Below are 115,343 nucleotides of genomic sequence, written 5' to 3' on the forward strand. Positions count from 1 at the left end.
GACGCCGAGGAATCCACGGTCGAGATAGGTCGAAGCGACGCCGGCGAAGAAGAGCACCAGCCCGGCCTCGTAGAGCGGATGAGCGACGAGCGGCACGTAGTTGACGGGGTGAACGGTGCCCACTCCGGGCAGGAGCCCGCCGAGGAGCAGCAACGCCCCGACGCTCGAGAGCCATGGCGCCAAGGCGGCCGCCCGGCTCGCCCTCGGCGACTGCCCCGCTGTCAACCGATGGAAGTGAAAGAGCGCCACCGGCAGCGCGGAGAACGCGGCCACGACACCGAGCCCGACATGGACGATCAGCGCACGGCGAGCGAGGTCCGTGTCCGTGAGGTGGCGTGCCAGGATCGGCACCCGAGCCGCGGCCACGGCCAGTGCGAGCACCCCGCTGCCGGCGAGCGATGCGACCGCCAGCACGAGCCAGTGGCGCGCGAGCCTGCGCCGATCACGAGTCATGAGACCCCCGGGACAGGACCGAACCTCGGTCTCCGGTCCTTCGACAGGCGAGGCGCGCCGTGCGCCGCGCGATTATGTGCGGCGACCCGGGGAACACACTGCCGGCATGAAGATCGCGGTCCTCGAGGCAGGCGGGTTCGGGAGAGGCACGCCTCACACCTCACCCGACGAGGCCGCAGACGCGGCGGCACTCGGCCATCACCGGCCCAGCCATGGCTCTGGCGCGCTCGCCCCCGGCCCGCAGCACCGATTCGACGAAGCCGGGGTCCCGCAGCAGCTCCTCCCGGCGGAGCCGGGCCGTGCGAAACGTGTCCAGGATCAGGCCGAGCAGGCGACTCTTCATCTCGCCGTAGCCGTGGCCGCCCTCGCTGAAGAGCTTCCGGGTGGCCGGCCACTCACCGTCTGGCGTCAGCAGCTTCAGAAGGGAATAGAGCGTGCTGCCCCGTGTGGCCTTCGGGGCCCCGAGCGGTGTCGAATCGGTAACGATCGACATCACGGACCTCCGGATCTCTCTCGGGGGCGAACAGCTCGATGGCGTTGCCATAGGACTTCGACATCTTCCGGCCGTCGATCCCCGGCACCACCGAGGCGCCCGGCAGGATCACCGCCTCGGGAAGCCGCAGGATCTGTTCTCCACAGGTGTTATTAAAGGCCCCGGCGATGTCACGGGTCATCTCGAGGTGCTGCTTCTGATCCCGGCCCACCGGCACCCGGTCGGCCCGACGATCAGGACGTCCGCGGCCATCAGCACGGGATACGCGAACAAGCCGTGGGTCGGTGCGATCCCCCGCGCGAGCTTGTCCTTGTAGGAGTGCCCGCGCTGCAGCAGGCCCATGGGCGTCACCGTCGACAGCATCCAGGCGAGCTCCGTGACCTGTGGCACGCCCGATTGGCGATAGATGACCGCGCGTTCCGGGTCGAGGCCGAGCGCGAGGTAGTCCGCGGCAACCTGCAGAGCGAGGGACCGCAGCACCTTCCCGTCGTGAATCGTCGTCATCGCGTGCAGATCGGCGACGAAGAAGCAGCACTCGTTTCGAGGGTGAGCCTGCAGGGCGACGAACTGACGGATGGCGCCCAGGTAGTTCCCGAGATGGAGACTCCCCGACGGCTGGACACCCGAGAGGATACGCATCGGACCTCCGAGCCCGGAATCGTACGGCATGTCGCTGTGGCGCGAAGGCCGAGCTGCGGGGAGGAAGACATAGACTCTAAACGCGGCGGTCCTCCCCGCTCGGAGTAGCTTCACGATGAGAGACGTTCGGAAAGTCCCCGCATCCACTCGCTCTGGCCAGCTCGGCAGTTACTGGGGCAACCTGGTCATGCCTGCCGGCGAAATGACCGTCCCCGACAAGTTCTCGTTCGAAGACGGCGCCGGCATCGTCAACATCGTCAAGCGAGTTCTCGTGAACCCCCTCGACCTGACGACGAAGCTCTATCACTACGAAAGAGTCGACAGGTTCAACGCTCTCGAAGAGTCCGCGGGCAAACACTTACAAGCGAACAAGAAGGCCCGCTGAAACATCCTTGAACGCGCTGCTCGAGTCGCTCTAAGAGGGCGTCAAGGCGGCCTCTGGGACGACCTCTTCGCGAGCTGCTTCGTCAGGCAGGGATCCTCCCGCGGAGAGCCTCGGGAACATGCGGACCTGGTTCCGCGATGAGGCTCCGCGCGGCGTCCATCTTGCCGAAGACGCCCCATGCCAGCACACCGTGCACGCGGCCGTCGCCGCCGAGGTAGTAGACGACGCCTCTGCGGAACGGCTCCTTCCAGTCGGCGACGACGTCGAGGTGCGGATCGAGCTCACCGATCGCTTCGTATCCGAGGTCGAAGAGGTCCGAGTAGAAGAAGGGCAGATGGCGGTAGGCGACGTCCGCCCCGGCCATCGCGCGGCCGGCCTCCCGCCCCATGCACTTGGCGTTGTCCTCGTGCTCGACCCGGATCCGCTGCCCGAGCGCCGGGCTCGAGAACCGCGCGACGTCGCCGGCGGCGAAGACGGCCGGGTCTGACGTACGCAGCCTCTCGTCCACGAGGATGCCGTCGTCCACGGCGAGTCCGGCCTCTGCGGCGAGGCGGTCGTTCGGGATGATGCCGAGCCCCGCCACCACGAGGTCGGCCCGGATCTCGCCCCGGTCGGTCTTCAGCGTGAACCCGGGGCCGTGAGCCTCGAGCCCGGTAAGGCGCTCCCCCGGCCGGACCTCGACCTCACGCTCCGAATAGTAGTCGTTCAGGTGCACCGCGAGCTCTCGCGGAAAGAGACGCCCGCCGATCCCTTCATCGGGGAAGAGCAACGTCACTCGATAGCCAGCCGTCGCGAGCGAAGCCGCGATCTCCGAGCCGATGAAGCCTCCGCCGACGACCGCCACGTGCTTGCCCACCGGGAGCGCCCGGACGCGCTGGTAGTCCGCGACGGTCCGGTAGTAGACGACCTCGTCGCCGCCGAAGGGCAGGCGCCGCGGGGTTCCACCCGTCGCGAGGAGGAGCCGCTCGTACCCGACGGTCTCGCTCTCTCGAGCGCGACCCGCCGCGAGACCCGGTCGATCGCGACGACGCGCGCACCGGTGCGACTCGAGACGCCCTCGACGGCGGGCAGCCAGATCGAGCCCTCCTCTTGCCCCGTCCAGAGACCCTTCGTGAGCGGCGGCCGCGAGTACGGTCCCACCGGCTCCTCACCGAGCAGGACGATCGACCCGCTCGCGTCCATCGACCGGATCCCCTGCGCCGCGGCGTGCCCCGTCATCCCGGCGCCGATCACCACGTACTTGAAGTCGGACATCGGTCCCCCCTCCTCCTAGGTTTGGCCAGTCGCCTTCGCCTCCAGGACCTTCAGCTGGGCTCGAAGCGCCTTCTCGCGGCCGTAGCGCTCCGTCACGTCGCGCATCACCGCCACCACCCACTCGATCCGGCCCCCGACGTCCTTCAGCAGCTGGATCGAGAACTCGACGGAGATCTGCCGGCCGTCCTTGTGGAGCGCAGGCACGGCGAGCAGCTGGCCCTCACCGTAGCGGGTGACGCCGGTCTTCATGGTCGTCTTCCAGCCGGCCCAGTGCCGGCCGCGAAGCCGCTCGGGGATGATGAAGTCCATCGAAACTCCGAGCGCCTCGAAGGCGCGGAAGCCGAAGACCCGCTCGGCCCCGGCGTTCCAGTACCGCACCGTACCCTCTTGGTCGCTGATCAGGATCGCATCGGGCGAGCCGTCCAGGATGCGGCGGAGGAGATCGTCAGGGAGCGCAGTCATCGAACCTCGGGGGAACGGATGAGCAGGCGTTTCGTACCGTCCCGCGCGATACGATACCCGAATCGGGCCTGCAACAGGGTCCTTCGCTGCACCGAAGGGATCGTCGACGGCGGGCGGAGTGGGCTCGGCATCAGGCTCAGAGAGAGTCATGAGAGAGCCATGATCGACGTGGACCAGCGTTTGCCTCTGCCCTCCGGAGCATCTGGCACTTACTACTCGCTCCCGCTGCTCGAGAGAGCAGGGGTCGCCAACATCTCGCGGCTGCCGGTGAGCCTCCGAATCCTCCTCGAATCGGTGCTCCGCAATCGCGACGGCCGGCGCATCCACGACGAGGACGTCGAAACGCTCGCGCCCTGGCAGCCGAGCGCCACGCGGACTGCGGAGGTGCTTTCGTCGTCGGCCGCGTCCCCCTGCAGGACTTCACCGGCGTGCCGCTCCTCGTCGATCTCGCCGCGATGCGCTCTGCGGGAGCGCGCCACGGCGGGGACGTCGAGCGGGTGTAGCCGCTGGTTCCCGTCGATCTCGTCGTCGACCACTCGGTCCAGGTCGACTACTTCGGCCGGAGCGAAGCGCTCCAGCCCAACACGGAGATGGAATTCCGCCGTAACGGCGAGCGCTACCGCTTCTCAAGTGGGGGCGCAGGCATTCGACGGGCTACGGATCGTCCCGCCCGTCTTCGGCATCTGCCATCAGGTGAACCTCGAATTCCTGGCGCGCGGCGTCCTCGAGAAAAACGGTGTGGTGTACCCCGACTCGCTGGTCGGCACCGACTCGCACACGACGATGGTCAACGGGCTCGGGGTCGTCGGCTGGGGCGTCGGTGGCATCGAGGCGGAGGCGGCGATGCTCGGACAGCCGGTCTACCTCCTCCTGCCCGACGTCGTCGGCGTGCATCTCTACGGTCGGCTGCGTGGGGGGGTGGCCGCGACCGATCTGGTCCTGCACATCACCTCGCTTCTACGGCAGGCACGGGTCGTCGGCAAGCTCGTCGAGTTTCACGGTGAGGGGGCCGCGAGCCTGTCCGTGCCCGACCGAGCCACGCTCGGGAACATGGCGCCGGAGTATGGCGCGACGATCGGCTTCTTCCCCGTCGATGAACAATCCCTGTCGCTATCTCCAGGCGACCGGCCGGAGCGACGAGCACGTGGAGACGGTGCGTCGCTACTTCCAGGCCCAGGGGCTCTTCGGCATGCCCGAGCGCGGCCAGTGCGACTACACGACCGTGATCGACGTGGACCTCGGCGCCGTGGAGCCGTCGGTCGCCGGCCCCAAGCGGCCACAGGACCGGATCGCTCTGGGACGACTCAAGAAGACATTCCTCTCCCTTCTGACCGATCCCGAGGGCTACGGCAAGTCGGCCGCCGACGCCGCTCGCCGCGTGACGGTGCAGCTGGGGGACGCGGCCGACCCACAGCCGGGCGGCGGTGAACAGTCGATCGAGACGCTTCCCGACGGACGTGCGAAGGACACCAACACGCTCACCGAGACCGAGATGATGAACGACCGGCCGACGCCCGACCGGCTCGGCGAGGCGAGCGGGCAGGCTGCGCGCCCTTCAACCTGCGAGCTGGCTCACGGCGACGTCGTCATCGCCGCCATCACCTCATGCACCAACACGTCGAACCCTGCGGGTCATGCTGGCCGCGGGCTTGCTGGCGAAGAACGCCGTCGAGCGAGGGCTCAGGGTCAAGCCGTGGGTGAAGACCTCCGCTTGGCCGCGCCCGGCTCACGCGTCGTGAGCGAGTACCTGACGAGGACCGGCCACAGCCGTTCCTCGACCGGCTGGGGTTCCACGTCGTGGCGTTCGGCTGCACCACCTGTATCGGCAACTCGGGACCTCTCGATCGTGGGCTCGAAGAGGCGCTCACCAGGAACGACGTCATCGGCGTCAGCGTTCTCTCCGGAAATCGCAACTTCGAGGTCCGCATCCACCAGAGCGTGAAAGCGAACTTCCTCATGAGCCCTCCGCTGGTCGTGGCCTTTGCCATCGCCGGCCGAATCGACGTCGATCTCACGCGCGAGCCACTCGGTGTCGTCGACGGACGCGAGTTCCACCTCCGCGACGTATGGCCGTCCATGCAGGAAGTCGATGCGCTGCTGGGGAGCGCGTTCGATCCCGCGGAGTACCGGCGCGTCTATGCCGACTTCGCCCACCAGAACCCGCTGTGGAACCTGATCCCTGCCGGGACGGGGCACGACTACGAATGGGACCCGGCGTCGCTCTATATCCGCGAGCCGCCGTACTTCGAGCCTTCGATGGCGGCTGCGCCGCCGGACGGGATCTCCGGTGCGCGGGCGCTCGCGATATTCGGTGATTCGATCACGACGGACCACATCAGCCCGGCGGGGGCGATCCAGCCGGTGTCGCCGGCCGGCGGCTACCTGGGCGGCAAGAGCGTTTCCGTCCCGGAGTTCAACAGCTACGGCGCGCGGCGAGGCAACCACGAGGTCATGGTCCGCGGGACGTTTGCCAACGTGCGAATCCGGAACCTGATGGTGCCTCACGTCGAGGGCGGCATCACCCTCCACCAGCCTGGCGGCGAGCGCATGGGCATCTACGACGCCGCCGAGCGGTACCGCGCCGAGGGATTGCCCCTGATCGTCATTGCCGGACTGGACTACGGAGCGATTCGACCTGGACCTTGGTGCGCCTCTTCGCCCGCGCCAGCCGGCAATCCTGCACATCGAACGTCAAGGCGAGCAGCGCGAGTCGGTACCGCTCGTGTCCGGATCGACACGCCGATCGAAGCCGCGTACTTCTCGGCGGGCGGAATCCTGAACTATGTGCTCGAACAGCTGCTCGACCACGCGTAAGATGCGGGCACCCGTCGCATCCCGGGGCGAGCTGGAGGCGATCATGAGCAGGACCAGGCAGCTCCAGGACCTCGGCCAGAGCCTGTGGCTGGACAACATCACGCGCGAGATCCTCGACGACGGTACCCTGCGCCGCTACGTCGACGAGCTCTCGCTCACCGGTCTGACCTCGAACCCGACCATCTTCAACCAGGCCCTCGCGGGCTCCGCCGCCTACGACGAAGGCATACGCGACAAGGCGGCATCCGGGCAGTCCGCTGAGGCGCTGTTCCTGGATCTGGCGCTGGAAGACCTTCGCCGCGCCGCCGACCTCTTCCGGCCGGTCTTCGACGCCACGGATGGCGTCGATGGCTGGGTTTCGATGGAAGTGTCGCCCCTGCTGGCCAACGACACTTCGGGCAGCATCGAGGGCGCGGCGCGGATTCACCGGCAGGCCGATCGGCCGAACCTGTTCGTCAAGATTCCGGGCACGCCCGAAGGCATCCCGGCGATCGAGGAGTCGATCTTCGCCGGGGTGCCGATCAACGTGACGCTGCTGTTCTCTCGCGAGCAGTATCTCGCCGCAGCCGAGGCCTATCTTCGCGGCATCGAACGTCGCATCGCCGCCGGGCTCGAGCCGCGGGTCGCATCGGTCGCTTCGCTGTTCGTGAGCCGGTGGGACGCGGGAACCGGTGACAAGGTGCCGGCCGACCTGCGCAACCGGCTCGGGATCGCGGTCGCGGCGCGCACCTACCGCTCCTATCGCGAGCTGCTGGCGTCGCCGCGGTCGCGCTGGCTCGCCGCCGCCGGCGCACGTCCCCAGAGGCTGCTCTGGGCCAGCACGGGGACCAAGGACCCCGGGGCGTCGGACACGCTGTACGTCGAAGCGCTGGCCGCCCCCGATACCATCGCCACGATTCCCGCGAAGACCCTCCTCGCCTTTGCGGAGCACGGCCAGCTCCGCGGCGTGATGGCTGTCGACGGCGACGCCGAAGCGGTGCTGGCGCGTTTCGTCGGAGCTGGCATCGACGTCGACGCGCTCGCGATCCAGCTGCAACGCGACGGCGCGCGGGCGTTCGTGAAATCGTGGACGGCGCTCCTCGGGCGCCTCACCGAAATGCGCGCAGCGCTCGAGTCGAAATGAGTCCCGGAAGGTCCTTGAGGGGGCGACCGCTCGTCCGGGCGCCGCACCGGACGAGCGCCGTGTGACGCACCGGCCGACGACACCCGGGGCGCCGCCCGAAGCAGACCGGCGGACGCTGTACACGATCGGGCATTCGACCCGTTCGGCGAGCGAGCTCATCGACGTTCTTCGCGCGGCGTCGGTGACCCGCGTCGTCGATATCCGCAGCATCCCGAGGTCGCGAACCAACCCGCAGTTTGGCATCGAGGTGCTGCCGGAGACGCTGGCCGGCGCGGGCCTCGATTACGTCCATCTTCCCGCGCTCGGGGGCCTTCGCACGAACGTCGAGATTGCGGAAGAGGGCACCAACGCCGGGTGGGTACGCCGGTCGTTCCGCAACTACGCCGACTACGCCCGCACCCCGTCGTTCCGGGACGGCCTGCACGCGCTGCTCCACATGGCTTCGGGGCAGACGTGCGCCATCATGTGCGCCGAAGCCGTCTGGTGGCGCTGCCACCGGCGTATCGTCACCGACCACGTGCTCGCGCACGGCATGGCCGTGGTCCATCTCTTCACCCGAACGAAGAGCGCGCCGGCGTTGCTGACGCCTTTCGCGGTCGTGGACGCCCAGGCGGGCGTCTCCTACCCCGTGCCTGAACGAGGTCTCCCCGTATGCCGGTAGACGCACGCCCCACCGTCTCGCGCTCGCGGTATGAATGTCCCGTCGTGGCTCCCTACCGACTCGATCTCACGGTGAGCGTGCTACGGCGCTTGTCGACGAACGTCGTCGATCTGCTCACGCCGGATGGGCAGTACCGGCGCGTTCTCGGAGGGGCGCGCCATCCGGTGACCGTTGATGTCACCCAGGTCAGTCCGGAGATGCTCACGGTGACGATCGAGGGGGACGAGCGCGAGCACTGTGGGGCGCTCGTGCTCGTGCGCCGGATGCTGGGCGTCGACTGTGACCTGACACACTTCGACCGCACGGCGGCGGGCATGCCGTGGCTGACGCGCCTGGCGGCTCGAACGCGCGGCGTCCGGCCGCCTCGTTATCCGACCCTCTGGGAGGCCTGCGTCAACGCGATCGTCTTCCAGCAGGTCAGCCTGCAGGCAGCCAGCGCGATCATCCGCCGCCTGATCGTCGCTCTCGGCCCGCCCCTGGACAGCGGGGGCGTGCCCCTCTACGCATTTCCGGGCCCCGCGACGATACAGGGCGTGAAAGACGACCTGTTGCGCGCGGCCGGCCTCAGCCTCGGCAAGCTCACGACCGTGCGGCGGGTCGGCGAAGCGCTCGCGACAGGCGCTCTCGACGAGACCATGCTGGAGGAGCGCCCGAGTCCCGCCGCCGCGGCTCTCCTACGCGGGATCAAGGGGATCGGTCCAGGGACGGCTGCCATCCTCCTTCTTCGAGGGCTCGGGCGCCTCGACGTGTTCCCCGCCCACGACACCAGCGTGGCGCGAACTCTCATGCTCGTGTCCGGACCGGCGCAGGTCGATATCGAGACTGTTCTCCGTGCACTGAGTCCTCAGCAGGGAATGCTCTACTACCTTCTGTTGCTTGCGCGCCTGGAGGCTCGGAACGACGTTGGGCGCGCTTCCGCCGCGGCGGCGACCCCCGGGACTTCGCCCCGCCGTAGCCTCGCCGCATCGGAACCTACGGGCCGGGCTCGGCGCCCAAAGGAGATCGAATTAACGAACCAGCGAAGGTGGTGAGCGGACCTGGTTTCGCCCCGGGAATCGCGCTCGAGCAAGTGCCCGACGGCGCCATGCACCTCGAGAACAACGTTCCCGGGATCTTCGCCGGCGGCAATATCGTGCGCTGGCCGGACCCACTCACCGGTGAGCGCATCCGCGTCGAACACTGGGTCGTCGCCGAGCGCCAGGGACAGACGGCGGCGCGGAACATGCTGGGCCGGCGGGAGCGGTTCGACGCCGTTCCGTTCTTCTGGACCGAGCAGTACGATTTCGGCCTCGTCTATGTGGGTCACGCCGAGGGCTGGGACGAGGCCGAGCTCGACGGACAGCTCGACGGCGACACGCGCGACTGCACCATCACCTATAGCCGAAGCGGCAGGAGGCTGGCGGCGGCCTTCGTTCATCGGGATCTCGAGGCCTTGCGCGTGGAGGTGGAGCTCGAACGGGCCACACGAGGAGAGATCTCGTGAAGAGAGAGTTCAGGGTCGGGGGTCACGTGACGTGGAACTCAGAAGCCGGGCGGGTCCGCGGGACGATCATCAAGGTGCACACCAAGGACGTCGACTACAAGGGCTACACCCACCACGCGAGCGAGGACGAGCCACAGTACGAAATCAAGAGCGACAAGACCGACCACATCGCAATGCACAAGGCGACTGCGTTGAGAAGGGTGCGCGAGTAGAGAGAGCTGCAGATCAATCTCCGGATCGTGGAGGCGTCGGCGGGGCCGTCGGCTGTCCCACGCCCACAATGAGCCTTGATGAGCGCTGCCGTGTGAAGTAGGCCCACGCCCACTCGAACAGCACCACGAAGCGGTTGCGGAACCCGATCAGCCACAGGATGTGAATGAAGCACCACACGAGCCAGGCAGGGAACCCCGACAGCCGCAGCCCGCGGATGTCGACGACCGCCGCCGCCCGTCCGATCGCCGCCATGGTCCCGCGATCGCGATAGCAGAACGACGTAAGGGGCTGCCCCCGCATGGCGCGGAGGATGCTGTGCGCCGCGTGGCGGCCCTGCTGCAGAGCGACCGGCGCCAGGCCGGCGAGCGGCCGACCGTCGCGGCCAGTGCACGCCGCCAGGTCGCCTACCACGAATACTTCGGGATGCCCCGGAATGGTGAGATCGGGGTTGACGATCACCCGGCCGATGCGATCGAGCGGGACGCCGAGCGAGCGAGCGAGCGGCGATGGCTGGACGCCCGCGGCCCAGAGGATCGTCGCCGCGCTCACGCGCTCCTCGCCGATGGTCACGGCGCCCGGCGAAATGGTCGTGACGGAAGCGCCTGTCCGGACCTCCACGCAAAGCCGCTGCAGCGAGCGCTCGGCCTTTGCCGAGAGGCTCGCGGGGAACATCGGCAGGATGCGGGGGCCCGCCTCCACCAGGATCGTGCGCGTGTCGCGAGGGTCGATGTGCCGGAAGTCCTTCGCCATTCCCTTGCAGGCGATCTCGGCAATCGCGCCCGCCAGCTCGACTCCAGTCGGGCCGCCCCCCACCAGGATGAAGGTGAGGAGGCTGCGCCGTCGCTCCGGATCGCTCTCCCGCTCGGCCCGCTCGAAGGCGAGAAGCACGCGCCGCCGAATCGCCAGAGCGTCCTCCACCGTCTTGAGGCCGGGGGCGAGCTCTTCCCACTCCGGATGCGCGAAGTAGGAGTGGCGCGCGCCAGGGGCCACGATCAGATAGTCGTAGGCGATCCACCCGTCCTTCAGGACCACCTTCCGCTCCGCCACGTCCACCGCCGTCGCCTCGGCCAGCATCACAGTCGTGTTCCGCTGGCCGCTCAGCACCACGCGGATCGGATAGGCGACGTCGCTCGGCGTCAGGCTCGCCGTCGCGACCTGGTACAGAAGAGGCTGGAAGACGTGGTGGTTGGCGCGATCCACCACGGTGACCTGCACGGGCGCGCGCGCAAGGGCCTCGGCAGCGTAGAGTCCACCAAACCCGCCACCCACGATCACGACGCGTGGCGGGGGGCTTTCGCCCGGCATCGTGGCCACCACCGCTTTCCCGTTATCTGGCAAGTGCCATTCCCCGGTTTCCTACCGGCTCAGCTCCGGCTTATAGCTGCCGGGCACCGATCTGAACGCGATCGCCAGGCGGTTCCAGCCGTTGATCGCGACGATCGCCAGCGTGAGGTCGACCAGCTCCTTCTCGACGAAGTGCCGTCGCGCCAGCTCGTACACCTCGTCGGGCACGTGGGTCTCGCCGACCAGGGTCACGGCCTCGGTCCAGGCCAGCGCCGCCCTCTCGCGTTCGCTGAAGAAGGGCGCCTCGTGCCATGCCGCGACCGCGTAGAGACGCTGCTCCTTCTCCCCCGCGGCGCGTGCGTCCTTGGTGTGCATGTCGAGACAATAGGCACATCCGTTGATTTGGCTGGCCCGCACCTTCACGAGCTCGATCAGTCCGGCCTCGAGCCCGGAGCCATGGACGTAGCTCTCGAGCCCGAGCATTGCCGCGAGGCCGTCGGGAGCGACTTTGGCATATTCGGTTCTGGGCTTCATATCCGCCTCCAATCGTGCTTCCCCCATTCGGGAGATTTGACTCCCCTACTTCTCGACCATAACATGATGACAATCATGTCTACTAGCCCTTCTCGGGCCGCGTCGTCCGCCCCCGCCGGCCTGCCGCTCGGGGCGGCGCTGGGCACGAGAGGAGCCGGCCCGTCCGGTACCGCGTCGGACGGGCTTCTCTATTCGCGCTTCTTCCTCGCCGGCATCGGCGTCACTCTGACCGCTGGGGCTGGATGGGGCGCCTGGCTGCTGTTGCGCATCGCTCGCGCGCGCGACTTCTCGGCACCCTCGATCTTCGAGATCAACGCCCACGGCCAGGCGCAGATCTACGGCTGGATGGGGTTGTTCATCCTGGGATTCGCTCTTCACATGTTCCCCGCCTTCTGGGGGGTGCGTCTGGCGGCGCCGCGGCTAGCGCGCCTGATGCTGCCGCTCATGGTGCTCGCGACCGCGGTACGCGCCGTCGCCGAGGCGCACCCTGTCGGCCGCTTCGCGGACCTCGCGATCGCGGCGGGAGCACTGCAGCTCGCGGTCGTCGTGACCTTCGTCGCGCAGCTCGTGGCCACGGCGTGCCGAGAGGAGGCGCGCGGGCGCGTCGCCGACCTCTACCTCGGGGCGGGCCTCGTCTGGTTCCTGCTCGCCGCCCTTCTCGACCTGCGCCACCTCGCGCTCACGATCGGCGCCCCCAACCGCGAGGCGCTGCTCGCCGAGATCGCGGTCTGGCAGCTGCCGCTGCGCGATCTGCAGATCCACGGTCTCGCGTTGTCGATGATCCTCGGCGTCTCTCTGCGCGTCCTGCCCGGGTTGTTCGGCACGCCGGTCGCCGACGAGCGCCGTGCGTACCGCCTCTTCTGGCCGCTCCAGCTCGCGGTGCTCGCCGAAACCGCCCTCTTCCCGCTGGCAATGATCACCCGCCGGCCGATCCTGTTCGTCGCGACCTGGGCGGCGTCGATCGTCTTCGCCGTCTGCGCCGCCCTCGCCACCGCCAACCTGCGGGCCTTCGCGCGGCCGCGCCTCGAGCTGCCACGGCTCTCGCCGCTCGCCTTCGTGCGCGCGGCGCACGCTTGGCTCGGCGTTTCCCTCGCAATGCTGGTCGCCGGGCCGCTCTGGTCTCACCTGCTCGATCTCCGGTTCTCGCATGCATGGTACGGCGCCGCCCGGCACGCGATCACTGTCGGCTTCGTCAGCCTGATGATGGTCGGCGTCGCCTCTCGGATCGCGCCGCGGCCGGCGGGAAGCTCAGCGACCGGTGCGGCACTGCCGCTCGCACCGTTCATCCTGGTGAATCTCGGCTGCACGCTGCGCGTCACGCAGCAGGTGCTGACCGACCTGACCCCCGTCGCCTTCCTGACGGCCGGCGCCTCGGGGGTGCTCGAGGTTGCTGGTCTCACCTGGTGGGCCAGCTGGATCGTTCCGCGCCTGCTGAGCGCACGTCGCTCGCGCGCGGCGGCGCTCGCGTAGCCCGGCCTCGGGATCGCGCGCGGCGTAGTAGAGGGCGATCGGACCCTCGCGAATCGCAGCCATCAGAGTCTGCCAGGCCTCCGGGTGGGCCCGAAGCTCGAGCCAGATCTCGCTTGCGCACACCGCGCGGCCAGAGCCCGTCGACGAGAAAGGTACTCCCGCCGGGCCCTGCCGAACGGGCGTACACGTGCTCGATCGAGATCCGAGGTCCTGAGGGCGGTCGGCGTATTATCATGGTTCTCTAATTAATATGCTTGACAACAAGCGACCGTCAATCCTAACTCGGACTCAAGTCGACATCGCTTCCGGTCGTCCCGGGAGCCGACGGGTCGGCTGGCGGGTGGATCGATGCTGCAACCAACCCAGCGCCGGCAAGCGAAGTCGATAGGCGAGGCCCCTCGAGAGCCTCAACCACTCCGACGGCCCAAGATCGCTGTGCCACTCGAGGCGCCGGAGGTCGAGGGGCTCGAGCTCAGGCGTTCCGAAAAGCAGCAGCTGGAGCGCTGGGAGGACGAGGGCGGCGCCCTCGGAGCCGCCACGGGGCTCCGGATGCTGCACCGGCCCTGGAGGAGCTTCGGCGCGCCCGTCGTCTCATCCCAAAGGGCGAGCGCCCCAGAGGAACCGGAAGGACTACCGGAGCCGCCGTCCGTTCCGAGCCTCGAGGAGCTCCGTCGCGGATATGCCCTCATGCACCTGGGCCGAATACTGGACGACAAGGCGCCCAACTACCTCAAGCAGGGCCTCGGGTGGTCCTACCACGCGCCCTGTGCCGGGCACGAGGGAATCCAGATCGCCCTGGGGCTCACTTTCCGCCCGGGCCACGACTATCTCTTTCCCTACTACCGGGACCTCGCGACCTGCCTCGCGGCCGGCATCTCGGCCGAGGAGATCCTGCTCAACGGCCTGTCCAAGCGTGACGACGTCGCTTCAGGCGGGCGACACATGTCCAACCACTTCGCCAAACCCGGGATTCAGATCCAGAACGTCTCCTCCTGCGTCGCGAGCCACGCGCAGCACGCGGCCGGCCTGGGACGCGCGATCAAGACCTACGGCTCGGACGCGATCGTCTTCTGCTCCGTCGGAGAGTCCTCCACCTCCGAGGGCTACTTCTACGAGGCTGTCAACGGCGCCTCGCGAGAGGAGCTTCCCGTCGTCTTCGTCGTGCAGGACAACGGCTACGGCATCTCCGTACCGAAGAGCGAACAGACCGCCAACCGCTTCGCCTCGGACAATTTCGCCTCCTTTCTCGGCCTGCGGGTCTTCCACTGCGACGCCACGGACTTCCGGGAATCCCTGCGAGCTCTTCGCGCCGCCGTCCGGTACGTTGCTTCGGGCGCAGGGTGCGCCATGGTCCATGCCGAGTGCGTCCGGATCCACTCGCACTCCAACCCTGATCGGCACGAGCTCTACCGATCTCCGGAGGAGCTCGCGGCCGCCCGTGCGAAAGACCCGCCCCCCGCCTTCGCGGGGATCTGCTCGCAAACGGAGTGCTCGACGAGGGCGAGCTCGAGGCGATCGAGCGGGAGAACCTGCGGACCTACGAGGAGTGCGCCGAGCGGGTTCGTCGCGCACCCGACCCGGACCCCGGCTCGATCCACGACTTCATCGCGCCGGAACCCTGGCGACCGGACGGCGACGGTCTGGCCGACGTTTCGGTGACCCCGTCGGAGCTCGTCGGTACTCCGCTTCCCCAAAGATCGCTCCGCGAGGCCTTGAATCTGACGCTCGAGGAGGTCTTCCGCGAGAATCCTCGCACCTACCTCTGGGGCCAGGACGTCGCCAACCAGGAGAAGGGCGGCATCTTCAATGTAAGCAAGGGTCTGCAGCAGGAATTCGAGCGCACCGGGTGTTCAACGGCCCGGTCGCGGAGGACTACATCCTCGGGACCGCGGACGGTTTCTCGCGGTTCGACGACCGGATCCGGATCGTCGTCGAGGGTGCGGAATTCGCGGACTACTTCTGGCCCGCGGCCGAGCAGATGGTGGAGATGAGCCACGAGTACTGGCGTACGCGGGGCCAGTTCGTTCCCAACGTCACCATCCGGCTCGCCTCCGGTGGCTACATCGGCGGTGGGCTCTATCACTCGCAGAACATCGAGGGCTGGCTCACCACACTGCCTGGAGTGCGCGTCGTCGTGCCCGCCTTCGCGGACGATGCGGCAGGATTGCTGCACACCGCGGTCCGCTCGCGCGGGCTGACCGTCTACCTGGAGCCGAAGTTCCTCTACAACGCGCGGTCGGCGAGGGCGTACGTACCTCCCGGTTTCGCAGTGCCGTTCGGGAAGGCTCGACGCCGCCGCGAGGGGAGGGACCTCACGATTGTCGCCTACGGCACGGCGGTGCACTGCGGCGCTCGACGCCGCCGAGACGCTGGCGGCGGAGGGTCGGAACGGGAAGTGCTCGACCTGCGCGCTCGCTCGTCCCGCTCGACTGGGAGGCCATCGCGGCGTCCGTCCGGAAGACCTCGCGGGTGCTCATCGCTCACGAGGACAAGGTTCACGGCGGTTTCGGAGGTGAGCTCGCAGCGCAGATCGCCTCCGAGCTCTTCGCCTTCCTCGACGCCCCGATCGAGCGCGTCGGCTCGACGTTCACGCCGGTCGGTTTTCACCGCGCCCTCGAGCGTGCGATCCTTCCGGACGTGAAGCGTGTCCTCGGAGCGGCGCGGCAGGTGCTGGCGTACTGAGCTCACGGCGCCAGGGCCGGACGGGAGAAGGAGAGGAGTCGATGCGACCCACACCATCCGTCCTCGGACCGGGGATCGGCGAGAGCCAGCGGACGCTCCTCGACCTGATCAAGCGGTCCGGCGAGAGCACCCTCGCGGAGCTCGAAGCCAGATTCGAGCTGAACCGCGAGACCCTCCGGACCCACTTGAAGTCGCTCGCCGCGCAGGGTCTCGTCGAACGGTCGGGCGTCCACCGCTCCGGGCCAGGGCGTCCTCACATCCTGTACCGGCTGACCAGCGCAGGGGAAGCTCTCTTCCCGCGCCGCGAGGGAGCGCTGCTGCGAGAGCTCGCCACGTTCCTGCTTGAGCAGGGACGGCGAGATGTCCTCGAGAAGTTCTTCGACGTCCGGCTCGCGCGCAAGCGCCAGGAGCTCGAGCACCGCGTGGCCGGGCTAGATGGTCGCGAACGATTCGAGGAGATCGCCGAGATCCTCTCCGGAGAGGGCTTCGTCGCCGATGTAACGACGAGCGGAACCGGGCCCCGGCTGCGACTTTGTCACTGTCCCCTCCAGGATCTCGTCGCGGTTTCGGACCTGCCGTGCCGGTTCGAGCTGGCGCTGATTGAAGGTCTCCTGGGCGAACGGTTGAGCCGGGAGACCTTCATTCCGGTGGAAGCCACGCATGTACCTTACTGATCTCGGCGGCGCTGTCCAAACGACAGCGCCTTCCCCGACGGGCGCCGGCCGCAAAGCGGGTCCCGCTTGAGGGGCGGGCCCCCTCGAGCCGTACCCCCTTCCACTCCGGCGTTCCGAGAGAGGGCTGCCTGCGACGCGGACGGATCCCGGAGCCCTGCCCTCTTCCAGCCGTCAGCGCACGGGGAACGGGACGACGCGTCAGGCCGGCAGCCGGCCTTTGAGGTCGGCTGCCCGGAAGGGACCGGGCTGGGCGATCAACGCCCGGGCGGCATCGACCTGGCCCCAGGTATTCCAGAGCAGCACGCCGCGCACTCGCCCCTCTGCGAGGTAGTAGACGACGCCCTCACGGAACGGACCTTCCAATCGGCGCAGGTCTCGCTTCTCGGATCGAGCGCACCGACCGCCTCGTAGCCCAGATCGAAAAGGTCGGAGTAGAAGAACGGCAGGTATGCGTCCGGCTCGTCGACGCCGGCCATCGACCGTCCTGCGGCTCGCCCCATCGTCACGGCGTTGTCCTCGTGCTCGACGCGGATCCGGGTGCCGAGCACCGGCACCGTGAAGCGCGCGACGTCGCCCGCGGCAAACACGGCCGGATGGCTCGTTCTCAGTCGCTCGTCGACCACGATGCCGTCGTCGACCTCGAGTCCTGCAGCGGCGGCGAGCGCCGTTTCGGGAATGATTCCGAGACCCGCCACCACCGCGTCCACCGCCTGCCGGCCTCCGCTCGCCGTCCGACCTCGAATCCTCGGCCTCCCCTGCGCACGTTCGTCATCTTCTGCCCGGGCTGCACCTCGACTCCCTTCTCTGCGAAGTAGCCGACGAGAAAGCTGGCCAGATCGGCGGGTAAGATCCGCGCACCAATTCCGTCGTCGGGAAACAGCATCGCGACCTCGCGGCCCTGGAGGGCGAGCGCCGCTGCGACCTCCGAGCCGATGAAGCCGCCGCCGACCACCGCGAAGCGTCCTCCACGATCGGCGAGGACCCTCAGGCGCCGGTAGTCTTCGAGAGTGCGGAAATAGACGATGCCCTCGTCGCCGAACGGGAGCTGTCGGGCGGTCCCACCGGTCGCGAGGAGCAGCTTGTCGAAGCCGTAGGTCTCACCCCGGTCGTCGAGCACCTGCCTGCCTGCGACGTCGATCGTCTTCGCCCGGCGGCCGAGGTGCAGTTCGACGCCAGCGTCTTCGGTCTTACGCCAGATGCCTTCCAGCGGCTCGCCCTTCCAGAGGCCTTTCGACAGTGGGAGCGCGAGTACGGTGCGTCCGGCTCGGCACCGATCAGGCCGATCGCTCGCTCCTCGTCCAGCTCGCGGATACCGCGGACGGCGGCATCGGCCGTCATTCCGCCGCCGATGATGAGATACGGATAGTGGGTCATGACGGGGCCTCCTGCAGAGATTCTCCGGCCGCTCGTGCGGTCACGAGCTCGGGCCGTCTGACGTGGTGCGCCACCGACCGCCTCCAGGATCTTCACTCTGTTGCGCAGCTTCTCCTCTCCCGTGTAGCGCTCCGTCACTTCTCCGAGTCCGCCTCTCGCGGCGGGTTCGCTTGCACCCGACAGGCATCGACGCTCGCTGTTTCTTTCGATTCGATGCCGGGCGCGCTGACAAGGTGGCGCATCGATCCGCCCGGTCGTTCAGGGTTTCCATCGGCGGTCGGCCGCCGACGGTCGCGGCTCCACCTGCTCGCCGCGCCGGAGCGACCGGCACCCGCTCGACCGGGCTCGGGGTCATGGAGGGTGTTCACGAGACGAGCCTGCATTTGACCGGTACTATTGTCAGGTTTAATATGCGGTTAACATCGTCAATCGCCCAGAGGAGGAACTTCGAGATGACTTCGCCATCCCACTCCGCGACCACGACCTCCCCCACCGAGCTCCCGGCAGACCTGACGCTCGCACGGGTCGCCGACCTGGCGCGTCTCCGCCCGGGCACGATCCGGGTCTTCCAACGCCATGCGATCGATTTCTGCTGCGGCGGCGGGAAGAGCCTCGCCGAGGCGGCGAGCCGGGCCGGGGTCGCCCTCGCGCCCCCTGGTCGACGAGATCCGGGAGTCCATCGTCGCATCGGATGGCGCCGATCGCTCCACCTCCTCCGATCGCCCCGGATCGTGGCTCGGAGCGCTGCCGGACTCGCTCGCCGACCTCGCCAAGCTGATCGTCGGCCGGTACCACGTCGCCTTGCGCGGCGAGCTGCCGCGGCTCGTGAAGATGGCGGACCGGGTCGAGGCCGTGCATGGCGCTGCGATGCCGGAGGTGCTGCCGCGGCTCACGGCGACGATACGCGCCCTGGAAGGCGCTCTCGTCGCTCACATGCGCGAGGAGGAAGCGTCGGTGTTTCCGGCCATCGAGCGCCTGGAGCTGGCGGTCGCGCGCTGTGAGGCGCCCGGTTCCGAGGGGCTTGCAGTCGCGATCGCCGAGTGCGAGCGCGAGCACGTTTTAGTGGGCGAAGGGCTGCGGGAAATCCGCGCGTTGACCTCCGGTCACGTGCCGCCGGAATGGGCCTGCAACACGTTCCGTGGCCTCTATCACGGCCTTGCGGAGCTCGAGCGGGAGGTGCACGAGCACGTCCACCTCGAGAACAACGTCCTCTTTCCGCTGACGCTCCAGCTGGCCGCCACCGGTCGCGGAGGAGCTCGGGCCGAAGGGGCTGGACACATCGTCTCCAACGCGAAGGACTGAGCCCCGGTGAGGCAGCGGCCCGCCGGCAGGGGGCGGCATGTGCCGGCACGTACGCCCTCAGCTCCTGGAAGCATGCTGCCGGTGCGTGCAGCTCGAGTATCCAGCCGCTGCGAACATCCTCGGCGTAGCGACCCGGACCGATACGTCTCGGGGTGACTCCGAGGACGCCCAGGACCATTCCCTCGAAGTAGACTCGAAGGGCACTGATTATCCCTGCCCGAAGGAGCCTGGCGATGAGCGCTTTCCGAGAGGTCCCCGCATCCGCTCGCTATGGCCAGCTCGGCAGCTACTGGGGCAATCTGGTCATGCCTGTTGGCGCGATGAAGGTCCTCGACAGGTTCTCGTTCGATGATGAACCCGGGCTCGTCAACGTTGTCGGACGGGTCCTCGAGAATCCTCGCGATATGAAGACGAAGCTCTATTACTACGAAAGGGTCGACAGGCTCGACGTTTCCGGCGGGCCGGCTTCGGATAACGTGCAGGGCTGAGAGCCGCCCGCCTGCCTAGCTCTCACCCGCAGCGGCCCGGTGATCCTCGAAAGACTTTTCGTACCGTCCGGCACTCGTGAAAGAGGAATCAGCCATGTCGACCGCCTGACGGAAAAGCCGCTTTCATCGTGGTGGCGCCACACCGTCATCCTCGTGATGGTGCTCGGCTTTGGCCTGCTCACCGTGGTGACCGTCCTGACCTACACGAACGCTCCGCCCATCCCGGAGCGCGTCACCGACGCCGCCGGGGCGACCCTCTTCACGCGGGAGAACGTCGAGCACGGGCAGGAGGTCTTCCTCGTACCTGCACCGGCTGGCCGAGATCGCGCGCGACACGCTCGCCCGTGAGCGCCACGGCCTGCCCTACGCGCAGCTGGATGCGGACACGGCGGCGAGCCTGGATGCCGGAGTCCACCGCCTTCTCAAGGAGAACCGCTACGACCCCGCCACAGGCACGCTCCGGTTCTCGCCGGCCGAGGCGGCCGCCTGGGAGATACAAAAGACGGAGTGGGCCGAGTACTTCTCGGGAGACAAACCCGCACCGGGCCTGCCCGCGAAATACATCCGCGACCCGAACGACCTCGCGGACCTCAACTCCTACTTCGCGTGGGCGGCGTGGGCCACCGTCGCCAACCGGCCCGGCAAGGACTACTCGTACACGAACAACTGGCCGTACGAGCCGGCGGTCGGCAACCGGCCGAGCGCGTCCCACACCTCTGGGCGCGCTCAGGGGGGGCGCCCTGGCCCACTACCGTGTCGAGTCCGGCGCCTTCTACGGGATCGACCTCGCGCGATACCTCCCCTACAACCTGCTGCGCACCTTCCACCTCCAGCTCGCCATCTTCTGGATCGCCACCGCGTGGGTGGCGGGTGGCCTCTTCCTCGCGCCGATCGTAGGAGGCGCCGAGCCGCGCGGGCAGCGGGCGGGCGTTGTCGCGCTGCTCGTGGCCCTCGCCGTCGTCGTCTTCGGGAGTCTCGGCGGCGAGTGGCTGGGCATCAACGACCGGCTCGGGAAGCTCTGGTTCTGGTTTGGTCACCAGGGGTCGGAGTACCTGGATCTCGGGCGCTTCTGGCAGCTCCTGCTGGCGGTCGGCCTCGTGGGCTGGCTCGTCCTCATGTACCGGGCGCTCCGGCCGGCGATCCGTGACCGCCAGCGCTCGGAGCTGGCCTCGCTCTTCCTCTACGCCGCGGCCGCGATCCCCCTCTTCTACCTGCCCGCCCTCTTCTTCGGGCCCCGGACCAACTTCGCCGTGATCGACAACTGGCGCTTCTGGATCATCCACCTCTGGGTGGAGGGCTTCTTCGAGCTCTTCGCGACCGTCCTCGTCGCGGTGATCTTCGTCGTGCTGGGGCTGGTCACGACCCGTACGGCCACGCGCGTCATCTACCTCGACGCCATCCTCTACCTCGCCGGCGGGATCGTCGGGATCGGACACCACTGGTACTTCACGGGCCAGGGGACGCTCAACATGGGCCTCGCCGCGTGCTTCTCGGCGCTGGAGGTCGTCCCGCTCACACTCCTCACCCTCGACGCCTGGGATTTCGTCCGCCTCCGCGAAAGGCGCTGCGAGGACTGCCAGACGACGTTCGCCGACCGCCACCGCTGGACGATCTACTTCCTGATGGCGGTCGGCTTCTGGAACTTCGTCGGCGCCGGAGTCTTCGGATTCCTGATCAACCTGCCGATCGTCTCCTACTTCGAGGTCGGCACGACCCTCACCACCAATCACGGCCACGCGGCGCTCTTCGGCGTCTTCGGGATGCTGGCCCTGGCCGTGCTCGTCTTCTGCATGCGTTCGCTCGCGCGCGACGACGTCTGGCCGCGCGCGGAACGGCTCATCCGGGTGGGCTTCTGGGGCCTCAACGCGGGGCTCGCGTCGATGATGGCAGTCGACCTCTTCCCGGCGGGCGTGCTGCAGCTGTGGGACGTCCTGCAGAACGGCTACTGGCACGCCCGGCGGCTCACCTACCTGATGAGCGGGACGTTCCACATGCTCGAGTGGGCGCGCGTCGTCGCCGACAGCGTCTTCCTGGCGATCGGCGTCGTGCCGCTGGTCCTGGCCGTCGCGGTCCTGCTTCTCGGCTCGCGAAAGAGCGGAGACGCGGTGTAGGTTCTACCGGAGGCTGACACGCGCGGGAGGACGCCCCGCTCGTCGGGACGACGACAACGGTGCGTCCTTCCGCCCTCCCCCCTACTTCTCAGTGTCGACTTTCAACGCGAGGATCTCCGATCGCCCCAGCCAGTAGGACGCGAGCGGCTCGCGAACATCCTCATCGAACCGACGAGCGATTACCAGAAGGCCATCGCCCTCCACGCGCAGAACCACGTCGACCGGCCCGACACTCCCAGGAGGCGCTCGCGCTCCAGCGGAGAATCTACGGCGGACCGCACCCCGAGACGGCGCTCCGGACCTTCGCGGCGAAGCCTGCGGCCCGCGCCGGGTTCGAGAAGCTCCAGGCCACCCTCCCGAGTCGGTAGCGAGAAGTTCGTCCGTCTCGCGAGAAAAACGACTCCATTTCCGCGCTCTACGGGGTAGCGGGCTGCGGACGTCCCGAGACATCCGCAGACGCGAAAAGGAGAGCGCCATGGAACTGACCACTGCAGCCGGACAGTCCGGCTCCCGCCCCACGCGTCTGCTGACCGCCACCTGCGAAGACGCATGGTTCCGCTGCCCGTCGTGCCGAACGGACCTCCTGCGCCTGCCGTGGGTCCTGGACCTGCCCGGGACGACGGAGACCGTCACGATCGACGTCTGGCCGGCCGGCGTCCGCGCCCCCTACGAGCTGCCGGTCGTGCCCCGGCTCGGGGTCCGGCAGATCGCGGCGATCCTCGGGCGAACGATCCGTTCCACGTACGCCCTTACCCAGGACTTCGACGACGCCGGACTCCGCCTCCCGGGCCGGGACCTCTTCGTCCGGACGGTCCCCTTCTTCGAGTGGCTTCACAGCCACCCGCGGCTGCGGTCCCGGGCGGAGACGCTGGCCGACCGAGACCGGCGGCGGCTCTCGAGTGGCGACCGGCTTCGCCCGGGTCCCCGTCCTGCTGAAAGAATGCAGGCGATTGGTCCGCAGTAAGCAGCGGCGCGCTGGCTCACGAAGTACCGGACAGGTATACTACACGCGTCGAAAACGTCGCTGAACGCTAATTACTACGCGTCCACTATACTATCCAACGATGCCTACGACCTCCGCTCTCCAACCTCGCGATCCGAAAGAGAAGCTCCGCCGGCTCGCCCGGGGAGCGCGGGGAGGCCTCGTTTCAACAGCGACCGCCGCGGAACTTCTCGGGCTACCGCGCGGTGCCGCGACCCTGACGCTCCTGCGCCTTGCCGACCGTGGCTGGCTGTCGCGCGTCCGCCGCGGCCTCTACCTCATCCTCCCTCTCGAAGCAGGCCAGGATGGTGGAGCGGTCGAGGATCCATGGGTCCTCGCCGACGAGCTGTTTGGACCCTGTTACGTCGGGGGCTGGACGGCCGCAGAGCACTGGGGGCTCACCGAGCAGCTCTTCCGTTCGACGTTCGTGGTCTCCGCGGCCAACGTTCGCGAGACAACGCGGGCGTTTCTCGGAAGCGAGTTCCACGTCGTGCGCGCAAGTCGTGAGCGGATCTCGAGCGTGCCGACGATCTGGCACGGGAAGGAACGACTCGCCATCTCGGACCGCGAGCGCACGATCGCCGACGCCCTGGCAGCGCCAGACTGGATGGGAGGCGTGCGTCACCTCACCGACTGTCTCCGGACGTATCGAGCCTCGAAAGAGTGGGATCCAGCGCGGTTGGTCGCACGAGTGGCCGAGACCGGGTCCGGGGCGGCGTTCAAGCGGCTGGGCTTCCTCGCAGAGAAACTCCTCGGCGGCAACGAGGCTCTCGTCGCGGAGGCCTTCAGTCGACGCACCACCGGGAATGTGCGCCTCGACCCTGCCGTGCCCGAGCGCGGACGACTCAGCACTCGATGGCGGATATGGGTGAATGTCTCCCTTCTGGACGAGGCCGCCGGCGCATGATTCGCAAGCAGGACATCCTCGACCGGGCGCGGGAGTGGCAACTGCGTCCGGACATCGTCGAGAAAGACTACGTCCTCGGGTGGCTGCTCGCGGCGATCGCCCAGCAGGAGGAGGCCGCGGCCCACTGGGTATTCAAGGGCGGCACGTGCCTCAAGAAGTGCTATTTCGAGACGTACCGCTTCTCCGAGGATCTCGATTTCACACTGCTCCCAGAGGCTGGGTACGACGCGGCAGCTCTCACGCAGACGCTTCGGGAGGTCGGCGCGATCGCCCACGAGCTGAGCGGCATCACCTTCCCGGAGGACGCGTTCGCCGTGATCCCGCGGCGCGACAAGCTCGGCCGCGACACCTTCCAAGGGAAGATCGGGTACCGCGGTCCGCTCGCGACACCCGGGACTCCGCGGATCCTCTTCGACCTCACTCGTCACGAGCCGGTTCTCGCAGAGCCCGAGGACCGCCCGGTCTTCCACTCCTACCCCGATCAGCTTCCCGAAGGCACCCTCGTGCAGTCGTATGGGATCGAGGAGCTCGTGGCCGAGAAGACGCGAGCGCTCCTGGAGCGAACCCGGCCACGGGATCTCTACGACGTCCTTTTCCTCATCGGGAGCCGCAGCGGCGACATCAATGAAGAGGAGGCTCGCGACCTCTTCCGCCAGAAATGCGAAGTAAAGGGCATCACGCCCCCGTCGTCGGAGACTCTGCTCGCAGCAGTGCGATCCTCCGGTGAGCTTCGTGCCGACTGGGAGCACATGCTCGCGCACCAGCTTCCTGTCCTCCCCCCGTTCGAGACGCAGCTCGCGCGCCTGGCACCAGCGCTGCGCTGGATCGACGCGGCGCCACCGGAGGCGCCGACGCTGCCGAGGGTGACCGCCGGATCCGCGACGCTGGAGGCCCCAGCTGGGGCGACTTTCTGGGGTCTCGGAGTTCCTCTCGAGGTCGTGCGCTTCGCTGGCGTGAACCGGCTACTCGTCGAGTTCACCTACCACGGCAAGTCTCGGAGCGCCGAGCCGTACTCCCTGCGCAGGACCCAGGCCGGCAACCTCGTCCTGTACGCCTGGGAAGTAGGCGCGACGCACATCAAAGCCTTCACCGTCGCCGAGATCCGGGGCCTACGGGTCACCACGAAGGCATTCGATCCACGCTACCAGGTGGAGTTCAGTCCGGCCGGGGGGCTCTTCGCGCCAGCCATCACACGCGCATCGTCCGGTGGCAGCTGGCGGGGTGGTTCGAACAGGCGCCGATACGTCTTTCGGTGCGGGACGTGCCAGAAGCTGTTCCGTCACACGACAAACGACTCGACGCTTCGCCCGCACACCTCTCCCAGCGGCTCGCGCTGTTCGAGTCGGCGAGGGCACCTCGAGCGGACCGACTGACACCCGCTCCGCGAGGTGCACCCAGTTCCGCTCTCACCTTCGGCCGGTTCGACCTGGCTGCTGTCTCCCGCGGGCAAGGCATCCGGAACGGCGCACCCCGAGGCACTGTCGACATTCACCCGGTTAAGGACCTTCGCAACCTCGCCGAGCACCCGCTCGTCGCCCCGGGCATAACGGGCCGTCGTCGCGATGTCGGTATGTCCGAGAAGGTCGGAGACGACCTTGAGGTTCACGCCGGAGGAGACGAGAGTCGATGCGAACGTGTGGCGAAGGTCGTGGATGCGGAGCCTCCGGGTGATCCCAGCCACGCCCTTCGCCATCGCGAACTTCCGCGACACCTTCTCCTTCGTGAGCGGCTTGTTGTCCTCGTCGAGGAAGACGAACTCCGAGATGACCGGCCGCTTCTTCAGCGTCTCGAGAACGGTCCGGACGGCATCGGAGAGCGGTAGCTTGACCGCCTTCTCCTTCTTTCGGGTCACGAGCCGGATGACGTTCTCGTCGAGCGACACGTTCACCCAGCGGAGGTTGAGCGCGTCCGAGAGGCGAAGCCCCGTATCCAGGAGCATCCGGAAGAACGGACGGTAGTGCTGAAGCCGACGGAAGATCTCTTTCGCGGCCTTGCCGTCCGGGAGCCTTCCGCCGCCGACGCGCTTCATGCCGCCCAACGGGTGCGGCACGATCTTCGGCGGGGTGCGGATGCGGCCGAGGTAGGCCTGGAAGAGGGCCTCGTCCTCGAAGGCCGAGAGGAAGCGATGGCGCTCCTCCAGGGAAAGCTCGAGTTCCGGGCGGGACTCGCGGGCCCACTTCACCTTCTTCTTCACGGGGCTCCCGTCGAGGACGTCGAGCTCGACCGCCCAGCCGATGATGACCCGAAGAACATGAGCAGCGCCGTTGATCGTCGATCCGGCGTACGGCCGCCTCACGCAGGCCGGCGTGCAGCCGTGGGGCTTTCGCTCCCGGCCGCGTTTCGGGCACCACCCCTCCGAGATCATCGAACCGATGAGCGCATTCACGCGCTGAGACGTCAGCTGGTCCATCGGCACGTCGCCGAGTCTCGGGACGAGGTGACGACGGAGAAAGTCGCCGTAGTAGCGCCGGGTCGCCGGCCGGAGACGGGCGGTCATCTCGACGAAGCGCTCCGAGACGAACTCGGCGAGCGTAGGGGGCCGTGTGAATTTCGCCGGCTCGAGCGCCTCGCGTTCGAGTTCGTCCCGGAAGGCGGTCCAAAGCCGGATCGCCTCGGCCCGGGAAGGTACGTCGGTGAGCGTCCGCTTGCGGCGCTTCCGGCCGTCCGTTCCCGGGACGAAGCAGTAGAACGTCGCGACCCGGCGACGCGCGTCGTAGGCGAAGCCGGGGAGCTTCATCGGTCACCCCCGCCGAGCGCTACTGCTTCGGCCCCTCCGGCGTCACCGGCGGCGCAGTCGACCGGTCTTGCCGGTCGAGAGCTGCCCGCTGCTCGCGGAGAAAGCTCTGAACCTCGGTTTCCGGGTAGACGACGACGGTCGCCGAGAGGGCGTACCACCCCTTCGGCCCCTTGCCCTGTCGACGCCACTTCCCGAGCGTCCCCGTCTTGACCCCGATTCGCCGGGCAACTTCGGATGCCTTGATCGCCATGCGACACCTCCGCGCGAAGCATCCGCGGACATCGCAGGACCGACCGGGACGGCGTCGAAATCACCGTCCCCGAAAAGAGAATTAGATACTTTGTTAGATACCCCCCCAAAAAGCCGCAGGACGCCTCTTCGGCGTCTCCCGCTAAACCCTTTGTTGTGAGTATTTTAGATGGTCGGGACGGCGGGATTCGAACCCGCGACCCCTTGAACCCCATTCAAGTACGCTACCAGGCTGCGCCACGTCCCGACCCTGGACGAAAACGACGGGGGGTCAGGCTTCTTCGCGGGAAAGGAGGCTTGCGATCTCCCTGAGTTCCGCGAGGGCCCTTGCCACCCGGGGGTCCGGGGATTGTGCCATCGGAGCGGGGGCAGGGTCAATCCTTCGGGCGACGGGAGCGGTCTTCGCGGACGTGGCGACGGCCGGCCTCGGCGCGATCTCGACGTCTCCGGCGGGAGTGGCGCTTTCGTCGATCTCGAGGGAGGTCGACAGGTCGGGCTCGGCAGCATCGGCGTGGGCCGAGAACACGGGGGCGTCGGCGAGCTCCAGCGAGGACTCGGCCTCCGGCTCGTTCTCTACGGGCTTCGGCGGCGCCGGCTTCGCGCGGCGGCGCCGCGCGGCGGTCGAGTCGGCGGGCTCGGGAGCCGGGGTGAGAACGAGCGGCTCGGGCTCGGCGGGCGCCGCGGCCTTCTCCTTCAGCTCGGCCTCGAGGCGCTTCTTGGCTCCGGCGATGGTGTAGCCCTCGTCGTAGAGGAGCTTCTTGATCCGCTCGATGATCTTCAGCTCGAGACCGCTGTAGAGGCGGGGGCCGGCCGCCCCCTTCGGGGCGGAGAGAACCGGGAACTCGCTCTCCCAGTACTTCAGGACGTAGGGCTGCACGTCGGCCAGCCGGCAGACCTCGGCCACCTTGTACCGGGCTTCTGCTGTCGCCTCGATCTCGCTCACGCCGTGTGCTACCTCCAGGGAATCCGGACGGAGTTTAGACGATGCCGCGTCCCGGCCCTCTGCTGCGAGGCGCGTCTACCGCTTTCGCTGTCGAGCAGGACGCTGCGCGGTGCGTGGCGGACCCTCGTCGCCCTTCCGGATGATGAACTTCAGCGGGACACCGGCGAGGTCCCAGTTCTCGCGGAGCCGGTTCTGGAGGAAGCGCTCGAACGAGAAGTGAAGGGGCTCGTCGCGGTCGGAAAAGAGGCGGATGAGGGGAGGCTCGGAGGCGACCTGGACGGCGTAGCGGATTTTCAGCTCGCGCCCGGACTTGCCTTTCGGAAGCTGCGCCTCGAACGCCCTCTTCAGGACGCGGTTCAGCTCGCCCGTCGAGAACTTCGTGGCCAAACGGCGCGCGACGCCGTCGGCCTCTGGGAGGAGCTTGTCGATGCCGAGCCCCGTCTTGGCCGAGACGGTCAGGAAGGCGGCGCCGCGCGTGAAGATGAAGCGGCGGCGCACCTCGTCGCGGAGGTCCTCCTGGGCCTTCTCGTCGTCCGCGAGGAGGTCCCACTTGTTCGCGACGAGGATGAGGCCCCGGCGCGCTTCCTCGGCGTAGCCGGCGATGTGGGCGTCCTGCGCGGTGATCCCTTCCGAGGCGTCGAAGATGATGATGGCCACGCGGGCGCGCTCCATCGCCTTGCGGGCGGCGACGACGGAGAGGAGCTCGGCCGAGTCGGTCGTCTTGCCCTTGCGGCGGATGCCGGCGGTGTCGACGAGGACGTAGCTCTTCCCGGCGCGCGTCAGGAGGACGTCGACGGGGTTGCGGGTCGTGCCGGCGATCTCGGAGACCATGACCCGCTCGGCGCCCAGGATCCGGTTGACGATCGACGACTTGCCGACGTTCGGCCGCCCGATGATGGCGACGGGGAGCCCTTCGACGCGGGTCTCCGGGTCGAGGTCCTCGGGAAGGCGCTTCTCGAGCTCTTCGAGAAGCTCGTCGGTGCCGATGCCGTGAACGGCCGAGACGCCGAAGACGTCGCCCCAGCCGAGCTCGTAGCCCTGCTCGAGCCCCTGCTCCGCTTCCTTGCGGTCGATTTTGTTCCAGGCGATGACGACGGGCTTGCCGAGGGCCCGGAGGCGCCCTCCGATCCGCTGGTCCTCCGGGAGCACGCCGTCGGCGCCGTCGAGGACGAGGACGATGAGGTCGGCGTCCACGACGGCGTCGAGGGCCTTCTCGCTCGTCCACGCGGCGAACCCGCCGGCCGCGTCGAGGTCGAGACCGCCGGTGTCGACGAGCTTCCACCGACGCCCCGACTCGCTCACGAGGTCGAGGGAGAACGAGTCGCGCGTCATCCCGGGACGGTCGTGGACGAGCGCCTTGCGGGTGCCGGAGAGTCGGTTGAAGAGAGCCGACTTGCCGACGTTCGGGCGGCCGACGAGGGCGACGGAGTAGGTGTGGGGGCCGGCGGGGGGCCTCGGCTTTGCCACTACCGGCGCCTCCGGCGGGGCGGGCCGTCGGCCGGCTTGCGGGCCGGCCCTCGCGGGGTCCGCTCCGGTGGCCGCGGGCCGCGGGGCGCCGGGCGGCGGGGCGCCGCGCGCTCGATGACGGCGGGGCGCGAGGTGCGCTGGGGAGCGGAGGCTCCCGCGAGGCGGAAGTCGAGGAGGCGCTTGTCGAAGTCGGCGCGGGTCAGCTTGACGCGGAGGTGGTCTCCGAGGCGGAAGACGCGACCCGTCGAGGTGCCGACGAGGCGGTGCTCGACGTCCTCGTAGCGGTAGAAGTCGTCTTCCAGGGCCTCCATCGGGAGCAGTCCGTCTGCGTAGACCCCTTCGAGGGTGATGAAGAGGCCGAAGGGGACGACGGCCGAGACGTAGGCGTCGAACTCCTCCCCCACCCGCTTGGAGAGGTAGACGAACTTCTTCCACGACTGCGCCTCGCGCTCGGCCGATTCGGCGCGCCGCTCCCTCTCGGAGCAGTGGGTCGAGGCGTCCGCGAGCCAGCGCTCGCGGCCCTCGGCCTCGGACGCCGCCGGAGGCTTGTGTGCGGCGATCCACTCGCAGAGGGCCCGGTGGACGACGAGGTCGGGGTAGCGGCGGATGGGCGAGGTGAAGTGCGCGTAGTAGGTCGCCGCGAGGGCGTAGTGGCCGCGGCAGACCGGGGCGTAGAGGGCCTTCTTCTGAGCGCGCAGGACGAGGTCGGAGACGAAGCGCTCCTCGGGCTTGCCCTCGGCCTGGTCGAGGATCGCCTGGAAGACCGCCGGGCTGACGAGGTCGTCGTCCTGGGGAATGTCGTAGCCGAGCGGCTCGAGGACGGCCCGCAGGTCGCCGAGCTTGCGCTCGTCGGGCTTGTCGTGGACGCGGTACATCGCCGGCGTCGGGATGAAGACGAGGTGCCGGGCGACGGCCTCGTTGGCCGCGAGCATGAACTCCTCGATGAGCCGGTGCGCCTCGTTGCGGACCGCCTTGACGATGGCGACGACGTCGCCCGTCTCGCCGAGGACGAGGTCGGCGTCGGGGAGGTCGAAGTCGAGCGAGCCGCGCCCCCTGCGCATCCAGCGGAGCGCGAACGCGGCCTTGCGCGCCACGAGGAGCATGGGCCGCACCTCGGCGGGGACCTTCTCCTCGCCGGGCTCGTCGCCCTGGAAGAACGCCGCGACGTCGGTGTAGGTGAGGCGCGCCTTCGAGTGGATGACGCTCCGGTAGAACTCGGCGGTGATGGTCTCGCCCTTCGCGTCGAGCGTGAGCTGGGCCGTCACGGTCCTCTTCTCCTCGCGGGGGCGCAGGGAGCAGAGGTCGTTGGAGAGGCGCTCGGGGAGCATCGGGACGGCGCGGTCGGGGAAGTAGACCGAGGTGCCCCGCTCGAAGGCCTCGGCGTCGAGGGCCGAGCCTGGGGTGACGTAGTGCGAGACGTCGGCGATGTGGATGCCGAGGCGGAAGCCGCCGCCGGGGAGCTCCTCGGCCGAGATCGCGTCGTCGAAGTCGCGGGCGGTCTCGCCGTCGATGGTCACGATGCAGTCGCGCGTCAGGTCGCGGCGGGTCCGCCACTCGCCGTCCTGGATCGCCGCGACGGCGCGCTCCGACTCCTCGATCGACTCCCTCGTGAACGTGCGGGGGATTCCCCACTTCCGGGCCACGACCTCGACGTCGATGCCGGGGTCGCCCGGGAAGCCGATGAGCTCGATGACCTCGGCCTGGGCGAGGCGGTGCTCGTCGGGCCAGGCGGTGATGCGGGCGTCGACGTAGATGCCGTCGGGGGCTGCCATGTCCTTGCCGTCGGGGACGCGCAGGAGGGCGTCGATCTTCGTGTCGTAGGGGACGATGACGGTGCCGTCGGGGCCGCGGGCGATCCGCCCGACGACGGTCTCGCGCCGCCTCACGAGGACCTTCGTGACGGTGCCGGTCTCGGTCGGGCCGCGGAAGCCGCGCCGCGGCCTCGCCTTCTCGACGAGCACGAGGACGAAGTCGCCGTCGAGGGCCGAGCCCGCCCCGCCCCGCACGATGGGAAGGTCCGGGACGCCCCGCTCGCCCGAGAGGAGCCACGCCCTCCCCTCTCCCCGGATGGCGATGCGGCCGGCCACGAGGTTCGTGTACTGGATGAGGGAGAGCTTCTCGCCGCGGGTGCGGACGACGAGGCCCTTGCGCTCGAGGGCTTCGACCTCGGCCTGGAGGGCGTCGAGGGCGGCCTCGTCGGGTGCGGGGCCGAGGAGCTCCTTGGCGACCTCGCGGAAGGAGAGGATGCGCCGCCCGCGCGGCGAGAGGGCCGCGAGGACGCGGCTTTCGGGGATATCGGGGGTCACAGGGGTCACGGTGTCCTTTCGGGGCGCCCCGCCGAGGCAGGCCTCCACCGCACGAGGCGAGGAGGAGTGGTGCGAAAGGGGGGACTCGAACCCCCACGGCTTGTTAAGAGCCACAAGGTCCTGAGCCTTGCGCGTCTACCAGTTCCGCCACTTTCGCACGAGCGGGGAGCGGGAGGATACGACGCGAGGGAGACGGCGTCAATCAACTGAAGGCCTCAGGAACGCCTCTCGGGCGCGTCCCGCTCGCTCACCCCGCCAGGTACGCCAGCGCGGCCTGGTCGTCGGGGAAGATGCGGATGAGGGTGTCGAGCCGCGTCAGCTTGAGGAGTGCCACGACCCGGTCCCTGGGCCTGACGATCGCCATCCGGCGGTCCCGCTCCTCGAAGCGCTGCAGGTAGCCGATGAGCTCCCCGAGGCCGGTGGAGTCCAGGGTGTCGATCTTCTCGAAGTCGAGCAGGACCGGCCCCTCGTCTTCCTCGAGGACCTTCTCGAGGAACTCGGAGAACTGCCGCGCGCTCTCGCCCAGCTTGACGACCCCCTGGATCCTCAGGATCGTCGCGCCGTCGCGCCGCTCGCGGATGATGATCACTTCCCGCCCCCGGCGGCCCGCTCCCGAGCGGAGACGAATCGCCCGATCCGGTCGCGGTCGCGCGCGGAGAGCTCGAGGAAGCGGAGCCCGAAGACGGGGCGGAACGACGAGGCCTCGTAGGCCCGCCGGGCGACCTGGCCGCGGCTCCTGACGGAATCGGGGTCTTCGGGGAGGAAGAACTCCACGTCGACCACCCGGCCGACGTTCAGCTCGCCGTCCACCTCGGCCAGGAGACCGTTCACGGAGACGTTGAGCGTCTTGCCGTGGACGGTCGCGCCCTCCACCCGGAGCTCGTGGACCCGGAGCATCGTGTTCACCTCGCGGCGCGCGGCGACCTCCGTGAGGCGGCGCACCTTGTCGAGGAGCTCGCCGTCGGGAAACGGGGCGAGGAGGAAGTCGTTGATGCCGGAGACGAGGCACTCCTCGAGGTGCGTCGAGCCGGACGGGACGACGACCATGATCGAGGTCGCACGCCAGCGCGGGACGGAGCGCAGGTGCTGGGCCGCCCGCACGCCTCCTTCCGGGCCGAAACCTTCGTCGAGGACGACGACGTCGGCCGCCGGCGATGCCGGAAGCGCGTCGAGACCCTCGAGGGTCCCGACCGGAGTGACGAGGTAGTCGGCCTGGCTGAGGATCTCTTCACTCCGGGCGAGGAGCCCCTCGCGGTGGCCCGCGAGGATCACGTGGCGGCGAACGGGGGCGGCCGTCACGCCGCCACGCCCTTCCGGACCGTGACGGCCCCGGTGCAGACGCGCCGGCCCTCGGCGTCGGTCACGGTTCCCTCGAACCTGACGATCGGGCCGAGGACCCCGACGATTCGCACGTCGACGTTCAGCAGGTCGCCGCTCTCGGGCGTCCGGTCGAACGTGAACTCGGAGACTCCGGCGAGGAAGCCGCTCCGGCCGATGCCTGGATCGCCCCCTTCGAGGAGGAGCGCCGACTGGGCGACGACCTCGACGAGTGTGAGCGGCGGGAGGAACCCGTCCGCGCCCGTCCGCCTTCCGTTCCCGGTGACGAGCGCGCGGACGCGCCCTTCCGCCGGCCCGCGCTTCTCGACCGTTCGCTCGACGAAGCGGAAGGGGTAGACGTGGGGAAGCTCCTCCCTGTCGGGGTTCACGCGGCCTTCGACTCGACGAACTCGCAGAGGGCGTTCACGGAAGCGAAGGCCTTGACCCCCACCTCCTCGTCCTGGACCTTGATGCCGAATTCCTTCTCGATGCCGAGGACGAGCTCCAGCGCGTCGATCGAGTCGAGCCCGAGCCCGCTGGGGTCGTCTCCGAAGAGGGGTGCGTCGTCCTTGATGGACCCGGGTTCGATCTCCAGCTTCAGCTGCCGGACGATCAGCGCCTTGACGCGCCCCTTCATCTCTTCAACCTGCTCCATTCCGCCTCCTTCCGGGCGATCGGCGGGAGTATACGAGGCGCGGGACCCGGCGGACGAGGAGCCCGTCAGCCGACGAATCCGCCGTCGACGCGGATCGTCTGCCCGGTGAGGTAGGCCGCGCCGTCCCCGCAGAGGAACGAGACGAGGGGCGCGATGTCGGCGGGAACACCGAACCGACGGAGGGGGATCCGCTTCGTGAAGTCTTCCCGGGCCTCCGCGTTCAGGAACGAGATCATCTCGGTGTCGACGAACCCCGGCGCCACGCAGTTCACGGTGACCCCGTAGGGGCCCACCTCGGCCGCGAGCGACTTCGTGAAGGAGACGAGCGCCCCCTTGGCCGCGGCGTAGTTCGTCTGGCCGGCCGAGCCCATCAGGGCCGCCAGCGACGAGATGTTCACGACGCGCCCCCAGCGGCGCCGGAGCATCCCGCGAACGACGGCCTTCGTCGCCCTGAAGCTGCCGCCGAGGGACGTGTCGATCACCGCGTCCCAGCTCGCCTCGGGCATCAGCGCGAAGAGCCCGTTCTTCAGGACCGCCGCGTTGTTCACGAGGACGTCCACCCCGCCGCGCTCGGCATCCAGCCGGTCGGCGACGGCGGTGATCTCCTCCCGGGAGGTGGCGTCGGCCTTCGCGGCCTCGCCGCTCCCCCCCACCTCGGCGATCCGGCGGACCGTCTCGGCGGCGCCGGACGCGTCGGACCGGTAGGTGACCAGAACGTGGAGCCCGTCCGCGGCGAGCCTCTCGGCGATGGCCTGGCCTATGCCTCGCGACCCGCCCGTAACCCAGGCGACCCTCTGTCGTTCACTCACGTCGCCTCCTCCCGGGCCGCGGCCACGGCACCCCTTCGTTCCGACGGCGCGCCGAGGTCGGATGCGAAGCGGGCGATGCCGACCGGGTCTTCGAGGACGTCGGCTTTCGAGCGGCGCAGGGTCCAGCGGTGCATCTTCGAGAGGACGTCGCCCGGGCCGACCTCGGCGAAACGGATCTCCCCGGCCGCCGCCATCGCCGTCAGGACGTCGGACCAGCGGGAGGGGCGGGAGATCTGCTTTCCGAGGACCCGCCGGGCCTCTTCCTCGCTCTTCACCTCGCCGCCGACCATCGGGGCGTAGAGGGCGGCGCGCCCCGGCCACGTCATCCTCACGTGGCGGTCGACGAGCTCCGAGAGGCCGTCCGTGACGGGCTCCAGCACGGGAGAGTGCATGGGCCAGCCGAGCGGCAGCGCCTCCGCCCTGAGGGCGCGGGGCGCGAAGTGCTCGAGCGCCCGAAGGACCGGCTCCCGGCGTCCCGTGAGGACGACCTGCTGCGCCGCATTGACGTTTCCGATGGCGACGTCGCGAGGGTCGCAGCCGAGGCGGGCGAGCTCGGAGGCGACCTCGCCCTCCCCGAGCCCGATCACGAAGCCCATCGCCCCGGCTGGAGCCCGTTCGCCCAGGAGCCGTTCGGCCTCGAGGAGGACGTCGAGCGCCGCGCGCCGGTCCAGCACACCGGCCCCGACGAACGCGGCGTAGGTTCCGAGGCTGTAGCCCGCGCAGGCCGCCGGCTCGAGACCGTGCTCATTGGCGAGGACGTCGAGGACGGCGACCGAGACGGCGAAGACGCCGACCTGGGCGGGAAGGTCGTCGTGGAGATCCGATCGTCCCTCGCCGAAGTAGACCTCCCGGACGTCGACGCCGGTCCGTTCGGCGATCTCGCCGAACCAGCGGTCGACGTAAGGGTAGGCATCGGCAAGCGCCTCGCCCATCCCCGCCTTCTCGGAGAGCTGGCCCGGCAGGAGAGCCGCGAACCTCATGCCGCCACCTCTCCCGGCAGGAGCCCGGCCGGGAAGGCCTCCGCCAGGGAGTGTGCCCGGTGCCGCGAGAGAAGGCGCGAAAGGCGGGGCACGACACGGCCGCGCCCGCCGAAGTGAACGAGCCGGGCGACGGGCGACAGCTCCATGGGAGGGTGCTCCTCGTCGACCTCCCACGGGTGAAGGTAGAAGACCGGGCTGTCGCCCGAGCGGATCGCCGCGTCGACGGCCGCACCGACGCGGGCTTCGCGCGACAGGCGCGACGTCCAGCCACCTCCGAGCATCGCGGGGCGGCCGAAGAACGTCCCGACGAGGGGCGGCACCTCCAGGAGGTCGCCGGACGGGGTCGACAGGACCGTGGGACGGCGGGGGTTGCCGGGATCCCCGATCGGAGGAACCGCGAGGAGGGAGGAGTCGACCCGGAACCCCTCCTCGACGAGCGTCGGCAGGTGGGGGCTCGAGGTCGTCCGGAGCGACCACTCCGGGGCCCGGTAGGCCGTCACCGCGGCCCCGCAGGCGTCTTCGAGCGCGGCGCGGGCAGAGCGGACGTCGGCGCGGAATTCCTGGGTCGTCATGGTGTCGGCCCGGCGGTGGAGGTCGCCGTGACAGCCAATCTCGTGCCCGGCCTCGGCGATCCGCCGGACGAAGCCGGGGTTACGGCGGGCGACCCAGCCGAGGACGAAAAACGTGGCACGCGAGGCGGTGCGATCGAGAAGCTCGAGTATCCGCTCCGTCGAAGGGACGACGCGGGAGGGGAACGAACCCCAGCGGTCGGGGACGTCGTAGGTGGGGTGGCCGCAGACGTGGAACCACTCTTCGACGTCGACGGTCAGGACGAGGCGCGCTCCGGGCATCGCGCCGAATTATGACTCGTCGGAGCCGGTCGTCTTGTAGTGGGCCGAAAGCCAGGAGGTGACCCACGTGTCGCGGAACGGCCGGTAGTGGCGGGGCCCCCCGTTGTAGATCGACCGGATCGGAACGACCTCGAACTTCCGGAGCCGCCGCGAGGCGCGGATGAGCATCTCGTTCTCGATGGCGTACCGGCTCGCGGTGAGGCGGAACTGGCGGAGGAGGTCCGTCGAGAGGAGGCGGAATCCCGACTGGCCGTCCTCGACGGGCAGCCCGGTCATGCGGGAGAGGACCTTGTCTCCCATCTCGTTCGCCCGGCGGTTCTTCGCCGGCATGCCGTCGGGATTGGCCAGGCGCGAGCCGATGACGAAGTCGGCCCCCCTCCGGGCGGCGTCGAGGAGCACCGGCAGGTCGTCGGGGTCGTGCTGGCCGTCCCCGTCGACGAATGCGACGTGGGTCCAGTCCGCTTCGAGGAGGTGGGCAAGGCCGTCCCGAAGGGCCGTCCCTTTACCACCGTTCCTCTCGCGGCGCAGAACTTTCGCGCCCGCCTCCCGGGCGACCTCCGAGGTGCGGTCTTCGCTCCCGTCGTCGACGACGAGCACCTCCGGAACGTGCCGGAGGAGTCCCCTTACCACGTCACCGACCCACGTTTCGCACTGAAACGCGGCGACGAGCGCGGCGGGCCGAAAAGCGCTTTCTGGAGTTGACGTGCCCCGCAACTTTGTGAAAATTAGCACGAGCGCCTCATGGGCACACCTTCCGCCTTCCTCCCCATCCTCCTCATGCTCACCGCGGCCGCCATCATCGGGGCCGCTCTGCTGTTCCTGAACGGGGTGATGGGCCGCAAGGTCCGCACCCTCCGCAAGCTCGGCCCCTACGAGAGCGGCCTGCCGCTCCTCGACGAGAGCCGAAAGCGGATATCCGTAAAGTTCTTCATCGTCGCGATGGTCTTCATCCTCTTCGACGTGGAGACGGGCTTCCTCTGGCCGTGGGCCACCGTCCTCGACGAGGGCGGCTGGGTGGTCTTCTGGCCGATGGTCGTCTTCCTCGCCGTCCTGGCCCTCGCGGACGCGTACCTCTGGAAGAAGGGAGCGTTCGACTGGGAATGAGCGGCGGCGCGAACACACCCGTGGACACCCTTCCCGGACAGCCTCCCGTCGGCGAGCACGGGGCGCTCTCCTGCGGGAAGGCCCTCTCCTTCTCGCCCGCGGCCGAGGCCCGGTTCGAGAAGCTCCTGACCCGCTACCCGACGAAGCAGGCCGCGCTCCTGCCCACGCTCTGGATCGCCCAGGAAGAGTGGGGCTGGATCTCGCGGGAGGCGGTCGACTACGTCGCCACCCGCCTCGGGCTCTCCTCGGCCTTCGTCTGGGGCGTCGTGACCTTCTACACGATGTACAACCGGGCCCCGGTCGGGAAACACCTGATCCAGGTCTGCACCTCGATCTCCTGCCACCTCAACGGCGCGGAGGAGGTCTTTCACGCCTGCCGCAGGAAGCTCGGCGACCTGAAGCCGGGCCAGACGTCGGCCGACGGGAAGTTCACGGTCGTCGAGGTGGAGTGCCTCGCCCAGTGCGACAAGGCGCCCGCCGTCATGGTGAACGGCGACGACCACGCGCGCATCACGCTCGAAAACCTCGACGCCTTCCTCTCCGAGCTGAAATGAGCGATTTCCAGCCCGTCCTCTCCGCCCGCCTCGGGAAGAAGAACTCCTGCGCCCTCGCGACCTACGTCGCCGACGGGGGCTACGCCTCGTGGAAGAAGGTCCTCGCCGGTTCGAAGACGGGCGAGTGGACCCCGGCGAAGGTGACCGACCTGGTCAAGGCCTCGGGCCTCAGGGGCCGGGGCGGCGCCGGGTTCCCGACGGGAATGAAGTGGACCTTCGTCCCGCCGAAGGAGAAGAGGGGCGACAAGCCCGTCTACCTCCTCTGCAACGCCGACGAGTCGGAGCCCGGGACCTTCAAGGACCGGATCCTCATCGAGAAGGACCCCCACCAGATCCTCGAGGGGATGATGCTCGCGAGCTTCGCCCTGGACGTGAAGCACGCCTACATCTACATCCGCGGGGAGATGGTCCACGGCGCCGAGATCCTGAACGCCGCCATCGACGAGGCCTACGCCGCCGGGCTCCTCGGGAAGAACGTCCTCGACAGCGGAATGGACTTCGACATCACGGTCCACCGCGGCGCCGGGGCCTACATCTGCGGCGAGGAGACGGCCCTCATCGAGAGCCTCGAGGGCAAGCGCGGCCACCCGCGCATCAAGCCTCCCTTCCCCGCCGTCTCGGGCGTCTGGAACGCCCCGACCGTCGTCAACAACGTCGAGACGCTCTGCTGCGTGAAGCACATCCTCGACCGCGGGGCCGACTGGTTCAAGGGAATCGGCCGGAACGAGCGCAACACCGGGCCGAAGCTCTACTGCGTCTCCGGCCACGTCGTGAAGCCGGGCGTCTACGAGGCGCCGATGGGGATCCCGTTCCGGGAGCTCCTCGCGATGTGCGGGGGGATGAGGGGCGGGCGGAAGGTGAAGGCCGTCATTCCGGGCGGCTCCTCGGCCCCGATGCTGACGGGCGACGAGATGATGGACGTCCCGCTCGACTTCGACGGCGTCGCCGCCGCGAAGTCGATGCTCGGCTCGGCCGCCATCATCGTCATGGACGAGACCACGGACATTCCGAAAGCGGTCGCGAACATCGCGAAGTTCTACGCTCACGAGTCGTGCGGGCAGTGCACGCCGTGCCGCGAAGGGACGCCCTGGCTCCACAAGATGCTCAAGCGGATCGTCAACGGTCAGGGCAAGAAGGCCGACGTCGAGATGCTCCTCCAGGTCGCCGGGCAGATGGGGAACGGCATGACGATCTGCGTCTTCGCCGACGCGGCGATCGCGCCGGTCCTCTCGGCCATCCCGAAGTTCCGCGAGGAGTTCGAGGCGTACGTCACGAAGTCCGCCGCGCCGGGCTTCGAGCAGCCTGCCGCGGCCGGGATCACCTCGAAGGTGGCCGAGCGGACGGCGGAAGGGATGCACTCCTGATGGCGAAGGTCACCGTCGACGGACGGACCGTCGAGGTCCCCGGCACCGCCAACGTCCTCGAGGCGTGCCGGGCGGCCGGGGTCGACGTCCCCCACTTCTGCTACCACCCGCGCCTCTCCATCGTCGGCCAGTGCCGGATGTGCATGGTCGAGATCGAGGGGGTCCCGAAGATCCAGGCCTCCTGCACGGTGCCCGTGCGCGACGGGATGGTCGTCCTCGCCAGCTCGGAGAAGGCCCTCGCCGCCCGCAACGCGACGATGGAGTTCCTCCTCATCAACCACCCGCTCGACTGCCCCATCTGCGACCAGGCGGGCGAGTGCAAGCTGCAGGACAACGCCGTGGCCGCCGGCCTCCCCGTCTCGCGGACGGTCGAGCCCCGCCGCCAGTTCCCGGGCTACGACCGGACGAGCATCGGCCCCCACGTCATCGCCGACATGACGCGCTGCATCCAGTGCACGCGCTGCATCCGGTTCTGCAACGAGATCTCCGGCACCGGCGAGCTTTCGCTGATCGAACGGGGCGGCCACGCCTTCGTCTGGACGCACGAGGGCAAGGCGCTCGACAACGAGTGGTCGGCCTGCGCCGCCGACGTCTGCCCGGTCGGCGCCCTGACGACCAAGGAGTTCCGCTTCAGGAAGCGCGTCTGGTGGCTCGACAAGGCGAAGTCGGTCTGCGACGGCTGCGAGATCGGCTGCAACATCTCGATCGAGCACCGCGACCGGGCCGTCTACCGGTTCCTCCCGCGGGTGAACCTCGCCGTGAACGACTTCTGGATGTGCGACTACGGGCGCTTCCGCGCCGAGGAGCTGAACGGCAACGACCACACCCGCCCCGTGCTCCGGAGCGGCGGGAAGGCCCGCGAGACCCACTGGGGCGAGGCGCTCGACGCGGTGAAGGCTGCCGTCGACGCCGCCGTCGCGAAGGACCCCTCCTCGGTCCTCGTCCTCGGCTCGGCCCGCCTCTCCACGGAAGAGAGCTGGCTCCTCGCGCAGCTCTTCAAGGGAACCGTGGGCGCCGCGCACGTCGAGTTCCACGCCGACCTCGGTCCCGAGCGGAAGATCAAGAACCCTTCCGTCCCGGGCGGCTGGCTCGTCGGGAAGGAGGCCGCGCCGAACTCCCGCGGTGCCGAGGCCGCGGGTGTGGCTCGCGCCGGGAAGGGCTCGGCCCTCGCCCGCCTCCTCGACGGGTCCTACACGCCGGAGGTTCTCTACGTCGCCGACGCCGAGTTCACCTCCCGCGTCGCCGACCCGAAGTTCGTCGACGCGCTCCGCCGGGCGAAGACGCTCGTCGTCCACGGGAGGCGGACGAACCTCCTCACCGATGCCGCCGACATCCTCCTGCCCGTCACGAGCCTGGCCGGCAAGGAAGGGACGTTCGTGAACGTCCTGGGGCTCGTCCAGCGGTTCCAGCTCGCCATCGTCCCGCCGCCGATCGTGAGGACCGACCTCGAGGTCCTCCTCCACCTCGGAAAGAGGTGGGGCGTCTTCGACACGCAGTGGACGGCGAAGTCCGTCTTCGAGCTGATGAAGGGCACCGTGCCCGGGTACGCGGGGCTCGGGTGGGATTCCCCGGCCGTGGCCGGGAGCGACGCGTCGGTCTCCCCGACCTCGGCCTACGACGTCCTGCTCGAGAGGCGCCTCTCGAACCCCGCCGAGATCCTCGCGGATGCCGCCGCGGCGGCAGTGACCTCGGTGGCCGGAGGAGAGAAGTGAGCGACGCCACGTTCGCCGTCGTCGCGGCGATCGCGAAGATCCTCCTCGTCTGGGCCATCGCCCTGGCGGCCCTCCTCCCGAACCTCGTCTGGGCCGAACGGCGCGGCGCCGGGATGATCCAGGACCGTCCCGGCCCGAACCGGGTCGGACCCTTCGGCCTCTTCCAGGCCGTCGCGGACGTGATCAAGCTCTTCATGAAGGAAGACGTCACGCCGCTCTACGTCGACAAGTTCCTCTACAACCTGGCGCCCTGGATCACCATGATGCCGGCCCTCGTGACGTTCGCCGTCATCCCGTTCGGCGCGCCGCTCGACGTCACGATCGGCGGCGTCACCCGGAACGTGCCGCTCATCATCGCCGACGTCAACATCGGGATCCTCTACATCTTCGCGTTCTCCTCGCTCGGCATCTACGGCATCGTCCTGGCCGGCTGGTCGTCCAACAACAAGTACTCGATGATGGGGGGCCTGCGCGCCTCGGCCCAGATCATCAGCTACGAGCTCTCGATGGGCTTCGCGGCCGCCGCGACGTTCCTGGTCGCCGGCTCCCTCCGCCTCCCCGCCGTCGTCGAGTGGCAGCAGGCGCACGTCTGGAACGTCGTGCCCCAGTTCGTCGGGTTCCTGATCTTCCTGATCGCGGTCTTCGCCGAGACGAACCGGCTCCCGTTCGACCTCGCCGAGGCGGAGGCCGAGCTCGTCGCCGGCTTCCACACGGAGTACTCGGCCTTCAAGTTCGGCATGTTCTTCATGGGCGAGTACGCGAACATCATCGCCGCCTCGGGCCTCGTGGTGACGCTCTACTTCGGCGGGTGGTCGCTCCCGGGGATCGCGTTCGCCGGGGTCTGGGGAGCCCTCGCCTCGATCGCCGTCTTCTTCGCGAAGACGCTCGCGTTCATCGCCCTGTTCATCTGGGTCCGCTGGACGCTCCCCCGCTTCCGGTACGACCAGCTGATGGACCTGGGCTGGAAGGTCCTCCTCCCGCTCTCCTTCCTCCACCTGATCGTCGTGGCGGCGTTCGTCGCCGCGAAATGAGGGACTGAAGCCGATGTCGCTCGAGCTCGTCGTCTTCGCGATCGCCTCGGGGCTCGCGATCGCCTCCGCCCTCGCGATGGTCGTCGTGAAGACACCCGTGAGGAGCGTCCTCTCGCTCGTCCTGGCCTTTTTCGCGCTCGCGGTCCTCGCGGTCCTCCTGGCCGCGCCGTTCATCGCGGCGCTCCTCGTGATCGTCTACGCCGGCGCCATCCTCGTCCTCTTCCTCTTCGTCGTCATGCTCCTGAACCTCACGCAGGAGGCGGAGGGGCACGACGAGAGGCCGATCCAGAGGATCCTCGGCCTCGTCGCGGTCGTCGCCATCGGCGGCCTCCTCCTCGGCGTGACGCTGAAGGCCGGGGCCCCGCCGGTTCCGCCGGCCGGAGGCCCGATCGGCGTCGCGACGGACGAGATCCCGATCCTCGGCCGGCTCCTCTTCTCCGACTACCTGCTCGCCTTCGAGGCTCTTTCCGTCCTGCTCCTGCTCGCGGCCGTCGGCGCGCTCATCCTCTCCAAGCGGAGGTTCGACTGAGATGGAGGGCGCCGCGATGAACGCCGTCGTCCCGATGACCGTCCCCCTGAACGCCTACCTGGCGGTCGGGACGATCCTCTTCGTCATCGGGCTCGCCGGGACGCTCCTGAAGAGGAACACGCTTTCGATGTTCCTCTCCATCGAGCTGATGATGAACGCCGTCAACCTCCTCGTCCTGGCCTACGCCCGGATGCGGGGAGACGCGACCGGCCAGATGGTCGTCTTCTTCGTCATCGCCATCGCCGCCGCCGAGGCGGCGGTCGGCCTGGCGATCTTCGTCGCCCTCTTCCGCGCGCGGCGGACGATCGACGTCGACCGGCTCAGCCTGCTGAAGTGGTGAGGGACACGACGCCATGACGCTCCCCCTCTGGCTCATCCCCGCCCTCCCGCTCGCGGGGTTCCTCCTGAACGGCCTCGTCGCCCTCCTCTGCGGGTGGCGCCGGGCCGCGAAGGCCACCGCCGAGTGGCGCGACGCCCACCCGGACGACCACGGACACGACGGGCACGGGAGCGACGCCCACGTCGACGCGCACGGCCACGACGACCACGCCCACGGGGACCACGGTCACGGGCACGGTCCCGCCGGGCCGTTCCTCCCTTACTGGCAACGCCTGTTCCACGGCGTCGTCGGCGTCCTCGCGGTCGGCCTCGCCACGGTCGTCGCGTTCGCGAACCTCGTCCCCTACGTCGCCGGCTCCCTCGCCACGGAAGGGGGCCTCGCGCCCGTGATCCAGACCGCCTGGCGCTGGATGGCGGCCGGGCACGTCACGATCGACGTCGCGTTCCGGCTCGACGCGCTGTCGGCCATGATGCTGTCGTTCGTCACGTTCGTCGGGACGCTCATCCACGTCTACAGCGTCGGCTACCTGCAGGACGAGGAAGGGTACGGCCGCTACTTCGCCTACCTGAACCTCTTCATGTTCGCGATGCTGACGCTCGTCCTGGCCAACAGCCTGCCGGTGCTCTTCATCGGCTGGGAGGGCGTGGGCCTCTGCTCCTACCTCCTCATCGGCTACTACTACGACAAGGACTTCGCCCACCAGGCCGGCAAGAAGGCGTTCGTCACGAACCGGATCGGCGACTTCGGGATGGTCCTCGGGATCTTCGGAATCCTCGCCCTCTTCGGGACGATGGACTTCTCCTTCGTCGACCTGGCGAAGCAGGGGGCGATGAACGGCAACGCGCCGCTCAGCGTCTACGCCGTCTGCCTCCTCCTCTTCCTCGGCGCGGTCGGCAAGAGCGCGCAGGTCCCCCTCTACGTCTGGCTCCCCGACGCCATGGCCGGCCCGACGCCGGTCTCCGCGCTCATCCACGCCGCGACGATGGTCACGGCCGGCGTCTACCTCGTCGCCCGCTGCTCGGCCGTCTTCGTCCTCGCCCCCGACGCGATGACGCTCGTCGCCTGGATCGGTGCCCTCACGGCGGTCCTCGCCGCGACGATCGGCCTCGCCCAGAACGACATCAAGAAGGTCCTCGCCTACTCCACCGTCTCGCAGCTCGGCTACATGTTCCTGGCGTGCGGCGTCGGCGCGTTCGGCGCGGGGATGTTCCACGTCTTCACCCACGCCTTCTTCAAGGCCTGCCTCTTCCTCGGCTCGGGCTCGGTCATCATGGCGATGCACCACGAGCAGGACATGCGGGCCATGGGAGGCCTGAGGCAGCGGATCCCGAAGACCTTCCTCACGATGATGTTCGCCACGGTCGCCATCGCCGGGATCCCGCCCCTGGCGGGCTTCTTCTCGAAGGACCAGATCCTCGGCGCGGCGTTCGGCGCAGGGCACCCGGTCCTCTTCGCGGTCGGCCTCTTCACGGCGGGCATGACGGCCTTCTACATGTTCCGCCTCGCGCGGATGACCTTCTTCGGGACCTTCCGGGGGCCGAAGGGCGCCGACGAGCACGTCCACGAGTCCCCTGCCACGATGACCGTCCCCCTCGTCGTCCTGGCGTTCTTCTCGGTCGTCGCCGGCTTCCTCGGGGTGCCCGAGGCGATCGGCGGCTCGAACCGGTTCATGGCGTTCCTCGCCCCCTCTCTCGCAACGGCGCACCCGCACCACGTCACCCACCTGACCGAGTGGATCCTCATGGGCCTCTCGGTCGCCGTCGCCCTCGCCGGGATCGTCCTCGCCTGGCGCTGGTACGGCTCCGCGGGCGCCACAGCACAGGTGCCGAGCGTTCCGGCGAACGCCTTCTACATGAAGACGGGAGTGCTCGGCCGCCTCGTCGAGAACCGGTGGTTCGTCGACGAGGGGATCGAAGCGGGCGTCCTCAGCCCTTTCCGGAAGATCGGCACCTTCCTCTGGCGCGGCTTCGACTCGCTCGTCATCGACGGCGTCGTCAACGCATCCGCCTTCCTCGTCGAGCTGACGGGCGACCTCGTCCGCTTCTTCACGACCGGCAACGTCCGTAACTACGCGCTGAGCTTCACGCTCGGCGTTCTCGCCCTGGCGCTCTACGTCTTCCTGCGGTAGGAGAGCATGCTCGACTCCAGCACCTCCATCCAGTGGCTCGGGGCCGACATCCTGACGACGCTGGTCTTCCTGCCGTCGCTCGGGGCGCTGGTCCTCCTCTTCCTGTCGAACGAGGCCAAGAACGCCATCCGTGCCGTCGGGCTCCTGGCGAGCGGCGCGACGTTCGCCGTCTCGGTCGCCGTGCTCCAGAAGTTCAACCCGGCGATCGCCGGGCTGGAGGCCTTCCGGCCCCTCCTCGTCGACCGTCCGTGGATCCCCCGCTTCGGAATCCGCTACCTGATGGGAGTCGACGGGCTCTCGCTCGTTCTCGTCGTCCTCACGACGCTCCTGACGCTTCTCGTGCTCGTCTTCTCGTTCGGGCAGTCGATCCCGAAGCTGCGCGGGTACGTGGCGGCGTTCCTGATCCTCGAGACCGGCATGATCGGGAGCCTCGTCGCCCTCGACGCGATCCTCTTCTACGTCTTCTGGGAAGTGATGCTCGTCCCGATGTACTTCATCATCGGGATCTGGGGCGGCAAGCGTCGCATCTACGCGACGATGAAGTTCGTCCTCTTCACGCTCGCCGGGTCGCTCCTGATGTTCGTCGGGATCCTCTTCGCCTCGGGCGTCCACGCCCGGACGACCGGCATCCTGACGTTCTCGCTTCTCGAGTGGATCCCGGCTGCCTCTTCCGGCGTCTGGGGCCTGACGGGCACGCAGGAGGCGCTTCTCTTCTGGGCCTTCGCCCTCGCCTTCCTCGTGAAGGTCCCGCTCTGGCCGCTCCACACGTGGCTCCCCGACGCGCACGTCGAGGCGCCCACGGGAGGCTCGATCATTCTCGCCGGCGTCCTCCTGAAGCTCGGGACGTACGGCCTCCTCCGCTTCGCGATCCCGCTCTTTCCCGGGGCGGCCGTCCGCTACACGCCCCTGATCGCCGTCCTCGCCCTGATCGGCGTCGTCTACGGCGCGTGGGTCGCTGCGGCCCAGAAGGACATGAAGAAGCTGGTGGCCTACTCGTCGGTCAGCCACCTCGCGCTCGTCGTCCTCGGGATCTTCGCGGGAAACGTCACCGCCGTCTCCGGAGCCGTGATGCAGATGGTCGGGCACGGCCTGACCACGGGGCTTCTCTTCCTCCTCGTCGGCGTCCTCTACGAGCGGCGCCACACGCGGGAGATGGCCGACTACGGCGGCATCGCCTCGCAGGTGCCCGTCACGACGACCCTGTTCGTGATCGCCATGCTCGGGTCGGTGGGCCTGCCCGGCCTCAACGGCTTCGTCGGCGAGTTCCTGATCCTGGCCGGCGTCTTCAAGGCGAACGTCGTCTGGGCCGCGATCGCGGCGACGGGCCTGATCCTCGGCGCCATCTACCTCCTCACCCTCACCCAGAAGGTCTTCTGGGGACCGAACCGGGTCAAGGCCAACCTCGGGCTCACCGACATCAACGCCTGGGAGTTCGCCGCGGCTTTTCCGATGATCGTCCTCGTCGTCGTCCTGGGGGTCTGGCCGCAGCCGGTCCTCGACCTCGTCCGCAACTCCGTCGAGACGGTCGTCCAGATCGCGGCCGTCCGGATGGTCCCGTGACGTCCGCCGCCGAGAGGAGCTGCTGAACGTGACCGGCTTCCTTCACGTCTCCCCCGCCGACCTCGCCACGGTCGGCCCCGAGACCTTCCTCTGCGTCCTGGGGATCGCGCTCGTCCTGCTCGACGCCTTCGCCCGGAGCCTGCGTCCCGCGTTTCCGTACATCACCCTCGCGGGCGTGGCGGCGGCGAACTTCCTCGGCGGCTACGCGCCCGGGAGCGCCTTCGCGGGAGCCATCGAGGGCTCCGAGCTGACCCGGTTCGTCGACCTCCTCGCGCTCGCGGCCGTCGCCCTCGCCACGCTCGGCGCCGACGCCCTCCTCTCGCGCGACAAGAGGAACCAGGGCGAGTTCTACGCCCTCCTCCTCTGGTCCGCCGCGGGCCTGATGCTCATGGTCAAGGGGAACGACCTCCTCGTCGTCTTCATCGGCCTCGAGATGATGTCGATCGCCCTCTACGTGATGGCGGCCTGGTACCGGGACGTCCCCGAGGCGACCGAGGCGGGGATGAAGTACTTCCTGATGGGCGCCTTCGCGTCCACCTTCTTCCTCTACGGCCTCGCCACGGTCTACGGGCGGCTCGGCTCCACGCGCCTGACGACCCTGAAGGGCGCGCTCGCCAATGGCGAGGGCTTCTCCGACCCGATGCTGCAGATCGGGCTGCTCGCCATTCTCTCGGCCCTCGCGTTCAAGATCGCTCTCGTTCCGTTCCACGCCTGGGCCCCCGACGTCTACCAGGGCATGACGACGCCGGCCGTCGCGTTCCTCTCGACGGCGCCGAAGGCCGCGGCCGTCGTCGTCGCCATCAAGGTCCTGTCGACGCTCGCCCCGGCCGGCCTCGGGGAGCCGTGGCGCCCGCTCCTTTCGATCCTGGCGATCCTCTCCATCCTCTTCGGGAACATCGTCGCCCTCGCGCAGCGTGACCTGAAACGGATGCTCGCCTACTCGGGCATTGCCCAGATGGGGTACGTCGCCATCGGGCTCGCGACCTTCGACGGTGCGGCGTTCGAGGGGACGCTCGTCTTCCTCGCGGGCTACCTCGCCACGAACGTCGCCGCGTTCCTCGCGGTGGCCGCGCTCTCGAACGGAGAGAAGGAGCCCCACCCCCTGGCCGACCTCGCCGGGATGGGACGCCAGCGCCCCTTCGCGGCCTCGGTGCTCACCCTCGCGATGCTCTCCCTCACGGGATTGCCGCCGACGGTCGGGTTCATCGGGAAGCTCCTCGTCTTCCGCGCCGCGGTGGACGCGGGCCTGTTCACGCTCGCCCTCGTCGGCATCTTCGGCAGCCTCGTCTCGGCGGGGTACTACCTGAGGGTCGTCTACTACCTCTGGATGAAGGAGCCGAGCCGCGAGGTCGCCGCTCCCCAGGAGGACGTCCTTTCCGGGGCCGCCTACATCCTCCTCACGGCGGCGATCCTCGTCCTGGGCGTCCTCCCCCGGCCGCTCCTGGACATGGCCCGGGCGGCCGTCCAGTCTCTCCCCCGCTGACCGATGCGCGTGCCGCCCATGGAGACGGGAGAGCCGCGGGAGGCTCTCCCGTGACCTCGGCGGCCTCCCGCCCTCGCCGGGAGGGGCTTTCCGAGGCCGCGACCCACCGCCTCTCGCTGCTCCTGCGCAGCCTCGGCGTCCTCGAGGCCGAGGGCGTCGAGACGATCTCCTCGCCCGGGCTCGCCCAGCGCCTCGGCGTGAATGCCGCCCAGATCCGCAAGGACCTCGCGCACCTCGGCGAGTTCGGTGTCCGCGGCGTCGGCTACGGGGTCGCCGACCTGCGGGCCCGCCTCGGCGCGATCCTGGGGCTCGACCGGGTCCGGGTGGTCGTCATCGTCGGCGCCGGGCACCTCGGGCAGGCCCTCGCAGACTCGAGAAACTTCAACGGGGAATCGTTCCGCGTGGACGCTCTCTTCGACGTCGACGGGCGAAAGGTGGGCGGAAAGTCGCGGACGGGGGTCCCGATCCTCCACACCGGGACGCTGCGAGAGACCGTCGCCCGGCTGGGAGCCGAGATCGGCGTTCTCGCCGTGCCCGCCGAGGACGCCGAGGGCTCGGCAAGGGCGCTCGCGGAGGCCGGGGTACGCGGGATCCTGAACTTCGCCCCGGCGACCGTCGGGCCGTTCGCCGGGGCGACGGTGAAGAACGTCGACCTGACGCTGTCCCTCGAAACGCTCGCGATTCAGCTGACGCCCGCCGGCGGCTGAGGGCGGGAGGAAGGACGGGCGCCGGGGCCGGCGCCCGCCGGGAGCTTCAGGACTCGAGCGCTTCCCTCTTGGCGCGAGAGACGGCCTCCGCGCGCCGCGAGTCGTTCGGGCGGTCGTCCGAAATCTGGCCGTCGCGGATCCGGATGATCCGCTTGGCGTGCGCTGCGATGTCCTCTTCGTGCGTGACGAGGACGATCGCGTTTCCCAGCTCGTTCAGCTCGCGGAAGAGCCGCATGATGTCCTCGCCCGTCTGGGAGTCGAGGTTTCCCGTCGGCTCGTCGGCGAGGAGGATCGAGGGGTTCGTCACGAGGGCCCGCGCGATGGCGACACGCTGCCTCTGGCCGCCCGAGAGCTCGTTGGGGTTGTGGTGCGCCCGGTCGGTCAGGCCGACGTGCAGGAGGGCCTTCTCGGCCTTCTCGCGCCGTTCCTTCCGCGCCAGCCCGGCGTAGACGAGGGGGAGCTCGACCTGCTGGAGGGCATTCGTCCGCGGGAGGAGGTTGAACGTCTGGAAGACGAACCCGATCTCCTTGTTGCGGATCCGGGCCAGCGCGTCGTCGTCGAGGTCCTGCACGAGCTGCCCGTTGAGGAGGTACGTCCCGGCGGTCGGCGTGTCGAGGCAGCCGATGAGGTTCATCAGCGTCGACTTCCCGGAGCCCGACGGTCCCATGATGGCGACGTACTCGCCGCGTGCGATGGTGAAGGTGACCCCGCGGAGGGCGCGGACCTTCTCCTCGCCCACGACGTAGGTCTTCTCGATCTCCCGCATCTCGATCAGCGTCGACACGGCGTCACCCCAGGAACACGGCCGCGATGGCCGCCTTTCCGAGAACGTAGATGGTCCAGAGGACGACGGGAACGGCCACGGCGCCACCGGGCGGCATCGCGGGCAGCTTCTTCATCCCGACGACGAGAAGCGCGAGCGCGCCGAGGCTGAACAGGTCGACCGACGAAGCGACGGACGACAGGAAGACCGGCGCGTCCGCCGGGAGGAACGCGCCGACGTTCGACTTCAGCGCCTTCTGAATGGAGAACTGCGTCTCGGAGGCCTCCGGAAGCGACGCCAGGATGGGGATCGCGACGAAAAGGCCGACGACGTTCGGGAGGTTCGCGTGGCTCCAGACGGCCGCCACCTGCACGAACCGCGCCTCCGACCCGGAGGCGCGCGCGCCGCCCCAGAGGACGAGCGTGACGAAGAGGAACATCAGCGCCGAGGTGGGAAGCGCCCAGCCCGCAGCCTTCGCGGGAGTCCGGTCCGAGCGGGCCACCATCTCGCGGATCTGCTGGTCCGACATCGTTTGCCCCGTCTTCGCGGCGCGGGCCTCGAACATCTCGCGGAACGTCCGCTCCATGTCGATCTTCGGGGTCGAGACGAGGACGACGACCGCGATCCCCGCGAGCCAGAGGAGCAGGGGGAGCCACCAGGTCGGACGGCGGACGAGCCCCGCGAACGTGTTCGCGGGGCTCGTGAAGGTCCCGGAAAGCGCGGAGAAGGGAGAGATCCCCGGCTCCGGCTCGCCCGGTGCCGTCGGGACGGCCCCGGGTGCGGCGTCGTTCACGGGCGCGATCCCTCCCCGGCGGTCTTCTCCATCGAGACCGGCAGGCCCGCCAGCTCGACGTTCTTCGTGGGCAGGAGGTCGCCGACGGCCTTGTGCCAGGCGACCATCGACTTCAGGTAGCCGGCGATCGCCAGCAGCTCGTTCGACCGCGCCGTGGTGAGGTCGTTCTGGACCTGGGCGACCGTGAACGAGGTCGTCATGCCGTTGTCGAACTTCTTCCGCTCGGCGTCGAGGTTGCGGTCGGCGAGCTCGCGCGCCTTCTTCGCCGCCGCGACCGACCGCCGGGCCGTGTCGACGTTGCGGGCCGCGGTTCTCACCTCGAGCGCGAGGTTCTGCTTGAGGAGCGCGAGGTTCGTGACGGCCAGCTCGAGGTCCGTGGCGGCGATGGCGGCGTTCGCCTTCGCGGTCCGGTTCCTCAGGGGCACGGAGAAGTTCAGCCCGATGGACCAGTTCGGGTAGTCCCAGCTCCCGATCTGGGAGAAGGCGTCCGAGTAGCTCGAGCCTTCCTTGACGAGGTCGTTGTTGTAGCCGACGCCCGCGAGGCCGTACGTGCCCCTGGCGTCGAGTCTCGGCTTGAGCTCGTTGCGGTTGTAGACGAGGCTGACCTTCCGCGACTCGATGTTGACGAGAGCCTGCTTGACCTCGGGCCGCACCTCGAGCGCGGACCGGATTCCGGCTTCGACGTCGATCTCGATCTTCTCCTCGGCGGGTTTGTCGGTCGGGACGATGGGACGGTTCCAGGTGGAGAGGTCCGTGACGTTGAGAAGCCGCTTCAGGCGGTCCTGGGCGTCCCCGATCTGCCCCTCGGCGAGGATGATCTCCTGCTCGCGCTGGGCGATCGTCACCTCGGTCTGGACGATCTCGATCGGGGCGAGCGCGCCGACGTCGATCTTGATCTTCGTGATCCGGTTGAAGTCGTTCGCCCGGTCGAGCGCCTCCTTCTTGGAATCGAGGTTCGCGTTGGCGTAGACGAGGTCCCAGTAGGCGTTCTCGACGAGCTGGACCGCGGTCTGAACGCTCGCCACGAAGTCCCACGCCGACGAATCCTGCAGGAGGCGGCTCTGGACGACGAGACGGGTGTTCACGTCGCGGCCGAATCCCCTGAGAAGGGGCTGATTGACGGACGCCGTCAGGCCGGCCGAGAACGTCGGATTGATCTCGACGTAGCCGGGAATCGTCGTCCTCGTCGGGGAGTCGGACCGCGTTCCGCCGAACCCGAGGCTGTACTCCGTACCCAGCTCCGTCAGTCCGCCGATTCCGAAATCGAATCGCTGAGAGGTGGAGGCCGGGGCCTGGAAGCTGCTGGTCGTCGGCGTCTCGCGCGAAGACGCGCTCGCCGATGCCGTGACGTTCGGGTCGAAGATGCCCGAGGCCGTTTCGATGCCGAATCCTGACCGCTGGTAGCTGAGCGAGGCCACGTCCAGGTCGAGAGCGTTGCGCAGCGCGAGCTCGATGGCCTGCGCCAGGGTCAGCTCGATGCGGTCTCCCTCGGGGAGGGGCTGGGCCTGTCTCTGCCCGCTCCCGATCGGAACGACCACCCGGCTACCCGCGTCCGTCGCGAGGGCAGAACCGTTCCAGAACGGGGTGAGGGCGAGGAGCGCGGCCGCGGCCGCGCGGCGCGGGAAACGGCGCTCCCGATCGTCGATGTTCAAGGCGTCCTCCTTGCGAGGTGTATCCACGCCAATCCCTTACGGAGAAGCGGGGAAAAAGTTTCCCCCGGAGGGGGGCTCGGGGTCGTGGCAGGCGAAGCGCCGGAACGATATCCCGGGCTCGATCTGCTCGTTCGGACTCTGCTCCCGGCAGACGTCTCCCGCCCGCGGACAACGGGGATGAAACGGGCATCCGGGCGGGGGGCTGGCGGCCGATGCGGGCTCGCCTGCGGTCCTCCGGCGGCGCAATGCCGCCGGATCCCCCGCCCTGCCGAGCCCGGGCCGGGAGGCGAGCAGAAGGGCCGTATAGGGATGCCTGGGCGAGCCGAGGACCACCTCTGTCGGCCCCTCCTCGACGATCCGGCCGAGGTACATGACCGCGGTCCGGTCGGCCAGGTGCTTCACGACGCCGAGATCGTGCCCGATGAGAAGGTAGGCGGGCCTCGACGGGGTGGTTTCCTGCAGCTCGAGAAGGAGGTTCAGGATCTGCGCGCGGATGGAGACGTCGAGCGCGGAGACCGGCTCGTCGAGGACGACGAGCTTCGGCTCGGTGGCCAGGGCCCGGGCAATGGCGATCCTCTGCCGCTGTCCGCCGGAGAACTCGCCCGGACGGCGCTCGGCGGCCTGCGGGGGAAGGCCGACCGCGTGAAGGAGGGCGCGGACGCGCTCGCGGCGCTGGTCCGCGCTCCCGATCCGGTGAATGGCGAGCGGCTCGCCGACGATGGTGCCGACGCTCATCCGCGGGTTGAGCGAGCTTCCCGGGTCCTGGAAGACGACGCCGACGTCGCGGCGGGTGCGGTTGAGCTCCGGGAGGGGCAGCGAAAGCCAGTCGCGCCCGTCGAACCGGACCTCCCCGCGATCTGGCGCAACGAGGCGGAGAATCAGCCGCGCCGTCGTGCTCTTTCCCGAGCCCGATTCGCCCACGAGTGCCAGCGTCTCTCCGGCGGCGAGGTCGAAAGAGACGTCGGAAACGGCACGAACCTCGCGGCGTGTCCCGCCCCAGAGGAACGGCCGCGAGGCACGGAAGGCCTTCGCGAGACCCCGCACCCGGAGGAGGGGCCGCGCATCTACGGCCGGCGCGATGCCCGTCACGGGAGACGTTCCTGGGCGAGGAAGCAGGCCACGCGGCCTCCCGGGCGGAACCGGGCCGTGGGGTGCTCGACGGCGCAGCGGGCGAAGGCGGCCGGGCAGCGAGGGGCGAAGCGACAGCCCCGGGGCCAGGCCCCCGGTTCGGGCACGGTGCCCCCGATCGCGGGAATCCGCGCCCGGCCCGCCCCTTCCACCCCACCGGGACGCGAGGCGAGGAGGGCCTTCGTGTACGGGTGCTCGGGCGCCGAGAGGAGGCGCTCGACGGGCGCTTCCTCGACGATCTCGCCCGCGTACATCACGAGAGCGCGACTGGCGACCTGGGCGACGACGTCGAGGTCGTGCGTCACGAGAAGGACCGCGAGACCGAGCTCGTCGCGCAGGCGGAGCAGGAGCTCGAGGATCTGCGCCTGGATCGTGACGTCGAGCGCCGTCGTCGGCTCGTCGGCCACGAGGAGTCGCGGTCCGCCCGCGAGGGCGAGCGCGACCATCGCGCGCTGGCGCATTCCGCCGGACATCCGGTGCGGCAGGTCGCCCATCCGCGCCTCGGGGTCCGGGAGCGCCACGCGCGAGAGCCACGCGAGCGCTTCCGCACGGGCTTCGGATCGGGAGAGGCCGCGGTGGCGACGAAGGACGTCGATCAGCTCGCTTCCGATCGTCCTGACGGGGTCGAGGGCGGCAGACGGCTCCTGGAACACGAAGCCGATCCCGCCGCCTCGCAGACGGCGCATCTCCCGGTCCCCGAGCGCGCCGACGTTCTGCCCCTCGAAAACGACCTCGCCCCCGACCCGCCGGCCCGGCTTCGGCACGAGGTCGAGGAGCGAGAGGCCCGTGACGGTCTTTCCCGCGCCCGACTCGCCGACGAGCGCGACGACTTCGCCCCGCGCCACGTCGAACGACACCCCGTCGACGACGCAGGTATCGCCGAAAGCGACGGCGAGAGACCGTACGGAGAGGAGCGGCGCGTCGCTCGGGCCTGCGGACGGGGCGCGGCTCATCGGAGCGCCGATGATACCGGCGCGGCGCCCCTTTCCGTTTCCTCCCGGCCCTGCTACGGTTCCGGGCCGTATGGCCAAGCCGAAAGCCACGAGCCCGTTCCTCTCCGGCCGCCGGATCGCGCCCCGCCCCGTCCGGGGGAGCGTCCGCGCCGCGGACCTGATCGACCAGACCTTCTCCGCCTACAACGCCGCGCGCCTCCGCGAAGGGTGCGGGCTGTTCGCGCAGCGAATGCTCGAGCCCGACGTCACGGTCGGCGTCTCGCTGACGGGCGCACTGACACCTGCCGGCCTCGGCCTCGCCTGCCTCATCCCTCTCATGAAGGCCGGCTTCATCGACTGGATGATCTCCACGGGCGCGAACCTCTACCACGACGTCCACCACGGCCTCGGGATGCCGATCCACGAGGGGAAGCCGACGTTCGACGACGTCGCCCTGCGCAACGACGGCGTCATCCGGATCTACGACATCGTCTTCCCCTACGAGGTCCTCCTCGACACCGACGCCTTCTTCCGCGAGATGCTCAAGGCGCCCGACTTCCAGCGGCCGATGTCGACGGCCGAGTTCCACTGGCTCGCGGGGCGGTTCCTCGCCGCGCGCCAGAAGAAGCTCAGGGTCCCGCCGGACCAGTCGGTTCTCGCCTCGGCCTACAAGTACGACGTCCCGATCTACACGAGCTCCCCCGGCGACTCCTCGATCGGGATGAACGTCGCGCGGCGGGCGCTGGAGGGAGGGGCCTTCTCCTTCGACGTCTCGGCCGACGTGAACGAGACGGCTTCGATCGTCTACGCGGCCAAGAGGTCCGGCGGGAAGAGCGCCGTCCTCATCGTCGGGGGCGGGAGCCCGAAGAACTTCCTCCTCCAGACCGAGCCCCAGATCCAGGAGGTCCTCGGGATCGACGAGGCGGGGCACGACTTCTTCCTCCAGCTCACCGACGCGCGGCCCGATACGGGAGGCCTCTCGGGGGCAACGCCGTCCGAAGCGGTCTCCTGGGGCAAGATCGATCCGAGCGCCCTGCCCGACACGGTCGTCTGCTACTGCGACGCGACGATCGCGTTGCCCCTCCTGACGGCCTACGCCCTGGCGCGGCACGCGCCGCGCCCCCTCAAGCGCCTCTACCGCAGGCGCGAGGAGAGCATGGGAACGCTGCGTTCGGCGTTCGAGGCGGCCCGGCGCGGCGAAGGGCTCAGCAAGAGGGCGCCGGCGGACTACCACGACAGGCTTCGCGAGAGCGCCCCGGCGAAGAAGGCTCACGCCGGGTTGCGGACCCACTCCGCCTTCGGCGGGACGACGAAGGGGAAGCCGGCGATCAGGAAGCCGCGAAAGGCTTGAGCTCTTTGAGCCGGTCGGGAACGTCGCGGTACCCGGCGTTCGACCCGAAGATCTCGAGATAGGTCCGGTAGGCGGCTTCGCGGTCCCCGACCTGCTCGTGGACCCCGGCCAGCGCGTACTGGATGCCGAGCCGGTCGTCTTCCTTGATGCCGATCGTCTCGAGCCCCTTGCGATACCACTTCACGGCGAGCTGGGGAAGACCCTTCTCGAGGAAGCAGAGGCCCAGCATCGCGCAGCATTCCACGGCGTGGAGGGGGTCCTTGGCGGCGAGCTGGAACTCTCCGATCGCCTCGTCCGTCAGGCCCATCTCCTTGTACGCGATTCCGAGGTTGTAGTGGGTCTCGAAGTCCTCGGGCGAGAGCTGCTGCTCGACCCCCTTCTTGAAATCGCGGAAGATCTCCTCGAGCGAGACTTCCCTCCCTTCGCCGTCGGCCACCGACGCCACGTCGACGTCGCGACGGAGCTCCGTGTGGAGCTCGTCGGCGAAGTTGAAGAACTCCTGCTCGTCGGAGAAGAGGCCCGAATCGTCGACGGACGGGGACCCGGCCGCGATCGCGTGTGGCGTCGAATCCGTCGACGGCGAGTCGCGCACCATGTCTTCCGTGAGGGCCTTCCCGAGCTCGGCGTCGAGAACGGAGTCGAGGTCGTCGGAGAGGATGTCGTGCAGCGAAGCGCGGGAGGCGTCCGCGCCGCCTCTCCCCCCCTCGAGACGCAACCGCCGGGCGGCGAGGTCGGGATCCGCGGGAAAGCGGCCCTCGAGGGACTGGAGGCGCTCGGCCGCGTCGACGACCATTCCCTGGTCGAGGCAGAAGTCGAGCTCGGACAGCTCTTCCGGAGATGGCCTTGCCGGAAGGGTGACGGGAATGTCGAGGTCGACGAGCGGCTCCTGTGCCGCCGCGACGTCCGGCATGACGAGATGCTCGGGGGTCTCCCCGGCGAAAAGGGCCTCGACGGGTTCGACCGGCTCGAGCTCCGCCTGTGAAGGCTCCGCGAGCCGCTCGGAGATCGCCGGTGGCACCTCCGGGGAGTGAGCGGGAGCAGAGGACGGGGCCGACGACGGCTTCCGGAGCGACCGGAGGAGATCGTCGGGAAGGACCGGCTCGACGCTCGCTTCCTTCTTCGCCTTCGCTCTCGGCGCCCTCGCGCCGAGGAGATCCAGCTCGACGTCCTCGGGACGGACGGTCCGGACCTTCTTCGACGGCGGCGCCGGCTGTCCTTTCCCCATCCCGAGAATGTCCTCGGCCGAGAGCTTCGCCCTGGGCCTCGCACGCACTTCGGGAACGACGGGAACGACGGGCTCGCCTGGCTCGACGACCGGTTCGGACTCCGGTTCACCGGCGGACTCCAGTGTGGGCGGAAGTCCCTCGACGGCCGGCTGCGCCCACCCCAATCCCGGGACCGCCTCCGACCAGGGCTCTTCCGCCGGCGTCTCCGCCGGCTCGAGGAGCGGCTCAGGCTCGGGGGCAGCCGCCACGAACTCCTCGCCGGCGGCCTCCGGTTCTGCGGGCGTCACCGCCGACACCGCGGAAATCACTTCCGTCGGCGGCTCCTCCAGGGCCTGCGAGGCGAAAGCCGGGACTTCAGCCGGTTCGACCGGTTCTGCGGCCCGCGCCTCGACGTCCACCGGAGACTCCACCTCGGCCGGCTCTTCCGAGGGAGCGGCGGCAACGACCTCTCCCGCTTCCTCTTCCTCTTCGTCGTCCGTTTCCGTCTCCGCGGAAAGCTCACCTCCCTCGCTGCCCGCGAGGACGAGCTCTTCCACCAGGGGCTCGGCGACCGCAGCGGCAGGCGCTTCCGGCTCCGGAGGGGCCTCCCGAAGCGGTTCTCCGAGCAGTCCCTCGAGACCGCGGATCCGATCCTCGCGGCCGGTGGTCGCATAGGCCTCGGCCAGGATCTCGGCCTGCTGGCGCGCATCGGCGCGGTTTCCCTGCTCGAGGAAGAGCTCGAAGAGCTTTTCGCGAACCCGGAGGTTTCCCGGCGCCCTGTCGATCCAGGGCCGGAGCTGGTCCACGGCCTTCTCGAGCAGTCCATACCTCCGGAAGACGTCGGCCTCTACCAGGGCGTCGTCGAGCGCCATGTCTCCCGACGAGGATCGGGGTATCGCGCCGAAGGAGGGTGGGCCGGCCGGTCCCTCTTCCACGATCGGCTCCGGCTCCGGGAACACCGTCGAGGGCCATGCGACCGCAGGCCCCTCCAGAGACTCGACGTTCGTTCCCGGGAACAGCTCCGACCCGGCGGCGATGCCGGGACCGAAGCCCGCCGGAGGCTCGAGGGACAGGTCGAGCGCGGGGAACTCGGTAGAGATAGAGAACTGAGCCGGTTCGGACGGGACCTCCGCGTCGGGCTGAAGCTCCTCGATCTCCTCGCCCCCGAAAGCGGCCTGAGGGGGCTCCGGCTCCGTTCGAGCGGCTTCGGCCTGGCGTGCCTCGTAGGCGTCGAGCGCCTCTCTCGCCGACAGCGAACCCCACGAGGGCTCGAACTCGTCCCGGTCTTCCCCGCGTCCCGTTTGCGGCGCGGACGGCAGGCCCCGTGCCGGCGTCGGCGGCGGAGCAGCGAATCCCCGCGGGGGCGTCGGCGGCGGGACCGGTGCCTCCGCGGCGATCATCGGACCGGGTGCCTCGACCACCTCCGCGTCGTCGAGGTCGAACTCGAACTCGTCGGACGACTCGACCGGGGGGAGAGCGACGACCGGCACCGGCGGAGCGGGGGCCGCAGGGGTCGCGGGGGCCGCGGCAGGAGGCGCCGCCGACTCGAAGCCCGAGAGCGTGACCTCCATCTTCCGCTCTATCGACGACGGGGGAACTCGCTGCGGGCCGACAGAGACCGCACTCGCCTGCGGCTCGAGCTGGGAAAGGCGGGAGCGGAACTCCGCGTTGTCGGGCTGCACGCGAGCGCAGTGACGCAGGAGGTCTGCAGCCTCTGCGAGCTTTCCCTTCTTCCGATAGAGCTCCGCGAGCGCGGAACGGAAGGGCAGGGCCGTCGCCTCGTCTCCGATTCCCGAGGCGATGTCCACGATCTTCTTCACGAGATCGTCGACGTCGGGAGCGGCCCGGGCGATCGGGACGAGAAGGGCGAGCGCCTTCTTCGCCTCGCCGCGCCGGACGGCGGCATCGGCAAGGGGCGCGGCTGCGGCCCACGCCAGGTCCGGTCGCCGCCCCTTGAGCTGGATCTTCACCACCGCGGCCAGGACGTCCTCGTTCTCCGGCTCCACCGCGCGGGCCTTGTCGGAGAAGCTGCGCGCCTCGGCCATGTCGTTCGCGGCGAGGGCTGCCTCGGCGTACAGGAGGAAGAGCGGCACCGAGCGCGGGCTCGCCTCCAGGCCCTTGCGCAGCACCGCCCGCGCCTGGTCGACCGAGTTGATCGACAGCAGGAGGGGCACGAGCGTCCGCAGGATCTCGACGTTGTCGGGAGCCAGCTTCAGGGCCTTCTCGTAGACCCGGATCGACTCCTCGTTCGCGCCGCGCTCCGCGAGCGCCCCCGCGACGACCGCGTACTCCCGGAGCGCCTCGGGAATTCGCTTGGCCTGCGTGAAGAGGTCGGCGAGCTTGACGTGGAGCTGCAGGTTCTGCGGCTCGATGGCGACCATCTTCTGGTAGATCCCGATCGTGCCGCCGAGGTTGTCCTGCTTGAAGAGGTAGTCGGCGAGAACCTGGTAGTTGCTCTTCGCCTCCATCCAGAGCTGCTGCTTGACGTAGAGCTCCGCGAGCTTCTCGTAGATGTCGAGGCGCGCCGGGTCGAGCTTGTTGATCTTCTTGTACATCGCGATGGCCCGGACGTAGAAGCCGTCCCGGGCGTAGTACTCGGCGATGCGCAGGAAGTAGGTGATGGACTCGTCGTTCCTGCCGAGCCGGACGTTGAGGTCGCCGGCCTTGTTCAGGATGTTGATGTCGTTCGGGGTCTCCTCGAGGACCTTGAGGTAGTCCCGCAGCGCGGCATCGACCTTCCCCTTCTGCAGGGACTTCTCCGCAGAAGAGATGAGGGCTTCCCGCTTGGTGGCCACGGCTGATCTTCGCCCGATTCCTCAGGCCGCCGCAACGGTCGATGCGGTTCGGCCCGAAGAAAGGACCCCCGCGAAGCTCAGGCGGTGGTCGGGCGAGGGTCCGTGACGCCTCAGCGCGGCGAGGTGCGCGGCGCTCCCGTAGCCCTTGTGCGCCGCGAACCCGTACCAGGGACGCGCGGCGTCCAGCCCGCGCAGGATGGCGTCCCGCGACGTCTTCGCGAGGATCGAGGCCGCCGCGATGCAGGCCACGGTCGAGTCACCCCGAACGACGGCCTTCTGGGGAACCGGCAGGGACGGAATCCGGAACCCGTCGACGAGGACGAAGTCGGGCCGCGCCCCGAAGGCCTCGAGACCGTCGAGCGCCCGGCGCATCGCCAGGAACGTCGCGGGTGCGATGCCGAGGGCATCGATCTCTCCGGCCGTGGCCGAGCCGACGCCCCACGCCACCGCGGCTCTCCGGACCCGTGGCGCGAGGTCTTCGCGCACCTCGACCGGGAGGGCCTTCGAGTCGTCGAGGCCCGGAATGATCGCGCCCGGCGGCAGTATCACCGCCGCCGCGAACACGGGACCGGCCAGAGCCCCCCTGCCCGCTTCGTCGACACCCGCGACGAAACGAGCCCCGCGGGCGCGCGCCTCCTCCTCGGCTTCGAGAAGGGCTGCAACCCGCGCACGCTCCCGCGACACCGAGGAGGATCGTCCTGCCCGGCTCTCCGCCGCCGCGGTTCGATTCGACGATCTCGGGGAGCCCGGTCGACGGTCCATCCCTCTCCTCGTCCGGCGGACGCGGCGTGCGCGTCGTGGGGGGGCATGGCCCCCGGGAAGATCAGGCCTTCCGCTTCTCGGCGATTCGGGCAGCCTTGCCGCGAAGCTCCCTGAGGTAGTAGAGCTTGGCGCGGCGGACGATGCCGTGGCGCTCCACTTCGATCTTGTCCAGAACGGGCGAGTGGACGGGGAACGTCCGCTCCACGCCGATCCCCTGGGAGATCTTGCGCACGGTAAAGGTCTCCCGGACGCCGCCGCCGCTGCGGGCGATGACGAGACCGTTGAAGACCTGAATCCGCTCCTTCTCCCCCTCGCGCACCTTGACGTGCACCTTCACGGTGTCGCCGGGGGCGAATGGCGGAATGTCCGCGCGCAGGGCATGGCGTTCCGCCTCGAGCAGCTTGTCCATTTCGAGGAACCTCCGAAGACGTCTTGCTCGTCCCCTCCGGAGGGGACACCTCCCCCTCACCGGATGAACGACCAGAACGCGGATTCTACGGAGTCCGGGCCGGACGGGCAACTCGGGCGAGGAGCTGGCGGTCCTCGTCCGTTTCCGGGCTGAATCGGGAGAGGAGGTCGGGGCGATGAAGGGCCGTCTCCTCGAACTGTCGTTCCCGCCGCCAGCGCCTGATCCGGGCATGGTTCCCCGAGAGGAGCACGTCGGGGACGGGCAGCCCACGAAACTCCCTCGGCCGCGTGTAGTGGGGGTGGTCGAGGAGGCCGTCCTCGAAGCTGTCGAGCCGGACGCTTTCCGCTTCTCCGACGACGCCCGGGACGAACCGGGAGACCGCTTCGAGCAGCGCCAGCGCCGCGACCTCCCCGCCGGGCAGGACGAAGTCGCCGAGCGAGACCTCTCCGTCGAAGAGGCCACCCTCGCGGGCTCGCTCGTCGACGCCCTCGTAGCGGCCGCAGACGAGAACGAGGCGGGGAAACGCCGCGAGCTCGCGGGCGAACGCCGCGTCGAGCCGGCGGCCGCGGGGCGACAGGTAGAGCACGTGCGGCGACGGCGCTCCCTCCTCGGCGCGGAGGGCTTCGATGGCGGCGAAGAGCGGGGGCGCCGTGAGGACCATTCCCGGGCCGCCACCGAACGCCTCGTCGTCGACCTTCCGGTGAGGGTCGTCGCTGAACGGTCGCAGGTCCACGACGCGGACGTCGAGAAGTCCGTCGTCGATCGCCTTTCCCACCAGCGCCTCCGAGAGCGGTGAGGCGAAGTAGCCGGGGAAGATCGTGAGGAGGTCGAACCTCATGCGTCGAGCAGGCCTGCCGGCGGGTCGAGCACCACGAGCCGTTTCTCGAGGTCGACGGAGACGACGATCGGCTCGACGAACGGGACGTCCCTTTCTCCGGATGCGGTGAGGAGCGTGAGGAGTGAGCGCCCGCCGAGCTCCTCCAGCGCCGTCACGAGCCCGAGCTCCCGCCCGGACCGGTCGACGGCCCGACAGCCCTCGAGGTCGAAGTGGTAGACGAAACCGGCCGGGCGCGGGACCTCGCTCCCCTTCGGGACTGCGATGTCCAGACCCCGGAGCGCGTCCGCATCCGTACGGGAGGAGACGCCCTGGAACGTCAGGAGGAGGCGTTCTCCGTTCGGGCGGACGGCGGAAACGACGAGCGAACGGCGCTTCCCCGCCGCATCCACTCCGACGACCGCGAGGCCGGGGACGAACCGCTCGGGGAAATCGGAGAGGACCTCGACGCTCATCTCGCCGCGCAGGCCGTGCGGCCGCGCGAGCCGGCCGACGACGACGAGGTCCTCCGGCGTCACGGGACCGCGCCCGTCAGGCCTTCGGGCGGGCCATGAGCTTCTGGACCGTCTCCGAGGCCGAAGCGCCCTTGGCGATCCAGGCCTTCGCCTTCTCGACGTTCAGGTCGAGAAGGGGCGGGTTCTTGGTCGGGTCGTAGTAGCCGAGCTCCTCGAGGACCTTGGCGGTCGGGGTGCTCCGGCTGTCGGAGACGACGATGCGGTAGGCGGGGGCATTGGAGCCGCCGGTGCGGCGGAGTCGGATCTTCAGCATTGGTTTCCTTTCGGCGCGGTTTCCACGGGGCCTTCCGGCTCAGAATCGGAGCCGGGAAGCGCCCTTCATCAGCTTCTTCATTTCGAGATACTGCTTCAGCAGCTGGTTGATGTCCTGGACCGAGGTCCCCGAGCCGCGCGCGACCCGGAGCTTGCGGCTCCCGTTCAGGAGCTTCGGGTCGTTGCGTTCCTGGGCGGTCATCGAGTCGATCATCGCCTCGAGGTGCTTGGTCGCGTCGTCCTCGATCTGCAGGTCGCGCAGCTGCTTGAACGGCCCGACCTTCGGCAGGTGCCCGACGAGCGTCGAGAGCGGTCCCATCTTCTTGAGCTGCCGGAAGTGGTCTCTCAGGTCGTCGAGCGTGAACTCGTTCTTCCGCAGGCGATCGACGGCACGCTGCGCGGCCTTCTGGTCGGCCTCGGAGGAGACCTTCTCGATGAGCGTCATGACGTCGCCCATCCCGAGGATCCGGGAGGCCGCCCGGTCGGGGTGGAATGGCTCGAGGTCGGCCGGCTTCTCTCCGATGCCGGCGAACTTGATCGGCCGCCCGACGACGGTGGCCAGCGAGAGTGCGGCGCCGCCGCGGGCGTCACCGTCCAGCTTCGTCAGGATGACTCCCGTCAGCGGGAGGCGGTCGGAGAAGGCGCGGGCCGACAGGACGGCGTCCTGACCCGTCATGGCGTCGGCCACGAAGAGGATCTCGTCGGGGTCGCAGGCCTCGCGGATCCTGGCGACCTCGCCCATGAGCGACTCGTCGACGTGGAGACGCCCGGCCGTGTCGACGATGGCCACGTCCCATCCGAAGAGCTTCGCTTCCTTGACGGCCGCCTTCACCCGGGTCACGGCGTCCGTCTCCCCCTTCGGGTCGAAGCACGGCAGGCCGTTTTCCTTGCCGAGGGTCCGGAGCTGCTCGGTCGCCGCGGGGCGGTGGACGTCGGCCGGGACGAGGAGGACCTGCCGGCCGAGCTTCTTCTTCAGGTGGAGACCGAGCTTGGCCGCCGTCGTCGTCTTCCCCGAACCTTGCAGGCCGACGAGGAGGATGACCGACGGACGCTTCTTCAGGTTCAGCGTGACGGCCGCCCCGCCGAGGAGGCCGACGAGCTCGGCCTGGACGATCTTGAGGACCTGCTGGGCCGGGGCGAACGCGGTCAGGACCTCCTGCCCCACGGCCTTCTCCCGGACGCGCTGCATGAAGCCCTTGACGACGTCCAGGTGGACGTCCGCCTCCAGGAGCCCGATACGGATCTCCTTGAGGGCCTCGTCAACGTGGAATTCCGTCAGGTGCCCCTCGCCACGGAGCCCCTTCATCACACGCTGCAAACGGTCGGACAGTGAGTCGAACATCGCCCGAAGTCGCTCAGTCTAGCCGCGGAGGGGGGACCGGTCAAACCCGTCGGCCTGGCGGGAGATCCTCCGAAAAGGACGGGACTTGACAGACCGATCGAAAGTCCCTATCTTGCCCTCGAAGCTCGGGCGAAGAAATTCGTCGACGCTAAGGGTGTGGCGATCGGCAGTGACCTCTAGTCAGATCGCCATGGCACACCCCCAACCGTCCCGACCCTCAGGCCGGTCCGAAGCCGAACCCGATAGATCGAACCAGAAAGAACGTTGATCGAATTCGCTGAGAAACAGCGATCGAACCCCGGATAGAAAGAAGGAGAAACCATGAAGAAGATCCTTTCCGTCGTCGCCCTCATCGCCGTCTCCGCCTCCCTCGTCGCCTGCGGCGGCGAGAAGAAGGAAGCTGTCCCCGCCGAGGCGCCCGCCGTCGTCGAGGAGCCCGCCCCGGCCGTGACCGAGACCGGCACCACGACCACCACGGAGACCGCCCCCGTGACCACCGAGACCACCACGACCACGACCACGACCGAGACCGCCCCGGCCACGACCGAGGCCGCCCCGGCCAAGTAAGCGGTTCGAACTTCGAACCCGGAAGGCGCCCCGCTCTCGCGGGGCGCTTTTCTTTTCGGGCGTCCCCCCGGGGAGACACGCTTCTGGCAGAACGTTTGCGAAACTGCGTTCGGCCCTTGGGGCCGGAGGAAAACATGAGCCGGAACGTCACGACCCTTGCCGCCGCGATTTTCGCCGTCGCCGCCCTTGGCGCCACGCCCGCCAGGGCGGACTCGATCGCCTCGACCGTCTCCTACCTCCCCGTCGCAGACATCGAGGGGGCGACGGGCTCCTGGCGAACCGACGTCTGGATCTTCAACCCCGACACGACCCTGGAGAACGAGGTCGACCTCTACTTCACCCCTGCGGGGGTGGACGGAACGAACCTCGATGGCATCCGGATCACTCCGCCTCTGGCTCCCCGTGAGTCCGTGTCGCTGGCCGACATCCTTTACGAGTACTTTGGAAAGACCGGCACCTACGGCGTTCTCGAGGTCCGCGCGACCTCCCCGGTCATGGTCACGAGCAACACCTACAACGTGGCCGGGAGCGCGCCGGGGACCTACGGGCAGTACTCGCCGGGCCAGCCCGACCGCAACGCCCTCGGCTTCGACGACTCCGTCTTCGGCGACCTCTACGTCACGGGTCTCACGAACGACGGCAACCTCCGGACGAACGCCGTCGTCATCAACCCGTCCGAGGTCGAGCTGGAAGCGGGCGTCCAGCTCCTCGACGCCAACGGGCTGATGAATGCGAACGGGAGCACGCGGGTCGTGAAGGTCCCGCCCTATTCTCTCTACCAGCTCAACGATATTTTCGGAGCCGAGTTTGCTTCGATCATGCCTCCCGGGCCAGGCCCGTACCGCCTCAACATGTTCGTCAACCTCGGCAACGGCGCGCGCATCCTCGGTTACGCCACGGTGACGGACAAGCGGACCGGAGACCCTTACCTGATCCCTGCCCAGGCCATGAGGCCGTGACGCGGGCGCTCCTCGTCGACCTCGGAAAGGTCCTCGTCGGCTTCGACCACCAGGTGACGTGCAACCGGCTGGCGGAGGTGACCGGCGCATCCGCCGGCCGCCTCCGTTCCGTTCTCTTCGGCGACCTCGAAACCGCATTCGACCGGGGCCGCCTCCGTGCGACCGAGTTCTTCCGCGCCTGCGAAAGGGAGGCGGGCCTTGGCCGCCTCTCCGACGACGTGTGGACGTGGGCCTGGCGGGACATCTTCCATCCCCTCCCGGACGCGATCGCAGCGCTGGCGCGCGTGCGGCCCGGCATTCGGCGCGTCCTCGTTTCGAACACGAACGCGCTTCACTGGGAAGGTGTCCTCGGGGTCTTCGACCCCCGCGAGCTCGTCGACGCGCTCGTCCTCTCGTTCCGCGTCGGCGCCGTGAAGCCGGAGCCTCAGTTCTGGGACGCCGCCCTCGCGGCAGCGGAGTGCGCACCCGGGGAGTGCCTCTACGCCGACGATCGTCCGGAGCTCGTGGCCGCGGCGTCCGCCCGGGGGATACCCGGTTTCGTCGTCCGGGAGGGCGGTTCGTTCGCCGCGGAGCTCGACAGGCGCGGGCTCCTCTCGGGCGCCGTCGACCCCGCGGGGAATTCCGAGGCTGCTCGAACCGTTCGGATATCCTGACCATGGGGAGCATTCAGATGCCGCGATTCCGATCTCTCGCCACCGCCTTGATCGTCCTGCTGCCGTTGGTGGCCTGCTCCCGTCCCGAGGGGAGGGCGGAGACGTCCAGCCCGTCAGGATCGGGCGTGGCGTTCGCCACGGGCACCTTCGACGAGGCGCTCGAGCGCGCCCGGGCCGAGAAGAAGCTCCTTCTCGTCGACGTCTACACGGACTGGTGCGGCTGGTGCAAGAAGCTCGACCGGGAGGTCTTCGCCGACCCGAGAGTGGCCGAGGCGTCCAGGAGCCTCGTTGCCATACGCGTCAACGCGGAGAAGGGCGGCGAGAGCGTCGCCCGGCGGTTCGACGTCCAGGGCTACCCGACGGTCCTCTTCGTCGACGGCTCCGGAAACGTCGTGAAACGCGTCGACGGATACGTCGGCACCGCCGAGATGCTGAAGATCCTCGGCGCGCTCCCGAAGGTCTGACGACGTCGCCTCATTCCGAGCAGGATCGCCTCGCGCGGGGGCTCGCGGCACTCCGCGAGGGTCGCTATTTCGATGCTCACGAGGAATGGGAGAAGGTCTGGCAGCGGGCGTCCGGCGCAGAGCGACGCTGTCTCCAGGGGCTGATCCAGCTCGCGGCCGCCGGGGTCCACCTGCGCAAGGGCCGTACGGGTCCGGCGGCCCGCCTTCTCGACCTGGCGATCGCCAAGCTCCAGGACACGCCCGAGGATTTTCTCGGGATTCCCGCCGGGGCGCTCCTGACCCGGGCCCGGACGCTGAGGTCCGGCCTGGCCGCGGGCACGATACCGGCCGAGTCCGTAAGCCTCTTCAGCCCTCCGCTGCCTCGACGAACGGCGTGAGCGGCGCCGGAAAGACGCCCGCGCCCCTCTCTCCGACCTCGGCGAGCAGGCGTCCGTCGGGAAGCCGGTCGCGAGCGCCAAGAGTCCCGGCCCGTCCGACACCGAGGGCCCCCAGCTCTCCGGCGAGAATCCCGCAGAGCGCGAGCGATGGCGCCCGGCCTTCGATCACGGCCCGAATGGCCCGCGCGTAGGCCTGAGCGATCCGCGCCGGGCTCCGGGCCTCGCCCCACGTCCGGGCCGCGGCAGACCGCACCGTCCGCAGGGCGTCGTCCGAGCCGAGGGCGTCGAGGGCCAGCGCGATCGCCTCGGGCTCCCCCTCCCCGACCGGGATCTTCGACGCGAAACCGTCCGGGAGCTCCCGGAACCAGCCGACGTCGCTGACGACGACGGGCAGGCCGCACCCCGCGAGGCGGCAGACGGCTCCCGATGTCTCGCCCACGGTGGGAAAACGGAGGTTCACAGCGACGTCCGCGGCCCGCGCGAGGCGCCAGAAGTCGTGATCGGAGAGGTATCCGGTGAAGCGGACGTCCTCATCGAGCCCTCGCTCGCGAACGGCCTGGACGAGCGGATCGTCGGCGGCAACGGCGCCCCCCACCACGACGAAGGGTCGCCGCCCGGGAGGAAGGAGCGCCAGCCCCTCGAGGAGCTTCCCGATCCTCTTGGCCGGCGTCACGATACCGAGCGTCGCGGCGATGACGCGGTCCCTCGGGAGGCCGAGGCCGATCCGGGCCTCGTCGCGCCCGTGCGCAGGAGCCGGCGCCACGAGGTGCGGAATCTCGAAGGAGGGGACCCGAGGCCGTTCCCTCAGGAGCGCGCCGCGGACGAGGCGCGAGTGGACGATCACGGCGGAAGCGTCGCCCACGGCGCCGAGCGACATGGGCCATCCCCACGGCGCGAGATCCCAGACGGGAACGCGCTCCCCCCTCCTGGCCCTGTCGCCGAGGGTCCGCCCCCGCGCGCCGTGCGAACGTTCCAGCTCCCGCGCGTACTCGTCGACAGCGCCCCGGTCGAGGTATCCCGCCGCGAAGAGGTGGTGGAGGGAGAAGTCGTGGAGGACGAGGAGAGACGGTACACGCCGGGCGTTCTCCCGGAGCGCTTCGAGGGACGGCAGGTGGAGCGGGTCGTTCCCGACCTGGAGGAGAACGGCCCGGTGGCCACCGGCGAAGGCGTCCTTCGCCTTCGCCGGTGGGTAGGTGACGAGCTCCACCTCGCCAGCGAGCGCGGCGAGAAGGTCGGCCGAGTAGTCGGCGATTCCGGAGCGGACGGGGGGAAGTGGGCTGACGAAGCCGAGTGTCGCAGCGGTCACGCCAGGCCGCCCGCGCGAAGGAGAGCCGACACGACCGCGTCCCACGTCATGCCGCGGATCGACTCGAAGCCGCGCTCCCCCATTCCGCGCGCCACGGCCGGCGCGGCGAGGAGCTGGGCCGCCGCGGCACCCACGGCCCCGCCGTCGGGCGGCGTGACGCGTCCGGTCTCCCCGTCGATGACGAACTCGAGCGGGCCGCCCGAGTCCGTGCAGGTCACGACCGGCTTCTTCGACAGGAACGCCTCGAGGGCGATGTAGCCGTAGTCCTCGTCGGCCGGGGTGAAGAGGACCGCGCCACACCCCGCGTAGAGCGCGAGGAGGTCGTCGTCGGACACCGCGCCGCGGAAGTCGACGTTCGCCCCCGTCCGCGCCGCCACCTTCCGGAGCCGCTCCTCGTCGGGTCCGGACCCGGCGATGACGAGCGGGAAGCCGCCCGCCGCCGCCCCCTCGATGGCGAGGTCCATCCTCTTCCACGGGTCCAGCCGTCCGACGACGAGGCCGAACGGGCCGGGACCGTCGTCGCGGTAGCGGCCCGCGAGCGGTGGCGGGTGGTAGAGCGCCTCCGCCTCGATCCCGTTGAAGCGCATCAGCCGGTCGGCCGTGTTCCGCGCGTTCGTGAAGATCTTCCTCGCTTCGCCCAGTCCTGTGGCGTCGGCCTCGGCGACCAGCTCGCGCCAGCGCGTGTCCTCGGGGCTCGCGGTGAAGTCGCTCTGCTGGGTCCCGAAGCGGTCGTAGGCCTGGCGGAACTGGTGGATGAGCCAGACGACCTTGTTCGGGTGGCGGACGAGGTACGACGGGAACTTCATCGGGATGACGAGGTCGACCTTCGTCCCGTCGGCCTCCGTCACGTCGACGAGCCGCCACGCCGCCGCCGAGAGGAGGATCTCCTCCCGCGGGTACCACTTGAATGGCAGCTGGACGAGGTCGGCCCGGTGTCCGCGGGCCTTCAGCTCGCGCAGGAGCCCGGCGGCGTGACGTTCGGCGCCTCCGGACGCGAACGGCACCTGGGCCGTGCAGACGAGGATGTTCGCCACTACTTCACGCCCGTGACCGCGACGTCCTGCGGGGCGAAGACGAGCCGCGCGAGCGCCGCCACGAGCGGGTCGGACGCCTCGGTCCCCCCGCCGGTCACCTCGCGGGGCACCGGCGAGCGGTAGGCGATCGTGACCTCGCGCAGGCCGCACGCCTCCATCAGCCGGCCGAGCGACGGCCCCGGAACGGGCCGAACGTGCGTCAGGTCCATCCAGAACCACTTCATGGCGTAGACCGACTCGGCGTTGACCGTTTCGAGAAGGAGGCGTCCTCCCGGGGCGAGGCGCGAGACGGCGAGCTCCACGAGCGGCAGGAGGGCGTCGGCCGGAAGGTGCTCGACGACCTGGTAGGCCGTGACGCCGCCCAGCGAGCCCTCGGGTTGTTCGCGGAGCCAGGAAAAGAGATCGGCGTCGTCCACCGCGAGCCTCTTCTCGCGGCACCGGGCGACCATCACCGGGTTCGTGTCGCAGCCACGGCCCGCCAGGCCCCGGGCCGCGAGCGCCTCGAGGAACTCGCCCCGCCCGCAGCCCAGGTCGGCAATCGGGTGCTTCGCCCCGAGGAAGAGGGAGACGTCGCCCTCCTGGCGCGCGCGAATCTCGTCTTCCGCTCCGCGGAACGTCCGCTCGAAGTCGGCGTAGAGGCCGGCCGAAAGAGGGTCGGCCGCCGACCGTGTCTCCGGCACCCCGGACGCCCCGCCGTCCGCCGGGGCCGCGAGAGAGCCCCCGGACCGCAGCTCGGTGCGCAGCGTGGTCCACTCCAGCCGCGCCCCTCGAAGCTCCTCCGTCGCGCGCCCGAGGTCGAGACGGAGCGTCTCGAGCCGTTCCTCGGCGGACGACAGTCGCGTCGATGACTCCTCGAGCCGGGACCCCGCGGAGTCCGACCGGCTCTCGAGAAGATCGAGCCTCTTCTGGCTCCCGGAATGCTCGACACCGAGGCGCTCGACGGCGCCGTCCACTCTCCTCGTCTCTTCGGCGAGCGAGGCCCGCAGCTCGATATCCCTCTCGTCGAGGGCCGACAGGAGCGCGAGGCGCACCTCCTCGAGCCGTGCCCGCTGCGCCTCGGCCTCGTCCTTCAGGCCGAGGTGCTTCGCCTCGACCTCGTCCCCCAGCTCGCGGTGCCTCGCCCGGTGCTCCGAGGAGAGGTCCACGAAGGCCGCCTCGATCTCGAGGAGAGAGGTCCGGAGCGCCTCGTGGACCGCCGAGTTGAAGACTCCCTGGTCTCGCGTGACGATCCGAAGGGCGCGCAGGGCGAGCTCCTTCAGGCTGCGGAATCGGGCGTCGGCCGGCAGGGACGGCTGGACGAACCGCGAGGCATTTTCGAGGATGGTCCGCGGGCCGGCGAGGCTCGGGGCGCCACCCGATCCGGCGCGAGGCCGCGAGCGAGTTGAGGCGGGTGAGTTCGGCTCGGGGGTCGCGAGCGCTGCGAGCTGCGCGGCGAGCTCGCGCGCGAGGCCCGCCGCGTCGCCGCGTCGGTCGTTCGTCATCAGCCTTATATTACGGCCCGCACATGACCCGCGACGCCTTCCGCCTCCTCCTGCCCGCCTTCGTCCTTCTCGGCCTCGCTTCCGGCCTCAGCTCGTGCGACTCGTCGCGATCCCCGGCGGCGGAGGTGAAGTCCCCGGCGGCGCCCGCCGCGGAGGGCGCGCCGGCCCGGCGGACGAGCCCGTACGAGGGAACGCTCACCGCCGTCCACTGGCCCGGCGAGAAGCACCTCGCGAACGTCCGCCAGCTGACGTTCGCGGGCGAGAACGCCGAGGCGTACTGGTCGGGGGACGGGAAGAGGCTGATCTTCCAGTCGACCCGTCCGCCCCACCGCTGCGACCAGATCTTCGTCGTCGACGTCGAGTCACCGGGCGAGCCGCGCCTCGTCTCGACCGGGAAGGGACGGACGACCTGCGCCTACTTCTTTCCGGGCGGCGAGCGGATCCTCTACGCCTCGACCCACCTCGGCGGGCGCGAGTGTCCGCCACCGCCCGACATGTCCCAGGGTTACGCCTGGGGGCTCTATCCCGACTACGACATCTTCAGTGCGAGGCCCGACGGAACCGACCTGCGCCGGCTCACGGCGACTCCGGGGTACGACGCGGAGGCCACCATTTCCAGGGACGGGCGGAGGATCGTCTTCACCTCGGCGCGCGACGGCGACCTCGAGCTCTACTCGATGAACGCCGATGGCGGCGACGTGAAGCGGCTCACACGCACTCCCGGCTACGATGGCGGGGCGTTCTACAGCGACGACGGGGAGTGGATCGTCTACCGCGCCTCGCGCCCCGAGACGCCGAAGGCCGTCGAGGATTTCAAGTCGCTCCTGAGCCGCCACCTCGTCAAGCCCAGCCGCCTCGAGATCCGCGTCATGCGCTCCGACGGCTCCGGTGACCGGCAGGTGACCAGCAGCGGCGTCGCGAGCTTCGCGCCCTACTTCTTTCCCGGAAGCCACGAGAGGCTCCTCTACGTTTCGAACCTCGCCGACCCGAACGGTCGCGACTTCGACATCTTCGCCGTGGACGTGGACGGGACCGACCTCGAGAGGATCACGTACAACCCGACGTTCGACGGGTTCCCGATGTTCTCGCCCGACGGAAAGCGGATCGCGTTCTGCTCCAACCGCCACAACGGAAGGCCGAACGAGACGAACGTCTTCGTGGCCGACTGGATTCCCTGAGGTCAGGAAGCGACGGTCCCTCCCTCGGACAACGAGCCGTGGCGAACGGTCTCGCGGAGGATCCGCAGGAGCGTCAGGCCGACGGCCAGGACCATCGGGCCGATGAAGAGGCCGAGGATGCCGAACGCGCCGAGGCCGCCGAAGACGCCCAGGAACACGACGAGGGTCGAGAGCTCGCTCGAACCGCTGATCAGGAGCGGCTTCAGGACGTTGTCGGCCATCGAGACGATGACGATGCCCCAGATCGCGAGGAAGATCGCCATGCCGGGGCGCCCCTGGAGCCAGCAGACGATCGCTCCCGGCGCCCACACCAGGGCCGTTCCACCCATCGGCAGCAGGGAGAGGACGGCCATCGCCGCGCCAGCCAGGAAGGGCGACGGCAGGCCGGCGATCGCCCAGCCGATCCCCCCGGCCACCCCCTGGATCAGCGCGGTGAGCAGCGAACCCCGGAAGATCGACTGGAGCATTCCCCTGAGGGACCCCAGGAGCGCCACCCGGCGCTCCTCCTCGAGCGGAACCAGGTCGAGGATCGCCCGCACCATCTCCCGGCCGTCGCGGAAGAGGAAGAACAGGAGGAAGAGGGTCACGAGGAAGGTCAGGACCGCGTCGAACAGTCCCATCACGATTCCGCCCGAGAACTTCGCGAGGAGGCCGGAAAGACCGGACGCGAGCTCGCCCGCCTTCGCCACCATCTCGGCCGTCGTGAAGCCGGACCGCGTTTCCATCCAGGTGAGGGCGTCTCGCACGGCCGGGATCCGGAGCAGGTCGTCCGGCCCGGACACCTGCCTCGCGGTGAGCGCAGCCGAAGCGCGCCCGACGACGCCGATCGCCTCGTTCACGAGGACGCTCACGAGCAGGACCGCGGGGAGGATGACGAGCAGGCCGATGGCGAGGGTCAGGAGAATCGCCGCGAGGCCCCGGCGGCTCGGCATCTTTCTCTCCAGGAATCGCCACGGACCCGAGAAGGCGACCGCGAGAACGATCGCCCACGCGGAGGCCGTGCCGAACGGCGCGAGGGTCCTCGCGGCGAGCACGCCGATCCCGAACGCGACCAGCAGGAAGGCAGCGATCGGGTAGATGCGCGACGGGATGCTGTAGGACATGACGACTCCTCGGTCGGGGACCGCCGGAGATGATAGCGGTCCCGTTGCTAGACTCGCGACGATGCCCGGCTTCCGTTCCCGGCGGACGGGGCCCCGGTTCCCTCCGGCGCCCCTCCCGGACGATCCCGTAGACCTCTCGCGCCGCGCGGTCCGAGCCGCGCTCGACCAGGGCTTCGTCGCGGCGGGGGTCGTCACGGGACCCGTCGCGCGGGCGTGGGACGGCTTCCGGGCTTTCCTCGACGGCGGCCTGCACGGCGAGATGCAGTACCTGGAGAGGGACGCGGAGGCGCGGCGCAGCCTCGAATCGATCCTCCCGTTCGCGAAGGCCGCGATCTGCGTCGCCCGCGAGGTGCCCCCCGGGGGAGCCGGGAACGTCGCGCGCTACGCGCGCGGCGAGGACTACCACGGCGCCGTCCGGCGCGAGCTGAAAGCCGTCGTCGCATCGCTCCGGCGAGCGGCTCCGGCCGGGGCGCACTTTCGCGTCTGCGTCGACACGGCGCCCGTCCTGGAGCGGGAGTGGGCCGTGGGCGCCGGCCTCGGCTTCGTCGGAAAGAACGGCATGCTCATCGTCCCGGGCGTCGGCTCTCACGTCGTTCTCGGGGAGGTCCTGACCGACCTCGCCCTCGCGCCGACGGCGTCCGTCGTGGACGGCACGTGGGAGAAGTGCGGCGGCTGCACGGCCTGCCTCGACTCCTGCCCCACCTCGGCGATCCTCGCGCCGCGCGTCGTCGACGCGCGGCGCTGCCTTTCCTACCTGACGATCGAGAAGAGAAGCACCTTCACGCCGGAAGAGGAGTCGTGGCTCGAAGGCCGCCTCTTCGGCTGCGACGACTGCCAGGACGTCTGCCCGTACAACTCCGGGCCCCGCTGGAGAGAGGACGTGCTGGAACCGCCCGCCTCTCTCGATCCGGTCGAGCTGACCTCGCTGGACGGCCCGGCCTTCGAGGCCCGCTTCGCCCGTTCCGCCGTGAGACGGGCGACTCCGGATGGACTCCGGCGAAACGCCCGCGCCGCCCTCGCGAGGACGGCCGGGTGAGCGGGACGCTCCTCGTCGTGGCCGGGGCGTTCGTCCGCGACGGCCTCCTCCTGCTGACCCGTCGCCCGGAGGGAGGCCCCCTCGCGGGGTTCTGGGAGCTTCCGGGAGGCAAGGTCGAGGCGGACGAGACTCCGGAAGCGGCGCTCGCCAGGGAGTGGCGCGAGGAGCTCGGGGTCGAGGTGGAGTCTTCCGCGCCCCTGACGTTCGCCTCCGGCGCTCCGAACGGGCGGCACGTCACGCTCCTCGTCTACCTCGTCCGCTCGCTGCACGGAGAGCCCTCGCCCCTCGGCGTCGCCGAGATCCTCTGGACGACGCCGGCGGAGGCTTCGCGGCTCCCCCTCCTGCCGGCCGACCGGCCCGTCGTCGAGCAGCTGGCGTCGGGCGGAACCGCCCGATTCGCGGCCCCCTCCGTCCACGAGGGCACACCGTGAACGACACGCTCCTCCTCGTTCTCTACTCCGTGTGCCTCGGAGCCTCGAGCTTCTTCTCGGGCTCGGAGACGGCCCTGACGACGCTCTCCGATGCGGCCGTCTTCCGTCTGAAGGAGAAGAATCACCCCCAGGCCGCCCGGCTCGAACGGCTCCGCGGCCATCTCCCCCAGACGATCAGCACTCTCCTCATCGGGAACAACCTCGTGAACATCGCGGCCGGATCGATCGGGACGGTCCTCGCCATCGAGGCCCTCGGCGAGAAGTGGGGGGTCGTGACGGCCACGGTCGCGACGACGCTCATCCTCCTCATCTTCGGCGAGGTGACACCGAAGACGCTCGCCGCCCGGAACTCCGAACGGGTCGCCTGCCTCGCGGCACCCGTCATCGAGCTCCTCGTCGTGCTCTTCTCGCCGCTCGCCAGGCTCCTCTCCGGCATCGCGGGCGTGCTCCTTCGGCCCTTCGGCGGAAGCGCTTCCGGCCCGGCCGACGTCACGGAGGAAGACGTGAAGAGCCTGATCTCGCTCTCGCACGACCAGGGGCAGCTCGCGAGCGAGGAGAAGGACATCCTCCACGCCGTCCTCGCATTCGGGGACAGCCCCGTCGTGGACGCGATGGTTCCGCGAGCCAAGATGGTCCTCCTTCCCGCGGACGCCACCTTCGAGAAGGTCGAGGCGATCGGGCGCGTCTGGAGATACAGCAGGCTCCCCGTCTATCGCGAAACCCCCGACGACATCGTCGGCATCCTCCACGTCAAGGACCTTTTCGACGTCACCGACGAGGAGGAGAAGAGCTTCGACGTTTCGCGCCACCTCCGGCCGGCGATCTTCATCCCGGAGCAGAAGCGCTCCGGCGACCTCTTCCGCGAGATGCGGCGCCGGCGCTTCCACATGGCCGTCGTCGTCGACGAGCTGGGGGCCGTCTCGGGGCTCGTGACGCTCGAGGACCTCGTCGAGCAGATCCTCGGGGACATCGACGACGAGCACGACGAGGAGGCCGACTCCCCCGTGATCGACGGCGCCTCCATCCTGATCGAGGGCTCGTACCCCGTCGCCTCGCTCGAACGGGATCTGGGGCTCTCCCTGGACGAGCCCGAGATGGAGACGGTGGCCGGATTCCTGCTGAAGAGGTTCGGGCGGATTCCCCGGACCGGCGCGCGGACGTGGCTCGGCGACACGGAGTTCGTCGTCGAGCGCGCCTCGCCGCGGGCCATCGAACGGATCCGCATCACCAAGAAGGCCCGGTCTCCCGAGGAGCCCGAGGCGGAAAAGGCCTGACATGCCGAAGGTCGTCTTTCTCGACCAGGGACTCCGCGGGGAGCTGCCGGAGGGGATCACGGCCCTCGAGGCGGCGCACCGTCTCGGGGCCCGTATCTCCTCCATCTGCGGCGGGGCCGGGACCTGCTCCACCTGCCGTGTGGAGTGCGTCGTCAACCCGCAGAATCTCTCGCCCACCGAACCGCTCGAGGACGCGTACGACATGGGACCCGGGGTCCGCCTCGGCTGCCAGGCGCGGATCCTCGGGGACGTCGGGCTCCGGACCGTGAAGATCCCCCGGGCGGTGCTCTCCTGAGCCGCCCCGCCGTCCGCCGGGCGCTCAAGCGCGCGGGCCTCTCTCCCGCTGCGAAGGACTTCGTCACGACTCCCGGCGTCCCGCCGCCTCCCAGGACAGCCCTTCCCGGGGAAGCGCCGGGTACCTCGACGCCCGTCGACTGGACCGCCTTCTTCGGCAGGCTCGCGCCCGTCGAGATCGAGATCGGGAGCGGCCGTGGCCGATTCCTCACCGACGAGGCCGCCGCGCGGCCCGGAACGAGCTTTCTCGGAGCGGAGATCGAGGTCGAGTACGCGCGGATCGCTCAGGCACGCGCCGAACGGATGAAGCTCACGAACGTCCGGTTCGCACGCCTCGACGGGAGGGCCTTCATCCTCGACCGCGTTCCGGCCGGCTCCCTCGCAGCGCTCCACGTCTTCTTCCCCGACCCGTGGCCGAAGGCGCGACATGCCAAGCGGCGGCTCTTCTCGCCCGATTTCGTCCGGGCCGCAGCGCACTCGCTGGCCCCCGAAGGCTGCCTGCGCGTCGCCACGGACAACCTCCCCTACTTCGAGTCGATCCGGGAGGTCCTCGAAGCCGAGCCGGCGCTCGAGAGGGTCCCCGGGAGCGAGGCGGGGTGGAGCTCGGGGACCGACTACGAGAGAAAGTACGAGAAGGAGGGGCGGCCGATGGCGCGTGGCATCTGGAGGCGCCGGACCACGGGCTGACGCCCCGTCCCCGGCTTCTAGCCCTCGCGGCCCGGTTCGGTTGCGGCTTCCGGCCCCCGGCCCACTTCCTTCGCCAGGAGGGGCGGCAGGTACTTGCGGAAGTAGTCGATGCCCGAGACGATCGCCATCACGGTCATGACGTAGAGCGCGGCACGCCCCGTCATCCTCCAGAGGCCGATGTCGTCGAGCCGGGCGCCCAGGATCATGAGGGAGATGCCGACGACCTGGGCTCCCATCTTCCACTTCCCGAGGCTCGAGGCGGCGATCGTGATCTGCTCTCCCGCGGCGATGGACCGCAGCCCGGAGACGGCGAACTCGCGGCCCACGATGATGCAGACCGCCCAGGCATCCGCCTCCTGGAGGTCGACGAGGGAGATGAGCGCGGCCGAAACGAGGATCTTGTCGGCGATCGGGTCGAGGAGCATCCCGAGGCGCGTCACCTTCTTGAACTTCCTCGCGATCCAGCCGTCGAGCAGATCCGTGAGGGCGGCCACGAGGAAGACGGCGAGCGCGAGGTACTCCTTGGCCGGCATCCGCGTCAGCAACACGACGACGAGAAGCGGCACGAGAAAGATCCGCAGGAGCGTCAGGGAGTTCGGGAGATTGAGCACCGCCGCGCATTCTAGGGGACCGTTCGGGCAAAGCCCCCTCCCCCCCCCGGGGGGGGGGGGGGGGGGGGGGGGCGCCCCCCGCCCGGGGCCGGGGGGGGGGGGGGGGGGGGGCGCCCGGGGGGGGGGGGGGGGGGGGGGGGGGCCGGGGCCCGGGGCCCCGGGGGGCGGGGGGCCTAGCCGGGCCTTGCCGGAGTCCGCTCTTCCACCCAGAATCCGCGGACGATGACGTCTCCCATCGCCTTCGGCACGGACGGTTGGCGGGCCCGGATCGGCCGCGAACTGACCTTTGCGTCCGCCGCCCGCGTCGTCGACGCGGTTGCCGCGTGGAGCATCTCCCCCGCGAACGACGATCCGGGAGACGGCCGCACCCTCCCGATCGTCCACGACACCCGGTTCCTCTCCAGGGAGCTCGCCGCCGAGAGCGCCGTCCGCCTCGCGTCGAAGGGATTCCGGATCCTCCTCTCCGACCGCCCGGTCCCGACGCCCTGCGCCTCCTGGCACGTCAAGGCGCGCGGCCTGCGCGGCGGCATCGCGATCACGGCCTCGCACAACCCGCCCGACTGGAACGGCGTCAAGTACAAGTCGTGGTTCGGCGGGAGCGCCACCTCTGCCACGTACGCGGCGATCGCCGCCAGCGCCGACGTACCGCTCCCGGACCGGCCGGGGGGCGCCGTGGAGACGACGGACCTTCTCACCCCCTACGCCGCGGCGATCGCCGCGTGCGTCGACCTCGACGCGATCCGGCGCGCCGGCCTGAGGGTCCTCTGGGATCCGATGCACGGCGCCGCGGGAAACCTCCTCGCGTCGATCCTCGGCGAGGGATACCCGACGCGGGTGACGGCGATCCGGTCCGAGATCAATCCTTCCTTCGGCGGCGTCCACCCAGAGCCGATCCCCGAGCACCTCGGGGCCTCCGTGGCGCGCCTCGGGTCGGGAACCTTCGACCTGGCCCTCGCCAGCGACGGGGACGGCGACCGCCTCGGCGTCCTCGCGCCCGACGGCGCGTTCGTGACGCCCCACCGCATTCTCGCCCTCCTGGCAGAAAGCCTCGCGAGCCGGGGGAAGATCGGCGGCGGCATCGCGAAGACTTTCTCCACCTCGCTCCTCGTCGACCGGGTCGCGGCCAGGCTCGGAGTCCCCCTCCACGTCACGCCGATCGGCTTCAAGTGGATCGCCGAGAAGATGCTGTCGGGCGAGGTCGGCATCGGCGGCGAGGAATCGGGCGGGCTGGGCGTCTCATTCTTCCTCCCGGAGCGGGACGGCGTCCTCTCCGCCCTCCTCGTCCTCGAGGCGGTCGCCCACTCGGGCCTCTCGTTCGCCGCCCTCCTGGCCCGCCAGGATCGCGAGTACGGGGCGTTCGCATACGGTCGGCGCGACGTGCGGCTCCCGATGCCGGTCCTGAGGACGTTCGTCGACGGCCTCCTGGCCTCGCCCCCCGAGCTCCGGGCAGGAGCCCGCGTCACGGCGGTCGAGACCCTCGACGGCGTGAAGCTCCTCCTCGGCGAACGCGGGTGGCTGCTCCACCGGCTCTCGGGAACCGAGCCGATCCTGCGCGTCTACGCCGAGCACGAGGACCCGGAGATGGTGAGAGGGCTCCTCGCCGAGACCGGCGAGGCGCTCGAGGCGGTTCAGGCCTCCATGAGGACCTAGAGGCCGATCAGGCCTCCATCAGGACATACCCGGAGCCCGACACGCTCAGGACGGGCCCGCCACCGAGGTCGGCGAGCGGGTCCGCGTCCTCCACGAGGTCGACGTACACGTCGCCGCCGTAGCCGAGGAGCGACCGCGACGCGAGCGTCAGCGGGGTCTCGGGCGTCACCTCGAGCCGGGCCGGCTCCGCCGACACGGAAAACGCGACGCTCCCTGTCCCGAAGAGCTTCACGAAAGGGAGCGCGATCTGACGCCGGAACTCGAACGCCGGGTCTTCGCGGTACGTGAGCGCCGCGTCGAAACCGAAGAGCCGGGCCGGGTCGGCCGACAGGAACTCGCCGCGCAGGTGAACGAGGTGGAGGGCCCGCTTCGGGTCGAGCAGGAGCACCCCGCCGTTACCGGTCGCGCGGACGAAGAATCGGGCGAGGGCTCCCGAGAGGCTGCCGTCGGCGACCAGCTCCGCGACGCCCGTCCGCCCGGTGAGCGCGGTCCTGCGCACCAGGATCCCACCTCGCGCGTCCGCCGACACGAGGCCGCCCGGACGGGCGGAGAACGCGGGGGGCGCCGTTGGCGGCGAGGGTGCCGAGGGAGGGGCCTGCGCGGTGCCGGGAATGCCGGTGACCATGGGCGGAGGGGGCCTCAGGGGCGCCACGGCGGGCGGAAGGGCACCTTCCGGTTGCGGGACGGGCGCAGCGGACGGCTCGGCCGGCCCGACGATGGGCTGCGTGACCTGCCCGCGGCGCGCCGAAGAGTCGTCGAAAGCCTCCGGCTTGACCGTGGGAACGGGCGTCCCGGGAGCGGGCCAGGTCGACGCGGCCGCGCGAGCGGTGCGCGTGATCGTGTCGTCACCGTCGGTCTCGACTTTCCGCTCTGAGCCCGCCGACGCGAAGTGGCGGTTCGCCTCTTCGAGACGACCTTCCCGCTGGAGGATCAGTCCGACGGTCAGGTGGGCCTTCCGGTGCGCCGGCGCCAGCGCCAGGACCCGCTCGAGCGGCTCGCGCGCCTCGGCCCGGCCCGCCTTGAAGAGGATCAGGCCGAGGTTGAAGAGGAGAGGGACGGAGTCGGCGTGCGACACGAGGAGCCCGCGGGTGATCCGCTCCGCCTCCTCGAGGTGCCCGAGGTGGAACATCGCCAGGGCCAGGTTAGAGAGGACCTCGGGGTCGCTCGACCGGAATCGGCGCGCTTCCTCGAACTCGCGCCGGGCGTCGTCGTGGAGCCCCTTGCGCATGTCCTCCTTGCCGCGATTCAGGTGAAGGAGGAAGAGACCGTGGTCGAAGAAGGGCGCGCTCCGCGTCGGTTCGGAAGCGCGCGTGCTCATCGGTTCGCCGCGATGCGTCCGAGGACCGGCGACCGGTCTCCCGTGGAGGGGAGGTCGCCGAGGTTCGAGATGAGAAGCTGACCCCCGCCCCGATGGAGCTTCACCGGCGACGCCGGGACCCGGCGAGCGGAAGTGTTTGCGAGGCCCTTGAAACCGCCCGAGAGAACGGGCATGTTGCTACTCCCGCCGTAGACGAGCATCGCGCGCCGCACGTACTCCCGGGTCTCGGCGTAGGGCGGAACGCCCCGGTAACGCTGCACCGCACCCTCGCCGGCGTTGTAGGCCGCGAGGGTGCGGACGATGTCGCCGTCGAACATCCCGAGCAGGTCGGAGAGGTACGCCGTGCCGCCCCGGATGTTCTCGTGGGGGTCCCAGGAGTTCTGGACACCGTAGCGGCGCGCGGTGCCGGGCATCAGCTGCATCAGCCCGCGCGCCCCCTTCGGGGAAAGCGCCTTCGGGTTGAAGTTCGACTCCACGAGCATGACGCTCTTGACGAGGCGGGGATCGACCCGCTCGCGCTCGGCGTGCCGGCGGATCGTGTCGTCGAAGGCCGTCGCGGCGTCGCGGCGGGCCAGGAGGAAAGCGTCGGACGGCGACTTTCCGCCGATCCTCCAGCCGCTCCCGATGCTGTTGAAGATGACCGCGCCGCCGTCCGCCTTGCGGATCAGCTTCACGTCCGCCCGGAGACCTCCCGAAACGACGAGGAGTCCACCGGCGGCACAGAGCACGGCCCATCGCATCATGGCGGGACCAGTATAGCGCCCGGACGTCCGCCTCAGGCCGTCCCTCCCAGCTGCTCCCTGACCCTGTCGAGTCCGGCCTCGAGGGCCGCCTCGATCTTCTCGGGGTCCTTTCCTCCCGCCTGGGCGAGGTCCGCCTTGCCTCCCCCTCTTCCGCCGACGACCGGCGCCATCGCCTTCGCGAGGTCGTCGGCCGAGACGCGGGAGACCAGGTCGGCCGTGACGGCCGCCAGCAGCGTGACTTTTCCGTCGGTCTCGGTCCCGAGAAGGACGACACCGCTCTTCAGCTTGCCCCTGAAGGTATCGGCCAGGTTCCTCAGCTCGTTGACGGGAAGGGACGGGACGCGCCGGGCGAGGACCTTGAACCCGGCCACATCCACGAGCCCCTCGTCTTCCGACGCTCCCGAACCCGCGCCGGAGCCCGAGGCGAGCTGGACCTTGAGCCTGGCGATCTCCTTCTCCCCGTCCCTGAGGCGGCCGAGAACCTCGCGCAGCTTGCCGGGGAGATCCTCGAGCGGCACCTGTGCCACCTCGGACAGCTCGCCCAGGAGATGCTCGTCGCGCGTCAGGCGTTCCACGGCCCCGAGAGACGTGATCGCTTCGATGCGGCGTACCCCGGCGGCGAGGCCGCGGTCGGAAAGGACCTTGAAAGCGCCGATCTCCCCGGTCCGGCCGACGTGGCAGCCGCCGCAGAGCTCCGTCGAGACGCCCGGCACGTCGACCACGCGGACCCTCTCGCCGTACTTCTCTCCGAAGAACATCATCGCGCCCTTCGAGCGCGCCTCGTCCATCGAGGTCACTTCCTTGGAGACGGGAGAGTCCCGGAGGACCGCCTCGTTGACGAGCCGCTCGACCTCGAGAATCTCGGCGGCGGTCGTCGGGCGCGTGGCGGCGTAGTCGAACCGAAGGCGCTCGGGGGCGACGAGAGAGCCCATCTGCCGTACCGAATCGCCGAGGACCTTCCGCAGCGCCGCGTGGAGGAGGTGCGTGCCGGTGTGGTTCGCCTGGACCCGGCGCCGGGTCCACTCGGGAACCTCGAGTGTCAGCACCGCGCCGCGCAGGATCGTCCCTTCCTCGACCTTCACGTGGTGCTGAATGAGCCGCCCGTTCGCCGACCTTCGCGCGGAGGTCACGGCCGCCCTGCCGCCAGGCCAGGTGACGGAGCCGGTGTCGGAGACCTCGCCGCCTCCTTCGGGGTAGAAGACGGTGCGGTCGGTGACGAGAAGTCCTTCAGCGCCCGCGGGCAGCTCGGCAACCGGCAGAGGAACCCCGCCGGGAAGGGCGAAGAGGCCGAGCGCCCGGGCTCCCTCGAGACGGACGAAGTCGTCTTCGGCGTAGCCGCGGAAACTGGTCTCCCAGGACGGGTCGGCCAGCTCCTCCGGGAGCAGCGCGTCGTCCGCTTCGAACTTCGAAGCCCCCTTGGAGCGCTCGCGCGCCACCTCGAGCTCCTTCTCGAAACCCGCGCGGTCGAGGGTGAGCCCTTCGTCCTGCGCCAGGTCCTCGATCAGCTCGAACGGGATGCCGTACGTGTCGTAGAAGCGGAAGACGGCCGGGCCCGAAAGGCTCGTCTCCTCCTTCCGCCGCGCCTCGCTGATCGCCTCCCCGACCCGGTCGGCCCCGGCGGACATCGTCCGGGCGAAGCTCAGCTCCTCGGAGCGGACCAGCTCCCGGATCTCGCCCTTCAGCGTCCGGTGGGGGTCGCCGAAGTAGATCCCCTCGAACACGTCGAACACCGGGTCGACGAGGCCGCAGAGCTCGGGCCCCTCGATGCCGAGGCGCCGCCCGTAGCGGGCCGCCCGGCGGAGGATTCGCCTGAGGACGTAGCCGCGGCCGGTGTTCCCCGGCATGACGCCGTCCGCGATGAGCATCGTCGCCGCGCGGAGGTGGTCCGCGATGACGCGGAACGGGGCGTCCTCGGCCACCATCCCGCCGCGGTAGGACTTCCCGGAGATCGCCTCGACCTTCTGGATGAGCGGCGTGAAGAGGTCCGTGTCGAAGTTGTTGTTCTTCCCCGTCAGGAGGGCCGTGATCCGCTCGAGGCCGGCGCCGGTGTCGACCGAGGGCTTCGGCAGGGGCGTCGTCTTCCCGTCGCCGTCCCTCTCGAACTGCATGAAGACGAGGTTCCATATCTCCATGATCCGGTCGCCCCGGCCGTTCGGCGTGTCGTCTCCCGGCACGTGCGGCCCCTGGTCGACGTGGAGCTCGGAGCAGGGGCCGCAGGGCCCGGTATCGCCCATCGACCAGAAGTTGTCCTTCTCGCCGAAGCGCAGGATCCGCCCCGCCGGCAGGTACTGCTGCCAGAGCTTGGCGGCCTCGTCGTCGTCGGTGTAGACGGTCGCCCAGAGGCGCTTCGGCTCGAAGCCGTACCGTTCGGTCACGAGCTCCCAGGCGAAGGCGATCGCCTCCTCCTTGAAGTAGTCGCCGAACGAGAAGTTCCCGAGCATCTCGAAGAACGTGTGATGTCTCGCCGTGTACCCGACGTTGTCGAGGTCGTTGTGCTTGCCGCCGGCCCTCACGCACTTCTGGGCGGACGCGGCGCGGACGTACGGACGGCTCTCCCGTCCCAGGAAGACGTCCTTGAACTGGTTCATCCCGGCGTTCGTGAAGAGAAGGGTCGGGTCTTCGGCCGGGACGAGGGAAGAGGAGGCGACGCGCCGGTGCCCCTTCTCCTCGAAGTACGAAAGGAACGTCTCGCGGACCTTGCGGGAGGTCCAGTCAGAGGGGGTCGTCATCCGTGGGGTCGCCTTTCTCTCGGAGCGCATCGCGAACGGCCCCGGGGTCGAAGCCACGGCGCACGAGATGGTCGAAGAGTTTCCTCGACCTCGAAACGGGCGTCAAACCTTCCCCGAGGCTCCGGCTCTTCTTCGCGAGGGCGGCCCGGAGGCGGGCCGTCTCGTCCTCTCCCCCGACGCCGGCCACGGCCCGCGCCGCGTCCGCCTCTCCGACGCCACGGGCCCTGAGCGAGGCCGAGACGCGGCGGTTTCCGCGGCCGCGGGACGCCTCCGTCCGGGCCAGCTCCACCGCCGTCGCCGCCTCGTCGAGGAGTCCGGCGCCCCCGAGCAGGTCCAGCGTGCGGGCGACCTCCGCCGCCTCGTGCCCCGCGCGGAGGAGCTTCCTCTCCAGCTCGCGCCTCGGGTGCGCGCGGCGGCCCAGAAACGCGAGCGCCGCCGTCCGGCAGTCCCGGCGCGGACGGCGGCGCGCTTCTTCGCTCAGGGGGAGGACGGCCTACGGCTGGTTGGAGAAGTCGAACGGCGACTCCTCCCCCAGCGGGTTCATCTTGTCCGGCGCTTCCAGGGCCCCGTCCATGACCTCCTGCGAGAGGTCCGACGTCGACTGGACGCCCTGGATCCTGAGCTTGAACTCGTTCGGGTTCGTCGACCGGCGGATCGCCTCGTCGAGCGTGATGAGCCCCGACCGGTAGAGCTGGTAGAGCGACTGGTCGAAGGTCTGCATCCCGTACTGCGACGTGCCCGCCTTGATGGCGTCGACGATGTACTTCGTCTTTTCCTTGTTCTCGATGCAGTCCCGGATGTAGTTCGTGGCGATGAGGACCTCGACGGCCGGGACGCGGCCGAGGCCGTCGGCGCGCGGGAGGAGGCGCATGGAGACGACGGCCTTCAGGACGGCCGAGAGCTGGAGGCGGATCTGCTTCTGCTGGTGAGGCGGGAAGACGGCGATGATCCGGTTGATCGTCTCCGTCGCGTCCATCGTGTGGAGCGTCGAGAGGACGAGGTGGCCCGTCTCGGCCGCGACGAGGGCCGTCTCGACCGTCTCGAAGTCGCGCATCTCGCCCACGAGGATGACGTCGGGGTCCTGCCGGAGGGAGGCGCGAAGCGCGGAGGAGAACGACCGCGTGTCGACCTCCAGCTCGCGCTGGTTCACGATCGACTTCTTGTCGCGGTGGAGGAACTCGACCGGGTCCTCGACCGTCATGATGTGCTCGGCCCGCGTCGCGTTGATGAAGTCGATCATCGCCGCGAGGCTCGTCGACTTGCCCGAGCCGGTCGTCCCGGTGACGAGGATCAGGCCGCGGGTCTCCTCGCAGATCTTCTCGATGATCGGCGGCAGGAGCAGGTCGCGGACGGTCAGGATCCGGGCCGGAATGACGCGGCAGACGAGGCCCACGGTGCCGCGCTGCTGGAAGATGTTGCAGCGGAAGCGGCCGAGGCCGGGCACCGAGTACGCGATGTCGATCTCGAAGTTGTTCTTGAACTTCTCTTTCTGCCTCGAGGACATGATCGAGAACGCCATCGCGATCGTGTCTTCCTGCATGAGCCGCTTCATGTCGACGAGCGGAATCAGGTCGCCGTCGACACGGATGATCGGGTGGGCGCCGACCTTCAGGTGGAGGTCCGAGGCCTTGCGCTCGACCGCGATCTTGAGGAGGTCGTTGATGTGCATGCCCGGAGTCTCCTCTCTACCCGACCGACGAAGAAAGCGTTCTGTGCCGAGGATAGGCTCCCCGAAAGGCCCGGTCAACGATCGGACGGGCGGCCCCGCGGGCTAAGATCTCCCGCCATGCCATTCCAGACCAACAGGATTGCCGCGGTCCTCCTGGCGGCGGGCGCCTCGAGTCGTTTCGGGAGCCCGAAAATGCTCGCGGACGTCTCGGGAGAGCCCCTCGTCCGCCGGGTGGCGCGTTCTTTCGTCGAGGCCGGCTTCGCCGAGGTGGCTGTCGTTCTCGCCCCAGGTGCCGGCGACGTCGCCGCCGCGCTCGAAGGCCTCGGGATCGTCACCGTTACCAACCCTCGGCCCGAAGACGGGATGCTCTCCTCTGTACAGGCGGGACTGTCGACTCTCTCGTCCGGGTGCGGCCGGGTCGCGCTGTCGCCTGCCGACCTCCCCGGCCTCACTGCGCCCGTCCTGCGCCGCCTGCTCGCGAGCCTTCCTCCGGCGACCTCCCTCGGCGTCGCCGTTCCGGCCGGAAACGGCCGGCGCGGGCACCCCCTCGTCATCCCCGCGGCCCTCGTGCCGCGGATCCTCTCCTGGGAACCCGGCCGGCGCCTCTCGGACCTCCTTCGGGAGCCGGACGTCCAGGTCATCGAGGTCCCCGGCTTCGGCACGGAGATCCTTCACGACGTGGACGTCCCGTCCGACCTCGCGGCTGCCCTTCGCTGAGAGGCGGCGCGTCGCCGGCACGACCGGCCCGGGTTCCGACGGCCGCATGAACGAACCGCCGCGCCCGGGGGCGCGGCGGCGAGGATTCACTGGAGGCGACGGTCGGATTCGAACCGACGAATGAGGCTTTTGCAGAGCCTTCCCTTAACCACTTGGGTACGTCGCCGTCCCCTTTCGGGGAGGCGGATGTTACCAGAACCCGGGTCCCGGACCCGTCGCTCATGCCCGCGGAACCGGCCGATCCTCCCCCTGCTTCCGGCTCCCGCGTCCCGGCCCCGAACGTCCTCCCGCTACGCGTGCAGGATCCTCTCCGCCTCCTCCCTGTCGACGTCCATGACCCAGCTGATCCCCGAGATGGCGGCGGCTTCGCGTGTGAGGGCGCAGAGGTCTTCGCGGGCGATGTAGGAACAGGCGAACTTCCGGCTCCCCGCCATGAGCTGACGAAGGCCCTGGGCCAGCCGCTCGTAGTAGGTGTAAAGCCCCAGCGCGCCGGTGGGGATCTTCTCGAAGGCCTCGTTCCCGAGCTCCTTGCGCAGCTCGGACGCCGTCACGAAGATCTCGTCCTTCGTGCTGCCGAAACGCTCGACGTAGACCGGGAGCTGCCCCTCGTCGATCCCGCGGCCGATGGTCTTCCCCACCATCGCGGCGGCGATCGGGCTGCGGGCCATGCCGACGAGCTTCACGTACGGCGCGCCCATCGCGAGGCCCTTGAAGATCTGGTCCTCGAACGTGAACCCGCCCGCCACGGCGATGGCGGGCAGGTACTCGCCGCGCTCCGCGAGGTCCTTGGCGTAGTTGTAGAGGAGCGCGTGGAGCTCGACCGGGGGGACGCCCCACTCGTTCATCATTCGCCAGGGGCTCATGCCGGTGCCGCCCCCGGCGCCGTCCACGGTCAGGAGGTCGAGCCGGTACTTCGACGCGAACTTCACGGCGCGCGCGAGGTCGGCGGGCCTGTAGGCGCCGGTCTTCAGGAAGACGTATTTCGCCCCCGCCCGGCGCAGCTCTTCGACCCGCGTCGCGAAGCCCTCCTCGGTCACCATCCCGACGCGGGAGTGGCGCTCGAACTCCTTGAAGGCGCCCTTCTCGAAGGCGTGGATGACGTTCGGGTCGTGCGGGTTCGGGAGGACGATGTAGCCCCGGTCGTAGAGGAGCTGGGCCTTCTTGAGGTCCTTGATCTTGACCTCGCCGCCGATGTCCTTGGCCCCCTGGCCCCACTTCAGCTCGACGATCTCGACGCCGAGCTTCTCGATGGCGTACTCGTGCGCGCCGAGCCGGGTGTCCTCGACGTTCGACTGGACGACGACCGCGCCGAGGCCGTCGCGGACGTGGTCCTTGTAGAGCCGCACGCGGTTCTTCAGGTCGACCGTGTCGACGACCTTGCCGTTCCTGAGGACGGTCTCCGGGTCCATCCCGACGACGTTCTCGCCGATCGTCAGGCCCGTCCCGGCGAGCGCGGAGCCGATGGCGATCCCTTCCCAGTTGTTCTTCGCGATGTTCGTGGAGCCGATCCCCGGTATGAGCCAGGGGTAGCGGAAGCGGATCTTCCGGTCGTGCCCGAGCGCCACCTCGAGGTCGACGGCCGGGAAGATGGCCCGGTCGGAGTCCTCGGCGATGCCGTGCGCGCCCACGGCCGTCCCCATGATGTTGAAGTGCGAGTAGTCGACCGGGTAGGCCTTCTCCGCCGCCGTCGTGATGACGCCGAACGGCTGCGGGTAGATGACCTCGTGCCCCCGGTAGGCCGACTTGCCGATCTCGCACATCCCGACGCATCCGTCCACGCACGTGACGCACATCCCGGAAGCGGGGACGACCGACCCTTCCGTCCGGTTCTTCGTGAGGGTCGCTGCCGATGAGTTCACTCTCGAAAGCGTCATGGTCTCCTCCTAGCTCCTCGGGATCTCGCACGCCACGCAGGGCTTCATGGAACACATCAGGTCGTCGAATGTTTCCTTCTCGATGCAGGGCGGCGCGAGGTTCGCGCAGCCGCCGCAGATCGCCTTGTCGGGCTCCGTGTAGGTGCACCGGAGCTCGCACGCCGGGCAGACGTACATGCAGCCGCCGCAGGTCCGGCAGACCTCCGACCGCCGGTCGAACGGGGTGCCGATGCGCCGCGACTCGCCGCGGCCGGCGAAGCCGATCGCCTTGGCGACCATCTGCTCCTCGCACATCCTCACGCAGCGGCCGCAGAGGATGCAGTCCTCGTGCTCCTGGCGGAAGCGCTGCTGCCTCACGTCGTGCGCCGAGGCGAGGTCCTGGATCGTCTTCGACTGGGGACAGGTCGCGAGAAGCAGCTCGATGATCATCTTCCGCGCCCGGACGACGCGCGCCGAGGAGGTGCGGACCCGCTGCCCCTCCTCGGCCACGAAGGTGCAGGAGGAGACGAGCCTGGCCTTCGGGCCGGCGCCGACCTCGACGACGCAGAGGCGGCAGGCGCCGTAAGGGTGCAGGCCCTCCATGTGGCAGAGCGTCGGGATCGGGAAACCCAGGAACTGGGCCGCCTCGAGGAGGGTCGTGCCGTTCTCCACCTCGAGCGGGATCCCGTTGACGGTGATGTGGGTCATGACGCGCCTCCCGCCATCGCGAGCTCGGGCACTTCTTCCTTCTCCTTCACCTCCCGGGTGAACGTCAGATCGCAGCGCAGGCAACGCCTCGCCTCGCGGCACGCGTCCTCCCCCGAAAGGGCCACCTCCACCTCCGCGAAACTGCGCGCGCGCTGGGACACGGGAAGGCGGCGTGCCTCGACGCGCCCCTTCGGGACCTCCTCCCCTTCCCGGGCCTCGGGAGGGGCGACGAAGATCTCCGGGAGGCGCGGGGCCGCGGGCACCGACAGCGGCTCGGAGCGGAGGTAGCGGTCGATCATCACGGCGGCCCGCTTCCCGGCCGCGATCGCGTCGACGACGGTGTTCGGGCCTGTGACGACGTCGCCGCCGGCGAAGACCCCGGGGCGGTTCGTCGTGAGCGTCTCGCGGTCGGCCTTCACCGTGCCGATCGGCGTCGTGGCGATCCGGTTCGCACCCGCAACGGCGACGCAGTCGGTGTCGGAACCCTCGGAGATCGCGACGATCAGCGTCTCCAGCGGGACCGTGAACTCGCTCCCGGCGATCGGGACAGGGCGCGGCCGCCCGCTGGCGTCGCGCTCGCCGAGCGCGTTCTGGATGCACTCGACGCCGGTGACGCGTCCGGCCTCCGTGAGGATGCGGACCGGCGAGGTGAGCGTGACGAGAGCGATGCCCTCCTGGACGGCGGCCTCGACCTCCTCCTCGAAGGCGGGCATCTCCTCCCGGGTTCTCCGGTAGAGGAGGGTCACCTTCTCGACCCCGCCCTGGCGCATCGCCACGCGGGCGGCGTCGATCGCGGAGTTGCCGCCCCCGACGACCACCACCCGCCCCCGGGCGAGGCTCTCGCCGCGGACGTTCCAGGCCCGGAGGAACTGGATCGACGGGAGAACCCCCGTGCTGTCCTCGCCGGGCAGGCCGAGGCGCAGGCTCTTGTGCGCGCCGAGAGCGAGAAAGACCGCCCCGTACCCTTCCGCGAAGAGGCCGTCGAGCGTGATGTCGCGGCCGAGCCTCGTGCCGCACCTCACCGTGACGTTCTCGTCGAGGATCGAGGCGATCTCCTTCTTCACGACGTCGTGCGGCAGCCGGTACGACGGGATCGCGGAGAAGAGCATCCCGCCCGGCTCCGCCTCGGTGTCGAACGCGGTGACCTTGTAGCCGCGCAGCGAGAGGTAGTGCGCTGCCGTGAGGCCGGCCGGCCCGCAGCCGACGACCGCGACCGGCGGCGCGTTCACCGGCGCGGTGGGCGTGGGCTTCGGCCGGAACGAGAGCGGGTCCGCCTGGTCGGTGACGAAGCGCTTGAGGGCGCGGATGGCGACGGCCTCGCCTCCGGTCGTGCCGGCGCGGCAGCGCTCCTCGCACGGGTGGTTGCAGACCCTCGCGCAGACCGAGGGGAACGGGTTCGCCTCGCGGATCGCCTGGTAGGCGAGGTCGCTTTCGCCCCGCGCGATGTGGGCGACGTACCGCCACGCCTCCGTGCCGAGGGGGCAGGCCGTCTGGCACGGCGCCCCGACGAGCGCGTCGCAGACGTAGGCGGGGCACCGCTTCTGGACGACGTGCGCCTCGTACTCGTCGCGGAAGTACCTCAGCGTCGAGAGGACGGGGTTCGGTGCGCTCTGGCCGAGCCCGCACATCGACGTGTCCTTGACGACCTCGGCGAGCTCCTTGAGGAGGTCGAGCTGGGCGAGCGTGGCGCGTCCCCGCGTCACGTCGTCGAGGATCTCCCACATCCTCTGCGTCCCCTTGCGGCACGTGAAGCACTTCCCGCACGACTCGTCCTTCAGGAACTTCATGAAGTACTTCGCGACGTCGACCATGCAGGTGTGGTCGTCCATCACGATCATCCCGCCCGAGCCCATGATCGAGCCGGCCTGCGCGAGGCTGTCGTAGTCGATCGGAAGGTCGAAGAGGCTCGCGGGGATGCAGCCGCCCGACGGGCCGCCGGTCTGGACCGCCTTGACCCGGCCCTTCCCCGGGGCGCCGCCCCCGATGTCGTGGACGACCTCGCGGATCGTCGTGCCGAGCGGGACCTCGACGAGGCCGGTGTTCCGGATCTTCCCGACGACCGAGAAGATCTTCGTGCCGGTGTTCCCCGGAAGGCCCACCTTCGCGAACGCCGTGGCGCCGGCGCGGATGATGACCGGGATGTTCGCGAGGGTCTCGACGTTGTTGATGCACGTCGGCTGCCCCTCGATCCCCTTCTGGATCGGGTACGGCGGACGCTGCCTCGGCTCGCCGGCGTAGCCCATGACGGAGCGGATGAGGGCCGTCTCCTCGCCGCAGACGAAGGCGCCGGCGCCTCTCACGATCTCGATGTCGAACTCGAAGCCGGTGCCCAGGATGTCCGTCCCGAGGAGGCCGAGGCCGCGCGCCTGACCGAGGGCGATGACGGCGTGCTTGATCGCGAGGGGGTACTCGCTCCTGACATACAGAATCCCGCGACTCGCGCCGATGGCGTACGCCGCGATGAGCATCCCCTCGAGGATGGCGTGCGGGTTCCCCTCGAGGAGGCTCCGGTCCATGTAGGCCCCGGGGTCCCCCTCGTCGCAGTTGCACACCATGTACTTCACGCCGTGGCCGTTGCGTTCCGCCCGGGCCCTCTCCCACTTGAGCCCCGTCGGGAAGCCGGCCCCACCGCGCCCGCGCAGGCCCGATGCCTTGATCTCCTCGACGACGGCCGCCGGGTTGCCGGCGAGGAGGACCTTCTCGAGAGCGGAGTAGCCGTCCTGCTCGAGGTAGTCGTGGATCCGGATCGGGTCGATCTTCTGGTTCCCGGCGAGCAGCGTCCGCGTCTGCTTCCGGAAGAACGGGATCTCCCCCAGCCCGAGGAACATCTTCCCCTCGCGCGGGTCGCGGTAGATGAGCTCCTCGGCCACGAAGCCGCCGAGGGTCGCCTCGATGATCCGCGGGACGTGCTCCATCTTCAGTTTCGGATAGAGGTGGTTCCCGGGCTCGACGACGATCGACGGGTCCATCTGGCAGAAGCCCTGGCAGCCGGTGACCCTGAGGGCGATCCGGTCCGTCAGGTTGCGGGAGAGGAGGTGCCTCTTGACGACCCTCATCAGGTCGTTGGCGCCGCTCGCCTGCCCGCAGATCCCCGCGCTGAGGACGAGGGTCGGCCGTGCCGGGCGCGAATCCCTGTCGGCGATGACGCGGCGCCGCAGGGCACCGAACTCTTCGACGGATGCGGGCTTCCTCATCGCGTCATCTCCAGTCGCCGAACGCGCTCGTCCCCTCGAGGTCGAGCATGTGGTTGTGGCACCCGCGCCTCGAGCAGATCTGCACGACGCCGCCCCCGCGGACGATCATCGGCACCATCGAGGCGCCGCACGCGACGCACGGGCCGGCGCCGGAGAGCTCGGCGCTGCAGTGCGGGCAGAAGAAGTCGACGACGGTGTCGACGGGAACCTCGTGCTGCGACTCCACCTCGAACGAGCCGTAGACCGAGGAGAGCCGGAGCCATCCGTGCTTGTCGCCGAACGAGGCCGTGACCCAGATGGACGGCTGTCCGTCGATGAGGTCGTGCGGATTCATGAGGCTGTGGTTGCACCGCCCGCACGCGACCTCGACCGGGAAGGTGCGCTCGTCGGTCGCGAGGTCGACCTTGTCGAGCCCCTCCCGCGTCTTCTCGAGAATGCCGCGGACCGCCGGCGTCCCGACGCTCGAGAAGTAGTGCCCGTCGACGACGACGATCGGTCCGAGCGCGCAGCCCCCGAGGCAGTTCTGCGTCTCGAGCGTGAACTCCCGGTCGGGGGTCGTCTCCCCCGCCGGGACCTTCAGCTGCCGCTCCAGCTCCTCGGCGACCTTCGGGGCCCCGCGAACGTGACAGGCGGTCCCCATGCAGCAGGTGACGAGGTGCTTGCCGCGGGGCTTGAGGCTGAATGCGTGGTAGAAGGTGGCCACCCCGTAGACGTCGACGAGCGAGCGGCCGGTCCTCTGCGCCACGTCGCGCAGCGCGTCCTCCGGGAGGTACGAGTACTTCGCCTGGATGTCCTGCAGGATGGCGAGCAGCTCGCCTCTCTGGCCCCGGCGCTTCTCGACGATCGCCGTGATGTCGGTCATCTGCTGTACTCCTCGAAAGCCGTGATCGGGGTGCCGGCGACCGCCGGAGGTGGCCGAAAAGAGCAGCGCCCGCGGCTGTCGCGGGCGCTGGTCGGGACTTGTTCGGGGACGGGACGCTCTGGCGGGTGCGGCTCGAGCGGGCCTTCCGGGAATCGCGACCGGCCACCTTGGGAGCCCGTGGCGAGCCCCGGGAAGGTCACGCGAAGTACCCGATGGTCCAGCAGAAACGCCACCATCTTGCCCCGCTCGGGCCCGCTCGTCGGGAGTGAGCTGCCCCGTGGGATTCTACTCTTCCGCGCGCCGCCGGGCGCGCCCGAAGAAAAGTCCCGTTCCCATTCCCGGGCCGGTCCGGACCCCGAGGGCATCCGGACCGGCCCAGAGCGGACTGGCGGGTGGCCCGGACTCAGCGGGCCGGGCCGAGGGTCTCCCGGATGGGGTCGAGCGCTTTCTCGACGTCCCGGGTCTGGCCGGCCAGGGCGTCTCGGGTCGCCTCCTCGAGGGTGTCGGAGACCTCGACCAGGCGGAGGTGTCGATCCGCGACGCTCAGTCCGGCGCCCTCGATCCTCCGGCGAACCTCGTCCGCCCGCGCGGCGCGCTCGACGGTGAGGCAGGCGTGCACCACGTCGCCGATCTCGCGGCCGCTCGCGGCCATCAATCGGTGGAGCAGCGAGACGCCCCCCTCGTTCACGAGGTGGTTGACGACGGCCGTCGCGATGATCTCGCGGCGCAGGGGGTGGAGCCGAAGGTGCTCGGCGTACGCCGTGCGCATCGGCGTCGGAAAGTAGGCGGGCAGGAACGGCTCGGCGACCTCGCTGTCGGGCAGCGGTGAGGCGACGAGGCGCGCGGAGGCCCAGTTCTTGACGTGCCCGAGCATCACGCAGAGCAGGGGCCGCGGCAGCCCGCGGTCGCGCGCGGGGCTCGCGAGGAGCTCGTCCTTCGAGGGTACGGCGTCGTCGCGGCGCCTCATGACCCCGCTCGCGACGAGCTCCTCGACGAGCCCGACGAACTCCTCGTAGCGGCTCGCGCTGCGCAGCCCGTCGAGCGTGAGGGCCCGCGCCTGGCTCGCGTTGTCGGCCAGGACGAGCCGCGAGACCTCGTCCGTCATCTCCGCGAGGATCCGGTTGCGGTCCGTCCGATTCGGAACGACGCCGCGGCGCACGAGGAGATCCATGAGGATCTTGATGTTCACCTCGTGGTCCGACATGTCGACGCCGCCGGAGTTGTCCACGGCGTCGGTGTTCAAGAGGACACCTTTCGTCCAGAGCTCGATCCGGCCCCGCTGGGTCAGCCCGAGGTTCCCCCCCTCGGCCAGGACCCGGGCCCGCACCTCGTTCGCGCTGACGCGAACCCGGTCGTTGGCCCGGTCCCCGACCTCGGAATCCTCCTCGGCCGAGGCCCTCACGTACGTGCCGATGCCGCCGTTGTAGAGGAGGTCCACCGGGGCGCGGAGAATGGCGCGGACCACCTCCTCGCCGCTCGCGGCCTCCTGGGAGAGGTCCAGGATGCCACGCACCTCGGGGCTCAGTGGAATCGACTTCGCCGCGCGGTCGAAGACCCCCCCGCCGGCGCTGATCAGGTCCGGCCGGTAGTCCCGCCAGGTCGAGCGCGGCAGGTGGAACAGGCGCTCGCGCTCGGCGAAGCTCACCTGCGGATCGGGGCTCGGGTCCAGGAAGATGTGCACGTGATTGAAGACGGCCACGAGCCGCGCCGTGCGGCTCAGGAGCACACCGTTGCCGAACACGTCGCCCGACATGTCCCCGATGCCGGCCATCGTGAAGGGCTCGGACTGCACGTCGAGCCCCAGGTTCCCGAAGTGGTGCCGCACGCACTCCCACGCCCCGCGCGCCGTGATGCCCTCCCTCTTGTGGTCGTAGCCGTTGCTCCCGCCCGAAGCGAAGGCGTCGCCCAGCCAGAATCCGTACTGCGTCGAGACGCGGTTGGCCGTGTCCGACAGGTGCGCCGTCCCCTTGTCGGCTGCGACGACGAGGTACGGGTCGGGCTCGTCGTGCCTCACGACCTCCGGGGGGTGGAGGACGATGCCGTCCACCAGGTTGTCCGTGACGTCCAGAAGGCCCGAGACGAACTCCCGGTACCTGTCGATCAGGTAGGCGTCGAGCGCCGGCCGCGGCGGCACGTCGCCCTTCAGGACGAAGCCCCCCTTCGAGCCGACGGGGACGATGACCGAGTTCTTGACCATCTGGGTCTTCATCAGGCCCAGGACCTCGGTCCGGAAGTCGTCGTGCCGGTCGCTCCAGCGGATGCCCCCTCGCGCGACCTTTCCTCCCCGCAGGTGGATCCCCTCGAGAAGCCGTGAGTGGACGTAGATCTCGAAGAGGGGCCGCGGGGAGACCATCGCGTCGACCTTTGCACAGTCGACCTTGATCGCGAGGACGGGCCGCTCGGGGCTCTGGTAGGTGTTCGTCCTGACGGCGGCGCGCACCAGGTTCTCGACGCCCCGCAGGATCTCGTCGTCGAAGAGGCTCCCGACGGCCGCGAACGCCTTCGCGGCGACCGCCTCCGCCTTCGCGACCGCGTCCGCGCGGTCCCCTTCCTTCTGCGGATCGAACCGGGCGTCGAAGAGCCGCCAGAGGGCGCCCGCCACCCGGCTGTTGCGGACGAGGACCGTCGTGACCGTTTCGACGTTGTAGCTGGGCCGGACCTGGAGAAGGTGGTTCCGGAGCGTCCGGAGCACCTCCACCTCGCGCCAACCGAGGCCTTCCAGGAGAACCAGCGCGTTGAGCGGGTCGTCCGTCGCCCGTTCCTCGTAGATCGCCCGAAGGGCGTCGCGGAGCCGCTCCGGCTGCCGGTGGATCTCCGAGATCATCGCCGGGTCCGCCTCGATGCCGAGCCGCTCCATCCAGGCCCGTTTGCCGTCGGGCAGGAGCAGCGGAATTCTCATCTCCTCGACCACCGTGGGCCCGAGGTTCTTGATCGTCCGGAGGGTCTCCGTGAGGCCCGCAGGCCGCGGAGAGATCACCTTCAGGACGACCTTCTCGGCGGAGTCGGGAACGATCCCCATCTCCAGCCGCCCCTCGAGCGCCTCGAAGAGCCGCACGTCTCCCGGAACCTCGGAAGGCGGCGTGAGCTCGCGGTAGAGCCCGCTGCGGCTCTCCTGGCGGACGTAGCGCTTGTAGAGCCGTCGTCCCTCGAGCGCCCCGCACGCCTGCTCGAGCGCGCCCGCGACCTGGTCCTCCCAGGTGGAGATGACGCCCGCCGTGAGGTCCCGGATCCGGTCCTCCTCCAGGGGATGCTCGAGGCTGCCGGCGTCGAAGTAGTGGACCACGAGCGTCGTGGCGCCACAGTCGGCCGCGGAGCTGAACGAGACCGGTCCGAACTGCCGTCCGAGCGCCTCCCTGAGGTCGCTGGCCGTCTTCGACGACCACCGTCCCTGGGAGAACCCGATCCTCACCGCACTGTACCCGGGGCCCTGCCGGACCGAGGTGACGATCTCGTCGTCGCTCGAGATGTGGATCAGCCGGTCGATGATCTCCTTGAGCGACGCGGCGTCGGAATAGAACAGCTCTCGCTTCGGGAAGTGGTTGAAGAAGGCCCGGGTCGCGCGGTAGACGTGCGAGTTCTTCGCCTCGCCGCAGTTCTCGAGAAGCCAGGCGAGCTTCTCCCTGAGGAGCGGGATCGACTCCGCCTTCGCGGTGAAGGCGCTCTTGGCGAGCCGGCCGAGGAGAAGGGTCGCGGCCTCGAGGCGACCGCCTTCGCCCCACTCCCTCACGACGATGTCGTCGACCGGCTCGAGGTGGTGGATGGCGCTCGCGTTGTTGCGGAAGTCGATGTCGACGATCCGGTCGTCGTGGTCCTGGATCGCGAGGTGCCTCTGCTCCTCGTCCATGACGCCCGGGAAGACGACGTTCAGGAGCGCGGGCTCGCGCATCGTGCCGAGGGCCGTGTCGTAGTCCGGCTCGAAACCGTCCGGGCCGCGCCGGAACCTCAGGACACCCATCAGGACGTAGTTCTCGTCGACGAGCCAGTCGAGGAACTCCCGGGCGGCGGCTTCGCCGCCGGGCGCTCCCCGGCGGTGACGGAGGCGCCCCTTCTGCTCGCGCAGGTACCGGGTCATCTCCCCGAAGTCTTCGACGGCCAGGAAGACGCTGCGCAGGAGCGAGTGGATCTGGTGCTCGATCCGCCGCATCCGGTCCTTCTGCTCGATCCTCTCGACGCGGAAGTGGCAGAGGAGCTCCTTGCTCCCGTCCTCGCCCGGACCGCCGATCGCGCTGATCCTCTCCCACTGCCGCCTCACGCTGAAGATGGAGTGGATCGCCGAGAAGACCCTGAGACCTTCCCTCATGAAGAAGTTCTTCAGGCTCTCGAAGATGAACGGGGCGTCCGGCGTGTGGGTCTCGATGACCGAGATCTCGTACTGGCCGCCGTGCGTGCTCCCGGTCGTCCGGGCCTCCGCCTCCGTCAGGCCCCGTGCGACCACGTGGATCCCGGGGAGACCCCGATAGAGCTGGTGCGCGGGAGGCATCGTGCGGACGACGAAGCGGAAGTACTCCCGGATCCGGGCGGCGACCGCGTCCGGCGGAAGCCCCAGCGCCATCGCGTCGGGCAGGTCGGCGTAGACCACCGGGGCGAGCGACAGCAGCAGGTCGCGGTCCTCGGCTGGCGCCTCGCGCGCCAGGATCCCCTGGACCTCGTCGAGAACGGACCGGCGCCGGCCGGGGTCGGCAGTGATCATCGGGTTCCTCCTTCGCGGCGAGGAGAGATGCTACCTCCCGCCGGTCCGGATCGCCCGGGCACCGCGGCGGCCGGGGCCGCCGCGGTGCAGCAATGATCGAGCGGGGATCAGGCCGTTCGCTTCAGGACGTCCTTGGCGATGGTGTTGAGCTGCATGTACGACGTCCCCTCGTAGATCTTCCCGATCTTGGCATCGCGGTACATCTTCTCGAGGGGGTAGTCCTTCACGTAGCCGTAGCCACCGAGGAGCTCGAGCCCCTTCGAGGTGCAGTACTCGGCGACCTCGGAGGACTTGAGCTTCGCGATGGCCCCCTCGCGCGCGAACGGCAGGCCCGCTTCCTTGAGCCGCGCCGCGTTGTAGACGGCGAGGCGGGCGCACTCGAGCTCCATGTCCATCCGGGCCAGCTCGTGCTGGATGGCCTGGTGCTCGGCGATCGGCTTGCCGAACTGGACCCGCGTCTGGACGTACTTCGCCGAGTAGTCGAGAGCGGCGCGCGCGATCCCGATCATCTGAGCGCCGATCCCTATCCGCCCTTCGTTCAACGTCTCGATGGCGGTCTTGTACCCCTCGCCCACCTTGCCGACGACGTTCTCCTCCGGGACCTCGAGATCCTCGAAGGCGAGAGCGAGCGTGGAGGAGGCGCGAATTCCGAGCTTGTCCTCCTTCTTCCCCTTCGTGAAGCCCTTCCATCCCGATTCGACCAGGAAGGCGGTGATTCCCCTGTATCCCTTGGAGAAGTCGACGTTCGCGAAAACGAGGAAGATCTCTGCCTCGAGGCCGTTCGTGATCCAGAGCTTGCCGCCGTTGAGGACCCAGCGGTCCCCCTTCTTCTCGGCGCGCGTCTTCAGCGCGAAGGCGTCGGAGCCCGACTCGGCCTCCGAAAGGGCGTACGCGCCGACCTTCTTCTTTGCGAGCTGCGGCAGGTAGGTCTTCTTCAGCCCGGGCGAGGCCCAGCGGAGGATCGCGTTGTTCACGAGGGTGTTCTGGACGTCGACGACGACGGCGCAGGCCGCGTCGACGCGGGCGAGCGCCTCGATGACGGCGATGGACGTTCCGAACGTCTGTCCGAGCCCGCCGTACTCCTCGGGGATCTCGATCCCCATCAGGTCGAGATCGAAGAACTGGCGGACGAGCTCCGCGTCGATGTGGTTGGCCTCGTCCATCGCGTGGGATCGGGGTCCGATCGACTCGACGGCGAACTGGTGGACGCTTTCGGCGATCTCCCGCTCCGACTCGGTCAGGACGGAGAGCGGCGGGACGGAGGGTGTGATCGCGTCGACTGTCGTCATGGAACACTCCTTGCGAGCGGAGGATAGATCGAAAAGGAAGTGGCCGCCGCCGAGCCCGCGGGCCGCCTCCGTAAACGGTGCGCCGCCGTCGCAACGCCGATCGCCGGAGCTTTCCAGCGTTGACGCCCCTCTCCTCCTCCGATAGAGTCGGCAGTCGACTAAGAGGGGCCCGAAAAAAAGGCCTCCGGGGTGCGCTAATTTTTTCCCTTTCCAGGTTCCTTTTCGTTCCCCCCTCATCCTCTTCATATAGAGTTCGCCGATGGATGAGACCTTTCCCACGAGAAACAGGAGGAGGCAGAGCCGTATGGCAATTTCCAGCCGCATGAACGTACGTTGGGTGCTGGCGATCGTAGCGATCGCGTGTGCCCTTGGCACCGCGACGGTGGGCGTAGCCCAGGAGACGACGGGACGCCTCGTCGGATCCGTGACCATGAAGAGCGACCAGAGCACGCTGCCTGGTGTCGCCGTGACGGCCCTTCACGTCCCGACCGGCACCCGGTACACCGCCGTGACCGCTGCGAACGGCCGCTTCAGCATCCTCAACGTCCGCGTCGGCGGCCCCTACACGGTGACGGCCGCGATCAGCGGCTTCCGCGAGTCGACCCAGAAGGACATCAACGTCGCCCTCGGCGAGAGCCGGCAGCTGACCTTCGCGCTCGACCTCGAGTCGGTGACCGAGAGCCTCGTCGTCACGGCCGAGAGCGCCCCCCTCATCTCTCCCGACCGGATGGGCTCGGGGACGGCCGTCTCCGAGGACCAGATGACGGCCCTGCCGACCATCAGCCGGCAGTTCCAGGACTTCGCCCGGACGAACCCGTACGTCAACGTCTCCCTGAGCGACGACGCGGGCTCCAGCATGTCCGTCTCGGGGAAGAACAACCGTTACAACACGATCCAGATCGACGGCGCGGTCAACAACGACCTGTTCGGTCTCGGCACCTACGGGTCGCCGGGCAGCCAGACGTACACGCAGCCGATCTCCCTCGACGCCGTCCAGGAGCTCCAGGTCGTCGTCTCCCCCTACGACATCAAGCAGAGCGGCTTCACCGGCGGCGCCATCAACGCCATCACCCGGAGCGGCTCGAACACCTGGTCGGCCTCGGTCTACGGCTCGACGCGGAACGAGAGCTTCGTCGGTGACAAGGTCCCGAACGCCTACGGCGACGAGTTCGACAGGCCCGTCGCCTCGTTCGACTCGGACACGTTCAGCGCCCGCCTCGGCGGGCCGATCGTCAAGGACAAGCTCTTCTTCTTCCTCAGCGGCGAGATGAACAGGCGCTCCGAGCCGACGGGCGGCGCGGCCGACGGTTCGGGAGTGAACAACTACAACAACCCGGCCGAGGCCGCCCGGTTCCGCAACATCCTGATCAGCAAGTACGGCTACGACCCGGGCACCCTCGGGGACTACAACGGCGACACGGACAGCGACCTCCTCGTCGGCAAGCTCGACTTCAATGTGAACGAGAGCAACAACGTCTCGCTGCGCCACAACTTCGTCGACGCCGCCCGCGACGTGACCCCGGCCCGTACCTCCAGCGTCTACGGCTTCGAGACGGCCGGGTACGCCATCGCCTCCAAGACGAACTCCACGGTCCTCCAGGTGAACAGCGTCTTCGGCGCTTCCTCGTTCAACGTCGGGCGCATCGGCTACCAGACGGTCCGGGACAGCCGCGAAGTGCCCGTGGCGTTCCCCTCGGTTTACATCTGCAACAACCCCAACACGTTCTGCACCGGGAACAACACGTACAAGCTCCTCGCCGGGACCGAGCGCTCCTCCGGGGCGAACGGGCTCGACCAGGACATCCTCGAGATCACCGACGACTTCACCCTCCTCAAGGGTGACCACACGATCACGCTCGGGACCCACAACGAGTTCTTCGACTTCTCGAACATCTTCATCCAGGACGTCACCGGGACGTACTTCTTCCGCAGCGTGGACGCCTTCGAGGCCGGGACCGCGGACCGCTACCAGGTCAAGTACGCCACTGGCTCCGACCCGCGCCGGGCGACCGAGTTCGGCGCCCAGCAGTGGGGCCTCTACGCCGGCGACCAGTGGAGGGTCAGCAACGCCTTCACGCTGAACCTCGGCCTGCGGGTCGACGTTCCGGTCCTCAACGACAAGCCGACCTACAACCCGGCCGTCGACACGGCCTTCGGCATCGACACGACCGAGGTGCCGAGCAGCCAGCTGATGATCTCCCCCCGCGTCGGCTTCAACTGGACGCCCACCAAGTCGGGCAAGGACCAGATCCGCGGCGGCGTCGGCGTCTTCGCGGGCCGCACGCCGTACGTCTGGATCTCCAACGCCTACGGCGGCACGGGCATCGAGAGAATCGACCTGAGCGCCAGCAACGTTCCGTTCAACCCGGATCCGTACAACCCGCCGATCAATTTCCCCCCCGGCACGGGCGCCGTGTCGGTCGACACCATCGACCCCGACTTCAAGTTCCCCATGATTCTCCGGTCGACCCTGGCCTACGACCGCGAGCTTCCGGGCGGCATCCGGGCGACCGTCGAGGGCATGTTCACGAAGACCCTGCAGGACGTCTTCTACCAGAACATCAACAAGGTCGAGACCGGCGCCACGACCTTCTGGGGCGCCCCGGTCTACGCGAACAAGAACTCCAGCTTCTCCAACGTCGTCAACCTCACGAACACGTCGCGGGGCGAGCAGCAGAACATTTCCCTGCAGCTCCAGAAGAACTTCCCCTTCGGTCTCTACCTGAGCGGCTCCTACGCCTACATGAAGGCCAAGGCCGCCTTCGAGGCGACCTCGAGCGTCGCGTTCTCGAACTGGCAGTTCCAGACCACGAACGGCGACATCTACACGGAGCACCTCACCCGGTCCTTCTTCGAGATCCCCCACCGCTTCACGGCCGTCGCGTCCCAGACCTTCCGGACGGGTCCCGTGGCCCACAACGTCGGGCTCGTCTTCAACGCCCAGTCGGGTCAGCCCTACTCGATGCTCATGGGGTCGAGCGGCGCCAGCGTGAACGGGGACGGCGCCACCAACAACGACCTCCTCTTCGTGCCCAACAACTACAGCGACGTCGTGTGGAGGGGCACCGGCGCCCCGACCGAGGAACAGTGGAACGCCTTCCTCTCCAGGTCGGGCCTCGAGGGCTCCCGTGGCCGCGTCGCCGAGCGTAACTCCCTCGACGCTCCGTGGACCCACACCCTCGACTTCCACTACGACTTCGAGATCCCCGTCACGGTCGTCAAGGCCCAGATCACGTTCGACGTCCTCAACCTCGTCAACCTGATCGACAGCAACTCCGGAATCATGCGGTACGTCTTCAACCAGACCTACGTCCCGCTCAGCTACTCGGGCATGGACGCCGCCTCTGGCAAGCCGATCTACACCGTCAACTCCGGCGCGCTCGACGAGGGCCGGCCCTACTCCACCAACAGCCTCCGCTCGCGCTGGCAGCTCCGGATCGGCGCGCGCCTGACCTACTGACCCATCTCACCGTTTGCGGCGAAACGGGGGGCCTCGAGCCCCCCGTTTCCTTTTTCGACATCACCCGGCAAGGGATGCCTCAGACGGCCCCACGCCGGCCCCGTGGCCGACACAGGCAGGCCTCTTTCCGGTTTTCCCTTCCGTTACGGCCGTGCGCGCTCGAAGAGCCGCCGCAGCGCCTCCTCGGCCGCCCCGGTGCCCGGCTCCCCTTCGTCGGGGGCCCAAGGGGCCCGGTCGGAGGGAGCGGGCGCCACGTAGGGCCCCGGCTTCGTCTCGAAGAAAACGGTCCCCGGCTCGAGCGCGACGAGGCCGTGCCACGTCCCGGCGTCCAGGTCGACGCCGAAGGTGCCGCCGCCCGCGTCCAGCGTCGCCACGTCCGTCACGGTCCCGTCGTCGTCGAAGAGGACGACGCCGAGCGATCCCGACACGACGAGGAGCGTCTCGGTGCGGGGCGGGTCGAGGTGGCGGTGCGGGCGGACCCAGCTACCCGGCTCGATGGCGTTCAGGAGCCGGTGGACGGGGTCGTCCATCTCGTGCAGGTTCCTGTTGAGGCGCCGCCGGGAGCCGCCGGCCGCGCCCCTCGAGAGCTCTTCGAGACCTTGCTTCGTGAGCCAGACGGGTGACCGCATCGGCGGACCCTACGAGTCGCGGCCCTCTGGGGCGCCGGAAGCACTGCTCTTCGCTCGTCGCAGCGGCAGCGGCCGGGCCGGGTCCTTCACGGCCTTCACCTTCGCGGCCCAGCCCGTCCCGCGGGAGAAGTCGGAATCCGAGAGGAAGTGCACGTCGAGGAGCCCCTTCGCCCTCGTGCCCGTCCGGAGATAGTTCATCTCGGCCAGGCAGAGACTCCAGCCGTCCAGCCACGTCGCCAGAGCCTCGCGCCTCACCGGGTCGTCATCGGTGTGCAGGACGAGGTCGAGATCGCTCGCGGGTCCCGCGGTGCCGTCCTTCGACGAACCGACGAGCCACATGCCCCTGACACCGAACCGCTCCGCATCGACCTCGGCCCCGATCCTCTCGGCCACCTGGATCCGCCAGCGGTGCTGCTCGCCCGGGGCGGAGGGGAGCGCCCCGCCCCGGGTGTTCCCTCTCACGTCCGACCGCCGATCGTCCGCGGAGCCGGGAGGTGTGAGCAGTCCGACGGCCCTGTCGAGGTCCGCATTCATCAACACGCGCAGGACGAGACCGCCCGTCGACGCCGGCACGTCGATGACCCGCACGGTCCGCGCGAGATCCGCGAACTCGGGCGCGACCGAAGCCAGGATGTTCGGCGACTCGAGGAGGAATCGCTCGTTGAAGGCGACCCCGGGGTCGTCCGGGAAGAGCGGCAGGTAGCGGATGCTCGCCTCGACGAGGTCCTGGAAGAAGTGGGTGCCGAAGGAGAGGTCCGGGACGTAGTTGCCTTTCCTGCGCGCCACCTCGATCAGGACCGAGGTGTTGTTGATGTCGGAGTACGTGACGGGGACGCCGAGCTTGATGTCCCCGCGGCTCCCCCACCGGCCGGGACCGATCAGGACGAACAGGTGCCGTGGGAGGACCTTGTTCAGCCGGCCGACGGCGCGCCCGACGCGGCGCAGAGACTCGACGTCGGCGAGAGCGGCGTAGCCCTCGGGGTCGACGTAGACGACGTGCGTGATCTCGGGAACCCTCCCGTTCGAGACGAACCGGTTCGCGGAGAAGACGACGCTCTCGGGCGGAAGGTCGCGGGGGATGAACGCCGCGTGGCTCTCTTCGGAGAAGCTCTGGGGCCGGCACTGGAGGAGGTAGAGATCCTTCCCGTCCGAGGCGAATTCCAGGTCGACCGGTCCGTCGAGCTTCTCCTGGAGAAGCCTCAGGAGCGACCGGATCTGCGTCACGAACGGCGTGCCCGTGACGAGGCCCTCGAACGTGACGACGAGGTCTTTCGCCTGGGCCTCGTAGTCGACCATCATGGGGCGGTGGATCCCTCCGTCCTCGCAGACGGAGACCATGTTCTCGATGCCGGGGAGGCTGCTGCCGGCCTCGCGCAGGAGCGTCTCCATCTCGACCGTCTCGAACCGCCGCGTCTCGAGGTTGATGACGTCGGCGCGCCGGGGCGCGTAGCGGACGATCTCGTCGGCCGTCACGTTCACGCGAAGCCCCGGCTGTCCCGGGGCGATGAGGATCGGGAAGTCGTCGCCGACCCTGTCGACGGCTCGCGTCCCGAGTCCCGGGACCATCCGGACGAGGCCGTCCTCCCGCCGGATGCGGGGCGACCAGCGGAACTCGTTGTTCGAGAAGGCGACGCCGGCGAAGGACGGAAGGAAGTATCGCCCGACGCGCGAGCCGACGACTTCCTGGATCAGGATCCCCATCTCCTCGTGGACGTCGAGGAGCCCCCGCTCGGCCCGGTACTCGATCGGGTCGGGACCGAAGATCGAGGCGTAGACCTCGGCGATGGCGTCCATCAGCGCCGCCAGCCGCTCCTTCTTCGTTCCCTGGTTCGCGAGGAAGAGGCTCTTGTACTTGCCCGAGAAGGAGGCCCCGGCGCGGTCCTCGAGGAGGCTCGAGCTCCTCACGATGATCGGCCGCTCCTCGAAGTCGTCGAGGGCGACCGAGAGTCCCTTGACGATCTCGGGAGAGAACTGGCTGTTCTTGAAGACCTGGATGATGTGCGGGTACTCGCGCCGCACCTGGTCGATCTCGAGGTACTTGCGGTCATAGAGGTCCTCGAGGTGGTTGAACTCGATGAAGTCGATGACGCCGTCCGAGGTGAGGTACCAGGTCTTCGGGATCCGGATGTCCTTGAGAGCCTCGGCGTATTCCTCGGACTTCCTCACGATCTGCACGGCGAGGAAGAGGCCGCTGCTCTTCCCGCCGACCTTCCCGTGGCTCCCGGTGGGGCAGATGATCCGCCGCGTCAGCTCCTGGAAGTCGGACACTTCGATGAAGTTCTTCGCGACGCCCACGAACTGGAGCTGGTCTGTCAGGAATCGCCGCGTGAGCGCGGCGCGCAGGTCGACCTGGATCGATCGTGAGAGCTCCCGGTCGTTGAGCGCGGCGTGCTGAAAGCGCGTCAGCGCCTGCGCGAGATCGGTCAGCGACGACCCCTGGTTCTCCAGCGCCTCCGCCAGGAAGCCCGACCGGCTGTCCTTGATCCACTTCTGGATGCTCGACCGGATCTCCGCCGGGGCCATGTGTCTCGAGGCGATCTCGAAGACCTCCTCCGCGACCTTCAGGAGGGCATCCATGCTGCGCCGGGCCATCGGCCGGTTCTCGTCGCTCGGCTCCTCCGGCCCCGCCGGGCCACTCCAGCTCCCCGTGAACCGGGGGAGGAGGCGCTGCGCCTCCTCGACGCCGCTCCAGCAGAGGTAGTTGAGCATCCGTCGGGCGATCTTCACGTAGCCGGGACGGTCGATCTGGCGCAGGAAGTCCGTTATGACCCACCAGTCACCGGCGTCGGCGGGGAGAGGAAGCCCGACGCCGTCGACCCTGTGGAGCGAGGAGGCGAGCCGCCGCTGGAGGAGGAGCTGCCCGAGGAGCTCGGCGATCGTGTTGATGAGCCGCCGCTCCTCCTTGAGGAACGGTCCCTCGTCCGCGGGCGGGAAGGCCTGGCGGTAGAAGACCTCGAGGTGGCCGACGACCTCGCCCTGGACCCGGATCGGGGCCGCGAGCACCCAGGGCGTCTTCTCGGCGCCGGGGGTCTCGTAGACGGCCGGACCGACCGCGAGCCTCACGAACGTCTCCGCCGGGTGCTCCATGCCGACCGGGATGATCGCGACCACCTCGTGGAAGGCCTCGTCGAGGGGCGACTCGACCTTCCCGCAGATCTCGTGGACCCGATAGAGGCAGTGCAGCTCCTTGGCCCGCTCCTGCAGGGCGTCGAGCATCGACTTGCCGGCTCCGCTCATCGACTCCTCCCGTCACGCCCGCGACGGCGCGGGAGCGTCATACACCGGTTCCGTCCCGCTTGCTCGTGCCGGCCCGGAAGAAAAACCCCGGCACCCGCTCCGCTCCACCCGGGGAACCGGGGGAGCCCCCCGCGGGGCTCCCCCGGAACGGGGAACGATCAGGCCCAGCCGCGGTCCTTGCAGGCCTTGGCCACGCGGGAGACCGCGATGACGTAGGCCGCGTCGCGCATGTAGAGATTGCGCTTCTGCGCGAGCTCGTGGACGGCGTGGAACGCCGAGGTCATCTTCGAGTCGAGCTTCTGGAGGACCTCGTCCTTCTCCCAGAAGAAGTTCATGTTGCACTGCACCTGCTCGAAGTAGCTGCAGGTGACGCCGCCGGCGTTGGCGAGGAAGTCGGGGATGACGTAGATGCCGCGCTCCTGGATCACCTTGTCGGCCTCGGGCGTCGTCGGCCCGTTGGCGCCCTCGGCGATGATCTTCACGCTCGGCTTGATCTTCAGGACCGTCTCGCCCGTGATCTGGTTCTCGAGCGCGGCCGGAATGAGGATTTCGACGTCCTGCTCGATCCACGCGCCGCCGGGGAGAACCTCGTAGCCGAGTCCGGTGGCCTTCGACTTGTCGATGCCACCGAAGCGGTCGGTGATCCCGAGGAGCTCGTCCGCGTCGACGCCGCTGAGCTTGCGGAAGGAGTACGACGTCTGGTCGCCCTGGTCCCACGAGGAGACGCAGACGACCTTGCCGCCCAGCTGCTGGAAGAGGCGGATGGCGTACTGGGAGACGTTGCCGAAGCCCTGGACCGACGCCTTCGTCGTCGCGATGTCGATGCCCTTGAGCTTGAGCGCCTCGCGGATCGTGTAGACGACGCCGTAGCCCGTCGCCTCGGTCCGGCCGAGGGAGCCGCCCGCGCCGACCGGCTTGCCGGTGATGAAGCCGGGGTACTTGCCGCCGTTGATGACCTCGAACTCGTCGAGCATCCAGAGCATGTGCTGCGGGGTCGTCATGACGTCGGGCGCCGGGACGTCGTTGACCGGGCCGACGTTCTTGGCGACCTGGCGGATCCAGCCGCGGCAGATCCCTTCCTGCTCGCGGGCGCTCAGGTGGTGCGGGTCGCAGATGACGCCGCCCTTGCCGCCGCCGAGCGGGATGTCGACGACCGCGCACTTCCACGTCATCCACATCGCCAGGGCGCGGACCGTGTCGGCCGTCTCGTGCGGGTGGAAGCGGATGCCGCCCTTGCAGGGACCGCGTGAATCGTTGTGCTGGATGCGGAAGCCGCGGAAGACCTTCACGCTCCCGTCGTCCATCCGGACGGGGATCGCGATGTGGTACTCGCGGAGCGGGAACCTCAGCAGCTCGCGGGTCGCGGCGTCGAGGCCGAGGACGTCGGCGGCCTTGTCGAACTGGGCCTGGGCCATCTCGAAGGGGTTGAACGGACTCTTCATGGGGTGACGAATCTCCTCTCGTGGGTGGTGGTCGTTTCGAGGGGCTCCGGGTTCGCGGTATTCCCGGAAGAGCCCGGGATACGCCTCCGCTCCGCGCCAGGGAACCGGGGAAGCGGAGCCGCGAACCGGCGGGTCATCAACGGGTGATTTTAGCACCGGGCAAGGGCCTTCGTCGCTCTGGATACTCCGCGAAATGCGATCCGGGCGCGCCTCGGCGGCAGGTCCCGGTCCACCAATTCCGGCGCGACGAGAGCAGCCGCCGGGCGGCGCGGACGGCGGCGCGGGCTGCTACCCCGTATCCTCGTCGCCCGCGTGGTCACGACGCTCCCGATAGACCCTTTTCTCGCCGGAATCGCCCGCACCCTGCGGGATCGCCGGATGCTCGTCCTCGTCGCACCCCCTGGCGCGGGCAAGACGACGAGAGTCCCTCCGGCGCTTCTCGCGGCGGGAATCCTGGCCTCCGGCACCTTCTGGGTCCTGCAGCCGAGAAGGGTCGCCGCGCGCGCCGCGGCGCGGCGGATGGCCTCGGAGCTCGGGGAACCGGTAGGAGAGCGCGCCGGCTACCAGGTCCGCGATGACGGAGCGCGGTCGGCACGGACGCGCGTCCTCGTCGTGACCGAGGGCATCCTGACCCGCCGTCTCCTGGAAGACCCCTCGCTCCCCGGCATTGCGGGCGTGATGCTCGACGAGTTCCACGAGCGGAGCCGCCACGCGGACCTCGCCCTCGCGATGCTCCGCGAGGTCCGCGCGACGCTCCGCCCGGACCTCCTGCTGCTGGTCGCTTCCGCCACGCTCGATCCGGATCCCGTCGCCGCGTTCCTCTCGGACGCGCGCGGTCCGGCGCCCGTCGTGCACGTCCCCGGTCGCCCCTTTCCCGTCGAGGTTCGGCATGCGGACGACGCCGACCCCAGGCCCCTCGAGGCCCGCGTCGCGGCGGCCGTGAGGACGGCCCTGTCGGAGGGCCCGCGAGGAGACGTCCTCGTCTTCCTCCCCGGTGCCTTCGAGATCCGCCGGGCGCGGGAGGCCGTGGAGTCGATGGGCGAGGCCCTCGACGTCCGCGTTCTTCACGGCGACCTTCCCGGCGCCGCGCAGGACGCCGCACTCGCGCCCGCGACGGCCGGCCGCCTCCGCGTCATCCTCGCAACGAACGTCGCCGAGACGTCGCTCACGATCGAGGGCGTCTCCACGGTCGTCGATTCGGGCCTGGCGCGCACCCTCCGCTTCGACCCGCGCTCGGGCCTCGACCGTCTCGTCCTCGGCCGCATCCCGCGCGCGAGCGCCGACCAGCGAGCCGGCAGAGCGGGCCGGCTGGGACCGGGCCTGGCGCTCCGCCTCTACTCCCGGCACGAGGAGCGCGGCCTGCGCCCCTACGAGGAGCCCGAGCTCCTCCGGACCGACCTCGCCTCGCCCCTGCTCGACGTCCTCCTCTGGACCGCTCGCGACCCGGCCCTCTTCGCCTGGTTCGAACGGCCGCCCGCAGCCTCGGTCTCGCTCGCGCTGCAGCTGCTCAGGCGCCTAGGCGCGGTCGAAGAGGGCTCCTTCCGCCCCACGCCTCTCGGGGCGAGGATGGCGGCGCTGCCCGTGCACCCGCGCCTGGCGGCCCTCGTCCTCGCGGGAGCCGAGCGGGGGCACCTGCGTGAGGCGGCAACCCTCGCGGCGCTCGTCGAGGAACGCGACGTCCTCTCCGCGAGTCGCGTGTTCGGCAGCGGAACCCCGGATGTCGATCACGCCTCCGACCTCCTTCTGCGTCTCGACCTCCTCGACGAGGCTGAACGGTCAGGGCTCTCCCGCTCGCGCCTCTCGTCCCTCGGCCTCGACCCCGGGGCCGCCCTCGCGGTCCTGAGGCTCCGCGACCTGCTTCTGCGGCGGTTCCCTCCGGAATCGCACGCGTCCCGGCCTCCTGAGGCCGACCTGCTCCGCCTCGTCCTCGCCGCCTACCCCGACCGGATCGCCCGGCGGCGGCGACCCGCCGGGGCGGAGGCGATCCTCGCCGGAGGAACGCCTCTCGTCTTCGACCCTCGGTGCCCGGTGCGCTCGGCAGGGCTCGTCGCCGTCATCGAGACCTCGGCCTCAACCTCGGGCCCCGACCGGATTCGCCTCGCCAGCGCCGTGGAGCGCGAGTGGCTCGACGCGCTCCCGGGCGAGCGCGTCCGAACGGAGACCGAACGGTCGTGGGACGCCGTCGCCGGTCGGGTGCTCGCCCTGCAGCGGGTCGTCTACGACGGCCTCGTCCTTTCGGAGAGCGAGATTCCCGCTCCCCTCGACGAGGGGACGGCGCACCTGCTGATCGAAGCTGCCCGGGTGGACCTCCAGCGCGCGCTCGACCCGGGGCCCGGCGTCGGCCGGCTGCGCGCGCGCGTCTCCTTCCTCCGTCGGGCGATGCCCGAGCTCGGCATTCCGCCCCTCGACGACGAGGCGCTCCTCGACCTCCTCCCGGCGCTCGCCGCCGGGCGCCGACGCCTGGCCCAGCTGCGCGAGACGCCCCTCGAGCCGCTCCTTCGCTCCCGCCTCGGCGCACGCGCGCTCCGCCAGCTCGACGAGCACGCGCCCGACGTCCTCGCGGTCCCCAGCGGGCGGGACGCCCCGCTCCGGTACGACGATGACGGGCCGCCGGTCCTCGCGGTCAAGCTCCAGGAGCTCTTCGGCCTCGCCGCGACGCCCCGGGTCGCCGGCGGGCGCGTTTGCGTCCTTCTGCACCTTCTCTCCCCTGCCGGCCGCCCCGTCCAGGTCACCTCCGACCTTTCGAGCTTCTGGTCCACGACGTATCCCGCCGTGAGACGGGAGCTGCGCGGGCGCTACCCGAAGCACCCCTGGCCGGAAGATCCGTGGAGCGCTCCCCCGCGGCGCGGGACGACCCGATCCGGACGTTGACGCGCTAACCTCCCCAGGCACGGAGGAAGTGATGAAGACCCTGCGACTCGCCCTCGCCGCCCTCCTCGCCCTCCCCCTCGCCGCCACGGAGCCCCCACCTCCCGAGGCGCTCGCCTCGCAGGCGCGCGGCCTCGCCGGCAACCTGATGCTCTCGCTGCAGGGAGAGCTCTTCGCCGCGATGAAGGAGGGCGGCCCGGCGAAGGCCCTCGACGTCTGCCGCGTGAGGGCGCCCGAGATCGCGGTCGCGACCGCCACCGGGACGCCCTGGAAGGTCGCGAGGACGGCCGTGAAAGTGCGTAACGCGAGCAACGCGCCCGACGCCTGGGAGACGGCGAAGCTCGCGGAGTTCGGCAAGCGACTCGCCGCGGGCGAGGAGATGGCGGCCCTCGAGACATACGAGGTCGTCGAGAAGGACGGTCACCCGACCTTCCGCTACATGAAGGCGATCGGCACGTCCTCCCCCTGCCTCAACTGCCACGGCGCCTCTCTCAAGCCCGAGATCGCCGAGAAGGTGAAGCAGCTCTACCCCGAGGACCAGGCCGTCGGCTTCACGACGGGCCAGCTCCGCGGCGCGTTCACGCTCTCCCGCCCGCTCTGACGGACGCGCCCCGGCGAAAGGAGTATCGGAGACATGGCCTCACGAGTCCTGAACAGGTCGCTCCTCGACAAGGTCGTCACCGCGGAAGAGGCCGCCTCGATGATCCGCGCCGGAGACACGGTGGGGATGAGCGGGTTCACCGGAGCCGGCTATCCCAAGGCGGTCCCGGTCGCCCTCGCGAAACGGATCATGGACGCCAACCTCCGGGGCGAGAAGTTCCGGGTCAGCGTCTGGACCGGAGCCTCGACCGCTCCCGAGCTGGACGGCGCCCTCGCGATGGTCGACGGCGTGGAGCTACGGCTTCCCTACCAGTCGGACCCCATCTGCCGGAAGAAGATCAACGCCGGCGACATGGAGTACCTCGACATCCACCTCTCTCACGTCGGCGCGTTCGTCCGGTCGGGCTTCCTCGGGAAGCTCGACGTCGCGCTCATCGAGGTGACCGGCATCCGGGAGGACGGGGCGCTCATTCCTGCCTCGTCGATCGGCAACAACAAAGTCTGGCTCGACACCGCCGACAGGGTGATTCTCGAGGTCAACTCCTGGCAGTCGGAGAAGCTCGAAGGCGTCCACGACGTCTACCAGGGCTTCGCCCTTCCCCCCAACCGCAAGCCGATCCCGCTCCTCTCCGCCTCGGACCGGATCGGGACTCCCTACCTCGACTGTCCCCTCGAGAAGATCATCGCCGTCGTCGAGACGAACTCCCCGGACCGGAACGCACCGTTCTCCGCGCCGGACGAGGCGTCGAAGCGGATCGCCGGCCACATCCTCGAGTTCCTCGGGGACGAGGTGAAGAAGGGGCGCCTGCCGAAGGACCTCCTTCCCCTCCAGTCGGGCGTCGGGAATATCGCGAACGCGGTCCTCTTCGGCCTCCAGGACGGGCCGTTCGAGAACCTCACGGCCTACACCGAGGTCCTGCAGGACGGCATGCTCGAGCTCATCAGCTCGGGCAAGCTCCGCTTCGCTTCGGCCACGGCGTTCTCGCTCAGCCCGAACAAGGTCGACGAGCTGAACGCGCAGATGGACCGTTACCGTGACAGCCTCATCCTGCGCCCGCAGGAGATCTCGAACCACCCCGAGCTGATCCGCCGCCTCGGCTGCCTCGCGATGAACGGGATGATCGAGGCGGACATCTACGGGAACGTCAACTCGACCCACGTGAACGGCACCGCGATCATGAACGGCATCGGCGGCTCGGGCGACTTCGCGCGGAACGCCTACATCTCCTTCTTCATGACCCCCTCGACGGCGAAGAAGGGCGCGGTCTCGTGCATCGTCCCGATGGTCACGCACGTCGACCACACCGAGCACGACGTCCACGTCCTCGTGACCGAGCAGGGCCTCGCCGACCTGCGCGGCCTCTCGCCGAAGCAGCGCGCCGAGCGCGTCATCGAGAAGTGCGCCCACCCCGACTTCCGCCCCGCGCTGCGCGACTACGCGAGGAGGGCCGGCGCCTCCTCCCCGGGAAAGCACACCCCACACCTCCTCGACGAGGCCTTCGCCTGGCATTCGAGGCTCCTGCGCACCGGGAGCATGCGAACGGGCTGAGGAACCACGGACCAAAGGACGAAGGCACGAAGGCACGAAGGCACGAAGGCACGAAGGCGCCCAAGAGGGGAGCCTCGCCTCCGGGGCGTGTCCCGCCGCCGCCTTCTGCGCGCGGCCGACCCGCTTCCGCGCCGACTGCGGCCGTGCGAGGCGCCCGCGCGAACTCCTCGCTTCGCTCGTCAAACAGCGCGCGGGCTTCATCCCCGCCCGGTCCTCGCAGGCGCGAGCGGGTCCCCGGCCGTGCTCGGGGGCGGCTCGCGGGACCCACCCCCTCGGCTCGGCCGCCCGGAGCGGAGAGCCCACACGATGGGGTCTGGTCTACGCTCTACACTCTACGCAGGTTTCGCCCCGTTCAAGCAGCAATCCACTCCAAAGCTATAATAGAGAATCAAGACCTGACCCCACTCTCGGCCCCCCTCTCCGGGTTCTCGGTGGCCTGAAATGTGCTCCGGGATGTCGAGCGAACGGGAGGGGCATCCCGCGAGCGAGCGTCCGAGCACGCGCGGGGCCCCGCACGGCTCCGCGAGCAGGTCGCCGGACCAGGCGCTCGCGCTGTTTGACGACCGAAGGGAGGAGTTCGCGAGCGCCCCGGCGGCCCGCGCAGCGGGGACGATGCGGGTCGCGCGCGCGCAGGGCTCGCCGTGGGATGCCCCGAACGGCCGCGAATTGCTAGGCACGGCGAAGTGTTTGGCCGGTCTCTCGGTCTCTCGGTCTCTCGGAGGTCAGATCATCCCCGGCCAGTCCCGGCCAAAGGCGGCGAAGCGGGAGTTGATCTCGGCGACAACCTCCGCCGGAAGTGGTCCCTGCGCGGCGAAGCCCTGGATCTGCGAGAGGTGCTCGAGGCGCCGGCTGCCGACGATGGCCGTGGAGACCCCGGGGGCGAAGGCGGCGAAGCGGATCGCGAGTTCCGCGGGGTCGAGGCCGAGGTCTTCGAGGTGGAGGGCGAGCCAGCGATCCCGGTAGGCGGCCGCCGCGGCGTCGTCCGGGTGAGCGGCCCGGGGGTTCCAGGGAGTGTTCGCGAGCGGGCGCTTGGCGACGACGCCAAGGCCGTTGGAGGCCGCGAGGGCGACTTCGCGAGAAAGGCTTCGCTGGTCGCAGACGCTCACCGAGGCCTGCACTGATCCGAAGGCCCCGGACGAGACCGCCCACGCGAGCGCCTCGTTCTCGCCCGAGTAGGCGGCAACCCGGACCTTGCCGGCGGTGACGGCGCGCCGAAGCGCCTCGACCACGTCACCTCGGAGGAGCGTCTCGAGCGGGCAGGAATGGAGGTGGGCGACGTCGAGGACGTCGGCCTGAAGGCGGGAAAGGGCGAGGTCGACGCCTCGGGTGATGCACTCCCCCGTCCAGTCGGGCACGCCGGGAACCGCGTAGCCCAGCTTCGTCGAGAGAGCGAACTCGGAGCGGCGTTGCGCGAGGTGCCGCCCGATTCTCTCCTCGGAGAGGCCGTAGCCGGGGGCCGTGTCGACGAACGTCAGGCCGAGGTCGAGCGCGCCGTTCAGGAGACGGTCGGAGTCCGCCTCGGAGAGCGCTCCGTCGCCGACGGTCCCGGCGCCGAAGCCGAGGGGCGGGACCCGCAGGCCCGTCGCCCCGAAGGGACGGAGGCCGAGCGTTTCGCCCACGGCTTCAGCGGCCCGTGAACTTCGCGGCGCGCTTCTCGAGGAAGGCGGCGACCCCTTCCTTCATGTCGTCCGTCGCGACGCAGAGACCGAAGAGGGCCGCTTCGTGCAGCTCGGCCTCGTCGAACGGCAGCTCGAGGCCGTGGTTCACCGCCTCGAGGGCGTAGCGGACGGCGAGGGGCGCCTTGGCGAGGATCTTCGCCGCGAGGGCGCGGCACGCCGGCAGGAGCTCGGCCGGCTCGACGACCCTGTTGACGAGGCCGATCCGGAGGGCCTCGTCGGCCGGGATCGGGTCTCCCGTCAGGATCAGCTCGAGCGCACGCCCCTTGCCGACGAGGCGCGGCAGACGCTGGGTCCCCCCGTACCCGGGGATGAGGCCGAGAGCGACCTCGGGCTGGCCGAACCGCGCGTTCTTCGAGGCGACACGCATGGAGCAGGCCATCGCCAGCTCGCAGCCGCCGCCGAGGGCGAAGCCGTTCACGGCGGCGATGGAGGGCTTGCCCATCGTCTCGAGGAGGTCGAAGACCGCCTGCCCCTTCCGAGCGAAGTCGCGGGCGGCGACCGGGGTGAGCGACGGGAAGCCGGAAATGTCAGCGCCCGCGACGAAAGCCTTCTCCCCGGCGCCGGTGAGGATCAGGGCCCCCACCTCCGGATTCGCCTTCGCCTCGTGGAAGACGCGGCGAAGCTCCTCGACGACCTCCGTGTTCAGGGCGTTGAGCTTCTCGGGGCGGTTCAGCGTGACCGTCAGGATCCGGTCGGAGAGCTCGGTGAGGACGACGGACACGCGAGCCTCCCTACCTGTTGAACGGGTTGTCGTCGGCGCTCGGACCGTAGAGGCCCGGCACGGGAACGTCCAGGAGGCGGAGGTAGACCGTGAGCTGGCCGCGGTGGTGGTACGAGTGGTTCAGGAGAACCGACCTGACGAGAGCGATCCTCGGCATCGAGAAGACGGCCTGCCCTTTGTTCGAGAGGGCCCACTCGCCCATCGCCTTCGCGTCGTCGAGCTGCGCCATCGCACCCTTCGCGGTCTTCACGGCCGCGTCGAACGCGGCGAGGATGCTTTCCGGGGTGTCGAGAGGCGGCCTGTCCATGCCGGCCGCCAGGTCGAACCCGTCGAGCAGGAGCGTCCCGCCGATCCAGGCCGGAATCGTCGCGACGTGTCCCGCGAGCTGTCCGAGCGACATCGATTTCTCGTGGGGCTTCCACGTCAGCTTGTCGGCCGGAAGGCGCTCGAGGCACTTCCTCGTGCCGGAGCACTCGCGGTCGAACTCGAGAAGCAGCGGGTCGATCATTCTCATGGTCCGTCTCCTGAAACCGTCGGCCTTCCGGGGGAGGCGGCGAGTCTAGCAGCGGCTCGGAGCGCGGCGAGGCCGCGAACGGACCGGAGAGAGTCCTCTCCCGCGAACAGCGGCCGCGCTCGCCTATTTCTGCGGCGGAGCGGGCGCCGGGGCCGCGGCCCGGAGCGCGGCCAGCTCGTCGTCCATCGCCGAGATCTTCTGACGATAGGGCGCCAGGATCCTCTGGTTGGCCCTGATCGCCTCGGGCTCCTTCTCCCCCGCCTCGCGGCGGACACGAACGGCCTCGGCCTCGAAGCTGGCGATCTGCTCGTCGAGAAGCCGCACCGAGGCCTCGTCCGGCGCGGACGGTCGCCTTTCCCGAAGGGAGGCGAGGGTCTTCTCGAGGAGGGCGAGGACGTCCGTGTTCAGCTTCGCCGTCG

The 115,343-nt window shown here is 69.5% G+C and carries 95 protein-coding genes, 3 tRNA genes and 6 pseudogenes (2 of these 104 running past the window's edge); 46 read left to right on the forward strand and 58 right to left on the reverse strand.

Going from position 1 to position 115,343, the window contains the following annotated elements:
- Window positions 1–453, reverse strand: the 5' portion of a protein-coding gene (locus IPN03_03500; protein ID MBK9372803.1) for a hypothetical protein. It extends 969 nt beyond the left edge of the window; the window shows 453 of its 1,422 coding nt (coding positions 1–453); it begins with the start codon at window positions 451–453; its stop codon lies beyond the left edge, outside the window.
- 160 nt (window positions 454–613) lie between these two features.
- Window positions 614–1,585: pseudogene (gene trpS / locus IPN03_03505) on the reverse strand (tryptophan--tRNA ligase).
- A 187-nt stretch (window positions 1,586–1,772) separates the two neighbouring features.
- Here trpS and IPN03_03510 point away from each other — a divergent pair.
- The gene (locus tag IPN03_03510) at window positions 1,773–1,970 is read left to right on the forward strand and encodes a hypothetical protein (protein MBK9372804.1); all 198 of its coding nucleotides are present in this window, start codon (window positions 1,773–1,775) and stop codon (window positions 1,968–1,970) included.
- Between the two features lie 82 nt (window positions 1,971–2,052).
- Here IPN03_03510 and IPN03_03515 read toward each other — a convergent pair.
- A pseudogene (locus IPN03_03515) lies at window positions 2,053–3,224 on the reverse strand (FAD-dependent oxidoreductase).
- A 15-nt stretch (window positions 3,225–3,239) separates the two neighbouring features.
- Window positions 3,240–3,686 carry a PAS domain S-box protein gene (locus IPN03_03520; protein MBK9372805.1) on the reverse strand — a complete coding sequence of 149 codons (447 nt, stop codon included), beginning with the start codon at window positions 3,684–3,686 and terminating at the stop codon, window positions 3,240–3,242.
- 159 nt (window positions 3,687–3,845) lie between these two features.
- Between IPN03_03520 and IPN03_03525 the strand changes: the two are divergent.
- From IPN03_03525 to IPN03_03555, 7 genes and pseudogenes are all read left to right on the forward strand, one after another.
- Window positions 3,846–5,628: pseudogene (locus tag IPN03_03525) on the forward strand (hypothetical protein).
- Window positions 5,625–6,500 carry a hypothetical protein gene (locus tag IPN03_03530; protein ID MBK9372806.1) on the forward strand — a complete coding sequence of 292 codons (876 nt, stop codon included), beginning with the start codon at window positions 5,625–5,627 and terminating at the stop codon, window positions 6,498–6,500. The pseudogene IPN03_03525 and the gene IPN03_03530 overlap by 4 nt, the downstream one beginning before the upstream one ends.
- Before the next feature lie 43 nt (window positions 6,501–6,543).
- Complete coding sequence (tal, locus tag IPN03_03535; GenBank protein ID MBK9372807.1) at window positions 6,544–7,623, forward strand: transaldolase; 1,080 nt, start codon at window positions 6,544–6,546, stop codon at window positions 7,621–7,623.
- Between the two features lie 115 nt (window positions 7,624–7,738).
- Window positions 7,739–8,284 carry a DUF488 domain-containing protein gene (locus IPN03_03540; GenBank protein ID MBK9372808.1) on the forward strand — a complete coding sequence of 182 codons (546 nt, stop codon included), beginning with the start codon at window positions 7,739–7,741 and terminating at the stop codon, window positions 8,282–8,284.
- 44 nt (window positions 8,285–8,328) lie between these two features.
- Entirely contained in the window at window positions 8,329–9,315 is a 987-nt protein-coding gene (locus tag IPN03_03545) for a DNA-3-methyladenine glycosylase 2 family protein (GenBank protein MBK9372809.1), read from the forward strand.
- A 53-nt stretch (window positions 9,316–9,368) separates the two neighbouring features.
- Window positions 9,369–9,767 (forward strand): hypothetical protein, encoded by a 399-nt coding sequence (locus IPN03_03550; protein ID MBK9372810.1) that lies wholly within the window; start codon window positions 9,369–9,371, stop codon window positions 9,765–9,767.
- Window positions 9,764–9,979, forward strand: coding sequence for a DUF2945 domain-containing protein (locus IPN03_03555; GenBank protein MBK9372811.1), 216 nt, complete (start codon window positions 9,764–9,766; stop codon window positions 9,977–9,979). Before IPN03_03550 ends, IPN03_03555 begins: the two co-directional genes overlap by 4 nt.
- Window positions 9,980–9,992: 13 nt before the next feature.
- On the opposite strand, the gene IPN03_03560 is transcribed toward IPN03_03555, so the two are convergent.
- Together IPN03_03560 and IPN03_03565 are read right to left on the reverse strand one after the other, a co-directional pair.
- Complete coding sequence (locus tag IPN03_03560; protein ID MBK9372812.1) at window positions 9,993–11,285, reverse strand: NAD(P)/FAD-dependent oxidoreductase; 1,293 nt, start codon at window positions 11,283–11,285, stop codon at window positions 9,993–9,995.
- Between the two features lie 51 nt (window positions 11,286–11,336).
- On the reverse strand, window positions 11,337–11,798 hold the full coding sequence (locus tag IPN03_03565; protein MBK9372813.1) for a carboxymuconolactone decarboxylase family protein: 462 nt from the start codon (window positions 11,796–11,798) through the stop codon (window positions 11,337–11,339).
- 36 nt (window positions 11,799–11,834) lie between these two features.
- Here IPN03_03565 and IPN03_03570 point away from each other — a divergent pair, with 36 nt between their 5' ends.
- The 3 genes and pseudogenes from IPN03_03570 (at window position 11,835) to IPN03_03580 (ending at window position 16,624) form a co-directional block, all read left to right on the forward strand.
- Window positions 11,835–13,268: an NnrS family protein gene (locus IPN03_03570; protein ID MBK9372814.1), complete on the forward strand. Its 1,434-nt coding sequence runs from the start codon at window positions 11,835–11,837 to the stop codon at window positions 13,266–13,268.
- Window positions 13,269–13,955: 687 nt separating this feature from the next.
- Window positions 13,956–15,950, forward strand: a pseudogene (locus IPN03_03575) (2-oxoisovalerate dehydrogenase).
- A 41-nt stretch (window positions 15,951–15,991) separates the two neighbouring features.
- On the forward strand, window positions 15,992–16,624 hold the full coding sequence (locus IPN03_03580) for a winged helix-turn-helix transcriptional regulator (GenBank protein MBK9372815.1): 633 nt from the start codon (window positions 15,992–15,994) through the stop codon (window positions 16,622–16,624).
- A 198-nt stretch (window positions 16,625–16,822) separates the two neighbouring features.
- Here IPN03_03580 and IPN03_03585 read toward each other — a convergent pair.
- Window positions 16,823–17,998, reverse strand: a pseudogene (locus IPN03_03585) (FAD-dependent oxidoreductase).
- Window positions 17,999–18,450: 452 nt separating this feature from the next.
- Between IPN03_03585 and IPN03_03590 the strand changes: the two are divergent.
- The 6 genes and pseudogenes from IPN03_03590 to IPN03_03615 all read left to right on the forward strand — a co-directional run bounded on the left by IPN03_03590 (window position 18,451) and on the right by IPN03_03615 (window position 25,161).
- Complete coding sequence (locus IPN03_03590; GenBank protein ID MBK9372816.1) at window positions 18,451–18,999, forward strand: DUF542 domain-containing protein; 549 nt, start codon at window positions 18,451–18,453, stop codon at window positions 18,997–18,999.
- A gap of 534 nt (window positions 19,000–19,533) precedes the next feature.
- Window positions 19,534–19,788, forward strand: coding sequence for a hypothetical protein (locus IPN03_03595; GenBank protein MBK9372817.1), 255 nt, complete (start codon window positions 19,534–19,536; stop codon window positions 19,786–19,788).
- A 156-nt stretch (window positions 19,789–19,944) separates the two neighbouring features.
- Window positions 19,945–21,899 (forward strand): annotated as a pseudogene (locus tag IPN03_03600) (cbb3-type cytochrome c oxidase subunit I).
- Window positions 21,900–22,374: 475 nt separating this feature from the next.
- Window positions 22,375–22,863: a hypothetical protein gene (locus IPN03_03605; GenBank protein MBK9372818.1), complete on the forward strand. Its 489-nt coding sequence runs from the start codon at window positions 22,375–22,377 to the stop codon at window positions 22,861–22,863.
- Window positions 22,864–22,963: 100 nt separating this feature from the next.
- Window positions 22,964–23,788 (forward strand): type IV toxin-antitoxin system AbiEi family antitoxin domain-containing protein, encoded by an 825-nt coding sequence (locus IPN03_03610; GenBank protein MBK9372819.1) that lies wholly within the window; start codon window positions 22,964–22,966, stop codon window positions 23,786–23,788.
- A complete protein-coding gene (locus IPN03_03615) occupies window positions 23,785–25,161 on the forward strand; it encodes a nucleotidyl transferase AbiEii/AbiGii toxin family protein (protein MBK9372820.1) in 1,377 nt (458 codons plus the stop codon). The genes IPN03_03610 and IPN03_03615 overlap by 4 nt, the downstream gene beginning before the upstream one ends.
- On the opposite strand, the gene IPN03_03620 is transcribed toward IPN03_03615, so the two are convergent.
- The 15 genes from IPN03_03620 to IPN03_03690 form a co-directional block, all read right to left on the reverse strand.
- A complete protein-coding gene (locus tag IPN03_03620) occupies window positions 25,068–26,525 on the reverse strand; it encodes a tyrosine-type recombinase/integrase (GenBank protein ID MBK9372821.1) in 1,458 nt (485 codons plus the stop codon). The two genes, IPN03_03615 and IPN03_03620, sit on opposite strands and share 94 nt — an antisense overlap.
- Window positions 26,526–26,544: 19 nt before the next feature.
- Window positions 26,545–26,775 carry a transposase gene (locus IPN03_03625; GenBank protein MBK9372822.1) on the reverse strand — a complete coding sequence of 77 codons (231 nt, stop codon included), beginning with the start codon at window positions 26,773–26,775 and terminating at the stop codon, window positions 26,545–26,547.
- Window positions 26,776–26,944: 169 nt separating this feature from the next.
- Window positions 26,945–27,021: transfer RNA gene (locus IPN03_03630), tRNA-Pro, on the reverse strand.
- A 24-nt stretch (window positions 27,022–27,045) separates the two neighbouring features.
- A complete protein-coding gene (locus IPN03_03635) occupies window positions 27,046–27,717 on the reverse strand; it encodes a MerR family transcriptional regulator (GenBank protein ID MBK9372823.1) in 672 nt (223 codons plus the stop codon).
- A 75-nt stretch (window positions 27,718–27,792) separates the two neighbouring features.
- On the reverse strand, window positions 27,793–29,184 hold the full coding sequence (gene der, locus IPN03_03640) for a ribosome biogenesis GTPase Der (GenBank protein ID MBK9372824.1): 1,392 nt from the start codon (window positions 29,182–29,184) through the stop codon (window positions 27,793–27,795).
- Entirely contained in the window at window positions 29,184–31,490 is a 2,307-nt protein-coding gene (gene rnr, locus IPN03_03645; protein MBK9372825.1) for a ribonuclease R, read from the reverse strand. Before rnr ends, der begins: the two co-directional genes overlap by 1 nt.
- Window positions 31,491–31,557: 67 nt before the next feature.
- A tRNA-Leu gene (locus IPN03_03650) sits at window positions 31,558–31,647 on the reverse strand.
- 90 nt (window positions 31,648–31,737) lie between these two features.
- Window positions 31,738–32,079 (reverse strand): STAS domain-containing protein, encoded by a 342-nt coding sequence (locus IPN03_03655; protein ID MBK9372826.1) that lies wholly within the window; start codon window positions 32,077–32,079, stop codon window positions 31,738–31,740.
- Window positions 32,076–32,789 carry a PilZ domain-containing protein gene (locus IPN03_03660; protein ID MBK9372827.1) on the reverse strand — a complete coding sequence of 238 codons (714 nt, stop codon included), beginning with the start codon at window positions 32,787–32,789 and terminating at the stop codon, window positions 32,076–32,078. Before IPN03_03660 ends, IPN03_03655 begins: the two co-directional genes overlap by 4 nt.
- A complete protein-coding gene (locus tag IPN03_03665; protein ID MBK9372828.1) occupies window positions 32,786–33,196 on the reverse strand; it encodes a hypothetical protein in 411 nt (136 codons plus the stop codon). The genes IPN03_03660 and IPN03_03665 overlap by 4 nt, the downstream gene beginning before the upstream one ends.
- Entirely contained in the window at window positions 33,193–33,462 is a 270-nt protein-coding gene (locus IPN03_03670) for an acyl carrier protein (GenBank protein MBK9372829.1), read from the reverse strand. The genes IPN03_03665 and IPN03_03670 overlap by 4 nt, the downstream gene beginning before the upstream one ends.
- A 65-nt stretch (window positions 33,463–33,527) precedes the next feature.
- A complete protein-coding gene (locus IPN03_03675) occupies window positions 33,528–34,271 on the reverse strand; it encodes a 3-oxoacyl-ACP reductase FabG (GenBank protein MBK9372830.1) in 744 nt (247 codons plus the stop codon).
- Window positions 34,268–35,251 (reverse strand): ACP S-malonyltransferase, encoded by a 984-nt coding sequence (locus tag IPN03_03680; protein MBK9372831.1) that lies wholly within the window; start codon window positions 35,249–35,251, stop codon window positions 34,268–34,270. Before IPN03_03680 ends, IPN03_03675 begins: the two co-directional genes overlap by 4 nt.
- Entirely contained in the window at window positions 35,248–36,102 is an 855-nt protein-coding gene (locus IPN03_03685) for a polysaccharide deacetylase family protein (protein MBK9372832.1), read from the reverse strand. Before IPN03_03685 ends, IPN03_03680 begins: the two co-directional genes overlap by 4 nt.
- A 9-nt stretch (window positions 36,103–36,111) precedes the next feature.
- Entirely contained in the window at window positions 36,112–36,732 is a 621-nt protein-coding gene (locus tag IPN03_03690) for a glycosyltransferase family 2 protein (GenBank protein ID MBK9372833.1), read from the reverse strand.
- Between the two features lie 111 nt (window positions 36,733–36,843).
- On the opposite strand from IPN03_03690, the gene IPN03_03695 reads away from it, so the two are divergent.
- From IPN03_03695 to IPN03_03745, 11 genes are read left to right on the forward strand one after another with little or no spacing between them, the layout of a single operon-like run.
- Entirely contained in the window at window positions 36,844–37,206 is a 363-nt protein-coding gene (locus IPN03_03695; protein ID MBK9372834.1) for an NADH-quinone oxidoreductase subunit A, read from the forward strand.
- Complete coding sequence (nuoE, locus tag IPN03_03700) at window positions 37,203–37,760, forward strand: NADH-quinone oxidoreductase subunit NuoE (GenBank protein MBK9372835.1); 558 nt, start codon at window positions 37,203–37,205, stop codon at window positions 37,758–37,760. Before IPN03_03695 ends, nuoE begins: the two co-directional genes overlap by 4 nt.
- Window positions 37,757–39,124, forward strand: a complete 1,368-nt coding sequence (gene nuoF / locus IPN03_03705) for an NADH-quinone oxidoreductase subunit NuoF (GenBank protein ID MBK9372836.1) — start codon at window positions 37,757–37,759, stop codon at window positions 39,122–39,124. The genes nuoE and nuoF overlap by 4 nt, the downstream gene beginning before the upstream one ends.
- Window positions 39,124–40,836 carry a (2Fe-2S)-binding protein gene (locus IPN03_03710; GenBank protein MBK9372837.1) on the forward strand — a complete coding sequence of 571 codons (1,713 nt, stop codon included), beginning with the start codon at window positions 39,124–39,126 and terminating at the stop codon, window positions 40,834–40,836. Before nuoF ends, IPN03_03710 begins: the two co-directional genes overlap by 1 nt.
- Window positions 40,833–41,867 (forward strand): NADH-quinone oxidoreductase subunit NuoH, encoded by a 1,035-nt coding sequence (nuoH, locus tag IPN03_03715; GenBank protein ID MBK9372838.1) that lies wholly within the window; start codon window positions 40,833–40,835, stop codon window positions 41,865–41,867. Before IPN03_03710 ends, nuoH begins: the two co-directional genes overlap by 4 nt.
- Before the next feature lie 13 nt (window positions 41,868–41,880).
- Window positions 41,881–42,396, forward strand: a complete 516-nt coding sequence (locus IPN03_03720; GenBank protein ID MBK9372839.1) for an NADH-quinone oxidoreductase subunit J — start codon at window positions 41,881–41,883, stop codon at window positions 42,394–42,396.
- Between the two features lie 34 nt (window positions 42,397–42,430).
- Window positions 42,431–42,736, forward strand: a complete 306-nt coding sequence (nuoK, locus tag IPN03_03725) for an NADH-quinone oxidoreductase subunit NuoK (protein MBK9372840.1) — start codon at window positions 42,431–42,433, stop codon at window positions 42,734–42,736.
- A 13-nt stretch (window positions 42,737–42,749) separates the two neighbouring features.
- Window positions 42,750–44,864 (forward strand): NADH-quinone oxidoreductase subunit L, encoded by a 2,115-nt coding sequence (nuoL, locus tag IPN03_03730; GenBank protein MBK9372841.1) that lies wholly within the window; start codon window positions 42,750–42,752, stop codon window positions 44,862–44,864.
- 6 nt (window positions 44,865–44,870) lie between these two features.
- Window positions 44,871–46,424, forward strand: a complete 1,554-nt coding sequence (locus tag IPN03_03735) for an NADH-quinone oxidoreductase subunit M (protein ID MBK9372842.1) — start codon at window positions 44,871–44,873, stop codon at window positions 46,422–46,424.
- Window positions 46,425–46,452: 28 nt separating this feature from the next.
- On the forward strand, window positions 46,453–47,907 hold the full coding sequence (locus IPN03_03740) for an NADH-quinone oxidoreductase subunit N (GenBank protein ID MBK9372843.1): 1,455 nt from the start codon (window positions 46,453–46,455) through the stop codon (window positions 47,905–47,907).
- Between the two features lie 50 nt (window positions 47,908–47,957).
- Window positions 47,958–48,614: a redox-sensing transcriptional repressor Rex gene (locus IPN03_03745; protein MBK9372844.1), complete on the forward strand. Its 657-nt coding sequence runs from the start codon at window positions 47,958–47,960 to the stop codon at window positions 48,612–48,614.
- 46 nt (window positions 48,615–48,660) lie between these two features.
- On the opposite strand, the gene IPN03_03750 is transcribed toward IPN03_03745, so the two are convergent.
- From IPN03_03750 to IPN03_03770, 5 genes are read right to left on the reverse strand one after another with little or no spacing between them, the layout of a single operon-like run.
- The gene (locus tag IPN03_03750) at window positions 48,661–49,389 is read right to left on the reverse strand and encodes an ABC transporter ATP-binding protein (GenBank protein MBK9372845.1); all 729 of its coding nucleotides are present in this window, start codon (window positions 49,387–49,389) and stop codon (window positions 48,661–48,663) included.
- Window positions 49,390–49,402: 13 nt separating this feature from the next.
- Window positions 49,403–50,170, reverse strand: coding sequence for a YIP1 family protein (locus IPN03_03755; GenBank protein MBK9372846.1), 768 nt, complete (start codon window positions 50,168–50,170; stop codon window positions 49,403–49,405).
- Window positions 50,167–51,822, reverse strand: coding sequence for a TolC family protein (locus tag IPN03_03760; GenBank protein ID MBK9372847.1), 1,656 nt, complete (start codon window positions 51,820–51,822; stop codon window positions 50,167–50,169). Before IPN03_03760 ends, IPN03_03755 begins: the two co-directional genes overlap by 4 nt.
- Before the next feature lie 36 nt (window positions 51,823–51,858).
- Entirely contained in the window at window positions 51,859–52,911 is a 1,053-nt protein-coding gene (locus tag IPN03_03765) for an ABC transporter ATP-binding protein (protein ID MBK9372848.1), read from the reverse strand.
- Window positions 52,908–53,903 (reverse strand): ABC transporter ATP-binding protein, encoded by a 996-nt coding sequence (locus IPN03_03770; GenBank protein ID MBK9372849.1) that lies wholly within the window; start codon window positions 53,901–53,903, stop codon window positions 52,908–52,910. The genes IPN03_03765 and IPN03_03770 overlap by 4 nt, the downstream gene beginning before the upstream one ends.
- Before the next feature lie 70 nt (window positions 53,904–53,973).
- On the opposite strand from IPN03_03770, the gene IPN03_03775 reads away from it, so the two are divergent.
- Window positions 53,974–55,233 carry a deoxyhypusine synthase gene (locus IPN03_03775; protein ID MBK9372850.1) on the forward strand — a complete coding sequence of 420 codons (1,260 nt, stop codon included), beginning with the start codon at window positions 53,974–53,976 and terminating at the stop codon, window positions 55,231–55,233.
- Here IPN03_03775 and IPN03_03780 read toward each other — a convergent pair.
- The 7 genes from IPN03_03780 to ffh form a co-directional block, all read right to left on the reverse strand.
- Entirely contained in the window at window positions 55,211–59,233 is a 4,023-nt protein-coding gene (locus IPN03_03780; protein ID MBK9372851.1) for a tetratricopeptide repeat protein, read from the reverse strand. The genes IPN03_03775 and IPN03_03780 overlap by 23 nt on opposite strands.
- Before the next feature lie 21 nt (window positions 59,234–59,254).
- Window positions 59,255–59,995 (reverse strand): ribonuclease HII, encoded by a 741-nt coding sequence (locus IPN03_03785; protein MBK9372852.1) that lies wholly within the window; start codon window positions 59,993–59,995, stop codon window positions 59,255–59,257.
- Between the two features lie 61 nt (window positions 59,996–60,056).
- A complete protein-coding gene (gene rplS / locus IPN03_03790; GenBank protein MBK9372853.1) occupies window positions 60,057–60,404 on the reverse strand; it encodes a 50S ribosomal protein L19 in 348 nt (115 codons plus the stop codon).
- A gap of 85 nt (window positions 60,405–60,489) precedes the next feature.
- Entirely contained in the window at window positions 60,490–61,242 is a 753-nt protein-coding gene (trmD, locus tag IPN03_03795) for a tRNA (guanosine(37)-N1)-methyltransferase TrmD (GenBank protein ID MBK9372854.1), read from the reverse strand.
- Window positions 61,239–61,757: a 16S rRNA processing protein RimM gene (gene rimM, locus IPN03_03800; GenBank protein ID MBK9372855.1), complete on the reverse strand. Its 519-nt coding sequence runs from the start codon at window positions 61,755–61,757 to the stop codon at window positions 61,239–61,241. Before rimM ends, trmD begins: the two co-directional genes overlap by 4 nt.
- Window positions 61,758–61,770: 13 nt before the next feature.
- A complete protein-coding gene (gene rpsP / locus IPN03_03805) occupies window positions 61,771–62,007 on the reverse strand; it encodes a 30S ribosomal protein S16 (GenBank protein ID MBK9372856.1) in 237 nt (78 codons plus the stop codon).
- Between the two features lie 39 nt (window positions 62,008–62,046).
- Window positions 62,047–63,348 (reverse strand): signal recognition particle protein, encoded by a 1,302-nt coding sequence (gene ffh / locus IPN03_03810; protein MBK9372857.1) that lies wholly within the window; start codon window positions 63,346–63,348, stop codon window positions 62,047–62,049.
- Window positions 63,349–63,669: 321 nt separating this feature from the next.
- On the opposite strand from ffh, the gene IPN03_03815 reads away from it, so the two are divergent.
- The 5 genes from IPN03_03815 (at window position 63,670) to IPN03_03835 (ending at window position 66,368) form a co-directional block, all read left to right on the forward strand.
- Window positions 63,670–63,915, forward strand: coding sequence for a hypothetical protein (locus IPN03_03815; protein MBK9372858.1), 246 nt, complete (start codon window positions 63,670–63,672; stop codon window positions 63,913–63,915).
- A 134-nt stretch (window positions 63,916–64,049) separates the two neighbouring features.
- Window positions 64,050–64,874: a hypothetical protein gene (locus tag IPN03_03820; GenBank protein MBK9372859.1), complete on the forward strand. Its 825-nt coding sequence runs from the start codon at window positions 64,050–64,052 to the stop codon at window positions 64,872–64,874.
- Window positions 64,871–65,527 (forward strand): HAD hydrolase-like protein, encoded by a 657-nt coding sequence (locus IPN03_03825; GenBank protein MBK9372860.1) that lies wholly within the window; start codon window positions 64,871–64,873, stop codon window positions 65,525–65,527. Before IPN03_03820 ends, IPN03_03825 begins: the two co-directional genes overlap by 4 nt.
- 125 nt (window positions 65,528–65,652) lie before the next feature.
- A complete protein-coding gene (locus IPN03_03830) occupies window positions 65,653–65,991 on the forward strand; it encodes a thioredoxin family protein (GenBank protein ID MBK9372861.1) in 339 nt (112 codons plus the stop codon).
- The gene (locus tag IPN03_03835; protein ID MBK9372862.1) at window positions 65,988–66,368 is read left to right on the forward strand and encodes a DUF309 domain-containing protein; all 381 of its coding nucleotides are present in this window, start codon (window positions 65,988–65,990) and stop codon (window positions 66,366–66,368) included. Before IPN03_03830 ends, IPN03_03835 begins: the two co-directional genes overlap by 4 nt.
- On the opposite strand, the gene IPN03_03840 is transcribed toward IPN03_03835, so the two are convergent.
- Genes IPN03_03840 through IPN03_03850 form a run of 3 tightly spaced genes read right to left on the reverse strand, consistent with a single transcriptional unit; the run spans window position 66,337 to window position 70,189 of the window.
- Window positions 66,337–67,674: a glycosyltransferase family 4 protein gene (locus IPN03_03840; protein ID MBK9372863.1), complete on the reverse strand. Its 1,338-nt coding sequence runs from the start codon at window positions 67,672–67,674 to the stop codon at window positions 66,337–66,339. The genes IPN03_03835 and IPN03_03840 overlap by 32 nt on opposite strands.
- On the reverse strand, window positions 67,671–68,708 hold the full coding sequence (locus tag IPN03_03845; GenBank protein MBK9372864.1) for a glycosyltransferase family 4 protein: 1,038 nt from the start codon (window positions 68,706–68,708) through the stop codon (window positions 67,671–67,673). The genes IPN03_03840 and IPN03_03845 overlap by 4 nt, the downstream gene beginning before the upstream one ends.
- Window positions 68,708–70,189 carry a methyltransferase domain-containing protein gene (locus IPN03_03850; GenBank protein MBK9372865.1) on the reverse strand — a complete coding sequence of 494 codons (1,482 nt, stop codon included), beginning with the start codon at window positions 70,187–70,189 and terminating at the stop codon, window positions 68,708–68,710. Before IPN03_03850 ends, IPN03_03845 begins: the two co-directional genes overlap by 1 nt.
- A gap of 23 nt (window positions 70,190–70,212) precedes the next feature.
- Here IPN03_03850 and IPN03_03855 point away from each other — a divergent pair, with 23 nt between their 5' ends.
- Window positions 70,213–71,367 (forward strand): PD40 domain-containing protein, encoded by a 1,155-nt coding sequence (locus IPN03_03855; protein MBK9372866.1) that lies wholly within the window; start codon window positions 70,213–70,215, stop codon window positions 71,365–71,367.
- Window positions 71,368–71,369: 2 nt separating this feature from the next.
- Here IPN03_03855 and IPN03_03860 read toward each other — a convergent pair whose 3' ends face one another.
- Window positions 71,370–72,470: an AI-2E family transporter gene (locus IPN03_03860; protein ID MBK9372867.1), complete on the reverse strand. Its 1,101-nt coding sequence runs from the start codon at window positions 72,468–72,470 to the stop codon at window positions 71,370–71,372.
- Between the two features lie 61 nt (window positions 72,471–72,531).
- Here IPN03_03860 and queG point away from each other — a divergent pair, with 61 nt between their 5' ends.
- The 5 genes from queG (at window position 72,532) to IPN03_03885 (ending at window position 76,192) form a co-directional block, all read left to right on the forward strand.
- Window positions 72,532–73,506 (forward strand): tRNA epoxyqueuosine(34) reductase QueG, encoded by a 975-nt coding sequence (queG, locus tag IPN03_03865; protein ID MBK9372868.1) that lies wholly within the window; start codon window positions 72,532–72,534, stop codon window positions 73,504–73,506.
- The gene (locus IPN03_03870) at window positions 73,503–73,937 is read left to right on the forward strand and encodes a (deoxy)nucleoside triphosphate pyrophosphohydrolase (protein MBK9372869.1); all 435 of its coding nucleotides are present in this window, start codon (window positions 73,503–73,505) and stop codon (window positions 73,935–73,937) included. The genes queG and IPN03_03870 overlap by 4 nt, the downstream gene beginning before the upstream one ends.
- On the forward strand, window positions 73,934–75,211 hold the full coding sequence (locus tag IPN03_03875) for an HlyC/CorC family transporter (protein ID MBK9372870.1): 1,278 nt from the start codon (window positions 73,934–73,936) through the stop codon (window positions 75,209–75,211). Before IPN03_03870 ends, IPN03_03875 begins: the two co-directional genes overlap by 4 nt.
- Window position 75,212: 1 nt before the next feature.
- Window positions 75,213–75,506: a 2Fe-2S iron-sulfur cluster binding domain-containing protein gene (locus IPN03_03880; GenBank protein MBK9372871.1), complete on the forward strand. Its 294-nt coding sequence runs from the start codon at window positions 75,213–75,215 to the stop codon at window positions 75,504–75,506.
- Between the two features lie 302 nt (window positions 75,507–75,808).
- Window positions 75,809–76,192 (forward strand): hypothetical protein, encoded by a 384-nt coding sequence (locus tag IPN03_03885; GenBank protein ID MBK9372872.1) that lies wholly within the window; start codon window positions 75,809–75,811, stop codon window positions 76,190–76,192.
- A gap of 17 nt (window positions 76,193–76,209) precedes the next feature.
- Here the strand turns inward: IPN03_03885 and pgsA are convergent, their stop codons facing one another.
- Window positions 76,210–76,803, reverse strand: coding sequence for a CDP-diacylglycerol--glycerol-3-phosphate 3-phosphatidyltransferase (gene pgsA, locus IPN03_03890; GenBank protein MBK9372873.1), 594 nt, complete (start codon window positions 76,801–76,803; stop codon window positions 76,210–76,212).
- A 222-nt stretch (window positions 76,804–77,025) separates the two neighbouring features.
- Between pgsA and IPN03_03895 the strand changes: the two genes are divergently transcribed.
- Window positions 77,026–78,453: a phosphoglucomutase/phosphomannomutase family protein gene (locus IPN03_03895; GenBank protein ID MBK9372874.1), complete on the forward strand. Its 1,428-nt coding sequence runs from the start codon at window positions 77,026–77,028 to the stop codon at window positions 78,451–78,453.
- A gap of 7 nt (window positions 78,454–78,460) precedes the next feature.
- Here the strand turns inward: IPN03_03895 and IPN03_03900 are convergent, their stop codons facing one another.
- The 5 genes from IPN03_03900 to IPN03_03920 are packed head-to-tail and all read right to left on the reverse strand — an operon-like array spanning window position 78,461 to window position 84,912.
- Window positions 78,461–79,771 (reverse strand): hypothetical protein, encoded by a 1,311-nt coding sequence (locus tag IPN03_03900; GenBank protein ID MBK9372875.1) that lies wholly within the window; start codon window positions 79,769–79,771, stop codon window positions 78,461–78,463.
- Entirely contained in the window at window positions 79,768–80,514 is a 747-nt protein-coding gene (locus IPN03_03905; GenBank protein ID MBK9372876.1) for a lytic transglycosylase domain-containing protein, read from the reverse strand. The genes IPN03_03900 and IPN03_03905 overlap by 4 nt, the downstream gene beginning before the upstream one ends.
- 32 nt (window positions 80,515–80,546) lie before the next feature.
- Window positions 80,547–83,243 carry an alanine--tRNA ligase gene (gene alaS / locus IPN03_03910; protein MBK9372877.1) on the reverse strand — a complete coding sequence of 899 codons (2,697 nt, stop codon included), beginning with the start codon at window positions 83,241–83,243 and terminating at the stop codon, window positions 80,547–80,549.
- Window positions 83,227–83,724, reverse strand: a complete 498-nt coding sequence (locus IPN03_03915; GenBank protein ID MBK9372878.1) for a regulatory protein RecX — start codon at window positions 83,722–83,724, stop codon at window positions 83,227–83,229. The genes alaS and IPN03_03915 overlap by 17 nt, the downstream gene beginning before the upstream one ends.
- A 12-nt stretch (window positions 83,725–83,736) precedes the next feature.
- The gene (locus IPN03_03920) at window positions 83,737–84,912 is read right to left on the reverse strand and encodes a type IV pilus twitching motility protein PilT (protein ID MBK9372879.1); all 1,176 of its coding nucleotides are present in this window, start codon (window positions 84,910–84,912) and stop codon (window positions 83,737–83,739) included.
- A gap of 117 nt (window positions 84,913–85,029) precedes the next feature.
- Here IPN03_03920 and IPN03_03925 point away from each other — a divergent pair, with 117 nt between their 5' ends.
- Window positions 85,030–85,629, forward strand: a complete 600-nt coding sequence (locus IPN03_03925) for a nucleotidyltransferase family protein (protein MBK9372880.1) — start codon at window positions 85,030–85,032, stop codon at window positions 85,627–85,629.
- Between the two features lie 90 nt (window positions 85,630–85,719).
- Here IPN03_03925 and IPN03_03930 read toward each other — a convergent pair.
- The 7 genes from IPN03_03930 to IPN03_03960 all read right to left on the reverse strand — a co-directional run bounded on the left by IPN03_03930 (window position 85,720) and on the right by IPN03_03960 (window position 98,225).
- A tRNA-Cys gene (locus IPN03_03930) sits at window positions 85,720–85,795 on the reverse strand.
- A gap of 124 nt (window positions 85,796–85,919) precedes the next feature.
- The gene (locus IPN03_03935) at window positions 85,920–87,503 is read right to left on the reverse strand and encodes an FMN-binding glutamate synthase family protein (protein MBK9372881.1); all 1,584 of its coding nucleotides are present in this window, start codon (window positions 87,501–87,503) and stop codon (window positions 85,920–85,922) included.
- A 9-nt stretch (window positions 87,504–87,512) separates the two neighbouring features.
- Window positions 87,513–88,190 (reverse strand): (2Fe-2S)-binding protein, encoded by a 678-nt coding sequence (locus IPN03_03940; GenBank protein ID MBK9372882.1) that lies wholly within the window; start codon window positions 88,188–88,190, stop codon window positions 87,513–87,515.
- Window positions 88,187–91,384, reverse strand: a complete 3,198-nt coding sequence (locus tag IPN03_03945) for an FAD-dependent oxidoreductase (protein ID MBK9372883.1) — start codon at window positions 91,382–91,384, stop codon at window positions 88,187–88,189. Before IPN03_03945 ends, IPN03_03940 begins: the two co-directional genes overlap by 4 nt.
- A gap of 4 nt (window positions 91,385–91,388) precedes the next feature.
- Window positions 91,389–92,246 (reverse strand): NAD(P)H-dependent oxidoreductase subunit E, encoded by an 858-nt coding sequence (locus IPN03_03950; protein MBK9372884.1) that lies wholly within the window; start codon window positions 92,244–92,246, stop codon window positions 91,389–91,391.
- A 403-nt stretch (window positions 92,247–92,649) separates the two neighbouring features.
- Entirely contained in the window at window positions 92,650–96,936 is a 4,287-nt protein-coding gene (locus IPN03_03955; protein MBK9372885.1) for an NAD-glutamate dehydrogenase, read from the reverse strand.
- 107 nt (window positions 96,937–97,043) lie between these two features.
- On the reverse strand, window positions 97,044–98,225 hold the full coding sequence (locus tag IPN03_03960; protein ID MBK9372886.1) for an acyl-CoA dehydrogenase family protein: 1,182 nt from the start codon (window positions 98,223–98,225) through the stop codon (window positions 97,044–97,046).
- Window positions 98,226–98,655: 430 nt separating this feature from the next.
- On the opposite strand from IPN03_03960, the gene IPN03_03965 reads away from it, so the two are divergent.
- Window positions 98,656–101,685, forward strand: a complete 3,030-nt coding sequence (locus IPN03_03965; protein MBK9372887.1) for a carboxypeptidase regulatory-like domain-containing protein — start codon at window positions 98,656–98,658, stop codon at window positions 101,683–101,685.
- A 143-nt stretch (window positions 101,686–101,828) separates the two neighbouring features.
- Here IPN03_03965 and IPN03_03970 read toward each other — a convergent pair whose 3' ends face one another.
- The 3 genes from IPN03_03970 to IPN03_03980 form a co-directional block, all read right to left on the reverse strand.
- Entirely contained in the window at window positions 101,829–102,314 is a 486-nt protein-coding gene (locus IPN03_03970) for a WbuC family cupin fold metalloprotein (protein ID MBK9372888.1), read from the reverse strand.
- Window positions 102,315–102,323: 9 nt separating this feature from the next.
- A complete protein-coding gene (locus IPN03_03975; GenBank protein MBK9372889.1) occupies window positions 102,324–105,551 on the reverse strand; it encodes a nucleotidyltransferase domain-containing protein in 3,228 nt (1,075 codons plus the stop codon).
- Between the two features lie 158 nt (window positions 105,552–105,709).
- Window positions 105,710–106,993, reverse strand: a complete 1,284-nt coding sequence (locus IPN03_03980; GenBank protein ID MBK9372890.1) for a Glu/Leu/Phe/Val dehydrogenase — start codon at window positions 106,991–106,993, stop codon at window positions 105,710–105,712.
- Between the two features lie 312 nt (window positions 106,994–107,305).
- On the opposite strand from IPN03_03980, the gene hrpB reads away from it, so the two are divergent.
- From hrpB to IPN03_03995, 3 genes are read left to right on the forward strand one after another with little or no spacing between them, the layout of a single operon-like run.
- Window positions 107,306–109,864, forward strand: a complete 2,559-nt coding sequence (gene hrpB / locus IPN03_03985; protein ID MBK9372891.1) for an ATP-dependent helicase HrpB — start codon at window positions 107,306–107,308, stop codon at window positions 109,862–109,864.
- 31 nt (window positions 109,865–109,895) lie between these two features.
- Window positions 109,896–110,462, forward strand: a complete 567-nt coding sequence (locus IPN03_03990) for a DUF3365 domain-containing protein (protein ID MBK9372892.1) — start codon at window positions 109,896–109,898, stop codon at window positions 110,460–110,462.
- A 33-nt stretch (window positions 110,463–110,495) separates the two neighbouring features.
- Entirely contained in the window at window positions 110,496–112,010 is a 1,515-nt protein-coding gene (locus tag IPN03_03995) for an acetyl-CoA hydrolase/transferase family protein (protein ID MBK9372893.1), read from the forward strand.
- A 722-nt stretch (window positions 112,011–112,732) separates the two neighbouring features.
- Here the strand turns inward: IPN03_03995 and IPN03_04000 are convergent.
- The 4 genes from IPN03_04000 to IPN03_04015 all read right to left on the reverse strand — a co-directional run.
- The gene (locus IPN03_04000) at window positions 112,733–113,629 is read right to left on the reverse strand and encodes an aldo/keto reductase (protein MBK9372894.1); all 897 of its coding nucleotides are present in this window, start codon (window positions 113,627–113,629) and stop codon (window positions 112,733–112,735) included.
- Window positions 113,630–113,633: 4 nt separating this feature from the next.
- Window positions 113,634–114,410: an enoyl-CoA hydratase/isomerase family protein gene (locus IPN03_04005; protein MBK9372895.1), complete on the reverse strand. Its 777-nt coding sequence runs from the start codon at window positions 114,408–114,410 to the stop codon at window positions 113,634–113,636.
- A gap of 10 nt (window positions 114,411–114,420) precedes the next feature.
- Window positions 114,421–114,924: a DinB family protein gene (locus IPN03_04010; GenBank protein ID MBK9372896.1), complete on the reverse strand. Its 504-nt coding sequence runs from the start codon at window positions 114,922–114,924 to the stop codon at window positions 114,421–114,423.
- Between the two features lie 123 nt (window positions 114,925–115,047).
- Window positions 115,048–115,343 carry the end of a hypothetical protein gene (locus IPN03_04015; GenBank protein MBK9372897.1) on the reverse strand. It continues 376 nt past the right edge of the window, so the window shows 296 of its 672 coding nt (coding positions 377–672); the start codon falls outside the window, past its right edge; its stop codon occupies window positions 115,048–115,050.

It is taken from the genome of Holophagales bacterium, from assembly GCA_016719485.1.
Lineage (GTDB): Bacteria > Acidobacteriota > Thermoanaerobaculia > UBA5066 > UBA5066 > UBA5066.

Bases quoted from the DNA above. Each gene is read 5' to 3' on its own strand.
- IPN03_03595 (MBK9372817.1), top strand. From the start codon at position 19,534: ATGAGCGCTTTCCGAGAGGTCCCCGCATCCGCTCGCTATGGCCAGCTC.
- IPN03_03550 (MBK9372810.1), top strand. From the start codon at position 9,369: ATGCACCTCGAGAACAACGTTCCCGGGATCTTCGCCGGCGGCAATATC.
- IPN03_03955 (MBK9372885.1), bottom strand. From the start codon at position 96,936: ATGATCACTGCCGACCCCGGCCGGCGCCGGTCCGTTCTCGACGAGGTC.
- IPN03_03860 (MBK9372867.1), bottom strand. From the start codon at position 72,470: ATGTCCTACAGCATCCCGTCGCGCATCTACCCGATCGCTGCCTTCCTG.
- IPN03_03960 (MBK9372886.1), bottom strand. From the start codon at position 98,225: ATGACGACAGTCGACGCGATCACACCCTCCGTCCCGCCGCTCTCCGTC.
- IPN03_03815 (MBK9372858.1), top strand. From the start codon at position 63,670: ATGAAGAAGATCCTTTCCGTCGTCGCCCTCATCGCCGTCTCCGCCTCC.
- trmD (MBK9372854.1), bottom strand. From the start codon at position 61,242: ATGAGGTTCGACCTCCTCACGATCTTCCCCGGCTACTTCGCCTCACCG.
- ffh (MBK9372857.1), bottom strand. From the start codon at position 63,348: ATGTTCGACTCACTGTCCGACCGTTTGCAGCGTGTGATGAAGGGGCTC.
- IPN03_03680 (MBK9372831.1), bottom strand. From the start codon at position 35,251: ATGAGGTTCGCGGCTCTCCTGCCGGGCCAGCTCTCCGAGAAGGCGGGG.
- IPN03_03610 (MBK9372819.1), top strand. From the start codon at position 22,964: ATGCCTACGACCTCCGCTCTCCAACCTCGCGATCCGAAAGAGAAGCTC.
- IPN03_03785 (MBK9372852.1), bottom strand. From the start codon at position 59,995: ATGGACCGTCGACCGGGCTCCCCGAGATCGTCGAATCGAACCGCGGCG.
- alaS (MBK9372877.1), bottom strand. From the start codon at position 83,243: ATGACGACCCCCTCTGACTGGACCTCCCGCAAGGTCCGCGAGACGTTC.
- IPN03_03975 (MBK9372889.1), bottom strand. From the start codon at position 105,551: ATGAGCGGAGCCGGCAAGTCGATGCTCGACGCCCTGCAGGAGCGGGCC.
- IPN03_03940 (MBK9372882.1), bottom strand. From the start codon at position 88,190: ATGACCCACATCACCGTCAACGGGATCCCGCTCGAGGTGGAGAACGGC.
- IPN03_03905 (MBK9372876.1), bottom strand. From the start codon at position 80,514: ATGATGCGATGGGCCGTGCTCTGTGCCGCCGGTGGACTCCTCGTCGTT.
- IPN03_03965 (MBK9372887.1), top strand. From the start codon at position 98,656: ATGAAGAGCGACCAGAGCACGCTGCCTGGTGTCGCCGTGACGGCCCTT.
- IPN03_03980 (MBK9372890.1), bottom strand. From the start codon at position 106,993: ATGAAGAGTCCGTTCAACCCCTTCGAGATGGCCCAGGCCCAGTTCGAC.
- queG (MBK9372868.1), top strand. From the start codon at position 72,532: ATGCCCGGCTTCCGTTCCCGGCGGACGGGGCCCCGGTTCCCTCCGGCG.
- IPN03_03945 (MBK9372883.1), bottom strand. From the start codon at position 91,384: ATGAGGAAGCCCGCATCCGTCGAAGAGTTCGGTGCCCTGCGGCGCCGC.
- IPN03_03775 (MBK9372850.1), top strand. From the start codon at position 53,974: ATGGCCAAGCCGAAAGCCACGAGCCCGTTCCTCTCCGGCCGCCGGATC.
- IPN03_03560 (MBK9372812.1), bottom strand. From the start codon at position 11,285: ATGCCGGGCGAAAGCCCCCCGCCACGCGTCGTGATCGTGGGTGGCGGG.
- IPN03_03850 (MBK9372865.1), bottom strand. From the start codon at position 70,189: ATGACGAACGACCGACGCGGCGACGCGGCGGGCCTCGCGCGCGAGCTC.
- IPN03_03605 (MBK9372818.1), top strand. From the start codon at position 22,375: ATGGAACTGACCACTGCAGCCGGACAGTCCGGCTCCCGCCCCACGCGT.
- IPN03_03885 (MBK9372872.1), top strand. From the start codon at position 75,809: ATGAAGCTCACGAACGTCCGGTTCGCACGCCTCGACGGGAGGGCCTTC.
- nuoL (MBK9372841.1), top strand. From the start codon at position 42,750: ATGACGCTCCCCCTCTGGCTCATCCCCGCCCTCCCGCTCGCGGGGTTC.
- IPN03_03685 (MBK9372832.1), bottom strand. From the start codon at position 36,102: ATGCCCGGAGCGCGCCTCGTCCTGACCGTCGACGTCGAAGAGTGGTTC.
- IPN03_03895 (MBK9372874.1), top strand. From the start codon at position 77,026: ATGACGTCTCCCATCGCCTTCGGCACGGACGGTTGGCGGGCCCGGATC.
- nuoE (MBK9372835.1), top strand. From the start codon at position 37,203: ATGAGCGGCGGCGCGAACACACCCGTGGACACCCTTCCCGGACAGCCT.
- IPN03_03710 (MBK9372837.1), top strand. From the start codon at position 39,124: ATGGCGAAGGTCACCGTCGACGGACGGACCGTCGAGGTCCCCGGCACC.
- IPN03_03990 (MBK9372892.1), top strand. From the start codon at position 109,896: ATGAAGACCCTGCGACTCGCCCTCGCCGCCCTCCTCGCCCTCCCCCTC.
- IPN03_03510 (MBK9372804.1), top strand. From the start codon at position 1,773: ATGCCTGCCGGCGAAATGACCGTCCCCGACAAGTTCTCGTTCGAAGAC.
- IPN03_03695 (MBK9372834.1), top strand. From the start codon at position 36,844: ATGGGCACACCTTCCGCCTTCCTCCCCATCCTCCTCATGCTCACCGCG.
- IPN03_03770 (MBK9372849.1), bottom strand. From the start codon at position 53,903: ATGAGCCGCGCCCCGTCCGCAGGCCCGAGCGACGCGCCGCTCCTCTCC.
- IPN03_03590 (MBK9372816.1), top strand. From the start codon at position 18,451: ATGACTTCGCCATCCCACTCCGCGACCACGACCTCCCCCACCGAGCTC.
- rplS (MBK9372853.1), bottom strand. From the start codon at position 60,404: ATGGACAAGCTGCTCGAGGCGGAACGCCATGCCCTGCGCGCGGACATT.
- nuoK (MBK9372840.1), top strand. From the start codon at position 42,431: ATGACCGTCCCCCTGAACGCCTACCTGGCGGTCGGGACGATCCTCTTC.
- IPN03_04010 (MBK9372896.1), bottom strand. From the start codon at position 114,924: ATGAGAATGATCGACCCGCTGCTTCTCGAGTTCGACCGCGAGTGCTCC.
- IPN03_03625 (MBK9372822.1), bottom strand. From the start codon at position 26,775: ATGGCGATCAAGGCATCCGAAGTTGCCCGGCGAATCGGGGTCAAGACG.
- IPN03_03720 (MBK9372839.1), top strand. From the start codon at position 41,881: ATGTCGCTCGAGCTCGTCGTCTTCGCGATCGCCTCGGGGCTCGCGATC.
- IPN03_03565 (MBK9372813.1), bottom strand. From the start codon at position 11,798: ATGAAGCCCAGAACCGAATATGCCAAAGTCGCTCCCGACGGCCTCGCG.
- IPN03_03855 (MBK9372866.1), top strand. From the start codon at position 70,213: ATGACCCGCGACGCCTTCCGCCTCCTCCTGCCCGCCTTCGTCCTTCTC.
- IPN03_03620 (MBK9372821.1), bottom strand. From the start codon at position 26,525: ATGAAGCTCCCCGGCTTCGCCTACGACGCGCGTCGCCGGGTCGCGACG.
- IPN03_03935 (MBK9372881.1), bottom strand. From the start codon at position 87,503: ATGACGCTTTCGAGAGTGAACTCATCGGCAGCGACCCTCACGAAGAAC.
- IPN03_03735 (MBK9372842.1), top strand. From the start codon at position 44,871: ATGCTCGACTCCAGCACCTCCATCCAGTGGCTCGGGGCCGACATCCTG.
- tal (MBK9372807.1), top strand. From the start codon at position 6,544: ATGAGCAGGACCAGGCAGCTCCAGGACCTCGGCCAGAGCCTGTGGCTG.
- IPN03_03670 (MBK9372829.1), bottom strand. From the start codon at position 33,462: ATGGAGCAGGTTGAAGAGATGAAGGGGCGCGTCAAGGCGCTGATCGTC.
- IPN03_03950 (MBK9372884.1), bottom strand. From the start codon at position 92,246: ATGACCGACATCACGGCGATCGTCGAGAAGCGCCGGGGCCAGAGAGGC.
- IPN03_03615 (MBK9372820.1), top strand. From the start codon at position 23,785: ATGATTCGCAAGCAGGACATCCTCGACCGGGCGCGGGAGTGGCAACTG.
- IPN03_03920 (MBK9372879.1), bottom strand. From the start codon at position 84,912: ATGCACATCAACGACCTCCTCAAGATCGCGGTCGAGCGCAAGGCCTCG.
- IPN03_03520 (MBK9372805.1), bottom strand. From the start codon at position 3,686: ATGACTGCGCTCCCTGACGATCTCCTCCGCCGCATCCTGGACGGCTCG.
- nuoF (MBK9372836.1), top strand. From the start codon at position 37,757: ATGAGCGATTTCCAGCCCGTCCTCTCCGCCCGCCTCGGGAAGAAGAAC.
- IPN03_03925 (MBK9372880.1), top strand. From the start codon at position 85,030: ATGCCATTCCAGACCAACAGGATTGCCGCGGTCCTCCTGGCGGCGGGC.
- IPN03_03995 (MBK9372893.1), top strand. From the start codon at position 110,496: ATGGCCTCACGAGTCCTGAACAGGTCGCTCCTCGACAAGGTCGTCACC.
- IPN03_03580 (MBK9372815.1), top strand. From the start codon at position 15,992: ATGCGACCCACACCATCCGTCCTCGGACCGGGGATCGGCGAGAGCCAG.
- IPN03_03880 (MBK9372871.1), top strand. From the start codon at position 75,213: ATGCCGAAGGTCGTCTTTCTCGACCAGGGACTCCGCGGGGAGCTGCCG.
- IPN03_03900 (MBK9372875.1), bottom strand. From the start codon at position 79,771: ATGAGCACGCGCGCTTCCGAACCGACGCGGAGCGCGCCCTTCTTCGAC.
- IPN03_03820 (MBK9372859.1), top strand. From the start codon at position 64,050: ATGAGCCGGAACGTCACGACCCTTGCCGCCGCGATTTTCGCCGTCGCC.
- rpsP (MBK9372856.1), bottom strand. From the start codon at position 62,007: ATGCTGAAGATCCGACTCCGCCGCACCGGCGGCTCCAATGCCCCCGCC.
- IPN03_03970 (MBK9372888.1), bottom strand. From the start codon at position 102,314: ATGCGGTCACCCGTCTGGCTCACGAAGCAAGGTCTCGAAGAGCTCTCG.